General features: G+C 56.2%; 97 protein-coding genes, 5 tRNA genes and 2 pseudogenes (1 of these 104 running past the window's edge). 43 read left to right on the plus strand and 61 right to left on the minus strand.

The window, feature by feature from the left end; all coding sequences use genetic code 11:
• Window positions 1–237: 237 nt before the first annotated feature.
• Window positions 238–990, minus strand: coding sequence for a PEP-CTERM sorting domain-containing protein (locus HOO88_02845; GenBank protein NOU35698.1), 753 nt, complete (start codon window positions 988–990; stop codon window positions 238–240).
• A gap of 146 nt (window positions 991–1,136) precedes the next feature.
• On the opposite strand from HOO88_02845, the gene HOO88_02850 reads away from it, so the two are divergent.
• Window positions 1,137–2,153 carry a LacI family DNA-binding transcriptional regulator gene (locus HOO88_02850; GenBank protein ID NOU35699.1) on the plus strand — a complete coding sequence of 339 codons (1,017 nt, stop codon included), beginning with the start codon at window positions 1,137–1,139 and terminating at the stop codon, window positions 2,151–2,153.
• A gap of 180 nt (window positions 2,154–2,333) precedes the next feature.
• Here the strand turns inward: HOO88_02850 and HOO88_02855 are convergent, their stop codons facing one another.
• Window positions 2,334–3,080 (minus strand): PEP-CTERM sorting domain-containing protein, encoded by a 747-nt coding sequence (locus HOO88_02855; GenBank protein NOU35700.1) that lies wholly within the window; start codon window positions 3,078–3,080, stop codon window positions 2,334–2,336.
• Between the two features lie 154 nt (window positions 3,081–3,234).
• Between HOO88_02855 and HOO88_02860 the strand changes: the two genes are divergently transcribed.
• A complete protein-coding gene (locus HOO88_02860) occupies window positions 3,235–4,254 on the plus strand; it encodes a LacI family DNA-binding transcriptional regulator (protein NOU35701.1) in 1,020 nt (339 codons plus the stop codon).
• Window positions 4,255–4,511: 257 nt separating this feature from the next.
• On the opposite strand, the gene HOO88_02865 is transcribed toward HOO88_02860, so the two are convergent.
• From HOO88_02865 to HOO88_02875, 3 genes are all read right to left on the minus strand, one after another.
• Window positions 4,512–5,264, minus strand: coding sequence for a glycosyltransferase family 2 protein (locus HOO88_02865; protein NOU35702.1), 753 nt, complete (start codon window positions 5,262–5,264; stop codon window positions 4,512–4,514).
• A gap of 2 nt (window positions 5,265–5,266) precedes the next feature.
• Complete coding sequence (locus tag HOO88_02870) at window positions 5,267–7,270, minus strand: tetratricopeptide repeat protein (GenBank protein NOU35703.1); 2,004 nt, start codon at window positions 7,268–7,270, stop codon at window positions 5,267–5,269.
• A gap of 116 nt (window positions 7,271–7,386) precedes the next feature.
• Window positions 7,387–7,581 carry a hypothetical protein gene (locus HOO88_02875; GenBank protein ID NOU35704.1) on the minus strand — a complete coding sequence of 65 codons (195 nt, stop codon included), beginning with the start codon at window positions 7,579–7,581 and terminating at the stop codon, window positions 7,387–7,389.
• A 761-nt stretch (window positions 7,582–8,342) separates the two neighbouring features.
• On the opposite strand from HOO88_02875, the gene HOO88_02880 reads away from it, so the two are divergent.
• Window positions 8,343–9,065: an MFS transporter gene (locus HOO88_02880; GenBank protein NOU35705.1), complete on the plus strand. Its 723-nt coding sequence runs from the start codon at window positions 8,343–8,345 to the stop codon at window positions 9,063–9,065.
• A gap of 20 nt (window positions 9,066–9,085) precedes the next feature.
• Complete coding sequence (locus HOO88_02885) at window positions 9,086–10,588, plus strand: arylsulfatase (protein ID NOU35706.1); 1,503 nt, start codon at window positions 9,086–9,088, stop codon at window positions 10,586–10,588.
• Window positions 10,589–10,635: 47 nt separating this feature from the next.
• On the opposite strand, the gene HOO88_02890 is transcribed toward HOO88_02885, so the two are convergent.
• Window positions 10,636–11,007, minus strand: a complete 372-nt coding sequence (locus tag HOO88_02890) for a hypothetical protein (GenBank protein NOU35707.1) — start codon at window positions 11,005–11,007, stop codon at window positions 10,636–10,638.
• A 124-nt stretch (window positions 11,008–11,131) separates the two neighbouring features.
• Between HOO88_02890 and HOO88_02895 the strand changes: the two genes are divergently transcribed.
• From HOO88_02895 to HOO88_02915, 5 genes are all read left to right on the plus strand, one after another.
• Entirely contained in the window at window positions 11,132–12,427 is a 1,296-nt protein-coding gene (locus HOO88_02895; GenBank protein NOU35708.1) for a YihY/virulence factor BrkB family protein, read from the plus strand.
• Between the two features lie 100 nt (window positions 12,428–12,527).
• Entirely contained in the window at window positions 12,528–14,453 is a 1,926-nt protein-coding gene (locus HOO88_02900; GenBank protein NOU35709.1) for an ATP-dependent helicase, read from the plus strand.
• A 266-nt stretch (window positions 14,454–14,719) separates the two neighbouring features.
• Complete coding sequence (locus HOO88_02905; GenBank protein NOU35710.1) at window positions 14,720–15,679, plus strand: alpha/beta hydrolase; 960 nt, start codon at window positions 14,720–14,722, stop codon at window positions 15,677–15,679.
• A 78-nt stretch (window positions 15,680–15,757) separates the two neighbouring features.
• Window positions 15,758–17,284 carry a YifB family Mg chelatase-like AAA ATPase gene (locus tag HOO88_02910; protein NOU35711.1) on the plus strand — a complete coding sequence of 509 codons (1,527 nt, stop codon included), beginning with the start codon at window positions 15,758–15,760 and terminating at the stop codon, window positions 17,282–17,284.
• Between the two features lie 392 nt (window positions 17,285–17,676).
• Window positions 17,677–17,928: a hypothetical protein gene (locus HOO88_02915; GenBank protein NOU35712.1), complete on the plus strand. Its 252-nt coding sequence runs from the start codon at window positions 17,677–17,679 to the stop codon at window positions 17,926–17,928.
• A gap of 12 nt (window positions 17,929–17,940) precedes the next feature.
• Here HOO88_02915 and HOO88_02920 read toward each other — a convergent pair whose 3' ends face one another.
• The gene (locus HOO88_02920) at window positions 17,941–18,447 is read right to left on the minus strand and encodes a hypothetical protein (GenBank protein NOU35713.1); all 507 of its coding nucleotides are present in this window, start codon (window positions 18,445–18,447) and stop codon (window positions 17,941–17,943) included.
• A 15-nt stretch (window positions 18,448–18,462) separates the two neighbouring features.
• Window positions 18,463–19,125, minus strand: a complete 663-nt coding sequence (locus HOO88_02925; GenBank protein ID NOU35714.1) for a C26 family cysteine hydrolase domain-containing family — start codon at window positions 19,123–19,125, stop codon at window positions 18,463–18,465.
• A gap of 141 nt (window positions 19,126–19,266) precedes the next feature.
• Here HOO88_02925 and HOO88_02930 point away from each other — a divergent pair, with 141 nt between their 5' ends.
• Window positions 19,267–20,511, plus strand: coding sequence for a PQQ-binding-like beta-propeller repeat protein (locus tag HOO88_02930; protein ID NOU35715.1), 1,245 nt, complete (start codon window positions 19,267–19,269; stop codon window positions 20,509–20,511).
• A gap of 15 nt (window positions 20,512–20,526) precedes the next feature.
• On the opposite strand, the gene HOO88_02935 is transcribed toward HOO88_02930, so the two are convergent.
• From HOO88_02935 to HOO88_02945, 3 genes are all read right to left on the minus strand, one after another.
• A complete protein-coding gene (locus tag HOO88_02935) occupies window positions 20,527–22,509 on the minus strand; it encodes a hypothetical protein (GenBank protein NOU35716.1) in 1,983 nt (660 codons plus the stop codon).
• Between the two features lie 112 nt (window positions 22,510–22,621).
• Window positions 22,622–22,951: a cupin domain-containing protein gene (locus HOO88_02940; protein NOU35717.1), complete on the minus strand. Its 330-nt coding sequence runs from the start codon at window positions 22,949–22,951 to the stop codon at window positions 22,622–22,624.
• 128 nt (window positions 22,952–23,079) lie between these two features.
• Window positions 23,080–23,799, minus strand: a complete 720-nt coding sequence (locus tag HOO88_02945) for a 4Fe-4S ferredoxin (protein NOU35718.1) — start codon at window positions 23,797–23,799, stop codon at window positions 23,080–23,082.
• A 449-nt stretch (window positions 23,800–24,248) separates the two neighbouring features.
• Here HOO88_02945 and HOO88_02950 point away from each other — a divergent pair, with 449 nt between their 5' ends.
• The 3 genes from HOO88_02950 to HOO88_02960 all read left to right on the plus strand — a co-directional run bounded on the left by HOO88_02950 (window position 24,249) and on the right by HOO88_02960 (window position 26,533).
• Window positions 24,249–24,509 carry a GIY-YIG nuclease family protein gene (locus HOO88_02950; GenBank protein NOU35719.1) on the plus strand — a complete coding sequence of 87 codons (261 nt, stop codon included), beginning with the start codon at window positions 24,249–24,251 and terminating at the stop codon, window positions 24,507–24,509.
• 5 nt (window positions 24,510–24,514) lie between these two features.
• Window positions 24,515–24,601 (plus strand) — tRNA-Leu (locus tag HOO88_02955).
• Between the two features lie 147 nt (window positions 24,602–24,748).
• On the plus strand, window positions 24,749–26,533 hold the full coding sequence (locus tag HOO88_02960; protein NOU35720.1) for a hypothetical protein: 1,785 nt from the start codon (window positions 24,749–24,751) through the stop codon (window positions 26,531–26,533).
• 77 nt (window positions 26,534–26,610) lie between these two features.
• Here HOO88_02960 and HOO88_02965 read toward each other — a convergent pair whose 3' ends face one another.
• The 3 genes from HOO88_02965 to HOO88_02975 form a co-directional block, all read right to left on the minus strand.
• Window positions 26,611–27,066 carry a membrane lipoprotein lipid attachment site-containing protein gene (locus HOO88_02965; protein NOU35721.1) on the minus strand — a complete coding sequence of 152 codons (456 nt, stop codon included), beginning with the start codon at window positions 27,064–27,066 and terminating at the stop codon, window positions 26,611–26,613.
• A 338-nt stretch (window positions 27,067–27,404) separates the two neighbouring features.
• Window positions 27,405–28,316 carry a nucleotidyltransferase gene (locus tag HOO88_02970; GenBank protein NOU35722.1) on the minus strand — a complete coding sequence of 304 codons (912 nt, stop codon included), beginning with the start codon at window positions 28,314–28,316 and terminating at the stop codon, window positions 27,405–27,407.
• A complete protein-coding gene (locus tag HOO88_02975) occupies window positions 28,316–29,755 on the minus strand; it encodes a UbiA family prenyltransferase (GenBank protein ID NOU35723.1) in 1,440 nt (479 codons plus the stop codon). The genes HOO88_02970 and HOO88_02975 overlap by 1 nt, the downstream gene beginning before the upstream one ends.
• Before the next feature lie 107 nt (window positions 29,756–29,862).
• Between HOO88_02975 and HOO88_02980 the strand changes: the two genes are divergently transcribed.
• From HOO88_02980 to HOO88_02990, 3 genes are all read left to right on the plus strand, one after another.
• The gene (locus tag HOO88_02980) at window positions 29,863–30,633 is read left to right on the plus strand and encodes an RNA methyltransferase (protein ID NOU35724.1); all 771 of its coding nucleotides are present in this window, start codon (window positions 29,863–29,865) and stop codon (window positions 30,631–30,633) included.
• Between the two features lie 63 nt (window positions 30,634–30,696).
• The gene (gene mgtA / locus HOO88_02985; GenBank protein NOU35725.1) at window positions 30,697–33,357 is read left to right on the plus strand and encodes a magnesium-translocating P-type ATPase; all 2,661 of its coding nucleotides are present in this window, start codon (window positions 30,697–30,699) and stop codon (window positions 33,355–33,357) included.
• Between the two features lies 1 nt (window position 33,358).
• Window positions 33,359–34,165 carry a PTS transporter subunit EIIA gene (locus HOO88_02990; protein ID NOU35726.1) on the plus strand — a complete coding sequence of 269 codons (807 nt, stop codon included), beginning with the start codon at window positions 33,359–33,361 and terminating at the stop codon, window positions 34,163–34,165.
• Between the two features lie 14 nt (window positions 34,166–34,179).
• Here the strand turns inward: HOO88_02990 and HOO88_02995 are convergent, their stop codons facing one another.
• From HOO88_02995 to HOO88_03135, 29 genes and pseudogenes are all read right to left on the minus strand, one after another.
• Entirely contained in the window at window positions 34,180–34,665 is a 486-nt protein-coding gene (locus HOO88_02995; protein ID NOU35727.1) for a DUF1566 domain-containing protein, read from the minus strand.
• 18 nt (window positions 34,666–34,683) lie between these two features.
• A tRNA-Ile gene (locus HOO88_03000) sits at window positions 34,684–34,760 on the minus strand.
• Window positions 34,761–34,859: 99 nt separating this feature from the next.
• Window positions 34,860–35,828, minus strand: coding sequence for a hypothetical protein (locus HOO88_03005; GenBank protein NOU35728.1), 969 nt, complete (start codon window positions 35,826–35,828; stop codon window positions 34,860–34,862).
• Window positions 35,825–36,073: a DUF3820 family protein gene (locus HOO88_03010; GenBank protein NOU35729.1), complete on the minus strand. Its 249-nt coding sequence runs from the start codon at window positions 36,071–36,073 to the stop codon at window positions 35,825–35,827. Before HOO88_03010 ends, HOO88_03005 begins: the two co-directional genes overlap by 4 nt.
• A 201-nt stretch (window positions 36,074–36,274) precedes the next feature.
• Window positions 36,275–37,561 (minus strand): DUF1566 domain-containing protein, encoded by a 1,287-nt coding sequence (locus tag HOO88_03015; protein NOU35730.1) that lies wholly within the window; start codon window positions 37,559–37,561, stop codon window positions 36,275–36,277.
• A 454-nt stretch (window positions 37,562–38,015) separates the two neighbouring features.
• A complete protein-coding gene (gene dinD / locus HOO88_03020; protein NOU35731.1) occupies window positions 38,016–38,873 on the minus strand; it encodes a DNA damage-inducible protein D in 858 nt (285 codons plus the stop codon).
• Window positions 38,874–38,983: 110 nt separating this feature from the next.
• Window positions 38,984–42,109 (minus strand): ABC transporter permease, encoded by a 3,126-nt coding sequence (locus HOO88_03025; protein NOU35732.1) that lies wholly within the window; start codon window positions 42,107–42,109, stop codon window positions 38,984–38,986.
• The gene (locus HOO88_03030) at window positions 42,106–42,756 is read right to left on the minus strand and encodes an ABC transporter ATP-binding protein (protein ID NOU35733.1); all 651 of its coding nucleotides are present in this window, start codon (window positions 42,754–42,756) and stop codon (window positions 42,106–42,108) included. Before HOO88_03030 ends, HOO88_03025 begins: the two co-directional genes overlap by 4 nt.
• Entirely contained in the window at window positions 42,743–43,957 is a 1,215-nt protein-coding gene (locus HOO88_03035; GenBank protein NOU35734.1) for a PQQ-binding-like beta-propeller repeat protein, read from the minus strand. The genes HOO88_03030 and HOO88_03035 overlap by 14 nt, the downstream gene beginning before the upstream one ends.
• Before the next feature lie 156 nt (window positions 43,958–44,113).
• Complete coding sequence (locus HOO88_03040) at window positions 44,114–45,388, minus strand: glycosyltransferase family 4 protein (protein ID NOU35735.1); 1,275 nt, start codon at window positions 45,386–45,388, stop codon at window positions 44,114–44,116.
• A 10-nt stretch (window positions 45,389–45,398) separates the two neighbouring features.
• Window positions 45,399–46,346 carry a HipA domain-containing protein gene (locus HOO88_03045; GenBank protein ID NOU35736.1) on the minus strand — a complete coding sequence of 316 codons (948 nt, stop codon included), beginning with the start codon at window positions 46,344–46,346 and terminating at the stop codon, window positions 45,399–45,401.
• The gene (locus HOO88_03050; protein NOU35737.1) at window positions 46,339–46,671 is read right to left on the minus strand and encodes a phosphatidylinositol kinase; all 333 of its coding nucleotides are present in this window, start codon (window positions 46,669–46,671) and stop codon (window positions 46,339–46,341) included. Before HOO88_03050 ends, HOO88_03045 begins: the two co-directional genes overlap by 8 nt.
• Window positions 46,658–46,879 (minus strand): helix-turn-helix transcriptional regulator, encoded by a 222-nt coding sequence (locus HOO88_03055; protein NOU35738.1) that lies wholly within the window; start codon window positions 46,877–46,879, stop codon window positions 46,658–46,660. The genes HOO88_03050 and HOO88_03055 overlap by 14 nt, the downstream gene beginning before the upstream one ends.
• 146 nt (window positions 46,880–47,025) lie before the next feature.
• On the minus strand, window positions 47,026–48,360 hold the full coding sequence (locus tag HOO88_03060) for an NAD(P)-binding protein (protein NOU35739.1): 1,335 nt from the start codon (window positions 48,358–48,360) through the stop codon (window positions 47,026–47,028).
• A gap of 118 nt (window positions 48,361–48,478) precedes the next feature.
• A complete protein-coding gene (nuoE, locus tag HOO88_03065; protein NOU35740.1) occupies window positions 48,479–50,824 on the minus strand; it encodes an NADH-quinone oxidoreductase subunit NuoE in 2,346 nt (781 codons plus the stop codon).
• Window positions 50,821–52,575: a PQQ-binding-like beta-propeller repeat protein gene (locus tag HOO88_03070; protein ID NOU35741.1), complete on the minus strand. Its 1,755-nt coding sequence runs from the start codon at window positions 52,573–52,575 to the stop codon at window positions 50,821–50,823. Before HOO88_03070 ends, nuoE begins: the two co-directional genes overlap by 4 nt.
• Before the next feature lie 3 nt (window positions 52,576–52,578).
• Complete coding sequence (locus HOO88_03075) at window positions 52,579–53,880, minus strand: 4Fe-4S binding protein (GenBank protein ID NOU35742.1); 1,302 nt, start codon at window positions 53,878–53,880, stop codon at window positions 52,579–52,581.
• A pseudogene (locus HOO88_03080) lies at window positions 53,877–54,442 on the minus strand (4Fe-4S binding protein). The gene HOO88_03075 and the pseudogene HOO88_03080 overlap by 4 nt, the downstream one beginning before the upstream one ends.
• Before the next feature lie 60 nt (window positions 54,443–54,502).
• Window positions 54,503–55,453, minus strand: a complete 951-nt coding sequence (locus tag HOO88_03085) for a hypothetical protein (GenBank protein NOU35743.1) — start codon at window positions 55,451–55,453, stop codon at window positions 54,503–54,505.
• Window positions 55,450–56,889, minus strand: a complete 1,440-nt coding sequence (locus HOO88_03090) for a PQQ-binding-like beta-propeller repeat protein (GenBank protein ID NOU35744.1) — start codon at window positions 56,887–56,889, stop codon at window positions 55,450–55,452. Before HOO88_03090 ends, HOO88_03085 begins: the two co-directional genes overlap by 4 nt.
• 21 nt (window positions 56,890–56,910) lie before the next feature.
• Window positions 56,911–58,221: a PQQ-like beta-propeller repeat protein gene (locus HOO88_03095; GenBank protein ID NOU35745.1), complete on the minus strand. Its 1,311-nt coding sequence runs from the start codon at window positions 58,219–58,221 to the stop codon at window positions 56,911–56,913.
• Between the two features lies 1 nt (window position 58,222).
• Window positions 58,223–59,854: a squalene--hopene cyclase gene (locus tag HOO88_03100; protein NOU35746.1), complete on the minus strand. Its 1,632-nt coding sequence runs from the start codon at window positions 59,852–59,854 to the stop codon at window positions 58,223–58,225.
• A gap of 113 nt (window positions 59,855–59,967) precedes the next feature.
• Entirely contained in the window at window positions 59,968–60,579 is a 612-nt protein-coding gene (locus HOO88_03105; GenBank protein NOU35747.1) for a hypothetical protein, read from the minus strand.
• A gap of 175 nt (window positions 60,580–60,754) precedes the next feature.
• Complete coding sequence (locus HOO88_03110) at window positions 60,755–61,534, minus strand: hypothetical protein (protein ID NOU35748.1); 780 nt, start codon at window positions 61,532–61,534, stop codon at window positions 60,755–60,757.
• 6 nt (window positions 61,535–61,540) lie between these two features.
• Entirely contained in the window at window positions 61,541–63,040 is a 1,500-nt protein-coding gene (locus tag HOO88_03115; protein ID NOU35749.1) for a DUF116 domain-containing protein, read from the minus strand.
• Window positions 63,040–64,233 (minus strand): radical SAM protein, encoded by a 1,194-nt coding sequence (locus HOO88_03120; GenBank protein NOU35750.1) that lies wholly within the window; start codon window positions 64,231–64,233, stop codon window positions 63,040–63,042. The genes HOO88_03115 and HOO88_03120 overlap by 1 nt, the downstream gene beginning before the upstream one ends.
• Window positions 64,230–64,931, minus strand: coding sequence for a ferredoxin family protein (locus tag HOO88_03125; protein NOU35751.1), 702 nt, complete (start codon window positions 64,929–64,931; stop codon window positions 64,230–64,232). Before HOO88_03125 ends, HOO88_03120 begins: the two co-directional genes overlap by 4 nt.
• A complete protein-coding gene (locus tag HOO88_03130; GenBank protein ID NOU35752.1) occupies window positions 64,918–66,114 on the minus strand; it encodes a PQQ-binding-like beta-propeller repeat protein in 1,197 nt (398 codons plus the stop codon). Before HOO88_03130 ends, HOO88_03125 begins: the two co-directional genes overlap by 14 nt.
• A gap of 243 nt (window positions 66,115–66,357) precedes the next feature.
• Entirely contained in the window at window positions 66,358–69,396 is a 3,039-nt protein-coding gene (locus HOO88_03135) for a hypothetical protein (protein ID NOU35753.1), read from the minus strand.
• 189 nt (window positions 69,397–69,585) lie between these two features.
• On the opposite strand from HOO88_03135, the gene HOO88_03140 reads away from it, so the two are divergent.
• Entirely contained in the window at window positions 69,586–70,605 is a 1,020-nt protein-coding gene (locus HOO88_03140; protein ID NOU35754.1) for a LacI family DNA-binding transcriptional regulator, read from the plus strand.
• A gap of 8 nt (window positions 70,606–70,613) precedes the next feature.
• On the opposite strand, the gene HOO88_03145 is transcribed toward HOO88_03140, so the two are convergent.
• The 4 genes from HOO88_03145 to HOO88_03160 all read right to left on the minus strand — a co-directional run bounded on the left by HOO88_03145 (window position 70,614) and on the right by HOO88_03160 (window position 75,676).
• Window positions 70,614–71,366, minus strand: coding sequence for a CAAX prenyl protease-related protein (locus HOO88_03145; GenBank protein NOU35755.1), 753 nt, complete (start codon window positions 71,364–71,366; stop codon window positions 70,614–70,616).
• Window positions 71,367–71,452: 86 nt separating this feature from the next.
• A complete protein-coding gene (locus tag HOO88_03150; GenBank protein NOU35756.1) occupies window positions 71,453–73,828 on the minus strand; it encodes an FAD-dependent oxidoreductase in 2,376 nt (791 codons plus the stop codon).
• Window positions 73,829–73,959: 131 nt separating this feature from the next.
• The gene (locus HOO88_03155) at window positions 73,960–74,418 is read right to left on the minus strand and encodes a tryptophan-rich sensory protein (protein NOU35757.1); all 459 of its coding nucleotides are present in this window, start codon (window positions 74,416–74,418) and stop codon (window positions 73,960–73,962) included.
• Between the two features lie 25 nt (window positions 74,419–74,443).
• Window positions 74,444–75,676: an alpha,alpha-trehalase gene (locus HOO88_03160; GenBank protein NOU35758.1), complete on the minus strand. Its 1,233-nt coding sequence runs from the start codon at window positions 75,674–75,676 to the stop codon at window positions 74,444–74,446.
• 141 nt (window positions 75,677–75,817) lie between these two features.
• On the opposite strand from HOO88_03160, the gene HOO88_03165 reads away from it, so the two are divergent.
• Window positions 75,818–76,843, plus strand: a complete 1,026-nt coding sequence (locus HOO88_03165; GenBank protein ID NOU35759.1) for a radical SAM protein — start codon at window positions 75,818–75,820, stop codon at window positions 76,841–76,843.
• A 30-nt stretch (window positions 76,844–76,873) separates the two neighbouring features.
• Here the strand turns inward: HOO88_03165 and HOO88_03170 are convergent, their stop codons facing one another.
• A complete protein-coding gene (locus HOO88_03170) occupies window positions 76,874–77,905 on the minus strand; it encodes a hypothetical protein (protein ID NOU35760.1) in 1,032 nt (343 codons plus the stop codon).
• Window positions 77,906–78,036: 131 nt separating this feature from the next.
• On the opposite strand from HOO88_03170, the pseudogene HOO88_03175 reads away from it, so the two are divergent.
• Window positions 78,037–78,162 (plus strand): annotated as a pseudogene (locus HOO88_03175) (rRNA methyltransferase).
• On the opposite strand, the gene HOO88_03180 reads toward HOO88_03175, so the two are convergent.
• A complete protein-coding gene (locus HOO88_03180) occupies window positions 78,105–78,695 on the minus strand; it encodes a DUF5329 family protein (GenBank protein ID NOU35761.1) in 591 nt (196 codons plus the stop codon). The pseudogene HOO88_03175 and the gene HOO88_03180 overlap by 58 nt on opposite strands.
• A gap of 30 nt (window positions 78,696–78,725) precedes the next feature.
• On the minus strand, window positions 78,726–78,905 hold the full coding sequence (locus HOO88_03185; protein NOU35762.1) for a hypothetical protein: 180 nt from the start codon (window positions 78,903–78,905) through the stop codon (window positions 78,726–78,728).
• A gap of 301 nt (window positions 78,906–79,206) precedes the next feature.
• Here HOO88_03185 and HOO88_03190 point away from each other — a divergent pair, with 301 nt between their 5' ends.
• Window positions 79,207–80,475 (plus strand): U32 family peptidase, encoded by a 1,269-nt coding sequence (locus HOO88_03190; protein ID NOU35763.1) that lies wholly within the window; start codon window positions 79,207–79,209, stop codon window positions 80,473–80,475.
• Here the strand turns inward: HOO88_03190 and HOO88_03195 are convergent.
• Window positions 80,472–82,970: a hypothetical protein gene (locus tag HOO88_03195; protein ID NOU35764.1), complete on the minus strand. Its 2,499-nt coding sequence runs from the start codon at window positions 82,968–82,970 to the stop codon at window positions 80,472–80,474. The genes HOO88_03190 and HOO88_03195 overlap by 4 nt on opposite strands.
• A gap of 166 nt (window positions 82,971–83,136) precedes the next feature.
• Here HOO88_03195 and HOO88_03200 point away from each other — a divergent pair, with 166 nt between their 5' ends.
• Together HOO88_03200 and HOO88_03205 are read left to right on the plus strand one after the other, a co-directional pair.
• Window positions 83,137–83,724: an ankyrin repeat domain-containing protein gene (locus tag HOO88_03200; GenBank protein NOU35765.1), complete on the plus strand. Its 588-nt coding sequence runs from the start codon at window positions 83,137–83,139 to the stop codon at window positions 83,722–83,724.
• An 11-nt stretch (window positions 83,725–83,735) separates the two neighbouring features.
• Complete coding sequence (locus tag HOO88_03205) at window positions 83,736–84,554, plus strand: methyltransferase domain-containing protein (protein ID NOU35766.1); 819 nt, start codon at window positions 83,736–83,738, stop codon at window positions 84,552–84,554.
• On the opposite strand, the gene hisD is transcribed toward HOO88_03205, so the two are convergent.
• Both hisD and HOO88_03215 read right to left on the minus strand, forming a co-directional pair.
• Window positions 84,555–85,862, minus strand: a complete 1,308-nt coding sequence (hisD, locus tag HOO88_03210) for a histidinol dehydrogenase (protein ID NOU35767.1) — start codon at window positions 85,860–85,862, stop codon at window positions 84,555–84,557.
• 6 nt (window positions 85,863–85,868) lie between these two features.
• Window positions 85,869–86,819, minus strand: coding sequence for an SDR family oxidoreductase (locus HOO88_03215; GenBank protein ID NOU35768.1), 951 nt, complete (start codon window positions 86,817–86,819; stop codon window positions 85,869–85,871).
• Window positions 86,820–86,872: 53 nt separating this feature from the next.
• Here HOO88_03215 and maf point away from each other — a divergent pair, with 53 nt between their 5' ends.
• The 9 genes from maf to HOO88_03260 all read left to right on the plus strand — a co-directional run bounded on the left by maf (window position 86,873) and on the right by HOO88_03260 (window position 93,738).
• Window positions 86,873–87,433 (plus strand): septum formation inhibitor Maf, encoded by a 561-nt coding sequence (gene maf, locus HOO88_03220; GenBank protein ID NOU35769.1) that lies wholly within the window; start codon window positions 86,873–86,875, stop codon window positions 87,431–87,433.
• Complete coding sequence (gene rsmI, locus HOO88_03225) at window positions 87,433–88,110, plus strand: 16S rRNA (cytidine(1402)-2'-O)-methyltransferase (protein ID NOU35770.1); 678 nt, start codon at window positions 87,433–87,435, stop codon at window positions 88,108–88,110. The genes maf and rsmI overlap by 1 nt, the downstream gene beginning before the upstream one ends.
• A gap of 80 nt (window positions 88,111–88,190) precedes the next feature.
• Window positions 88,191–88,709 carry an STAS domain-containing protein gene (locus HOO88_03230; protein ID NOU35771.1) on the plus strand — a complete coding sequence of 173 codons (519 nt, stop codon included), beginning with the start codon at window positions 88,191–88,193 and terminating at the stop codon, window positions 88,707–88,709.
• 4 nt (window positions 88,710–88,713) lie between these two features.
• Window positions 88,714–90,168 carry a SpoIIE family protein phosphatase gene (locus HOO88_03235; GenBank protein ID NOU35772.1) on the plus strand — a complete coding sequence of 485 codons (1,455 nt, stop codon included), beginning with the start codon at window positions 88,714–88,716 and terminating at the stop codon, window positions 90,166–90,168.
• 88 nt (window positions 90,169–90,256) lie between these two features.
• Window positions 90,257–90,784 (plus strand): nucleotide exchange factor GrpE, encoded by a 528-nt coding sequence (locus tag HOO88_03240; protein NOU35773.1) that lies wholly within the window; start codon window positions 90,257–90,259, stop codon window positions 90,782–90,784.
• Window positions 90,784–91,977 carry a molecular chaperone DnaJ gene (gene dnaJ, locus HOO88_03245; protein ID NOU35774.1) on the plus strand — a complete coding sequence of 398 codons (1,194 nt, stop codon included), beginning with the start codon at window positions 90,784–90,786 and terminating at the stop codon, window positions 91,975–91,977. The genes HOO88_03240 and dnaJ overlap by 1 nt, the downstream gene beginning before the upstream one ends.
• Window positions 91,974–92,753, plus strand: coding sequence for a 16S rRNA (uracil(1498)-N(3))-methyltransferase (locus tag HOO88_03250; GenBank protein NOU35775.1), 780 nt, complete (start codon window positions 91,974–91,976; stop codon window positions 92,751–92,753). Before dnaJ ends, HOO88_03250 begins: the two co-directional genes overlap by 4 nt.
• A 7-nt stretch (window positions 92,754–92,760) precedes the next feature.
• On the plus strand, window positions 92,761–93,639 hold the full coding sequence (locus HOO88_03255; GenBank protein NOU35776.1) for a ParA family protein: 879 nt from the start codon (window positions 92,761–92,763) through the stop codon (window positions 93,637–93,639).
• An 11-nt stretch (window positions 93,640–93,650) separates the two neighbouring features.
• Window positions 93,651–93,738: transfer RNA gene (locus HOO88_03260), tRNA-Ser, on the plus strand.
• A 309-nt stretch (window positions 93,739–94,047) separates the two neighbouring features.
• On the opposite strand, the gene HOO88_03265 is transcribed toward HOO88_03260, so the two are convergent.
• Window positions 94,048–94,123 (minus strand) — tRNA-Gly (locus HOO88_03265).
• Between HOO88_03265 and HOO88_03270 the strand changes: the two genes are divergently transcribed.
• From HOO88_03270 to HOO88_03290, 5 genes are all read left to right on the plus strand, one after another.
• A complete protein-coding gene (locus HOO88_03270; GenBank protein ID NOU35777.1) occupies window positions 94,097–94,630 on the plus strand; it encodes a peptide chain release factor-like protein in 534 nt (177 codons plus the stop codon). The genes HOO88_03265 and HOO88_03270 overlap by 27 nt on opposite strands.
• A gap of 71 nt (window positions 94,631–94,701) precedes the next feature.
• Complete coding sequence (larE, locus tag HOO88_03275) at window positions 94,702–95,514, plus strand: ATP-dependent sacrificial sulfur transferase LarE (protein NOU35778.1); 813 nt, start codon at window positions 94,702–94,704, stop codon at window positions 95,512–95,514.
• Between the two features lie 20 nt (window positions 95,515–95,534).
• A complete protein-coding gene (gene larB / locus HOO88_03280) occupies window positions 95,535–96,185 on the plus strand; it encodes a nickel pincer cofactor biosynthesis protein LarB (GenBank protein ID NOU35779.1) in 651 nt (216 codons plus the stop codon).
• A 37-nt stretch (window positions 96,186–96,222) separates the two neighbouring features.
• Window positions 96,223–97,428: a nickel pincer cofactor biosynthesis protein LarC gene (gene larC / locus HOO88_03285; GenBank protein NOU35780.1), complete on the plus strand. Its 1,206-nt coding sequence runs from the start codon at window positions 96,223–96,225 to the stop codon at window positions 97,426–97,428.
• A gap of 50 nt (window positions 97,429–97,478) precedes the next feature.
• Window positions 97,479–97,673, plus strand: coding sequence for a hypothetical protein (locus HOO88_03290; GenBank protein NOU35781.1), 195 nt, complete (start codon window positions 97,479–97,481; stop codon window positions 97,671–97,673).
• A gap of 26 nt (window positions 97,674–97,699) precedes the next feature.
• Here HOO88_03290 and typA read toward each other — a convergent pair whose 3' ends face one another.
• The 4 genes from typA to HOO88_03310 form a co-directional block, all read right to left on the minus strand.
• Complete coding sequence (gene typA / locus HOO88_03295; protein ID NOU35782.1) at window positions 97,700–99,517, minus strand: translational GTPase TypA; 1,818 nt, start codon at window positions 99,515–99,517, stop codon at window positions 97,700–97,702.
• 99 nt (window positions 99,518–99,616) lie between these two features.
• Window positions 99,617–100,096: a peptide-methionine (S)-S-oxide reductase MsrA gene (gene msrA / locus HOO88_03300; GenBank protein ID NOU35783.1), complete on the minus strand. Its 480-nt coding sequence runs from the start codon at window positions 100,094–100,096 to the stop codon at window positions 99,617–99,619.
• A 65-nt stretch (window positions 100,097–100,161) separates the two neighbouring features.
• Window positions 100,162–101,472, minus strand: a complete 1,311-nt coding sequence (locus tag HOO88_03305; protein NOU35784.1) for a DUF2851 family protein — start codon at window positions 101,470–101,472, stop codon at window positions 100,162–100,164.
• Between the two features lie 4 nt (window positions 101,473–101,476).
• Window positions 101,477–101,755 (minus strand): HPr family phosphocarrier protein, encoded by a 279-nt coding sequence (locus HOO88_03310; GenBank protein NOU35785.1) that lies wholly within the window; start codon window positions 101,753–101,755, stop codon window positions 101,477–101,479.
• A 174-nt stretch (window positions 101,756–101,929) separates the two neighbouring features.
• Between HOO88_03310 and HOO88_03315 the strand changes: the two genes are divergently transcribed.
• Both HOO88_03315 and HOO88_03320 read left to right on the plus strand, forming a co-directional pair.
• On the plus strand, window positions 101,930–104,467 hold the full coding sequence (locus HOO88_03315; protein NOU35786.1) for a hypothetical protein: 2,538 nt from the start codon (window positions 101,930–101,932) through the stop codon (window positions 104,465–104,467).
• Window positions 104,468–104,524: 57 nt separating this feature from the next.
• Window positions 104,525–106,918: a phenylalanine--tRNA ligase subunit beta gene (locus HOO88_03320; protein NOU35787.1), complete on the plus strand. Its 2,394-nt coding sequence runs from the start codon at window positions 104,525–104,527 to the stop codon at window positions 106,916–106,918.
• A 301-nt stretch (window positions 106,919–107,219) separates the two neighbouring features.
• On the opposite strand, the gene HOO88_03325 is transcribed toward HOO88_03320, so the two are convergent.
• Window positions 107,220–108,710, minus strand: coding sequence for a sulfatase-like hydrolase/transferase (locus tag HOO88_03325; GenBank protein ID NOU35788.1), 1,491 nt, complete (start codon window positions 108,708–108,710; stop codon window positions 107,220–107,222).
• A gap of 125 nt (window positions 108,711–108,835) precedes the next feature.
• Here HOO88_03325 and thiE point away from each other — a divergent pair, with 125 nt between their 5' ends.
• Genes thiE through tsaD form a run of 3 tightly spaced genes read left to right on the plus strand, consistent with a single transcriptional unit; the run spans window position 108,836 to window position 111,809 of the window.
• A complete protein-coding gene (gene thiE / locus HOO88_03330) occupies window positions 108,836–109,459 on the plus strand; it encodes a thiamine phosphate synthase (protein ID NOU35789.1) in 624 nt (207 codons plus the stop codon).
• A gap of 59 nt (window positions 109,460–109,518) precedes the next feature.
• Window positions 109,519–110,754 carry a S41 family peptidase gene (locus HOO88_03335; protein NOU35790.1) on the plus strand — a complete coding sequence of 412 codons (1,236 nt, stop codon included), beginning with the start codon at window positions 109,519–109,521 and terminating at the stop codon, window positions 110,752–110,754.
• Complete coding sequence (gene tsaD / locus HOO88_03340; protein NOU35791.1) at window positions 110,742–111,809, plus strand: tRNA (adenosine(37)-N6)-threonylcarbamoyltransferase complex transferase subunit TsaD; 1,068 nt, start codon at window positions 110,742–110,744, stop codon at window positions 111,807–111,809. Before HOO88_03335 ends, tsaD begins: the two co-directional genes overlap by 13 nt.
• Before the next feature lie 151 nt (window positions 111,810–111,960).
• Here the strand turns inward: tsaD and HOO88_03345 are convergent, their stop codons facing one another.
• On the minus strand, window positions 111,961–112,242 hold the full coding sequence (locus tag HOO88_03345; protein ID NOU35792.1) for a GIY-YIG nuclease family protein: 282 nt from the start codon (window positions 112,240–112,242) through the stop codon (window positions 111,961–111,963).
• A gap of 44 nt (window positions 112,243–112,286) precedes the next feature.
• Window positions 112,287–112,377: transfer RNA gene (locus tag HOO88_03350), tRNA-Ser, on the minus strand.
• A 154-nt stretch (window positions 112,378–112,531) separates the two neighbouring features.
• Between HOO88_03350 and HOO88_03355 the strand changes: the two genes are divergently transcribed.
• Together HOO88_03355 and HOO88_03360 are read left to right on the plus strand one after the other, a co-directional pair.
• Window positions 112,532–114,298 (plus strand): hypothetical protein, encoded by a 1,767-nt coding sequence (locus tag HOO88_03355; protein NOU35793.1) that lies wholly within the window; start codon window positions 112,532–112,534, stop codon window positions 114,296–114,298.
• A gap of 9 nt (window positions 114,299–114,307) precedes the next feature.
• A protein-coding gene (locus tag HOO88_03360; protein ID NOU35794.1) for a hypothetical protein crosses the window boundary here: on the plus strand, window positions 114,308–115,343 show its 5' portion. Its footprint extends 728 nt past the window's final position; 1,036 of the gene's 1,764 nt are visible here — the first part of the coding sequence; the start codon lies at window positions 114,308–114,310; its stop codon lies off the right edge, out of view.

Here is a 115,343-nt window from a genome sequence, read left to right on the forward strand (position 1 = left end):
CTGTTGCTCAGCTCCATCGCCACCAGTAACGTATCGCTGTTATGTGAGTTGTCCGTCATGCTGTCCTCCTTTTGTTGTTCCACTAAGGATTATAGCGATTGCGGCAACTCACATAGCATCTACAGTAAAATCCACACTCTGTAGGCCGCGTGCCCTCACGCGGCGTAAAATTAAAAGGACAAAAGAAAAGAGCCGCTTCGTTTGAAGCGGCTCTTTCGTCGTCATGCTTTGTTCAGTTTATGAACGGCGCAGACGGCGCATCAGCAGGGTACACAGCGCACCCAGACCGAGCATTCCGATCGTCGCCGGCTCAGGAACCACAGTTCCCTGAATGATGAAGTCCTGGTTGCCATCGCCATATCCGGCAAGGCCGCCGTCGGTAGTAACCGTCGTGGAGGTCATACCCAAAATTCCTGAAGCGTTCGAGCTCGGTACCGTAGTCGATCTCCAGCCGTAGATACGGTAATAAACCGTGCCGCTGGTTACGCCATTGCCGGCCAGATCAAAGGATAATGTGAGCCCGCTGCCTGTTCCAACGGGCTGAAGCACCTTCGTTGTAGTGGCCCAAGCTGTCAAGAACGCTGCATCGGTGTTTACCGAGCTGATTTTGAGGACAAAGTTGGTCGGACCGTTCGCATTATTGGCTATTGCGCGGTACTGAAGGTTGCTCAGATTGACCGCGTTGCCGCTGGTCGCAGCGACAAAGCCCTGAAAATAGTCGTTAGACGCTATGGCACCGTCCAAGGTGAAGTCAGAGGTGTTCCAGCCGGTAGCTATAAACCTGTTGGTTGACAGGCCCATTCCAAGTCCTGCTCCGCGAGTCAGATTGTTTGAGGCAATCCCTGTGGCCTGAGTGGAAAAAGGAGCCCCATTTGTCGGCCCAGTCGGCCCGGTTGCTCCCGCGCCGAAGAAGTTATACGAGACCAGCAGGGTCGCATTGGCCGCACCTGCGACCAGCGCCACCGCTATCATTGCTAATACTTTTTTCATTTTCATTCTCCTGTTTGTTTCATTTCGTTGGTCACTATAACCAACGTCCTCACGCACATAGTTCATGCGTACGTGGAGAGTAAACTAAATCATCTACCGAAAGACAACGCTTGCCTTGCGCAAGCACATGCGCAAAACTGCGCGCCATGAAACAATCAGTCAGTCTGAAAGATATAGCGAAAGCTCTCGGGTTAAATGCTTCGACGGTTTCCCGTTCTCTTAGCAATCATCCCCGTATTCCGTCAGCGACCCGCGAGCAGGTCAAGGCTCAGGCAGAAAAGATGGGCTACCGGCCCGATCCGGCTTTACGAAGGCTGGCCGAGCGGCGCTGGGCTTCCCATCCGGCGAAGAGTGCGGCGTCGGTGGCTGTTGTTCAATGGGCACAACCGGATTACGGTTTAGCCGAATTCAAAAAGCCGCTTGGGATCATGATTCGATCGCTGGGCTACGGGTATGAACAGTTTTTCGTCACAGACTATCCGGATGTGGAGTCTGCCGCGCGGATTATGGAAGCACGCGGCGTGGTCGGCCTGATTGTTCTGCCGTCTAAAGATCCGGCGGCCTGGCTGAATTTTCCGTGGGAACGGTTTGCCGCCGTTCAGGTGGTGTCCGGCGAGGAACTGCCCACCGGACTTTCCATGGTTAACTACGATTCGTTCGGAACCATGCTGGACGCCGGACGGCGGGTGGAGCGGGCGCGTCCGGCCTCGGCGGCCGTGTGTCTGTTCCGCCAGCTGCGCGAGTCGGCGACCGACGAGCAGGATCATGCGGCGGCTCTGCTGGTGGTGGAACGGTGGAAAAAAGCCCGTATCGCCTGTAAAGCGCCTCAGTTTTTTTTCGCCAATCCGGACGCTTTACCGCATATGGCCCAGTGGCTTGCCAAAGAGCGCGTTGAGGCGGCCATTATTCCCAATTCCGCTGTCTGTCTCTGGACAGCGGCCAACGGGAATAAAATTCTTCCCGAAGAAATCAGGACGATCGCCCTGAACAGCCGGTCTGGAGAGGGTTTTGCCTGTTACGAACATCAGTACGATCACATTGCGCGACGCGCTGTGCAGCACCTTGACAGTCTGATCCGCCATGACGAACGCGGACTGCCCGCCTTGCCGGAACTGATTTCGATTCCCAATCTCTGGGTTCCGGGTGCCGGCTTCCCGGAATAGAGCGGCGTTTAAAACCTTTCGGAGACCCTATAGGGTTGCGCCGCGTGAGGTCACGCGGCCTACAGCCGACGGTTCAATTCTCTGTAGGCCGCGTGCCCTCACGCGGCGTAAAATTAAAAGGACAAAAGAAAAGAGCCGCTTCGTTTGAAGCGGCTCTTTCGTCGTCATGCTTTGTTCAGTTTATGAACGGCGCAGACGGCGCATCAGCAGAGTACACAGCGCACCCAGACCGAGCATTCCAATCGTGGCCGGTTCAGGAATCACGGCTCCCTGAATGACCAAGTCGTTCATGCCAAATCCATCGAGGCCTTGGTCAGCAAAATTTCCAGTAATGCCAGTACCACCCCCTGTGAAACCGGCATTGTTGGCAGCATTCAGTGATCCCCACGTGTAGATTCTGTAGTAAACCGTGGAAGCTGCGGCTAAAGCAGTGCCGTTAAAGGCAAATGAATTTGTTCCTGGATTGTATACTGTTGGTTTGGTGTATGTGTCGGAATCCTGATAGGTTCCAGCCCCAAGCCCAAATGCTGCATCTGTGCTGATGCGGACAAGATAATTACTGGAAGAGGAGCCGCTCGCAAATGTTACACGGAATTGCATATTGGTAATGGTAAGGGTTTTTCCGCTCGCGGCCGTAACAACACCAGAAAAGTAGTCATTACTGCTTACCGCATCAGTGAACGACTTAGCTGTCGAATTTCCGGCGAAAAAGCCATTAGATCTGGCGCCCGTAGATGCCCAATAAGCAACGAGGCTGGGGCCGACGGTTAAAGTAGCGGAAGCAACGCCCGCGTCCACGGGGTTTAGATTAGCCGTGTAAGCGGCGTTGGTGACGCTCTTACCCCAAAAGTTATACTCAACCAGCAGGGTCGCATTGGCCGCACCTGCGACCAGCGCCATGGCTATCATTGCTAATACTTTTTTCATTTTCATTCTCCTATTATGTTTCTTTTTCGATCCCGCCAGTCACCTGACTGACGTTCCCGTGTGCAATTGTTCTTATACACAGAAGAGAGTAAACCAAATCATCTGCCGAAAGACAACGCTTGCAAAATGCAAGCACATGCAATATATCGGCTTTATGAGCAGGATGATTACTTTGCAACAGATGGCCGAGGCTCTTGGGCTCAATGCGTCAACGGTTTCGCGGGCGTTGAGCAATCACCCAAAAATCAAGGCCGCCACCCGGCAGCTCGTTCAGGCCAAAGCGGCCGAAATGGGCTATCGGCCCGATCCGGCGTTGCGCCGGCTGGCCGACCGCCGCTGGGCTTCCCGTCTTCCGGCGAAGCGTACGGCGTCGCTGGCTGTTGTTCAATGGGCACAACCGGATTACGGTTTGGCCGAATTCAAAAAGCCGATTGAGATCATGATTCGCTCGCTGGGCTACGGGTGTGAACAGTTTTTTGTCTCAGACTATCCGGATGTGGAGTCTGCCGCGCGGATTATGGAAGCACGCGGCGTGGTCGGCCTGATTGTTCTGCCGTCTAAAGATCCGGACGCCTGGCAGAATTTTCTGTGGGAACAGTTTGCCGCCGTTCAGGTAATGTCCGGTGAGGAACTGCCTACCGGACTTTCCATGGTTAACTACGATTCTTTCGGAACCGTGCTGGACGCCGGATTGCGGGTGGAGCGGGCGCGTCCGGCCTCGGCGGCCGTGTGTCTGCTCCGCCAGCCGCGCGAATCAGCAACCGACTTGCAGGATCATGCGGCGGCGCTGGTGGTGACCGAGTGGTGGAAGCGGGCCGGAATCGCCTGTAAAGCGCCTCAGTTTTTCACAGTGGGCCCGAACTCTCTGCGGGGTATGGCCCAGTGGCTTGCCAAAGAGCGCGTTGAGGCGGCCATTGTTCCTAATCCGGGCGTCGGCGTCTGGAGGTCAGACAGTGGACGGCGAATTCTGCCTGAGGAAATCCGGATTATCGCCCTGAACCGGCAGCGTCAGACGGCTTTTGCTGGCTATGAGCGTCAGCTGAATCATATCGCCCGGCGTGCCGTGCAGTACCTTGACAGTCTGATCCGCCATGACGAACGCGGACGGCCCGCCTTGCCGGAACTGATTTCTATTCCCAGTCTCTGGGTTCCGGGCGCCAGCTTTCCGGAATAGAGCGGCTTCCCTCATGGAGGGACGGCGGCCTCGCCGTCTAGTCGCCGAGGCCGGCGACCCTCCAGCCAATCCCGCATGATCTTCGTATCAAAATCACGGCAACCCGGATGGGATAATGACCGCAAAGACTAGAGCATGTAACGAATGATACGCCGTAGATAGTAATGTCGGAACTTAGGGCGAAGCCCGTAGATCCGGCAATCTCAGTACGGAAGCCGGATCCACGGCTTCGCCTGAGTTCCGGCTGTACCGGCATCTCATACCAAACGCGGAAAGCGGCGGGAGCGGAGCAGCCCGAGCCGGCAAAGGCGGAAGCTCATGCCCGTCCAAAGGCAGCCGAAGCCGTACCGAAGACTGCGCCGGAAGTTGATCGAAGAGGCTTCCGGAAAATATTTGGTCGGACAGCTTACTTCCGCCACGGTATGTCCGAACCAGAGAATCTGCGCCAGCATTTGATTGTCGAAGACAAAGTCGTCGGAATTTTCATTCAGCGGGAGTTGGCTGAGAAGTGCACTGGAAAAGGCCCGGTAGCCGGTGTGGTATTCGGAAAGTTTCGCGCCAAGCAGCAGGTTCTCCGCCAGCGTCAGGACGCGGTTGGAAATATATTTCCACCATGGCATGCCACCCTTGAGCGCATAGCCGCCCAGAATGCGCGAGCCGAGTACGCACGGATAAAGACCGTTGGCGATCATAGCAGCCATCGCGGGAATGAGTGCGGGGGTGTATTGATAATCGGGATGAATCATGATGACAACGTCCGCACTCTCTTCCAGCGCCAACCGGTAACAGGTTTTCTGGTTTCCGCCATAGCCCCGGTTTTCGGGGTGAACATGCATGTAGATGCCATCAAGAGTTCCGGCAATCGAAGCGGTCTTATCATCGCTGGCATCGTCCACCAGAATAATCCGGTCAACAACCCCTTGAGCCATCACTTCGTCGTACGTCCGGCGCAACGTTTTCTCTGCATTATAGGCCGGCATCACCACGACAATTTTTTGACCGTTGAGCATTCTTATTGTTCTCCCCCTGATTCATGATACGGAATTCCCGCCTCATAAAGGCGGAGCCGCGCACGAATACCCTCAGCGACAGATTCTTGTCCCGCCGCGAGATCTAAAGCGCGGCGGGCCGTGGCGACCGCCTCCGGGTATCGTCCGGCCTCGGCGTAGGCGGCGGCCAGCGTATCGAGAACGGGCGCACAGCTTTCGCCGGAAAGACGGTTGACGAAAAGCGCCAGCTCAACGGCACGCCGTCCGTCGCGGAGGGTGGCATCGGGACAGGTGGCCAATATCCACGCTAGATTATTTTTTACTTCAACATAGTCCGGATTAATCCGAAGAGCTTGCTCATAGTGCCAAATGGCCTCGACGAAGTTGCTTTGTCGGAGAAGCAGATCCCCCGCTCTGCAATGGGGTTTCGCGTCGTCCGGATTGATTTCAAGGTATTTTTTGTAATGCATCAGAGCCTCATCCGGATTCCCAGTCTCTTGAAGGGCAAGGCCTAGGCCATAGTGCGACTTGCCATAATTCGGGTCGATTCCCAACGCTTTTTTAAAATACAGAATCGCCTTACCAAATTGTCCCATCTGGAGGAATGCAACTCCCGTATTGTGGTATGTGTCGGCAGGATACGGATTGATCTCGATTGCTTTTTCCAGATGGGAAATGGCCTCCTTGAATTGTCCCCTATCGATCAACGTGGCGCCCAAACTAAGATGGGCCACATCATTTCTGTCTGAGCAGGTCACCGCGTGAGTCCAGAGGGAAAAATCGTCGCGCCAATGCCGAGTCTGTTTGTACGCCGCTATCGCCAGAACGGACAGCACCACGACCGCAGCCACCGACAGCACCGTGCGGCGGTATCGCAGGGAGGTGCACCAATCGGCGATCAGCCAGACTCCTGCCATAACCAGCCCAATCTGCGGAAGATACGTGTACCGGTCTGCATGGGCCTGATCCCCTACCTGCACAATTCCGACAACCGGAACCAGCATCCCGAGATACCAGAGCCAACCAATCGGCAGGTACGGATGTTTTTTTCGTCCGGCAAAGACGCCCCAGGAAATTCCAACCAACAACGTCAGGGAGGCAACGGCTTTCTGCCATGAAATTCCAGCCTCTGCATAAGTGTAAAATGGGGATAGTCGAATCGGGAAGATCAGCTGTTTGATATAGATGGCATACGAGCAGAGAGCATTCTCAAAACGACGCAGAACAGACAGGGTTTCAACGGAGGCAATCGACTGTCGTTGCGCCCAGATGGTAACGGCGCAAAAGACAGCCAGCAGCAGCAGGAGCGGAACTTTTTCAAGCACCAGCCGAATAAGCGTCTTTTTTGTTTCCATATGCCGGAGCCTTCCCAGCGGCCAAAAGTCCAGCAGTAATAAAACGCACGGCAGAGTCGCCAGCATCGATTTGGACATTAGCCCAAGGACAAAAAACAGAACCACCGCCAAGTAACGTCTGCTCGTCACCCGCCACCCGCCACCCGCCACTCGCGCGTAGCGCGTGTACGCTCCGAGCGTCAGCATAAAAAAGAACCCGCTGAGGACATCTTTCCGCTCCGAAATCCAGGCGACGGATTCAGCCCGGAGCGGATGAATGGCAAATACGGCCGCCACAAAAGCGCTTCGCCAGAGCGAACCCGTCATCTGCCGCAACACCAGAAAAAGCAAAATCACCGTCGCCATATGGAACAGAACATTTGTGAAGTGGTGCCCGGCAGGATTCAGTCCGTAAAACTGGCAATCCAGCATATGGGAGAAGGATGTCAACGGATGCCAATTGCCCACATGAGGATGAGTGACGACCCAGCGCAAGCCTTCCAATGTCACCCCTTTTGAAATGGCCGGATTCTGATGCACATAGTTGTTGTCATCGAAATTGGTGAACTTATACCGGAGAGTCTGACCGAAAACGCCCCACACCATCAGTGCCAGCAGAAAGCAGACCGCGAGAACCGTTCGGGTGGAATTCCTTCTATCCGCAGGTTTTCCCATGCGGTATTTATCTGCCATTCCCTTAATGCTCATGCCCGGATTTACTTTTCTATACCACCTTTAAGATTAGCCTAGGTGGTGCATGGTAGTTGGTGTTGCCGGGTTTGTCCATCCCCGGCTCCGTCCGACAGCCATCATGAACAAAAAAACAGGGCCTTATCCACCTCCACATCAAAATTCAAAAACGTTGCAGACCGTCCTGCCAGAACGTGTTCCACCAGCGTTGATTTACCGACCTGCCTTGCTCCGAGAATCATCCCGACTTTATCGCCGGCAAGAATCTCTTTCAGTGTTTGCTCTGCATCCCTTTTTAGGTACATGTCGCGCAATATAGCCGGTGTTTTTGTATAGTTCAGTGGGCAAAATGATGTTTTAAATCCGCGCTCTATACGCCGCTCCGAACATTCGGGGCGATCTAGAGCATTTTAGGAAATTTTGTGGCCGCTGACCGGCCTTGTAGGGCGGGGGCCGTGACCCCGCCGGACTTGCGGTGGGTGTATTGTTTCCGTTCATCCGCGATCACGGATCGCGGCTACAGTTTATCAGTTTGTGGCGCAGGCTTCCAGCCTGTGCTTAGGCAGGCAAGGATGCCCGCCTCACATTTTAACAGCCAAGCAACCGGCTAGAGTTTTCCTGAATTTGCTCTAATCAGTTTCCTTTGCGTCTTCAGTGGTTAACGTTCCTACCGTTAGAGCATTTCACGAATGAAATGCCGCACCCATATTTTGTAGGACGAGCTTCTCTGTATCCAGAGAGCTTGTGTCCCATGCACGGGCAGGAGCACACACGCTCCCGAATACGGGACTCGACCAAGGGGAGAGAGGCTTCACTATCGTGAAGCAACGCCCGAAGGAAGTGGCAACCGCGTCCTACAATTTTCTGTGGGCGCGGATCCGGGCTCTGGTGAGCTTGTCGAACCATGGGCCCGCCAAAGACCGCCCCCACCGTGGGCGGCTACAGAAGACCTATGCTGTGCCGGTTAAATCTCAAGGCAAGCGGGGACGCTTGCGATACGTGTTGCCGCCGGGATAAATTGAAATTCCAATCTCCGGAAACTCCGCTATGCTGTTTTCCTTTTTGAAAGGAGTCTATGACCAAACCAAAACCCAAAGACGAAAATCCGCTGATCAGCATTATGCTGAATGTCGTCATCCCCGTCGTCATTCTGACGTATCTGAGCAAAGATAAATATCTGGGGCCGGTCTGGGGTCTGGTGGTCGCACTGATCCTCCCGATCGGCTACGGAATTCATACGCTGGTCAAGGAGCGGCGCGCCGATTTTGTTTCAATCATCGGTATCATCAGCGTTCTGCTGACCGGCGTGTTTGGCATCCTGAAACTTCCGCCGCAGTGGATCGCCGTCAAAGAGGCGGCGATTCCGCTGATTATCGGACTGGCGATTATCATTTCCCTGAAGACACCCTACCCGCTCATCAAAAAAATCCTGATGAGCGAAAAGCTTTTCAATGTGCCGCTGCTCCACGAAAAGCTGCGCGAGCAAGGCAACGAGGCGAAATTTGAAAAGCGGCTGGTCGGCCTGACCTGGGGATTCGCTTCGTCCATGTTCCTTTCGTCGGCGCTCAACTACACGCTGGCAAAAATTATCCTGAAGAGCGAGCCGGGCAGCGAAGCCTTTGCCGCTGAAATCGGCAAAATGACCGGGCTGAGTTATATCGTCGTCATGCTGCCCAGCATGACCGTGATGATTCTTGTGCTGATGGCGCTGATCAAAACGCTCACGCACCTGACCGGGCTGAAACTCGACGACCTGCTCGCCGCACACCTGCAAGAAGCTTCATCATCAGAAAAATAACAACCTGAGGAAATACCGGTATGAAAAATTCATCTTCCTGCTTCGCCCTCGCCCTCGCGCTCGCCAACTCAGTTGCCGCCCAGAGTACCGACCCAAAACAAGAATCAAAGAAACCGAACATCCTTCTCATCATGGCCGATGATATGGGCTATTCCGACCTCGGTTGCTACGGCTCCGAAATCCAGACCCCCAATCTGGATCGTCTCGCCCGGCAGGGGCTCCGCTTTACCGGCTTCACCAACCACGCCAAATGCGGTCCTTCCCGCACCGCCCTGATCACCGGCAACACCATGCGGACCGAAGGAGGCCGGCGCGATATCAATTTGATCAAGGAGCTCAATCAGGCTGGCTACCGAACCTATATGACCGGCAAAACCCACGGGTTCTCCCGCGGCGGAACCCGGCGCAGTGCTGTAATGGATTACGGCGCAGGCAGTTTCTGGGATCTCAGCAGCACCAGCACAGGAGCCAAAACAACCCCCGGACATCTTACGCTCAACGGAAAAATCGTTCCCGATCTGGCCGCCCTGCATCCGAACTTTTACGCCACAGATATCTGGACCGACTACGCGATCCAGTTTCTCGAGGAAGACAAAGCCGATCCTGCACCGTTCTTCCTCTACGTTGCCTATAATGCGCCCCATTATCCGATGCACGCCAAGCCTGCCGACATCGCGAAATACCGCGGAAAATATAAAGAAGCCGGATGGGATAAACTCCGCGAGCAGCGGCACGACCGCCTGCTGAAACTTGGAATTCTTCCTCCCGGCACTCCGCTGGCGCCGCCGGATCCCACCGTGCCTGCATGGGATTCGCTCTCCGATGCTCAGAAAGATGAGCAGGATCTGCGCATGGCCACCTACGCCGCCATGATTGACTGCATGGATCAGAATATCGGCCGCCTGCTGGCTGAAATTGAAGCAACGGGTCGCCGCGACAATACTCTGGTTCTTTTCCTTTCGGATAATGGAGGCGCCAGCGCTCTGCACAAGGAACTCGGAAAACCAGGCCCGCAAGGCAGCTGGACTTACGTTGGCAAACCGTGGGCGCATCTTTCAAACGCGCCTTGGCGTGCTTATAAAACAGAGCATTTCATGGGAGGCCTTCGCACTCCGCTCATCGCCAACTGGCCCGCCGTTATTCGTCCGGAAACGATGGATCGCAACTTTGGAAGCATTGTGGATGTCACCGCCACGGTTCTTGATCTCGCAGGCCGCCCCGCGCCTGCCATTCTCGGAAAATCGCTCGCCCCTGCCTTCTACGGCAAACCGCGCGACCTTCACACTGAGTTCAACTGGGCCTGGAATCGCAACAAAGCGGCGCTGAAAGGCGACTGGAAACTCGTCAGCGTTAAGGACGATCCGTGGCAACTCTTCAATCTGGCCAGTGACCCGGTCGAACTCTGCGACCTTGCGGCCCAGCATCCGGAAAAGGTGGCGGAACTCCGTCAGCAATGGATCGACTGGGACGCCAACGTCACGTTTGAAGTTGAGCCGCAGGGAAGCGGAAAAATTATTCCGTAACCGAAACTTCCCTGACTCCCCACCTTCCGACCGAGCCGCAGTCTCGCTTAGATAATCAGTCCGCCTTCTTTTTTCAGATCGGCGGGGGTGATGATCTTGTTGGCCTGTTCGCGCTGATACTGCTGCGCCTCTTCGATCATTTTGTTCATCGCGTCTTCCATCGCCTGCGGAAATTTTAAAACGGCTTCTTCGAGCGTCTTGGCTTCGATGGCGCCTTGCAGCGGAAGCGGGCCGTGCGGACTCATCAGCTGGGTGTGGCCGGTGAATACCGCGTCGCGCGAAGTATCTTCGGTGCCGTCGAGTTTGACCGGAACCAGCTTGCGGATTCCGCCGGTTTTAAGATCGGTGTAAGCTTCTTCGCGGTAGAGATTGGCCATGTCCATTTTGACATCGCTCAGTTTTTCGGGTTCGGTGCTCATAGGGTTTCCTTTCTGAAATGAGCGGGGATTAAGCCACATAAGCCCGCACGGGGAAATCCTCTTTTCGGGTTTTATTTCAACCCCGGACGGCTTATGCTCGGCGCACCAAACAAGGAGCTTCTCTATGAACAGCAAACCAGCCGGACTCGTCGGAAAAACACAGCAGTTTATTAATCAGGACATCTGGGAACTCGAACCGGACTCCTTTTCAAAAGCCCGCCGCGCCGGACTGAAATTCCTGCGCGTCTGCACGCTGGTCTTCAAAGGATTCAAAGAAGACAAATGCCCGATCCACGCCTCATCCCTGACGTTTACCACGGTCATGGCGATGGTTCCGCTGCTCGTCATCCTTTTCGCCATCGCCAAAGGCTTCGGCTTTGAACAGGTCAGCGGGATGCTGTTAGAAAAAACAGCCGACATGCCTGCGGCCTTTCAGGACGCGGTCAAAACCATTCTCACAACCGTCGGCTCTGCCAGCGCCGGAGCTCTTGGCGGTGCCGGGGTGGTGTTTTTTATGTGGGCCGCCATCAAAATGCTCAGCGGTATTGAGGATACCTTCAACATCGTATGGGGCATAAAAACTCCGCGCGCTTTCATCGAAAAAGTGCGCAACTACATCGTCATTCTGGTTGTTGCACCGATCCTGATGATCGTCGCCAACGCCGGACTTCCCGTCATCATGGGCTTTGCCGGAAAACTGACCTGGATGGGCCCGTTAGTGACATTCGCGCTGCAAATTATTCCGGTATTGGTCATGGCGCTCACTTTCTCCTTCGTTTACATCATGATGCCCAACACCAAAGTTAAATTTTCTTACGCCTTCACCGGCGCATTCGTCAGCGCCGTGCTCACCGTTCTATTCCAATTCGCCATCATTAAACTGGGAGTGCTGGCAACGAACGCCAACAAAACCTACGGGACACTGGCCGCTATTCCGCTGTTCCTCTCCTGGGTGCAAATCAGCTGGCAGATCATGCTGCTCGGCGCGGAAGTCGCCTTTTCCATACAGAACGCCGGGACGTACGCCCGGGAACGCCTCGCCGTCAACCCGAGCGCCCGCTCACGCCTCTGTCTCGCCTTCGCCCTCATGAAAAAAATCACCGCCGCCTTTGAAACCGGCACCGGCCCGTTCGATGTCATCGCCTACGGAACCGCCAACCGCGTTCCTGTCCGGCTCATCAACGACGTCATTTCCATTCTGGCGAAAAACGGACTCGTCGCCGAAGCCGCCGACCGGCAGGGCTGTTATACTCTGCTCCGCGATCCCGCCGACGTTTCCGCCCGCGCCATTGCCGATGCCATTCTCAACGAAGGGGCCGACCCGAACGAGCTCGGTATGAAAGACGACTTCCCCATGTTCGGGAAAATCACAAACGCCAGTTTCCAAACATTGGAAAAAGAGGTTCTCAAGAACTTCTAATCAAGTCCCAATACTCAATTCTCAAAGCTCCTTGAACATTGTGCATTGAATATTGTTTGTTGTTCATTCGGGTCGCCGGGCGTGCTTTAATCGGCGGCCTATGAATTTCCGTGAAGAGTTAAACGAAGAGCAGTACGCCGCCGTGACCGCGCCGGACGGGCCGTCGCTCGTGATCGCCGCCGCCGGTACCGGCAAAACCCGCACGCTGGTTTACCGCGTCGCGTGGCTGATTGAAAAAGGCGTCGATCCGAACCGTATTCTGCTGCTCACCTTCACCAACAAAGCCGCCCGCGAAATGCTCGACCGCGCCCACGACATCACCGGCGGCGGAGTCAGCGGAATGCTCGGCGGAACATTTCACCATCTCGCCAACCGGCTTCTTCGTCAGCATGCCCGCGAAATCGGCTTCGGCAACGACTACACCATTCTCGATTCCGACGACGCCAAGAAGCTGATGAAGTCCTGCGTCGACGAACTGGAGCTGGACGACGAACACTTTCCGAAGCCGCAGGTTCTGCTTAGTCTCTACGGCCTCGCCTCCGGCTCGCAAAAGCCGCTCAATGAGCTGGCCTACGACTGGTTCAGCGAAGCCCCGATCGACATCGGCAATGTGCTCAAGCTCCGCGACCATTACGAGAAGCGCAAAAAAGAGCTCAACGTAATGGATTTCGATGATCTGCTGCTTTACGCGTTGAAACTTTTCCAGACCTCGGACTATGTTCGCAATCTGTATCAGGAACGGTTCCAGTACGTGCTGGTCGATGAATATCAGGACACCAACACCATTCAGGCCGAATGGGTTCACCTGCTCGCCGGTAAACATAAAAACCTGATGGTGGTTGGCGACGACTTCCAAAGCATCTATTCGTGGCGTGGCGCGGACTACCACAACTTTCTTTCGTTCCCGAAGCGCTATCCGGAAACTCAGGTTTACAAACTCGAAGTCAACTACCGCAGCACGCCGGAAATTCTCGACGTCGCCAACGCCTGCATCAAAGGCAATCCGCTCCAGTTTCAGAAAGAACTGCGCGCCGTCCGCGAAAGTATCGCCGAGCCGACGCTCGCCCTGCTCCGCGACGGCGACGAACAGGCGCGCTACGTCATTGCCAAAATCGAAGAGCTGAAACGCAAGGGCACGAAGCTTTCCGACATCGCCGTCCTTTACCGCTCGCACTTCCACGCCATGGAGCTGCAAATGGCGCTGACTCACGCCCGCTTTCCGTTCCAGGTCACTTCCGGCATCCGCTTCTTCGAACAGGCGCACGTCAAAGACGCCTGCACCGTTCTGCGCCTGCTGGAAAATCCGGCGGACGAACTGGCCTTCAAACGACTGATGGAAATGTTTCCGAAGCTCGGGCCGAAAACCGCCGATAAAATCTGGCAGAAACTCGGCAAGCGCTTTGAAGCGCGTAAACCGGAAGCGCATCTGCAATTGCGCAACGCTTTGCCCGCCGCCGCCGTTTCAATCTGGAAAGAAATCCAGCCGGTCTTTCTCGCCTACGAAACCGAATCGCTCAGCGAAGATCCCGGCGAACTCATCTACCGCTTCAACAAAGCATTTTACGGCGAGTATCTCGTCGAAACCTTCGACAACGCCAAGCACCGGCAGGAAGACCTCGATAGCCTGATCGACTTCACCGCCCGCTTCGAATCCTGCTCCGCCTTCCTCAGCGAAATGGCGCTGCTGACCAATCTCGACGCCGAAGCCGAAACTGCACCGTCCGGACAAGACGGTGTACGACTCAGCACCGTCCATCAGGCCAAAGGTCTGGAGTGGAAAGCCGTCTTCGTCATCTGGCTGAACGAAGGACTCTTTCCCAGCTCCAAGTCCGTCGAACAAGTCGGCGGAGAATCCGAAGAACGCCGGCTCTTCTACGTCGCCATCACGCGCGCCGAAGACCGGCTGTTCCTCTGCGCTCCGCAAGTCCGCCGCAAACACGATGGCGGCGTCATCTTCTACGAGCCCTCGCAGTTCATCCGCGAAATCCCGCCGCACCTCCTGAAACAGGACGGCGGATTTTTTTAGAATCGCCACGAAAAACACAAAAGGCACGAATAGTTGCCACCAAAATGTAGACGCGACGCCCTCGTCGCGTTTTCCAACAACAAACAACGCGACGAGGGCGTCGCATCTACGTTTCCCTAAAACAAAATTCGGCGGCGCTGACAGAGCAACCCCTGGTGACTTCGCGGCCTGCGGTGAGCTTGTCGAACTCGCTTTGCGCGAGATGATCCAGGCGAATCGCCCTCTTCCATTGACCCGGACGGATTGCGCGTGTTAAGAAGCGTTCCATGAAAACTTCCTTTTTTCTCCGGCTGATCCCTGTCCTTCTGTGCGGCTCACTGCGCGCCGCTGAATACGTCACGGTTCCGGACGGCGTCGAGAAGGCGCTGCAGGCCGCGAACACTCCGGCCGAATGGGCCAAGCTGATGCCTGAGGCCAAACAGTACATTTACAAGCAGGTCGGCGACCTCGCCATGCCGCTGTACGTTTTCCCCGCCAAACCGCAGGCAAACCGAAAACCCGCCGTGCTGGTGCTGATGGCTGGCGGCGCGTTCCGCGACGGGAAACCTTCATATTACCGCCATGCGCTGGAATATTCCGCACGCGGAATCACCGTGGTGACGCCGAAGTACCGGGGCACCGACGCGGATAAAGCGCAAGTGATAGACTGCTACCGCGACGGACGGGACGCGGTGATCTGGGTGCGGGATCACGCCGACGAGATCGGCGTGGATCGCGACCGGATCGTGGTCGGCGGTTCTTCCGCCGGATCGCTGATTGCGCTCGCACTGGCCACGCTCGATTTTCTGCACGAGGAAGTCGGCAATCGCAAAGCGGTGCCCGACGCTCTGCTACTTTACGATATCGCCAGCGGCGGCGCGATGACCGCTCCGGTCGAAGGCGATCCGATACTCGGCCCGGAACCGGCCCGCTTCTGGAACTGGTACACCAAGGAACGGTTCGGCATGGATCCGGTTCTGCTTTCGCCGTTTCACCACCTGAACGACAAACTGCCGCCCGCCTGTCTGTTCTTAGGCGGGAAAGAAAATATGCGCCAGCAGTACGGCGCGTGGCTTTTGTATTCCACCGCCACGGGAAAAGGCGCCAGCTGGGATATGCATTTCGTCGCAAAGATGCCGCACGCCGCCATGGTCAATTCGGCAGCCTGGGCGCCGGAGGTTTACCGGACGGTCGTGAACACCACCACCCTGTTCTTGCGCCGGTACGATTTTCTTCCCAAAGAATAATCGGTCTTGCCGAGACTTCTTTCAAACTGCAAGATGCCGCAGCGAACTGGTTAATGTTCTTCTGCGGAGATTCTGCTTATGCTCGCCAAAGTTTTTTCGGGCGCCGTTTTCGGCGTCGATGCCTACACAGTGGAGATTGAGGTCAACAGCGGACACGGCGAGCCGAAGACGGTAATCGTCGGTCTGCCCGATATTGCGGTGAAAGAGAGCGAGCACCGCGTGATTACCGCGCTGATCAACTCCGGCTTCACGCCGCCGCAAGGGCGCGTGACGATCAATCTCGCTCCGGCCAATATCAAAAAGGAAGGGCCGAGTTTCGATCTGCCGATCGCGCTCGGCATGCTGGCGGCGGAAAACGACATTAAGCCCGACCTGCTCGACCGCGCCTGTATCATCGGCGAGCTGGCGCTTTCCGGCGCGGTGCGCCGTGTGCGCGGCGTTCTGCCGATTGCCCTCGCGGCCCGCGCCGCCGGGCGCAAAGCGATCATCGTGCCGGAGGAAAACGCCGAAGAAGCCGCCGTCGTGGATGGCATCAAAGTGTTCGCCGTAAAAAATCTGCGCGAGGCGGCGGATTTCCTGAATATGGAGCTGACGCTGAAGCCGCACGCCGTTGACTTGAACAAAACGTTTAATACGCACAATCAATACGCCGCCGACTTTGAAGACGTGAAAGGACAGGAATACGCCAAACGCGCGATCGAAGTCGCCGTCGCCGGAGGCCATAATCTGCTGATGATCGGGCCGCCGGGAACCGGCAAGACGATGCTGGCCAAACGGATTCCGTCCATCCTGCCGCCAATGACGCTCGAAGAGGCGTTGGAGACCACGAAGATTCACAGCATCGCCGGAAAGCTCGACGCGCATGAATCGCTGATTGCCACGCGCCCTTTCCATTCGCCGCATCACACGGTTTCCGACGCCGGACTGCTCGGCGGCGGAACCCATCCGGTTCCCGGCGCGGTGAGCCTCGCGCATAACGGAGTTCTCTTTCTCGACGAACTGCCGGAGTTTCACCGTAACGCGCTGGAAGTTTTGCGCCAGCCGCTCGAAGACGGCGTCGTCACCATCGCCCGCGCCGCGGCCAGCGTGACGTTTCCTTGTCGGTTCATGCTGGTGGCGGCGATGAATCCGACGCCCGACGGTTATTTTCCCGACGATCCGCGCTCTACTTCGACACCGCTGCAAGTCAGCCGGTATCAAAGTAAAATCTCCGGCCCGCTGATGGATCGTATCGACATTCACATCGAAGTGCCTTCCGTGGATTATCAGAAACTGTCCGGCCTTGAAAAAGGCGAGCCGTCGGCCTCCATCCGGAAGCGGATCGTTGCCGCGCGGAAAATTCAGCAGGAACGTTACGCCAAAGACCGGCATGTCCACAGTAACGCCGGAATGCAGCCGAAGCATTCGCGTAAATACTGCCGTCCGTCCGACGATGCGGCGCAACTGCTGAAAACTGCCGTGTCGGAAATGAATTTCAGCGCCCGCGCCTACGACCGGATTCTGAAAGTCGCCCGAACCATCGCCGACCTCGCCGGTGTAGAACAGATCGGCACCGACCATATTGCTGAAGCCATTCAGTACCGCACGCTGGACCGGATGGGATAGCAGGGAAATCGCGGGCGCCCGTACTTGGTCTGCAGTCCCGTAAGGCGCCCGCTCTCTCCAAAAATCACCACAATGCGATTATTATGATGGCAACCACTATGCCAGCCACGACCAGCAGGAAGCCAAGAATTGTCCGCACCGTTTCCCGTATCTGCAAGATGAACGACTCATTCTGCATTTTAAATTACCTTTCCATCCGTCTTTCTTGGACATAAACACAAACGGCTCTATCGAGCATCCGGCGGAGCGGCTGTTTGCGCTGGCGACTGTATTCCTGAAGCCTTTTTTTGACCTCTTTTGCAATCCGCACGCTCTCCGAACTGCCTTCCAGACTGGCGTCTGCTTTGCTCATGGCGACAAGTTGCCACTATTGTGGTAAATTTTAAAACAAAATGATCAAGAAATTTAGGGCTTGGGTTCGGTGGGATTTTTACTACATTCGCGGCATGGGAGACACCGAGTCAGTCCGCATCAGCAAAGAGCTGAAGCAGCAGTTGAAACAGATGGCGCAGTCCATGCGTCCCCGCACGGCAGTTCAATATCTGATTGAAGATGCTATTGAGCAATATCTCAACCGGGTTGCCGAAGAAAAAGGCCCTTCCTATCAGGTCAAGACGTCGGCCAAGTCGGCCAAAAAATCATAGTCTGCCTCCGGCTTATATGATTTCCCGGTGCACAAGTTCGTGAACCAGCCGGTCGGCCTCGATGTGCGCGGTTTCGATAAACGCCTTGAAGTCCTCAACATTTTTCCCGGTCGGATCAGGCACGTCGAGTGTTTCTACCGCGTCTTCGCCCTGCCAGCCGTACTCCATCAGCCGGAAAACTTTTGCCTCCGCCTCCGGCCATTTCTCGAGAATGAAATCTTTGTGTTCCTGCTCCATCACCAGAATCAAATCAGCGCGTTTCATCAGGCTGTCGGAAAGCGGCTCCGCCGTATGCTGGCGCAGACTGAAACCGTGGTTGCGCGCAATCAGCGCAACAACATCATTGACCCGCCCGCCGCCGGAGGCCTTTGTGCCCGCCGAAGTGATTCTGACGCGCTTCAGTGCCGTTGGCCGGTATTGCGCCAGATAATGTTTGAGATAACCTGCGAAATAGGCGCTGCGCGTGCGGTTCGCCGTGCAAACGATGACCAGATGGAACTTCTTCCGAAAGAAAAACATGCGCTGAGTGATAAATCAAAACAGCCGTTTTAACAAGTCAAACATCCGCTGGTTGCAGTTTCCAAGCATCCAAAAAAACGGCTTCATCTTTTCCAAGGTCTGGATAAACGACCCGCTGGCCACTTCGACTTGGCAGTGTTCGTAAAGCGACAGCAAACTTTCTTCTGTCGTTTCGAGATGAAACTGCAGTGCCAGTACGTTGTCTTTATAGATGAATGCCTGGTTCTTGCAACCAGTGCTCGACGCCAAATGTACCGCGCCGTCCGGAATACCGAAGGTGTCGCCGTGCCAGTGAAATGCCGTAAACTCCGCCGGGAATATTTTTCCGTCGCCGGTCAGAGGAAAAAAACCTATCTCGCGTTGATCGTTTTTTCTCACCGTTGCGCCAAGCACTTCAGCGATAAGTTGCGCGCCGAGACAGATGCCAAGCACCGGCTTGTTCTGCGCGATGATTTGTTTGATGAATGCTTTTTCCGCCGCCAGCCACGGATAAATGGCTTCGTCATAAACACCCATCGGCCCGCCCATCACAATCAGGCCGTCCACGGTTCCGACATCCGGAAGACGATCGCCCGCCCAAAGCCGCGCGCAAGTAACGTCGTATCCGTTGCCAGCCAACCACGGCTCAATACAACCAAGCCCCTCAAACGGAACGTGCTGAAGCCAGTAAATTTTCATAGGAGAGAATTAGCGGAACGATGAAATATTGGAAAGCCGGAACGTACTGCAAAGAACTGAAAATCAAGCAGTCCCGGTTTGCCACAACCGAATCGCCGCGCTACATTCGCGGCATTATTACTTATTGGCGAAAGGTGGAGTATGACTACGACTATAACCCGTTTGTTAAACCTGTACTTGATCACGATCGCCGGAGTCATCGTCCTGGCTTGTTCAGCAGGCGCCGCAGACTGGCCTAATTTTCTCGGGCCGAACACCAACAATATCTCCTCTGAAAGCGGCCTGAACAAGTCGTGGAGCAACCAGCCGCCCCGCACGCTCTGGACGGTTGCTTTGACTGACGACGGTTACGCAGCTCCATCCGTCGCAGGCGGCAAGTTGTTTATCGTCGATCATCTGGGATCAAACGACATTGTTCGGGCCCTTGATATTGCTGACGGCCATGAACTCTGGCGTTATGAATATCTGGACGCCACCGCCCCGAAGCAGGGCTTCACCGCCAGCACTCCGCTGGTTGCAGGAAACAAGGTCTATACGTTCAGCCGCCTCGGCAAAGTGTACTGTTTCAATACGGAGTCCGGCAAAATGCTGTGGAACCGCGATCTGGCCGCCGAGTACAAAAGCAAAAGACCGCCGTGGCTTTTTTGCGCATCACCCGTTGTTGATGGTGACAAATTGATTTTCATCCCAAGCGGCGAAGCGTGCGGACTTCTCTTTCTGGATAAAAACACCGGAAAGGTGCTGAAGGAAGCCGCGCCCGGTTTTCGAACCAGCTATGCCACGCCGGTCATCGCAACGTTCAACGGAGTCCGTCAGTATGTCTTATTCGGCACCAACGACATGGCCGGGTTTTCTGCCGACGACGGCAAAGAGCTTTGGCAAGTTCCGTGGCCAACCAAGTTCGGCGGGAAAAAAGGGCCTACTCCGCTATTGCTGGGCGACAACCGCATTTTTGCCGCCACCACGGAAGGCGGAGACACCGGAGTCATCGATCTTTCCTCCGGCTCGCCGGTTGTGGTGTGGAAGCATCAGCAAATGCAGGATCATTTTCCCACACCGGTTTTCTACCATGGCCGCATCTACGGTTCTTCCGATCCGAAGTTTTTAGTCTGCCTCGATCCTGCGGATGGGCGCATCCTGTGGAAAGAGCCGACAGGCCAATACACGTCCGTCATTGCGGCTGACGACACAGTCATCGCTTTGTCCGGCTCCACCGGGGACTTAATCATGCTGGATGCCACGGTTCCGGAATACCGCGAACTGGGTCGAATCACACCACTGGGCGGAACGAGCTGGACCGCGCCGATCCTGTCCGATGGCCGCCTCTATGTGCGGAACAAAGGCGCAATCGCATGTATTGATCTGAGGGCGTCCGGCGGAAAATAACCGGCTGGATCATAATTACATTTTAATCATGATATCCAGCCCGGTTCCGACAGGCAGCTTCAGCGTGAAGATTCCCGTGACGGGATCGTGAGTTCCACTCACCGAAACCCCGTTTGCAAAAACTTCTGCCGGCGGTTGCGCGCACCAGAACAGAACTGTTCCGCCGTCGAGCAGGCGTCCGGACCAGGTTTTTCCACCCAGATTTTTCCAGGATTTAAATATGGCCGGGCCGTTAAATTTTCCAGCCAGCCCCAGAGGCGCGATACCGTCTGCAACAGGCGATATCCAGAAAATTTCCCAGCCCATTGTTTCGAGCGTCACCGTCAACCGGTCGTGTGTTTTGGCCGTACAGACTTCGCCGGTAGAAACGCGCAGCACAGCCCAAACGGTGTCGGCCTCACGAAATTCCGGCAAGGCAACGTCTGCCGGCGATACGGTTGCGGAAACCGTGCCGTCGTGACGGCAGCAATGAAAAGCGGTCACCAGCGCACCCGCCCCGCTGCGGGCAAACAGCTTCATCGGCAGGGCTTCGTCAAATGCCGGAGCAAAGATGGAGTCTTCACAGGGCACGGCCGGTTCGGGGCAGCGAAGAACTTTACCGGAGCCTGTGAGCAGTTTTGCGATAAGTTCGGGATTGTGGCTGCCGACATCGTCGCCGATATAGATCGGGCCGCCGGAAATGGCGCGAGCGACTGCATGATAAACTCCTTCAGGATCACCGCTGTTAAACATGTCCCAGTCGAGGATCGCAAAACTAGACGCCCAGACCGCGTTAAGCGAGTTGCTGTAAATATGATACTGCTGCTGCAGATTTACTGCCCGTGGATGGTAGTCGTGTGAATTGCGCCACACGGAGGTGTTCAGCATGTGGAAGGCGACATCCGCGCTGTGCGACATGCAGGTGATCACCTCGCCGGGGAAATGCACGCCGGACGCCCCTTGCAAGGCCTGCTGATAAGCGCGCATGACGGCACTGCGGTTAAGTTTGCCCTCCGCAAATCGTATGACTCCACCTTGGTTGTCCACTTTGACCATGTCCACGCCAGCCTTGTGAATAAGATCGTACCACTCACGGTAGAACTCGCAGATTTGGGCTGGGTCAATCAAATGAAGGTCGTTTACCCCGTCAGCTCCAGCCGTTTCCGGTCTTAGTTTTCCGCGGTTGTCGATACAACGATAGCGCTTCGCCAACTCTCCTTCGGGATGAAGGCCCAGCCAATATCCCTGCAAGGCGTGCCAAATACCAACACGGGGAACACCAAGCTCATGTACCGCACTGACCATTGCAGCCAAGCCGCCCGGGAACCTCTTCAGGTTGGCGTCGAAGCCTTTGAGCATATCCGCTTCGGCATCAAGCCAGCCGTCGTCAAGAATCAGAAAATCTACAGGAATTTGCGCGGCCTTGAGGGAGCGCAACCCGTCCAGTGTTTTTTCGAGAGTGAGGTCTTCATGAAAGGCGTTCCATGTGCACCAGCCAAATTCATCAAGGAAGGCCGGCTCCGCCTTGTCTTTGCGAACGCGGAAGCTGCGCAGCAATTCGGATACTGTGCGCATGGAGCTTTCAATCAACTCGTAAGGATGGCGACCGCGGGCGGCAAAGAGCGCGCGGGTCCGGGATATTGTTTCTCCGTCGGCCAGTCCTTCAACGCGGAGTTGCAGCCCTTCGGCGCAACCTTCGATGGTGCAGCAACTGAACTCGTCCACCAGCGGAAGGACAAAGCCGTATTCTCCGTCCGCCATGCGATAAAGGAGCGCCTGTGTCGTTTTGGGAACCGCCGCAACCGACTTGAGTATATGCGGATGCATCCAGTGAACCGCACCGCGGACTATGGCCAAAATTTCAGTCGTCGCAGGAATTTCGAACGGACCAAACGTCTGATTGTTGCGGATAGTTCCGGACAGACTGATTAAGGTTCCGTCGGCCAAAGGTGTGCAGGAAACGCCGGGTATCGACTTGGGAATCGCAATAGCAGGACTGGGAACTAGCTTAGTTTTCATAAATATTTCAAAAGGTTACTTTGGGCTGTGCTGTACACCCGTAACGCACAAGGCCGTCAAAGCTGGCAAAAGAGGATGAGAAAAACAAGCGTGATTGTTTGAGCAAAGGTTCTCAGCGCTCCGAGCGGATCATAATCAGCAGCATTTTGAACGGGGCTTTGGCCGCCTGCACGTCGTGCGGAATGTTGGCGGGCATAATAATCATTTCGCCGGCTTTGACCGTTTTTGGTTCGCCCGCGATGATAAATGTTCCTTCCCCTTCAACGACTTCGACGACGGCGTCGAACGGCGACGTGTGTTCGCTCAGCCCTTGCCCCTTATCAAAAGAAAAGAGCGTGATATTGCCGGTTTCTTTTTTTAACAATGTGCGGCTGACTACCGCGCCGTTGGAATAATCCACCAGCGTTTTCAGATTGAGCGCTTTGCCTTTTAATTCATTCATCTCATATCTCCTTACCAACTTTGGACTGCGGCGGCTTGCCGCCGCTTTTCATCGCAGAGCTTGCTCTGCGCCCCGCCGAAGCAAGCTTCGCCAAACAAAGCGCAGGCAAGCCTGCGCACTCCATATTTCTAATCCAGTCTCTTAATTTCGCGCAGTTCTCCGTCGAGGCCAATCACCGCTTCTTCCACAACCAGATCGCTTCGCCCGCTCCGCCGCGCCGCTTCCCTGACCATCATCGTCAGCCCGCCGCAACACGGAACTTCCATACGAACCACGATCACTTTCGGAATTCCGTTCGAAGCCAGAATGGCCGCCAGCTTTTCGACATATCCCTCGGTACGGTCCAGTTTCGGACAGGCAATGGCAATGGCGCGTCCGCGAATAAACCGCCAGTTGACATCCGGCGACGCCGATGGTGAACAGGTGCTAAGAACAACCAGCTCGCGGTTTTTGAAAAACGGAGCTTCAACCGGAACCAGATGCAACTGCGTCGGCCACTGATTGAGTTCAGAGGGAATAACTTGTCCTGAAACTGCTGATGCAGCAGGCTTCGCCTTCTGCTGTCCGAATCGAACTTGAAGGCCGGGGCATCCACCGGCAGGCGGCGTCTTTTTCTGCACATGTTTCTGCACGGCGGCTTCGTCAAATTCCGGCGCTTCGCGTTCAATAATCTTTAATGCTCCTGTCGGGCATTCCCCGATACAGGCTCCGAGGCCGTCACAGAAAACTTCGCTCACCAGCTTGGCTTTACCGTTCACAATAGCCAGCGCGCCCTCGGCGCAACCGGTAACACACGCGCCGCATCCGTTGCATTTTCCTTCGTCAATCTCAATAATTTTGCGTTTCATGCCTTTTCTCCATTTACTGCCGCAGATTCTACCACACCGGCAAAGCGGCGCATTGACCCGCGTCAAGTTTTGGAACCGCACCAAATATCGTGTAGGGAACGGCCCTACAAAAAAGTTCTTCCCTGTGCGCTCGTATCCGGTATTGTCCGCTTCAGAGTTTCGAAGAAGAAAGCACTTAGGGGTTTGTTGCTGGCTTCTCCGTTTCTTCCAACTAAAGGAAGACTCCACCCTCCGCAATCGGTTCGCCCGGCTGCGGAGGTTTTTTATTTCCGGAAACAAGTGATATCAAAATTTGGTGGCGTTTGGCGCGCCGGATATCCATCATACCGGCCCATTTTACAAAAACGCCCGGGTGGCGAAATCGGTAGATGCAAGGGACTTTCCGCCTCCGGCGGATCTGCCGACTTGTCCGCCGAAGGAGGAAGGCAGAAAAATCTTCAATTGGAAGAATGAAAGAACTGGAACACAAACCAGCCGCTTACGCGCTTTGCGACGAAGATCAACGATGGATCTATAAGGGTTCAACCCGCGATCTGGCCGAACGGATTGCCGCCCATTTAGCTGGCAAGGTGCCGCGTACAAAAAGCAGGTTGCCTCTGAAATTGGTTTACTGCGAGTACTTCGACAATTATACAGATGCTCGCCGTCGCGAAATCTGGATGAAGAGCGGCCAGGGGCGCGAATGGTTAAAGCAGAAGATTGAACAATAGAATTTGCCCGGGTGGCGAAATCGGTAGACGCAAGGGACTTAAAATCCCTTAGTAGTAATACTGTGCGGGTTCGAGTCCCGCCCCGGGCACCAAAAGAGGAAGAAAAAAACCGAAAAGGACTTTCCGCCTCCGGCGGATCTGCCGTAGGCAGAAAAATCCCGCGACCGAAAGGTCGTGCGGGTTTCCGCCTGCGGCGGACAGGCAGAATCCCGCCCCGGGCACCATCTTAGAGAAAGATTATGGAACTCAACCAGTTGACCAAACATAAAGATGAACAAGCTCTCATTGCCGAACTGCTGAAAGATGGACAAGAACATCTTTTTACCGGCTGGGATGCCGCCGGAACCAACGATGAGAAGAAGGCCGAGTTCCTGAAAAGCCTCACTCGCATCAACAGCTCCTACCCCGGCGGACTGACCGGCTATATTTCCAACGCCCGGAAACTGCTCGCTGAAGCAAAAACCGGAGCCAATCCGTTTGAAGGCTTTGTCCCGCACCAGCCAGATAAGATTGATCTGACAAAATTTGATGCCGCCTACGACCGCTACGAAGCCCTCGGTAAAACCTACTTCAGCAAAACCGCTGTCGTGCTCGTTGCTGGCGGACTCGGCGAACGGCTTGGCTATTCCGGCATCAAGCTGGATATTCCGGTCGAGGTCACCGAAAACACCTCCTATCTCGCGCATTACGCCGCCAACCTGAAGGCGATGGAAGCGCGCATGGAAAAGCCGACACCGGTGCCGTTCATCATCATGACCTCCGACGACACCAACGCCAAAACAGTCGCCGCGCTCGAAGCCAACAATTGGTTCGGTCTGAAAAAAGAGCAGGTTCACATTCTAAAACAAGAGCTGGTTCCGGCCATCGCCGACAACGACGGACACCTTGCGCTGGCGGAGAAGTACAAACTCATCCTCAAACCGCACGGCCACGGCGACATTCACATGCTGCTCCACACCAGCGGGCTCGCCGCCAGACTGCACAAGCAGGGAATCGAATACTTCGTCTATGTTCAGGACACCAACGGACAGGTCTTTAACGCCATTCCCGCCGCCATCGGCGTTTCCGCCGAAAAGAATTTTGATTTCAATTCGATTGCCGTCAACCGCATCCCCGGCGAAGCGTGCGGCGGACTGACCAAACTGGTCGGCAACGGCAAAGAACTGACGATCAACGTGGAATACAACCAGCTTGATCCGCTGCTCCGCGCCACCGTCAGCCCCGCCGGTGACGTACCGGACGAGCAGGGTTTTTCCATGTTCCCCGGCAACATCAACATTCTGGTTATTAAGGCTTCTTCCTATGTGCAGATCCTTGAACGCACACAGGGCATCATCGCCGAATTCGTGAACCCGAAATATGCCGACTCCACGCGCACCTCATTTAAGAGTCCGACGAGACTCGAAACCATGATGCAGGATCTGGCGAAACTGTTCGGCCCGGATGAAAAAGTCGGCGTTTCCGTTTTCGACCGCCGCTGGTCGTTCTCGGCCAATAAGAACAACATTAAAGACGCCGCCGCCAAACATGCGGCGGGCGGACCGCCGGAATCCGGCGCAACAGCCGAATCCGACTTCTACCTCGCAGGCCGGATGAAACTATCCGCCGCCGGCATGAACGTTGAAACGGCAAAAGAAAAACTCATCCTCGGCATACCGTTTACGTCCGGCCCGCGCGTCCTGCTTCGTCCGTCATTCGCCATGACGCTCGATGAAGTCCGTGAAAAAATCAAAGGCGGGAAAATCTCCGGCGACGCCACGCTGGTACTCGACGGCAAAAACATCACGCTCGAAAACGTCGAGATCACGGCAGGTTCAGCGCTGGTGATCAAAGCGTGCGACGGCGCGAAAGTAACCGTCAAAAATCTGAAGGTTGAAAACGGCGGCTTCGAACTCGTCCCGCTCACCGCCGACGAACAAAACAGTTCCGCCACACCGGAATACCTCCGCCTGCGCGGCTACCGCATCGTCAACCGCGCCGTAAAAGTTTGTGAATTCAATCAGCCGGGTGAATACAGGCTTTAAGCATCTCTGCCTCCGAATATCCGCCGCAGGCGGAGCCTGCGAATAGAGTGAACGCGCTGGTTGGACATTATTATTTCCTATAGAAGTGATGGCTTGTAGTTTCGTTTCCACCACACATTACCTTCTTCGCTCATAAATTCCATACCAAGCATCCATATCCACGTCTTGGCCCCGGGCGCAAGATCCATGTATATGTAACACGGCTTCATCATTGATTTTGAGATTGCTATACCTCCCGGCACTTGCTGTGAGTCTGTATTTTCACCTTGTTTTACTGTGTAGACAGGAGGGGTCGGTGCTTCAAAGTAGAAGTGAGAGTTGTCGGTTGCCACATGTTTATAAACACCTGCAGGAAGGTAGATATATCTCCCAGACTTGTGTGGGCGGACAATTTCTTGGTGAAGCGTTATGGTTTTGTCTGAAGTCTCTGGAGTTACCGTTTTGTTTTCCCACATTATGGGGCTAGGAGGAGGGAGTAGGCCACACCCAGACAGGAGTATTGTGGCGAAAAGAATCAGTATTATTTTTTTCATATTTATTTTACTCCAACAGTTTATTAGGCAGGCCAACGTGAACCCCGAATGCGGGGATGTTTTAGCAGGGAAGCGTGAAGAGAGCAACCGGCTTTACCAATCTGTAGGGCGGGGGCCGAGACCCCGCCGAATTTCCGCGATCATGGATCGCGGCTACAAGTTTTTCCAAACCTTGGAAAAGCATCTGGTGGAGCGGGCGCTCCGCGCACGCTTGCTTGTCCGCCGCAGGAGGAAACGCGCCCGGCCCTTCGATGAACTCAGGGCAGGCCGGCGCGTTCCACCTTTGTAGCCGAGGTCCTCGACCTCGGTTCCGCGATCATGGATCGCGGCTACAATTCTCAGCAACTCTGCGAGGATTTCTTTTCCCAGAGATTTGCCGGATAGACGCCAGCGTTGACGAGAGCGCGGATGCCGGCCATGACTTGCGGTTTGTCGTCGGCGTAGGTGACGCCCATCCATTTTTCATTGGTCGGCAGAACATCAACTTGCGCGTCGCCGCGCTGGATCATGCCGTCGACCACTTCGAGCAGGTAAAATTCACTCTTCGGTTCCGATCCTTTGGCCGCGAGGAATTCCTGAAAGCCGCGTTCCAGAAAATCGAACAGTTTCGGCGTAAAGCCCCAGGTGTTCATGGAAACCATGTCGTCGTCGGCCATTTCTCCGCCGTCGTAGCGGATCACGCCGTCGGCTTTGCGCTCGATGTTATAGCGTTCGACGATGTGTTGAAGTTTCCCGCCTTTGACATCGCAGTAGCCGCGCGCCACGCCGCCGTGCTCTGAAAGAGTATTCTTGATATAGAACCCGGCCATGCAGAAATCAGTTCCATTCACGTCGGCGGCTTTCAACCGATCGGCCACCACGCGAAGCGACTCGCGGCCGTAAAAGTCATCCGCGTTAATCACAGCAAACGGCTCGTGAACGACCGGCTTCGCCATAAGAACGGCCTGTCCGGTTCCCCAAGGTTTCGTGCGTCCGGCGGGAACAGAAAATCCGGCGGGCAACTTATCCGAAGTCTGAAAAACGTATTCGACCTGAATCCGGCCATCCAGTTTATGGCCGATTACTTCTTTGAAGGCTGCTTCGATGTCGGGCCGGATGATGAAGACGACTTTGCCGAAGCCCGCCTGAATGGCGTCGTACACGGAATAGTCGAGGACGATTTCGCCGGACGGGCCGACCGGATCAATTTGTTTGAGTCCGCCGTAGCGGCTGCCGATTCCGGCGGCCATGATGACAAGAGTCGGCTTCATTACATACTCCCAAGAATTAAAACTGCGGCGCTGAGCGCGCCAATCAGCCACGTTTGCGGATCGCGGGCGGCAAAGTCGAGCGGGTCGTCTGAAAGTTCGCCGCGGCTGGCGAGCAGCCAGACCCGGGCAATCCAGTAAAGCAGCAGCGGGCAGAGCAGCCAGAGCGCGGCAGGGTGTTTGTAAAACTGCACAACCTTGTCGCTGTTGATGTAGAGGGCGAACACCAGCACGGAAACACAGCCGCTGCCCGCGCCGAAACCGGCCAGCAGCGGCAGATCGTTTTTGCAGTAGCCGCGTCCGCGGGCGCGCACCGCCTCGGAATTCCCCTGCGACAGTTCGCGCAGTTCGGCGTAGCGTTTAACCAGCGCCAGACTGAAGAAGAGGAAAATGGAAAAGGCGATCAGCCATGTCGAAGTTTCCACGCCGTACGCCGCCGTACCGGCGAGAATGCGGATGGAGTAAAGTCCGGCAAGTGTCATTACATCGAGCAGAGCGAGCTGTTTCAGACGCCACGAATAAAGCGTGGTGATGACCAGATAGATCAACAGTACGCCGGTAAAAGCAACCGGCAGCATCCGTGCAGTTGCGAGCGCGGCCAGCACAAGAACCGGTGCGGCGATGGCGGCGGCCAGCAAGCTCAAGTTCCCCGCCGCAAACGGCCGGTTTTTTTTGCGCGGATGATGCTGGTCGGCGTGCAGATCAAAAAGGTCGTTAAAAATATAAATGGCGGATGCGGCGAAGCTGAAGGCGAAAAATGCCAGCGTCGCTTTCAGATACAACGCCGGCGTCGTCAGTTCATGCGCCAGCAGCATCGGCAGAAAAACCAGAATGTTTTTCGTCCACTGGTGAACCCGCAGTGCTTTCAGCCAGACTTTCAGCCGCGCCGGACGGTCTTCAAAAATCTGCGCCGAACGGTTTTTCAACGCACGGCGAACCTTCGCGCAGGGATTGACCGCAATGATTCCGGCGGCGGACTCCCAAACCGGCAGGTCATCGGTGGCATTACCGGCATAATCAAAACCCTTTTCGCCGAAACGGGCAATCAGCGCATCGCGTTTGCGCTCCGCTTTCAGGTTGATGATTCCGTCGCTGGCCATGACATCGGTAAAAAATCCGAGATGCGAGGCGACCGCGCGGGCGGGAATCTCATCGGAGGCGGTTGCTAGAATCAGCTTCCGGCCCTTTCCGTGTTCGCTCTTCAAAAAGGCGAGCAGTCCAGAGTGAAACGGAAGCGCGGCAGGGTCCAACTGGACTTCCTGAGCAACCGACCGCTTGAAAGCCGCCAGCCCGGCGGAAACCCGGCGCAGTGTGGCAAAAAACGTTACGGGCCGGGTGCGGATGAGCAATAGCAGTGCTTGTGCAAAAGTGTCGGTCTTCACCAAAGTTCCGTCGAGATCGACGCAAAGCGGTCGCGACGAGGATATGGAGGCTTCATTCATTGCGCGGGAGTATTCAGAAGATTGACGGTGAGTTCAACCCAGTTTTACGCCGGTCTTCTTTTGCATTGCCGGTTCACTTACCAATCTGTTCAAATCAAAGTCAGATTATGAATCCACTCGAAAACATCCGCGTTGTGCTGGTCGATCCAAAATATGCCGGGAATATCGGCTCGATCTGCCGCGTCATGATGAACATGGGCGTCACCGATCTGGCCGTCGTCGCGCCGGGCGAACACCTCGATTGGGCGGAGGCGCGCAAACTGGCTTTCCGCGCCGAAGAGATGCTCGACCGGATTAAAATTTTCAAAACTCTGGAAGAAGCCGTTGCCGACTGCACCGTCGTGGCCGGAACCAGCGCCCGTACCGGCCTCTACCGCGACCACGCCTATCTGCCGCGCGAAATCGCCCCCATCGTGCTCGACTCCGCCGCGCACCATAAAGCCGCGCTGGTTTTCGGCCGCGAAGACAAAGGGCTTTTCAACGAAGAAATCGCCGTCTGCACCCACATCATCAACATTCCGTCGAGCGAACTCTACCGCTCGCTCAATCTCTCGCACGCTGTCATGGTCTGCTGTTACGAACTGTTCCTGCTGGCCAGCAACCCATCGTATGTTCCGCCGGAAGAAGGTTCGCCGGAGGCCGACGGCGCGATGCGCGAACGACTTTATGCCGCGTGGAGCGCCATGATGCTCGAAACCGGTTTCTGCGAAATCGAAAAACTCGACCACATGATGCTCGGACTGCGCCGCATCTTCAGCCGCGGCAAACTCACCGATAACGACGTAAAGATTCTGCTCGGCCTCGCCAAGCAATCGCGCTGGGTCGCTCAGCAGCTTGAACCATTACGAAATTCACGGATTCATCCGCCCGCGCCTTGACCTCGGCATAGACGACAAACTACGATTCGCGGCCTAAGGTCTTTTGGATTTCAGGAGTGTACCGTGCTTAAATCTCTCTTCGCAAAAATATCCCCGGCACTGGTGGTCAAAGAGGCTACCGCAAAACACGCGATGTCGGAACATGAACAGCGGCTCGCCGACCTGTGCGCCCGGCCGGTGGATGCTGTTTTGCGTACGCTGAATTCCCGGATGGAAGGACTTTCTGAGGGAGAAGTTGAAGCCCGGATGGAAGAGTACGGGCGCAACGAACCGGCCCACGCGGCGATCGATGGATTCTGGCGCGACATTCTGCGCCGCTGCCGCAGTCCGCTGGTCATTCAACTGCTGGCAATCGGCGGAATTTCGGCGGCGATGGGTCAAATGGTTTCGGCCACCATCGTCGGCGGCATGATTGTACTGAGCGTCGGCCTCGCCTATGTTCAGGAGCGGAAGTCCGGAAAGGCCGTCGAAAAACTTCGCGCACTGGTGCAGGCGCAGGTGGCCGTGATCCGCAAAGGGAAAGAAGTTGAAATTCCGATGGCGGAAGTGGTGCCGGGCGATATCGTCGTTCTGGACGCCGGTGCCATTATCCCCGCCGACCTGCGGCTTCTGTCAGCAAAAGACCTTTTCGTCAGCCAGTCGGCGCTGACCGGCGAATCGATGCCGGTAGAAAAAAATGCCGCACCGGCAGCGGCAGATGATCAAGGGCTGCTTGCATCCGCCGCCGCGTGTTTCCAAGGAAGCACGGTGATGAGCGGCACAGGCCGCGGCGTAGTGGTTAATACCGGCGCCCGCACCTATTTTGGTTCGATTTCCGAGCGACTCGCGCAACGCCAGACCGACACCAGTTTCGACCGCGGCATACGCGGATTCACCATGCTGATGATCCGCTTCATGGTCGTGATGGTCGGCGTAGTGTTTTTCGTGGTCGGACTTTCGCGCGGCAATTGGGGCGAGGCACTGCTGTTCGGTCTGTCCGTGGCGGTAGGTCTGACGCCCGAAATGCTGCCGATGATTGTGACGGTGAATCTGGCCAAGGGCGCACTGGCGATGTCACACAAGAAGGTCATCGTTAAACAGCTTTCGGCCATTCAAAACCTCGGCGCGATTGATGTGCTGTGTACAGACAAAACCGGCACGCTGACGCAGGATCGCGTCATGCTGGAGCGGCATGTGGATGTGACGGGCCGCGATAGCGACGACGTCCTGCGCTACGCCTACATGAACAGCTACTACCAGACCGGCCTGAGGAATCTTCTCGACCGCGCCGTGCTGTCGCACAGCGAGTTGGACGTGGAGCACAGCTGCCGCAAGGTGGACGAACTGCCGTTTGATTTCCAGCGCCGCCGTATGTCGGTGGTGATCGAGCACGAAGGCGATCACGTTCTGATCTGCAAAGGCGCGGTGCATGAGATTTACGCCTGCTGCGACCGCTATCAGGTCGAAGATGAAATTTTTCCGCTGATTGACATGATCCGTGACGACCTTTTTGACGAAGTCGCGGACTTAAACCGCGACGGCTTCCGCGTGCTGGCCGTCGCCTACCGGGAATATCCGCGGGAAAAACCGGTTTTCGGCGTAGCCGATGAAACCGGGCTGATCCTGCTCGGTTATATCGCTTTCTTCGATCCGCCAAAGGAATCCACCGCACAGGCTATCGCTCAACTGCATGAAGCAGGCGTTGCGGTAAAAATTCTGACCGGCGACAATTCGCTGGTGACGCGCAAAGTCTGCACCGATGTGGGACTGGACGCGCAGCATATCCTCACAGGCGACGAACTGGCGAAGCTGTCTCAGGATGCGTTTGCCAAAGCGGTAGAAGAAATAAACGTCTTCACACGGCTGTCGCCGAACCAGAAGGAACAGATTATCCGCCAGTTACAGGCGGCGGGCCACGTCGTGGGCTATCTGGGCGACGGCATCAACGACGCCCCGGCGCTCAAGACGGCGGACGTGGGAATTTCGGTGGACTCGGCGGTGGATGTCGCCAAAGAAGCGGCTGATATCGTTCTGCTGGAAAAGAGTCTGCTCGTGCTGGAAGACGGTATCCGGCAGGGGCGGCGCGTTTTTGCCAATATCATCAAGTATGTCCGCATGGGTGCCAGCTCCAACTTCGGCAACATGTTCAGCGTTGTCGGCGCGAGCTACTTCCTGCCTTTTCTGCCCATGCAGCCGGTGCAGATTCTACTCAACAACCTGCTCTACGATTTTTCGCAGATAGGAATTCCGACCGACAGCGTGGATGCCGAGCTTGTAGCAAAACCGCGCAAATGGAATGTCCGCAACATCGGTCGCTTTATGACATTCATCGGCCCGATCAGCTCGATCTTCGACTACGCTACGTTCGGGCTGATGCTGTTCTTCTTCCATTGCAGCGACTTTACGAAGGTCGGCATTTCCGCGGCGGATAAAGCCGGGTTCGAACGTCTGTTCCAGACCGGCTGGTTCGTCGAGTCGCTGTTAACACAGACACTCATCGTTCATATCATCCGCACCAAACGCGTTCCGTTTTTCGGCAGTCGGGCTTCCCTGCCCATGACGCTGACCACGCTGGCCATCATGGTGATCGGCGCGTGGCTGCCCTACTCGCCGTTCGCCGAATCGCTGGGCTTCGTGCCGCTACCGCCGATCTACTGGGTGTGGATCAGTTGCTTCCTGCTCATCTATAGTGTACTGACACACACGGTCAAGGTATGGTTCCATAAACGCTACGGAGACGATTGACATGAACAGCCTGCTGGAAGCACTGCAAGAAGGTCGAATGGTCGAGCTGCCGGATGGAAATAAAGATCAGGCGCTGACCATTCTCGCGAACCTGATCGAGGCCATTCCGTCGGTTCCGGCCGGCACAGACATGACCGGCGCCGTAATGACCCGCGAAGGCTCCGGCAGCACCGCGCTGGGAAAAGCCTGGGCCTGCCCTCACGCACGGCTCGGAAATGAAGGCGATCTGGTGTGCGCCGTCGGCTGGAGTCCGTCGGGAATCGAATACGGCGCGCCGGACGGGCGTCCGGTACGCATCGTGGCCATGTATCTCGTGCCGCTTAACCAGAAGAATGCTTTTCTCCGCGAGGTTTCCGGTGTCGCCAAAGTTCTGCAGGCTCAGCCCGACGATACGATGTGGGCCAACATACGCGACCTGACTCAAGCCAGAAACGCCTTGCTGGACATGATTACCGCCGGCGGCGAATCAGCCGTTCCGGAAGCGCGGGCCCGCATGATCCGGCTGGAGACCCGGCGGGCGGCCGTCGAAATGCCGGCCGTTGCAGTGGCCGGCCTGACCGTTCAGGCAGTCACCATCATCGCCGGATCGGCACTCAAACCGGTGGTTCTTTCCCAGCATCAGGATTTAACCGCCCGGCTGGAAGCGGTCGCCGACTTAACGGGCCTGCTGGCACGGAACGGTTTTCTGGATGTCGGCGGCTGGCGCATACTCAGCCGCGGAACAACGCCCTATGCGGCGGATCGCGTCATGCTCGACTGTCTGGCCGTAAAAGGCGCGCCGGAACGTCCGGCGACACCACAGGTCTAAAAACGGCCGGGGTTCTATTGCCCGCCGCGCACCGGCCACACGTGGAAGGCGTAGGTCTTCTCGCTGTCGTACACGCCGCCATTACCCATACTCACGCCCCACGCATCTGTGCTGTACGGACGGAACGTCCCCGCCCAGTAGTAGTAATAGTCTATCACGCCGGTGAAGTGTGCTTTTGAGTGAAATTGCGCCGCCAACTCGCTCTTGCTTGGCAGTCGCCAGTCGGAATATCCGGCATAGATTAAACTGCCGCAGTAGCTCACCGCGCTATCCCAGTCTTTTTTGCCGCCCAGACTCGCGTTATGAAGCCACATCAGTCCGGTCTCCCGGTCGCTCATGGTGATGTCGCCGTTGGCGTACGTATTCTTTGTCCAGCGGACATCGATCACCTCATTGGAAACTGCCGACGGATCACCCGGAACCTGAGCAGATGCATCCAGCGCAACAGCGCCAGCGGCGAACCCGGCAAACAGCATCACCAGCAGACCTTTGAGTTTCATAACGCCCTCCAGAAAAGTTGGTGGGCCCGCTCGGACTTGAACCGAGGACCAAGAGATTATGAGTCTCCTGCTCTGACCAACTGAGCTACGGGCCCGAAGAGTGCTGAAAGATAGTTTGCTCCCCGTTTCGACGCAAGCACTTCTCCGCCTGTTCAGCAGACCAGCTCCGGCAATAGATTCCCTTCCCGGACGTTTTACGGGAATGTCGCGCGAATGAACTCAATGTCTTCCCTGCTGAGAGACCGTCCCGTTCCGGCCAGATTGCAACTGACCTGCCGCTCATTGCGGAAGCCGGGAATAACGCATCCGACATTCGGGAAGCTTAGAACATAGTTGAGAGCAACCGCGGCCAGGTCTTCCGTTGACGAGCCGAAGCGCGCTTTGATTTTTTCGAGCTTCGGTTTCACGGCGCGCAGATATTCCGTCGTAAAGCGCCTGTCACCTTGGCGATGATCGCCTTCTTCAAATTTCGGCGGATTTTCCGGATCAAACTTGTCGAGCAGCACGCCCTGACAGAGCGGGCTGAAAGCGACGAAGGACATTCTGTATTTTTCGAGCAGGCTGGCGACCGGCGAGCCGGGCGTGACGAACTGAACGTCCAGCGCGTGCGCCCAGCTTTGGAGCACCATCGGTTTAACAACCGGAACCGCACGCTCGAAGTCGGCAGCAGAATACGCCGACTGTCCTTTGATGCGCACTTTGCCTTCTTTGACCAGCGCGTCCATGGTCGCGGCGGCCTCGTCCAGATGTGCGCCAAAATTTCCGTGATGGAAATAATAAATGTCGATGTACTCGCGTTGAAGATTGATCAGCGACTGTTCGCATTGGTGACGGATGTGCGCCGGTTCGTAAGCATGCTCTGCTGTACCGGAGAAATGGCCGACTTTAGTGGCAATGATGAAGTCCTCACTTTTAAGTCCCAACTTCTTGAGTACGCGCGCCAGCATCCGCTCGGCTCTGCCATCGCCATAGACGTCGGCATTATCGAAATGATTAACGCCCGCATCGGCCGCCTTCTTTACAGCGTCAACCACTTCGTCCTCATTCACATTCGCCCAGCCATTCGGTTTGCCGTCTTTCCAATTCAAACCGCCAATCGTCCAGCAGCCGAGACTGATTTCAGAAACTTCAATGTCACTGGTTCCCAGTTTGCGATACTTCATGATTGCTTCCTTTCGGGATTCTGTGCGCCAGAATAAAAAAGATATTCCAGCCCGTTGGCTTTGATGGTGTACACGGTTTCGAGCATCTGCCCCAGTTCGCCTTTCGGGAAGCCCTTCTGCTTAAACCAGACGACATACGGTTCGGGCAGATCAACCAGCCGCCGTCCGGCATATTTTCCGAACGGCATAACCGCCTTCGCCAGCTTGATAAAGGCCTCGCGATCGGGCTGAAGCTCCTGACTCATACGCCGGAGTCTCTTTCATCGCGCAACAGGCGGCAAATAAAAAATCAGCCGAAGGCGGCAGAGATGCGCGCACTTAGGGGTTAGGAGTGGCATGCGAGTACCACGTTGCACAATCTCTACCGATCCGGCTGTGAAAGAATAACGTCTGAGGAATTCTTTTATTGTGCAGTAAAATTCATATCTTCATGACGTGGGTTTTTACTAAAGCGTGTTTCTCACAAGGCGAACGCGATTGTAGATGCGGATGACGTCGCCCTGCGGCCCGCGACCTTGCGGAAATTGCGCCGGATCGCCGACCTTCGGATCGCTGCGTTGGGCGCCGGCACCGTGGACGTCGAGAAGTTTGACATCCGGCGACGGCGGCAGCTTCATCCAGCCGGTGGCTTTGCCGAATGTAACGTAAACGGCGGCGACGCCGCGCCGGTCGACAGGGCCGTCAAGGTGTGAGGTGCCAGTCCAGTACCATGCTTCCGGATCGCTCATTTTGAAGAACTTTTGATCAATAGCGGGAACGGCTGAATAATCCACAATGCTTTGCAGTTCTTTTGCGTTCGGCAGCCGCCAGTCGTTGTGTCCGAGATAATTTCCGGCGTTCATTTTTTGAACCCACGCCAGCGCCTCCTGCCAGTTCAGTCCTTTGCCGCTGTCGCTCTGCTGCCACATCAGACCGGTGGCGCGGTCGATGACCGTGCCGTCGGCATTATCTTTGAAGTCATTTTTCCCGTAGTCCTGGTTGCCGCGTACATAGCGCATGAACAGTTTGTTTTCGCCGCGCGGACTGGATTTCGGATAGCCCTTGATGCGGCCGTCGGCGAAGTTTACGCCGAAGACAGTGGGGTTGCCGTTCATCGTTGTGCCGATGTATTCCGTCGCTGACCAGTCCTGACAGTCGATGATGCGCACGCCTTTGGATTCGTCGCCGTAAACAAAGTCGAAATATTTTGTGTCGATATACGGCGTTGAACTCGCCACCGTTCCGGCGCACCCGCCGTTGAAGTTGATCAGCGAATAAAGTTCCTTGATCGTCGGCATCCGCCAGTCGTCATAACCGCCGACGCGACACGTCTTCGCGCCCGCGACAGCGAAGTCCCAGTTCGTCTTTTCGCCGCGCACTTTCACCCACATCAGTCCGGTGTTGAGATCGCTGACGGTGCCGTCGCCGTTGTCTTTGTAGCTGGGCGGGTTCACGCTGTGTTGCGCATCCTGACCGTAGAACGGCTGACCCGGTTGCGGTGCCGCGATCTCGCTGCGGTCATCATAGCACTTCGTCTGTCCTGTACCGACGACGACATAAGTCGGTTCAGCAGCAAACACCGAACCGGCGATGAGAGTAACAGTGGATGCAATCAAAGCTAACAGAACGGTTTCTCGCCCGCTTCCCTTCAGTCGCTCAAGGCGCGAAGGCGCAGATAATTTCAAAATGATGCTTGGCGTCTTAGCGGCCTGCGGTGAGCTTGTCGAACTCGCTTTGCGAGAGCAGATATTCATGCGAGCCTCCTTGTTAACGGTGGAAGAATAACACGCAGGCCGCCGGATAAACCACGAAAACTCTATTACGGTTCAGTAATCTGCCGCCGACAGATTGGAATTCAGTATTGGATTGAGCGTCCGGCAAACGACGGCTAAAGAACTCGGAAAAGCTACCGGCCTAGAAATGCCTTCCGTCGCAATGCGGAAAGAAGATCTTGTTCAACAAAAGCACCTACGTCCCGATGGTCAGTTACCTCTACTCTGAGCTCAGGTTAATGTTCTGTGTGGGAATGTTCACACAGAAGACCGTCTCGCTTGCACCGCTGTCTTTCAGTTCCAGCGTACCGCCGTGAGCGCGGGCGATTTCGCAGGCCAGAAATTATTTCAAGGTGGAACGCGAACTCCGTGCGCGTTTTAAGCGTGCTCGACCATTCGGCTAAGCTCAGGGCAGGCGGGCCCGCTCCACCAAAAATCATTCATCTTCTCCCATCGGAAAAGCCGATGGGTTTTTGAGCGACTTCTTTCCTTCGGAAGCGATGCGGCGTTGGACTTTTTTGACATCCTCGGCGGCGGGCAGGTGTTCGGGACGAATGCCGCGTTCAAGCAGCGTGTCGCGTACGGCTTTATTGTTGGTGACATGTTCATCCGAAATGGCCGCTTCACTGGTCATGCCGTGCTGCCGGGCGTTGAAGATGGTGATTTCGGCGGCAAAGTCCTTGGCTTTAAGAATGATGGTCGGAGCAAAGTCGGCCAGCGGACGGTTGTCCGGTACTTTCCACTGCGCTTTCATGGCGCGGGTGCTTTTGCTGAACAACGCCTGATCACCTTTACTGCGGATCAGGGCAAAGTCCTCATTCCCGCCGGTTTGTTCATAGATAACCTCCGACAGCTCTTTTTCGGTGACGCTGAGTTTTTTCCGCGCTGAAACCCGTTCGGCTTCCAGAAGGCGCTGTTCAATGATTTCCGCACGACGGGTCTGGATGGCAAAGTAAGTCTGAGCAAAAGCGATCTCCTGTTTGCGCGGATCACCGTTCTGGGCGATCAGGTAGCAGGCGTAGCGGGTAAGCATGATGTCCTCAATCTCCCGCTGACTGCCAGAACCAAGAACAACCATTTTGTTGACGCCAACAAAATGGTCTGCAACAGGATGTCCGGAGTGTTCACAGGCGGTTTTTGCTCTGGAAACGGCAGCGCTATTGAAGTTCCGCCATTCTGTGTAGCCGAGCAGGGCTTGAAGGTCTCGGGCGAGCCAGTACTCCACACCGCCTTCGGTTTGCTGGGCGTGCGCCTCAAAGGTTGATGTCAGGCTTTGGATAAGTTCCGTTTTCATATCTCCAGTCTCCGTGCTGTATGGTGAATTTTTTCCAAACAGTTTAGTGAGCGAACCGCAAACCGTCAATTTAAAGGCTGGAAAGAAGATTAAAGTTTAAAAATCGCGAGCTATTCGTTGCGCAGGCCGCGCAATGCATCGCCGCGCAGCGAAACGCGGATCGCGGCGCTCATACAAACCGCGCCGCAGATAACAACGACGGCCAGCAGATCGAACAGAAATCCGACGGAAGTTTGCGACTTCGAAATGATCAGCGCCGGAGTCATCGCCACAACCGACGCGATACCGCCGACACCGAGTCCCGCCGCGAAAAGCAGTCCGTGTTCGATGAAAAGTAGTTTCCGCAAGTCGCCGTTTCGGTAGCCGACCGCACGGAGCAGCGCGATTTCGGCGCGACGATCCTGCACATTGCGCAGAACCACCACGCCCATGCCCATACTGCCGACGGCCAGCCCCAGCGCGCCCAGCAGCAGAAACATCGCAAGGTATGTCGATTCGACCGCGTAAAATTCCATCAGCCGTTTTGTCGAAGGGACAACGTCCATTCCGTCCCGCGCATACTTCTTCATCGCCGCGGCATCAGCAGCCTGATCATCGAACAGAAACATGCGGTAGCCTTCTTCGCCGGGAAACTTTTCAACAAACCGCTGTTCGGAAATCAGAAGCGTTCCCTGGAAAACCGACAGGCGCATCGGCAGGCGTCCGACCAGTCTGACCTTGAAATTATTTCCGGCTTCGTCGCGATAGTCGAGCAATGCGCCCTGCTCCACGCCAGTCTTCGCTTCCAGTCCCCACATCGCCGTGTCCGAGTCGCCGACCAGCGCCGGAACCACACCGTCCGGCAGTTCGAGTTTCAGTAACTGCCAAACATCTTCGCCGTTTAAAAATGCTTTGCGCTTCGACATCACATCTGGATCGACGCCCAGCAGGCGCGGCGAGCGGGCGCGATTCAGATTGAGACAGCTGGCGTCGTCGCCGTCGCGGACGCGTAGCCGGACTCCGCCCGGATTATCAGTGACCGGCAGCGTGGATTCACCGAACCACTGAAACCCGCCGGTGCCGGACCACGGTTTATCGGCGTGCGCCGTTATATCTTCCTTCATCGACGAAACCGCGAAGACCAGAAAACATCCGCAGGCCAGCAGACCGATCACCGTCAGACTGCGTCCGCGCCGCCGTGTGACATTGCGCAATGCCATGCCGGTGAGACCGGACAGGCTTCCATTCCGTCCTGTCCGGCGTAGCACGATGCCGCAAAACAGAACTCCCGAAACCAGTAGCAAAGCGCCCGCGCCGAAAAACGGCATCGTGACACTCTGCACTTCGCCGAACAGTGCACAGGCAACCGTTCCGGCCGCGCCCAACCCGCACATAACAGCAACAAATCCTCCGGCGCGCCGCGGCGTTGACGGAGGCGGCTGCGAAAAATCGGCCGTCAGCAATTCGCGAGCGGAATGCTTTGTCTGCCGCCGCATCGCGATGCCGATGGAGAGGATCGCGCAAACGAAACTCGCCGCCGCGCCGGTCAGCACCGTACCGGGCCGGGCAAAATATTGAATCGCCGAGTTGGCTACAGCGCCCTGCCAGCAGGTAGCCAGTCCAAGAATCAGCAGTTTTGTATAGACGGTTCCGAGTCCTGAGCCAATCAGCGAACCCGCCAGCGCAATCGCGCCGCCTTCTAAAAAGAAAAGGCGGCGGACGGCGGACGGCATCCAGCCGGTCGCAAGCAGAATTCCCATTTCTTCCGCGCGCTGCTGAATACCAAAAACAAAAAGCAGACCGGTCAGCATCAGCGCGGCGGCGATCAGGAAAAAGCTCATACCGACAAACAGCTGGCCGAAATCCATCGCGTTATTGACCGATGCCAGCGCCTGTTCGCGCGCCGGCTGAAAAACAAATCCGGCCGCCGCCGGAACAAATCGAGCGCGGAACTCTTCCGCCACCGCGCCGCCCTGCGGCCAGCGCACCGACGTTAAATTGCCGAAGCGGTTCGCCCACATCGCCTGCCCGGCTTTCAGCGAGACAATGGCTTTCGGCGTCTGCCGGTATTCGTCCCAATACGCCTTGTTCGCTTCATTATCCAGTTGCGCTTTCTCCATCGGGATTCCGACATCCCAATCCGCGCAACGCTCGACATCCGTCAGACCGGGAAACTCCGGCGCCAGTTCGCGCTCAACAGCCAGTTCATTCATTTCCGCAATCCGGCGGACGGTGAATGTGCGTTCGCGTTCAACAAACCGTCCAGACGGCTGCACCTCAAAATAGTTCATCGCCACCGGGTCGCCCGGCTTCGCGCTGAGTTCATCCGCCAGCCAGCGGCTCAGGATGATTTCATCGTCGCGCAGTTCGTCACCGTCCTTAGCGATGACAAACGAATACGGCGTCGACTTCTGCTCTTTTGAAATCGAATTCACCAGATAGGTCAGCGTTCCTTCTGCGCCTGAAATCGAAAGCGCCGCGCGAACCGCCTCCGGTTCCAGATAAACCTGATCGGACTCCAGCTGTATCAGCGCGCCATGCTGGCGGAACCGGAAACCGAAATCGTCAAGTGTCCAGTTCTGTTTAAGCGCTGCGGCCGCATCGGCGGCGGTCAGCAGCAGATTGGCTTTACCTTGAAGCTCTGTTCGATTTTCCAGTTCCTGTAAATTCACGAAGGCGTTGTACGGCGCCACCTGATTGGCCGACAGACTGAAGCGGCCCAGCTCGTCGTCACTGAGAATGCGCCTGACGGTAAACCGCGCGCGCACGGTCTGGTTGTCTTTTTGTGAAGCCAGCGGCGCATCACCCGGCAACAGTCCCGGCTTTTCGATCCGCAGCGAAATCTCGTCGCCGACCCGAACGCCGAGTGCCGCCGCCAGTTTTTCGTTCAATGCCGTCTCGTTCTCCGAGAGCTGAATATCTGTTCCGGCAAAATTCCAGAAATTGGAATCGGTGCCGACAACCTGCACGCGATTGATCTGCTTACTATCCGTGATCGCGATACCGCGCAATTGAAGCACCGCCGCACCGTCTGGAATTTTTTCAGCCAGACTGCGCGAAAAAAAACGGTGCGGCGTGTACATCGCCTGCCGGATTCCGCCCAGCCGCTGCAGCGCAAACTTGTTCAGCGACCCCTTCACCGAATCGCCCACCAGCAGTGAGCCGGTCAGCACCGCCGCCGCCAGAACGGTTCCCAGCAGTACGCCAAGATGCGCCCGCCAGTAGAATCGTAAACTGTTCAGCAACAGCTTGGTCATTTCAGCTTTCCGCTCTCAAGCGTCAGCACCCGATCCATCTTTTCTGCCAGACGTGTCGAATGCGTCACCATAATCAGCGCCAGATTTTCTTCGCGGTTGAGTTCCAGTAAAAGCTGTACCAGCTGTTCAGCTCCTTCGCGGCTGAGCGAGCCGGTCGGCTCGTCGGCCAGCAGTAATTGCGGACGGTTCATCAGCGCCCTCACCACCGCCACACGCTGACGCTCGCCGCCGGACAGTTGTCCCGGACGGTGATTCAGCCGTCCGGAAAGACCGACCCGCTCCAGCAATTGCAGAGCACGCGCTTTGGCGGCGGCGGAGTCTTTGTTCACCAGCGTTGGCACCAGCACATTTTCCAGAATCGAACATTGCGGAAGCAGATGGTGCAGTTGAAAAACAAAACCGATCTGCCGGTTGCGGAACTCCGCCGTTTCTTTTTCATTCAGCGCCAGCAGATTTTTTCCGGCGAACTCCAGCGTGCCCGCATCGGGGCGCTCCAGGGTTCCGATGATATTCAGTAGTGTGCTCTTGCCGCATCCAGACGGCCCGGTAATCGCCACGCTTTCGCCAGCCATCAACGAGAGATCAACGCCGGACAGCACCGGGGTTTTCTCGTCATACCGTTTTGAAATGTTTTTAAGGCTCAGCATTATTTATCTCCCCGTAAGCACCCACCGTTCCGTCATCCGCGCCGACCACCAGCAGTCCGCCGATCAGCGCAGGCGAACTGATTCCGTCGCTGACTTCCTGCGACCACAGCTTCCGGCCGTCGGCCAGATTCAGCAAATACAAAACGCCATCCGACGAAACCGCGACTTTGTCCTTCGCCACGACCGGCGAGGTCGGCAGGCCACTGGCATTAAAGCTCCACAGCAGACGGCCATCAGCACGAGTTACCGCATAAACAAAACCGTTGTCGGAAGAGTAAATCACTTTATCGCCCGTCACCGCTGGGGTGGAAAACGTCTGCTCCTTCGACTCCGCACTGCTCCAGATGATTTTGCCAGTCTCCATGTCAGCGCAAATCAGACTTCCGTCGCGCGTTCCGGCAAAAATCAGGTTTCCATCCACCGCTGCGCCGCCAGCCACCTGCGAGTCGTCGCCGACCTCAATGTCACGCAAATGACTTCCGTCCGCCGCCGAATAGACATGTAGCGCGGACATGCAGCTGCCAAAAACAATCCGTCCGCTTCCAACTCCCGGCGAACCGTCGCTCCGCTCCATGCCATCCGTTTTCCACAGTAGCTTTCCGCTGGCAAGATCCAGACCATGCAGCACACCGGCTGACTGATCGATGACTACGACCTGGTTTGTATTAATCCAGTTTGGCGAACCGACAATCACGCCGCCAGTATCATAGCGCCATTTTTCCACGCCGGTTTTTACATCCAGCGCGATCAGCATGCCGGATGCCGTTCCGGCGAGTACGGTGCCTTCAGCACAGATCAGCGGCGCATCGAACCGAACCGGCATCGTCGCGCCGGTTTCGTTCGTGCGTGTAAAATTTTTCTTCCAGACTTCGGAACCTTTCAAATCGATAGCGGTCACCAGTCCTTTTTTTGCCGTGAAGAAAATCCGCTCGCCGTCCGACACCGGTGTGTTATTAACCGCGCCGCCTGCGTTGTACCGCCACAGCCGTTGCGGCGTTTCCGGCAAAGCCGCTTCCGAGACGCCGCGCAAATCCGCTCCGCCGTGGTAGGTTCCCCACTCCGCAAAAACCGGCGTGGCGGAACAGGCCAACAAAACAACCACGATGGATGACCGCAAAGACGCTAAGACACGAAGGCCACAGAATCTTTGCGCCTTGGCGTCTTTGCGGTCAGTTTCTGGATTTTTTTTGTTCGCGCTCATCACTCCCCTTATTCCACGCCCGTCAGTCCGTTTTTCAAGCCGGATCTACGGGCTTCGCCCTAAGTTCCGGCTTTACTGCAGTACTGCCGGAACTCAGCCGTACCCGGCGTGGATCCGGCAAGTCAAATCCCCGGTTCCCGTCGATGCGGTCAAAATTCATTTTACCAGTCCTTTGTAAACCGAAACCATCTTCTGCGCCATCGTCTCGACGCTGAAGTTTTTCATTACCGCCGTGCGGCCTTGTTGTCCGAGCCGCCGAAGTTCTTCCGGATTCGTCAACAGTTCACGCAGCGCAGACACCAGATCGTGATAAATGACTCCACCGCCGGTCGCTTCGATCAGTTCGGGAAACGCCCCGGCATCCGGCTGAACCACCGGCACGCCCGCCGCCAGTGCTTCGATAATAAAAGTACCGAACGCCTCGCCCTGCTCCACAGGCACACACATCACCGACAGCGATTTTAAAAACGCCTGCCGGTTTTCGCGGCTGAAGTCCTCAATAAACTCCGCATCGTCCGCGAGTCCGCACGCCGCCAGTTTTTTCTGAAGACCGGCAACAAACGTTTTATTTGTACCGACCGCACCGCCTGTCGCGCGCAACTTCAGGTTTTTCAATTCCGGAACTTTCTTCAGCTCAATAAACGCATCCACCAAACGGTCAAACCCCTGCGCCGGACTCATGCGCGAAAGATAACCCAGCACCGGCGGATTCAAATCAAGCGCCGCCGGTTCGTAGCCGTTTAAATCAATGCCGATATGCACCACGTCGATTTTGTCCCGCGCAATTTTGAGCCGCGCACTCATCCGGTCGGCAAACCAGCGGCTCACAGAAATAAACCGGTCAACGTCTTTGCAGCGGGCCGCGATGGCCTGCCAGCAGGACTGATTGAACGGCGGATTAATTTTATCCAGCCATTCGTCCTCGTCCTGCAACATGCAGACCACTGGGACATTCAGCGCGGCTTTAATTTCTCCCGCCAATCCGATCAGTAATGCGTTCGAGAGCTGCACCACATCCGGCTTTTCGTTTTCCGCCAGCCATTGCACCAGCCGCACGACTTCTTTACGCTGATTTCCGTCCGAACCTTCCAGCATCGAAAGAGTCATCTTGCCCAGTCCTGCCGCTGAAGTCGTCCCTTCCATTTGCGCCGCACGCCGCAACATCCATTTTGAATCAAGCCACTGATCAAGCCAGCGCGGCGTTTTGCGGAACAGAGGAATCTGCTGCTGAAGCCAGACATTGATGCCGCCGAAGAAAACCGGCGTATGATCCTGCACCGGACTGCCGTCAACGAACATCGGCAGATACATCGGTACCATCACCACATCGACACCCTGCCGCCGCAACGCCTGTACCAGCGCCGCGTCGCGCATACAGTTCTGGCAGTAAAACGTACCGCCGGAACCGGGAACTATGTGTACGACTTTCATTTTGCAACCTTCATCCGAACAAACGGGCGGATCGCTCCGCAATCAAGGCCCGGTACCGAACTTTCATTTCGCCGGAGCAGAAACTTCTCTCAATCAGAGCGAGTCCGGAATCCATGGCCGTGCTGATTCTTCGAAGACTGTTTTGAATCTGCCGTTCGGTCAACTGCAGCGCGGTACCGAATTTCAGAAAATCTTCCGGTTTCAATTTTCGTTTTTTTCCGTTCAGCGTCAGCGCCGTTTCTTCCGGATCTTCCGGCAGCAGCAGAACGGACGGAAGCAGGTCGTAGGCCGGGGCCAGCCGGATTTCACGGCCCGGCGCATAGAGCAGTGAAAAGTTTTTCAGATGCATATCGGCATTGCCGGTCAGGAAGCAAAAGACGGTCAAATCAAACAGCCGCAGGGCTTCAAACAACGGATTGGAACAATAGCGCAGAACGGCCCGGCCGGCCTGCTCCATGGAGCTGCGGTATTTCTGCTCCGTCAACCGGTCGGTCAGCTGACACAGGTCTTCCATGTGCAGTTTGTTTCCATCGGGGCGATCCATGCGGCGGGTAATAAAGGCCCGTTGTCCGTCCTCCAGCGGAACCAGTCCGCATTCGGCGGTCTCGATCCCGAATTGCCGCGCCATGAGCATCGTCAAATGCTCCAGTTCAGGCATTTCGGGGTAGCGTGCAACCGGCGGCTTGAGAATATATCCGCCCTCAAGCCCGACGAGAGTCAACCGTCCGCCTGAGGTCTTCCCCTGACGATCCAGATGCAGCGACAGTTTAGGCTGAACTCCCGGAACCGCGACATGCTGCCGGATCACTTGCTCCGCCAGCGAATTCAGCCCTTCCCAGGTGTACGGTAAAATCGGCTGCTCATTCGTACCGAACAGCTTTTTGCAGCATGCCGTATGGGACGCCGCGTCTCCTTCACGCAACGCATCCAGACAAATCGGGCAGTTTCTGTCACTCATGATCAGTGCTCTCCGCCGGAACAACGCTGACCGCGCCGATGCAGTCACGGCAGCAGGCCAGCAATAATCCCATCCGATCCCGCGGATCCAGTTTCCAGGTTTTTTCTGCGAGATCCAGCAGCCAGCCCTCCGGAATCAATCCATCGAAAAATGGAAACAGACGCTTGTCTTCATACGGCTCATTCTGAAGCGGGAGCGACAGACTGATCGCCATGGCGCCGGCAGAAGACACATACGCAGATGAATAGGAGAAACGATATCCCTGATCATGCTCTTCCAGAATCCCCGCCTGACGATTAAAGAGATAGATTTCAGCGCGCCTCATTTTTCAGCTCCAATTGAAAGGGAACGGGTTCCATCCGCCGGCCAAACAAAGCTAAAACCTGATTCACTTTATCGAGCCGCAGAGACTCCTTGCCCTGCTCCAGATCGCGGATAAAACGAAGCCCGACTCCCGCCCGGTCTGCGAGATCGTGCTGAGTCAGTCTCAACTCCCTGCGCTTCTCTTTAACGAATTGAACCAGCGGTTTCATATTAGCCCCTGTCGGGTATATTAACTTTCTACCGGATTTATATTACACCCTTTCGGGTATATCAAATGTTAATTAATAATTTTTTATCCCCGATAGGGTATAAAGATATCCGATAATCCGCTCTTCACGGCATGCACCTATGCGGCTTAATTTCTATACGCAAGTGCGCCGGTCGGGCAGGCCGCGACGCATTCGGCGGCGGCGATCCGCAGGCCGTTTTGCAATGATTCGCCGAACGGAACGGTGACTTGTGTGTTAAACCCGCGTCCGGCGAACGCCAGCCCGAGCGCTTCTCCGGCGCGTTTGGTAATCCGCACGCACAGTCCGCACTTAACGCACTTGCCCGGCTCGAACACCACCGCTTCGTTATGTCCGATCAGTTGAACATGCTTGCGTTCATCGGCAGGAAATTCGCGTTGATCGGCGCCATACTGCTCGGCATACCGGCGCAGTTTACAGCTCTCCGGTTTGCGGCAGTCGCAATGCAAACATCGCGCCGCCTCAATCTGTAAAGCTGAGGTTCCTGCCTGCTCATGACAATTCTTCGTCAGCTCCTGCAGTTCACTGTCGCGCAGTTTTCCAATCTTCGAATCAAACCGGTCTGCGGTTTCAATTCCGTTCAAAGCGCGCGCCGCCGCTTTGCCGTTGGCCACCGCTTTGACCGCCAGCTTATGTTCTTCCGGTTCAATCACCGCATCGAAGCCGTCCGCTGATGGAACGGCTCCCAGTCTGAATTCAATTCCGGCGGACTGAAGGCTACGAATTTCCGCATCGAGAATTTCCGGCGGCAACGCTGTTTCGGCGCGAAGCGAGCCGCCCGCCACCGGATTTACATCGAACACCGTGCAGTCATAACCCAGCAGCCGCAGGTTCCACGCGCAGGAGAGTCCCGCCGCGCCTGATCCGATTACCGCGACCTTTTTCCCGTTCTTCGGAAAGTCATTGCATGACGGCACATATTTATCTGCATTCTGCCGGTGCAATGCGCGGATGGTGATCGTCTGATCGACCTGTCCGCGACGGCAGCCCTTTTCGCACGGCGCGGGGCAGATGGTTCCGAGCACCGTCGGAATCGCCAGATCGCGCTTGGCAATCCATGCGGCGGCTTCAAAATCGCCGCGCTCAATTTCTCGCAGCATCAGCGGAATATTCAGATGCGCCGGACAGATGCGTTTACACGGCCCTTCGCAGTCACCGGTATGTTCACTCAGAAGCAGATTCAGGATATCGCGCCGCGCCGCCTGAACTTCGGCGCATTCCGTGTCGATGTCCATGCCGTCGGCGGCACGCGCCGAGCACGCCGGAATCATCCGCCTGCTGGCGTTGTCTTTTACCACGCACAGCATGCACGACGTATCCGGCGAACAGCCTTTCAAGTGGCACAGCGTCGGAATGTCGATCGAAAGCTTTTCCGCCGCCGCGAGCACAGTCAAGCCGGGCTCCACGCTCACCGCAATTCCATCTATTTTTAAATTAGGCATAACAATCCTTCTTCACTCCTCTCCATCTTTTAAGCCGGATCTACGGGCTTCGCCCTAAGTTCCGGCTTTACTCCAGTACTGCCGGAACTCAGCCGTACCCGGCGTGGATCCGGCATAGCTACTTCACTTCCACCGCATCGACAGGGCAAACCTTCCGGCAGTTATCGCACCGCACGCAAACTGCGGGATCAATTTCAAATTTTGAATACGGCTCGCCTTGAATGGCCTCCACCGGACATTCGACGGCACACTTGGTGCAACCGATGCAATCATCACTGATCGAATAGGTAATCAGCTTTTTGCACTTGCCCGCCGGACAGAGTCCGGCGATGTGCGCCTCAAACTCTTCACGGAAATACCGAAGTGTCGTCAGCACCGGATTCGGCGCGGTTTTACCAAGTCCGCACAAACTTTGCGACCGGATCGTCTCGGCAAGCTGTTCCAGTTTTTCAATATCACCCGGCTTACCTTTGCCGTCGCAAAGCCGCGTCAGAATTTCGAGCATACGCTTGGTGCCGACGCGGCAAGGCGTGCATTTGCCGCACGATTCGTTTTGCGTGAACGATAGAAAATAGCGCGCCATCTCGACCATGCAGTCGTGGTCGTCCAGCACCACGAAGCCGCCGGAGCCCATCATCGCGCCGACTTCTTTCAGCGCTTCGAAGTCGACCGTGGTGTCGCCAAGCGACGCAGGAATACAGCCGCCGGACGGGCCGCCGATCTGCACGGCCTTAAACTTCCGTCCGTCGGCAACGCCGCCGCCGATCTGGTTCACCACGTCGTTGATCGTGATGCCCATCGGCACTTCGATCAGCCCGCCGCGTTCAATTTTACCCGCCAGCGAAAACACCTTGGTGCCTTTGCTACGTTCCGTGCCGAACCGGGCGAACGCCTCCGCGCCGTGGCGGAAAATCCACGGTACCACCGCATAGGTTTCCGCATTATTCACCAGCGTCGGGCAACCATGCAGACCCTGCTCGGCCGGAAACGGCGGACGGTAAATCGGCATGCCGCGCCGCCCTTCGAGCGAAGCGATCAGTGCCGACTCTTCGCCGCAGACGAACGCGCCAGCACCTTCGAAAATTTTCAGTTTCAGGGAATGTCCGCTGCCTAAAATATTTTCGCCCAGCAAGCCCGCCTCTTCGCAGTCGGCCAGCGCTTTGCGAACCCGCTTCACCGCCAGCGGATATTCCGCGCGGATATAAAGAACACCTTCCGTCGCGCCGACGGCGAACGACGCGATGATCATTCCTTCGATGGCGCGATAAGGATACGATTCCAGAATCATCCGGTCCATGAATGCGCCGGGATCCCCTTCGTCGCCGTTCAGGATGATATATTTTTTTGCGCCGGGAGCTTTGCGAACGGTCGCCCACTTGCGGGCCGTCGGGAATCCGCCGCCGCCGCGGCCGCGCAGTCCGCTTTTTTCAATTTCCGAAATCAGTCCCTCGGGATTTTTTCCGGACAGCGCCGTCCGGAGCGCTTCGAATCCACCAAGGCGTTTATATTCCGCCATGTCGGACGGATTCAGCAAGCCGCCGAACTCGGTGGCAATGTGCCGCTGCTGTCCGAGATAGTCGGCGACCGGTTTTTCGCGCACATCAATCGAGTAACGCTCCGGAACATCGCGCGCTTCGTCGGTGTAGAGTTTTTTAAGCCAGCTCTCCGCCGCCGCGCGAACCTTGATAAACGGTTTGTCCGGATGAAAGTGCCGTTCGATAATTTCGGGAACGTCCTCCGGCTTCACCTTGGCATACAGAATCGGCTCGGCGCCCGGAATCACAATTTCCATCAGCGGTGTGCGGTGGCACATGCCGACGCAGCCGACCGGTTTGATCTCCACTTTGCAACTCAGCGCGGCAAGGGAGTCTTCCAGTGCATCGCGGATTTTTGCGCTGCCGCCAGCCACACAGCACGAACCCAGACCGATCCGCACCTCGCCTTTCGACACGCCGTCTTCCGAGGTTTGAAAATTGCGCGGCGTCCGGTTGGCTTCGTTCTCCAGAAAATCGGTGAGCATGTTCGACACGGTATCCGTGCGCACATGGCCGTAGGTTACGCCGTCAATCTGCACCGCCGGCGCCAGCGTGCAGCAGCCGAGGCACGCCACCTTTTGAACTGTAAAAATTCCATCGTCCGCGGTGTCGCCGGTTTTAATACCCAGCGTGTTCATCACGGAACTGTACACCGCGTCCGCTCCTTTAACGTGGCAGGCCGTACCGTCGCAAACGCTGATCATGTGTTTGCCGACCGGCGACCGGCGGAACTGCGAAAAGAACGAAGAGACTCCTTCGATCTGTGCCGGAGTAATTTCACTAATCTCGCAAATCCGCCGCAGGGCCGATTCCGGAAGATATTTAAATTCCTTCTGCACCGCCTGCAGAATCGGAATCACCATCGATTCGTCACGGCCAAATTCCGCGACGATCCGATCCACTTCCAAAAGGTTAATTTCGTCGTTCATTTTCCAACGCAGTAAAGATTCTTCTCGCCGCGGATGTAGATGCGTCCGTCCATGAACGCGGGTGTGGCAAAAACCGGTTCGCCCATGGCTATGGTTCCGATTTCTTTATATTCCGCTTCCGCACCGAAAATGTGCACGACGCCGGTGATATCAATGACGTAAACGCGATCGCCGACCAGCACCGGCGACGAGCTGAATCCTTTCTTGAATTCCTGCTCCCAGTTCGCCTTGCCTGTCGCGGCGTCCAGACAGACCACATCGCCTGACGACGTGGCGATGAAGAAAAGGTTTTCCGATGCAACCGGACTGCTGATTTCCGGCAGATATTCATCGTACGTCCACAGAGTTACCGGTGTGCTGACGGTCAGTTTTAATGCACTGGCTTTGGCATATTCGTTCGCCACAAAAATAATGTCTTTGCCGTTGAAGGCAGGCGACGGAGCAACTTCTCCGCCCAAACAGTTCACCGTCCAGATCAATTTTCCGGAGACCGGATCATAGGCGGTCACATTTTTTTCATCATTCAGAATCAGCTGCCAACCGGCGGCGGTTTCGATCAGTGCCGGACTCGACCACGAAATATCTTTGCGCGCCGTCTGCCAGACCGGATTGCCGGTCGCGCCGTCGAACGCCATCACCTTCTGCCCGGACTGGTGATCGTACTGCACGAACAGCCGTTCGCCGTCGCTGATGAGCGATGATCCCATGCCGTACGGATTTTCCGGAACGCCGAGATTTTTCTGCCAGACCGGCGTGCCATTCAAATCAAATGCCGCCAGCTCGCCCGTCGCGAAAATAACAAATACGCGCCGTCCATCCGTCGCCATGGTCGGCGCGGCATACCCCGTATCTTCCGTCACTTCAGGAAACTCAACGGCGGCTTTCACTTTCTTTGTCCAAAGCGGTTTGCCCGTGTCGGCATCAAAACAAAAAACTTCCTGCCCTTCCTTGTCGGCACCCGATATGAAAACACGACCGGCCCAGATAATCGGCGAACTGAGTCCCTGAAGCGGGATTTTGGTTTTCCATAAAACGCCTGCGCCGGTTGTAACATTCCAGCTGACCGGCGCATTTGTGAAGTGCGCTACGCCGATGTTCCCCGGTCCACGTAGCGACGGCCAGTTGTTTTTCGCTTCGGCCATAAACTGCACCGGCTGGGCCGCCGACGCCGTTTGCACGGCTGGTGCGGGTTGCTCTGCAGGCGCGGCTTGCGCGACTGGTTGCTCAAGCACAACCGCTAAATCGCTTTTCACCGCGAAAGCCAGCAGCGGAGAAACGGCCAGCAGCAAAAGTCCTGTTCCGGCCAGCAACTGTCGAAACAGCGCATTGAGATCGTTGTAGTTCACCGGCTCCGCTTTGCCCCTTCGACTCCCTTGTCGCTCAGGGCAGGCAACTTTTGGAAGCTCCGGTTTCCAGAGTTTGGAAAGTTTCAGCGCGATGAAACAGATGGACGCGCCGCCGAGCAGCAGAAACCCACCCATGCGGCGCTGTTCCTGATTACTGAAGAATGCGCGGCGCGCATAGAAATCAAACGTACGAACTTCTTCAACCAGCGCTTGGTTATCGCCGGTCGAAACGGCAAGTTTTTCACGCAGTTGCAGCAGATGCGGGTCGTTCAGCGGATCCATTTTTTGAATCCGCACGAAATCGGCAATCAGCAGAATGCAGAGGATAAGAGAGAACGTCGCCGCCACCAGAGCCGTGCTCTGCGCCGCCAGCGCCAAAACCGGTCGTTGTTTGAATTCATTCATAGGTTATTCCTTCACGGGACAATATTTAAAACAGCGTCCGCAACTGTAGCAGGCGCCGCGATTCGGTTCATAGTCTGTGCGTTTTCTAAAAACAGAAACGGAAATCAGTTTACATCCGACAACCAGTCCGATGAATGCGCCGAACACCATTCCGCCGAGGCCGAATTTTTCCTTAAGACCAACGGCTTCCGCATAAAGTTTTTCGTTCGGTGTGTCCGACGCGCGGAAAGCGGCCGACTCGATCGTCGTTCCTTTGTAGCGGCCCAGCTCTTCGCCGGCAATACGCTCGGCCAGCCGGACGGTTGGATGCATCCGCGAAAGCGGTTCGCGCAGCAGGCGTCCGGCGCCTGCGCCGGTCACAATAAGAACCGGAATCAGCAGAATCAGAAGACCGAGCCGCCGCGCGCCTTTGCCGCGGCTTTCCGGAACCGTTGCCGTCATCGGTTTGTTGATGGCGTTGTACGGACACGAGTCGGCGCACAGTCCGCACTGGATGCAATCTGCCGGTGTGATGACAGCGTGGCGGCGCGAAAGTTTTGACGCCCAGTTGAGCAGTACACCGTACGGACAAAGAAACCGGCAGTAGGGCCGTGCGACAAAGATTCCCAGCGCCAGCATGAGACCGCCGAAGATCAGCAGACTCGAACTCGCCCCCATACGAAAGAATCCGACGAACGGATCGTACTGGCAAATGATAAAACCTGATCCCATGGCCACCGAAAGCATTGCCAGTCCGAGATAGATATACGGAACGATGGAGAAAACTTTTTCAACCGCCAGCGGAACTTTCACCGGCTTCACCGCAACCGCTTCCTGAATGGCGCCGAGCGGACAGACCGCCGCACAGAAAACGCGACCGAACAGCAGCGCAAAAATCAGCGGCGCGGCGAAAAAGATCAGTACCGTGAGCGGCACGCCGTAAGCGGAGTTGCAAAGTCCCGCCGCCACATTCTGTATCGAACCGACAGAGCAGACACAGCCGTTGCGCACAAAACCGAAATAGAGCAGCGAAAACAGCGTGAGCAAAAATATTTCCCGGCGCTTGCGGCGCTTCAAAACAAACACTGCAGCCAGCGTCAGAGTTGCCAGCAGAACCACGATATCCCAGCCGACCATCGCCGTTGACGGCCCGGGCGTGTACACCGGCGGATGTTTATAGCCGGACGCGAACTCCGGCATCGGGAAACGAAACTCGGCGTGCGCCGGAACGGCGAAGAACACCAACAAGAGAATGAGTGACCGCAGAGACGCAAAGACGCGAAGAAGAAAAAAATCAGAAATCTTAAATCGGAAATCGGAAATCATGAGATCCTCCGTTCCTGATTGGATTTCAGCAGATACGGATCGGAGGCGGGTACGCGCCGGAAAGCATCGGATGGACAGGCGCGGGCAATGGAACATTCGTTGCAGTTAACGCAAAGATCGTGCTTCACCTGCAAATAGAGCGAACCGTTGCCGAACATGCCGCACCCTTTCACGCATTTGCCGCAACCGATGCAAAGTTTTTCGTCAATCGTGTACTGATAGTACGGCTTCTCGATAAACTTACGCCGAATCGCCGCTGTCGGGCAGAGCTGGTTTTCCGCGCCGGTATTACGCCCCTTCGCGTCAGAACGCTGATACCCGCCACACAGATCGCAGTAGCCGCACATGGAATAAGAGTGAAAACATTTCACAGCCGACATGGATAGAACGCAGTGTGTTGCACAGCGTCCGCACTGGGTGCACTTCTCCGGATCGATCTGCCAGACAAATCCGTCTGATCCCAGCGGACACGCTCCGCCGTTATCTGGCTTACACGTGCCGCAACGCCCGTTGCATTGATATTTATTTTTACGCGAAACCAGCACACCAAAAACTCCGGCAATACCGGCCAGCAGAGCGCCCCGTGTGAGGGTTTTAATGAAATCACGCCGTCCGGTCGTTTTCATTTTTTCTCCTCGAAAATCCGAACCTTGCCTCGGGAAGGATCCAGCACATAGATGCGCCCCTGACGATCCGCCGCCACATCAAGTCCCTCTGCGTCTGCGTCAAACTGATTCGGTGCCACCACCACGCAACGCAGCGAACCGTCCAAATTGTAAATTTTAACGCGCGGAATTTTCTTTTCCGCTGTAACAAACGCGCCGTCGGACAGAAGCGCGAAGTTCGCCGGATTGCAGCACCCGACGAATCCTTCGATATTGAGTGAATTCTTTTCCCATGACGAAATCAGCCGTCCGTCCGGACTGTAATTTTCCAGCGCGTGGTAACCTGGATTGACAACCCAGAGCGAACCGTCGGTGCCGATATCGAGGTCAAAGAACGGACTGGGGACATTAAAGCCGTGTACGCCGTTCGCTTCATCTTTCGTGCCGATCTCCAGCGGTTTGCCGCCGGACTTGCTGTAGCGCAAAACGCGGCGTCCGCCCGCATCGGCGGCATAGACATACCGGTCGTCCACCGCGATGGATGTCAGCCAGGTTTTTTCGCCAGGCGACGGCCAAGCCGTTTTTTTCCAATCGCTGGAGAAAACTTCGACGTGATCCTGCATGCCGGCAAACAGCGTACCGTCGTCGTCCACCGCGAGACAGGTTGCAGCACCGCCAACCGGGTGAATCGTTTTGTCCGGAAAAATTTCAATGCCGCTTTCTCCGCCGACATAAATCTTTCCGTCGGGCGCAATGGCCAGTGCGGAAAGTTTTCCGACGGCTGGAACAATCGGCGCAACTTCCGTGTAGCGGATAAGGGCGGGATCAACCCGGCGATACTCTTCGACGGAATAAGCAAAGCCTTGACCGAGATCGGCCCGGCGGCTCATTCCCAGATAAACTCCGGCTCCGACGATCAATAGCAGAATCGCGGCGAACCAAATCCAGCTTTTTTTCGCATCGTTCATTTCACGCCTCCGAGTTCTATGCAGACCATCCGGGTCGCGTCGCGCAATAACATGCGGGTTCCGGCAAGCGCAATCGGCCCCCAGGCATCCTGTCCGTCCAGCACCTTGTGCTGTGAGAGCTGTTCATATCCGCTCCGGCTCACCTTCAGCATGGTCAACGTTCCGCTGTCGTCCAATATAAAAAATTTTCCGTCCGCCATAAAAAACGGGCCGAGGCCGAACCGGTGCGTCTTACCGCTCGACCAGACCGGTTCGGCAACCGTCGGATCGTAGCAGACAAACTGCTGTTTCAGCGCGCCGCCGTCTTTCGGCATAATGCCGTACAACAGGCCGTCGTACAGAATCGGCGTCTGCTGTTCGCAGGCCAGCCAATCCGCCGGGCTGGTGCGCGAAATCTCTTTTGCGGCGAACCCATCGGCTGTCTTATCAATCTGCACCATCAGACTGCCCGCGCCATAACCGGCGGTGATGAAAATTTTATTTCCGGCAATCGGAACCGGCGACGGCGCGACAACCGAAGCGTTCCACGGAATTTCCCACAGAACTTTTCCGGCGGTGGAAATGCCGACCATGCCGCCGACGGCGGCATAGACGTACATTTTCTCGCCATGCAAAGTCAGCGGAAGAATGGACGAGTGCGACATTTTCCAGCCTTTTGGATTCGGCACCTTCCAGACGACCGCGCCGGTTTTGCAATCCACCGCCATCAGCAACACATCGGGGCCGCCGGGCGCAAGAAGCGCCAGTCCGTTATCAATCAGCGGGCACTGCCCGGTAAACCACAGCGGCTCGGTGGTGCCATATTCCTTTTGCAGGTCGATGCCCCAGCGGAATTTCCCGGTTGCTGTTTCGACACACGAAACATGACAGCGCGGCCCGACGGTTACGATACAGTCTTCCGTGACCGCCGGAATGGTGCGCGAAAGGCCGTGGTTCCGTTTAGCGGGCACGGTGTAAGACCGCCGCCAGATTTCCTTGCCGTCGGTCAGCGAAAAACAGCGCAACGCATCGGCGCGCTTCGCTTCGTCGTAATCGAACAGATAGACACAGCCGTTGAACACGGCGGGCGCGGCGTGCCCTTCGCCCAGCGTCACCGACCAGAGAACTTTCGGGCCGGATTCCGGCCAGCTGTCCGCCAGCTTCACATCGGCCTTGCAGATATTGTCAAAATCGGCACCGCGGAACCGCGGCCAGCTGCCAGGCAGACTGGATGGCACTCCGTCAAAGGTTTCCAGCTTGCCTGCAAGATTCACTTGAGATTCGTCCGCAACGGCCCGTTCTGATTCGGATGGCCCGCCGTCCATACCGGGCAGACTGCGCGTCAGACTGCGCGCCGGATCGTACGAGAACCAGCGGGAAAGCAAAAGTACCGATACCCATCCGCATAGAATCAGGACGGGTATGGCGACAAGTAGATTGGCGGTTTTTTGTTTCACTCTGCGCGCGCTATGGCTGTTTTATTTCAAATTCAGACACTTCATCACTTTATGATCCCGGACAAGCAGTTTTCCATCCGACAGCGCGATCGGGGCCAATGCCTGCCCTGCTTCATCCAACACCTTCGCGGAAGCCAGTTTGTTAAACGCTTTCGGCGTCGCTTCGATCAGATGCAACATTCCCGATTTGCTATCGAGTCCGACCAGCATTCCGTCGACCGCAATCATGTTCAAGCAAGTGAGCTTTAGAGCTCCGGCATCCCATTTTGTATTTCCATCCAGATCAATACAGACCAGCCCTTTGCCGGCAGCTTTACTCGTTCCGCTGACAAACAGGCAGTTATTTACAAAAACCGGTTGAGAAACTGATGTCGCTGCATTCTCGGTTTTAAACAGTTCTTTCGCTTCATACCCTTTATCGGTTTTTTCCACCTTGATCATCGCAGAAATAGATTGATAGCCGGACGTGATGAACAGCGTATTGGATCCCACCTGAATCGGACCCGGAATCGGCTTGGTGCAAGACCAGCCTAAATAAGTCCAAAGAACCTTGCCGTCCTTCGGCGAAACAGCAAACACATAGGTGGTGCGCGGTTCTTTCCCGCCCGTCTCATCATCATCGCTGGAGCGAGCAGGACTTCCGGCGGCTTCAGCGGGCGCCACCATAAGAACCTGATCCTCTCCATCAACAGAAATAATTGATGGCGAAACGAACGCGGTGCTACCGCCGAACCCCGGGGTTCGCCAGACATCCGTCCCGGTACGTTTATCCAAGGCCACGACGCTGCTTGCTTTCGACAGAGGCGCAACAATCACCAGATCGCCGTGCACCAGCGGAGATTGCGCAAAGCCGCTGGCACCGGCTTTTGCCCCGAACTCTTTCACCAACTGGCGCTTCCATTTTATTTTACGGGAATCCAGATCAACGCAAATCATTGTGCCAAAGAGTGTCGCAGCATAAATCGAATCGTCGGTCACAGACGGCGTACCGCGGGTTCCCGGATACAGTTTATTCATCGGTGTGCCTGAATCAGCAAAAGAGACCGTCCAAAGTTCTTTTCCGGAATCAAGTTCGAGCACCCGAAGGATGCTGTTGGTTCCGTCATAATCCATCAGATACACCTTGCCGTCTTTGACAACCGGGCTGGCATAGCCGCTTGTCACATTGATGGTCCATAACACTTCCGGGCCTGCCGCCGGCCAGCTTCGGGCCAGTCCGGTTTCTGTCGAAATATTATTCCGTTTCGGCCCGCAAAACTGCGGCCAGTCGGCGGCAAAAACCACCGCCGTCATCAGAGTTCCCGCTAAAATGCACGCACCTGTTTTTTTCATCTCAACCCCTTTTGTTTTCCGTTTCGCACCGGTTCAGCGCATCCACCGTAAAGATCAATGGATACAGCCTCTCAGAGTACCATAGACTCGCAAAATACAGGCCGATCGGGCCAGCAGAAAACTCTGTGCCGTTTTTTGTCATCGCCGACAGCACATCCAGCCCCTTACCGGTCACCCCGACGGCCAGTGCCGTTTCTTCGAGCGATCCGCCCCAGCTGCCGTCCGGATTCCGTGCGCCGTCCAGCCACTGAATTCCTCGCCGGTTCATTTTTGCAACGCTTGGGAACTCCGCTTCGTCGAGTTCCTGTAACGCCTCAAGTACACGCACGGTACCGTAAACCGGATTTTCATAATTCGGATTATGCTGACTTCCGAACCACAGAGGGAGCCATGACCCGTCGGCGCGCTGCTGCTTTTCCAGATAATGGAGACTGCGACGGATCGAACGCTCCATCTTTTTCCAAAGCTTAGAATTCACCTCGGCGCGCCAAGCGATAAAGGCACGGATGGCGTGCGCCGTCAGGTCCGGACAGCTTCGGTCAAATGGGAGCCTGCCCCAGCCTTTACAGAACGTCGGCATGCCGCCGTCACGGTTCTGCAAATCCAGCAACCATTGAATACCTTTTTCAACAACAGAGACTTCACACCCCAACAGCCGAAGTGCAATCAGCGCGGCGGCGGTGTCGTCGGCATCAGGCACTCCGCCTTGAGCATACGTCCAGCCCCAGCCGCCGGGCGCCGCATGAGTCAGCGGATGTTCCTCTTTCCACTGAAGCTGTAACAGGTTTGTCCGGATGCGGTTTTTCTGCTCATCAGAAAGTTCGTCCGCCAACGCCCGAACCGCCAGCGAGGTCACCCACGAAGAAAGGTTCACATCAATCGGCCAACTGCCGTCTGTGCGCACCGTGTTTTCCAGAAAGCGAATACAGGCCCGCGCCGCCGGATGCTCGCCGAATCCGGCGCCGATCAGACTCATGCCGACAAAACCGGTCAGCGGTGCCGCTTCGAGATAGCCGCCGCTGGCGGGCTGTATTTTCCGAAGGATATTCAGCATTCGCGGAATCAGCCGGTTCCGGATAAACGAACCGCGCGCCGGACGATTCACATGCCGGACGAGTCCTATGGCAATCAGCGCGGGAAGCGCATAGCTGACCACCGGCAGCCGAATGAATTTGTAGAAACGGTGCGGCACGGCGGCCAGCTCAAACGGAAGTTGCGGAACAACCGACCAGTCGTCGCCCAGCTTTCCCGTCAGCATGCACATCGTTAAAATCGGAACCGAAAACGTACGGTCGTCGCCGTAGTGCTCAAGAATCGACCGAACGATTTCTTGCGGCGAGCCGGTTTCTTCATTCAGCACACAGCGGCAGAGCAGCGTTGCGGTAAAGTTACTCGGACTCTCCGGACTGTCGCCCCAGCCGCCGTCGGCGTTGCGGTGATTTTTCAGCCACTGGCATCCGCGCTCAGCCAGATCGGTTTTGCCCGCCAGCTTCAAGGCAAACGAAGCGACCGCGGTCGCCAGCGCGGAACTCGACAGCTCGCCTTCCCAACGGCCTTCCGGCGTCAGTTCGGCGAGCAGCAACTTCCGGGAAGAAGCCAGCACCGCGTCAAAATGTTTTTTCTCCGCACCCATTTCGCATCTTTCACAAGCCGGATCTACGGGCTTCGCCCTAAGTTCCGGCTTTACCGCCCAACAGTACTGCCGGAACTCAGCCGCAACGCGGCGTGGATCCGGCAATCTCCAGATCAGATTAATTCCTTAACCGATTCATCCAGACAATACCACGGCCAGTCCTGCCAGTCCGCCACCAATCCGGCCTTCACAGGATTGTTCAAAATATACCGAACCGTTCCCTCAAATTTTTCACGATTCCGAATCCAGTGATCAAAATTCTCCCGCGCCCAGAACGGCCCGCTGCGGCCCAGCATCTGATTTGCCATGCGCCCCGAAAACCGTTTGAAATCAGCCATATCTTTCAGGAGGTCGCCTGATCGTCCGTCCTCACTGCGCATCAACAAATGGAGGTGTGTTGACATTACAACGCCGGCATAGATTCGCCATCCGCGTTCAGCCCGGAACCAGTCCAGATTCTTCAAAACCATCGCAGCAACATCAGGATTGGCCAGCCACGTATTTCCCGTTTCGCACGAATCCAGAATTTTTTCCAATCGCAGAAATTGCCTGCGCTGCAATTCCAGCAGCTCCGTCGAGTCCGGCGGCGCGTCTTCCAGATGAGCCCGCTCTTGCTGAAAAGCCCGCACAACGGTTTTCGGAAGTGTTCTGTGGAGGCGGATGGTAACGAAGTATGACCGGTCAGATACCAGCCAGTGAGGCAGGTTCCGCCTGAAAAACTTCATTGTATTTTCCATTCTTCTCTCCCTCTGAAGCCGGATCAAAGTCCCAGCTTTACTCAAGTACTGCCGGAACTCAGCCGTACCCGGCGTGGATCCGGCAAAGTCCCTGCCGCCCGACCCGCCCGCAAGCCGGATCTACGGGCTTCGCCCTAAGTTCCGGCTTTACTGCAGCTCAAATTCATTGCATGAGGCAACCAACGCTAAGCAGTGCATAAAAAGTGTACTCGACATCTTCAAATTCATCCGTCGTATTCCCGGCGAAGCCGCCACTGTCGCGCCAGAGCGATTCAACAAATTCCAAACACGGACGGCGAATTGAATCCAAATCGGCATGGAGACTCCGTAAGGCGAACAGCGCGGTGGCGGTAGAAAGCAGATCGGCAATATTCAGACGATCCGTCGCGGCAAATCCGCCGGAACTGCAAAATCGGTTGAGCAAAACTTCAGCCGCCGCTTTGTCCGCCGATCGGCTTACGATAATCGCCGCCGCAAGACTGGGCGTCGGATCGGTGAATACAATCGGTCGCGGCGCAATCGGCAGTCGGGCAAGGCCCAAACTGTCTCCGGCCAACTGTTTCATAAAAAAGTCATACGCAGATTCGGCGTGGCGGGTTTCCAGCATTTGGAAAAACCGGCGGCGCGTTTTCCCGAACATCGGGAACGCGGAACGCAACCGGATTAAACAGGACAGGTGAACGAGATCGAGTTCTTCGCCCACGCCAAAACGGCGGACATAGTTCCAGAGTTTCAGCGCGGGAACCGGCGCGCCGAGCGCCTTGAGTCCGGCAGCGGCAAAAACCGTGTAGTAAAGGTCGCTTTCCGCGCCCTTCCCCCGGAAGCCGCCATCCGGATTTTGACGGCTGAGAATAAAGCGGGCGGTTTGTTTGAGCGACTCTTTCTCCAGAAAACGCCGGGCGCAAGCAGCAGTACGAATCAGGCGGTCGTCGAGAGATTGCATGGCCTTTTATCTCCCGCTCAGCATTTTGGCGGCGATGCGCCGGAGCAGACTTTTGAGCAGCGCATTTTTAACCGGATTGAGCGCACGAACCGCTTCATTCTTGTAGTGCTCCAGCAGCTGCGCCGCCTTTTCGACAACCATGAGTTCTTCGAAGGGAGGCGTGCCGCCTCCGGGATGAGCTTCGCTGGCAAGCGCGAGCAGAAGCGAGGCGCGCAGATCGCGGGCTTCGCCGGTTTTGTATTCTTCCAGATCGTCGCGAATCTGGTAGGCGATACCGAGCGACTCGCTGAACGATTGCAGTGTTTCGAGCAGTTCGCGATCCGCCCCGGCGGCGACAGCTCCCAGCAGGAGCGAAACGCCGAAAGCAGGCGCGGTTTTGCGCCGGAAAATTTCAATGATCTCTTTGGATGTAAACGGATTTCCGTGCGCGAGGCCGTAAAGTTCTTCGCCCTGACCCAGACAGAGTGTGCGGTGGTTTTCGGCGGCAATGCGCAGCAGTTCCGCCGTGCGGACTTCGACGGAAGTGATCCAGCGATAGCCCTCGCCGACAAGCAGGTCGCCGGCATTGATGGCGACCGGAATGCCGTACTGCCGGTGAAACGTCGGCTCGCCGTAACGCAGATCATCGCTGTCTTCAATATCGTCATGAATGAGCGAAGCCTTATGGAAACATTCGACCGCAATGGCAAGGCGGCGGACTTCATCGGGCAGATCGGTGATTCCGTCGCTGAGTGCGCTGTAGGTGCAGGCGAGCAGATAGGGCCGCCAGCGCTTGCCGTCCTTGAGCAGCCAGTCAACCGCAATCTGTTCGGTGCGGGTTTCGGTTTTCCATGCGCCGGAATCTGCGAACCACCCGTCAACGACTTGATGCAGGCGTTCCGTGTCGAGCGTGTTTTTCCAAGGCGTAGAAGATTTCAGCCGGATGGCGTCGCGAACGTGATCCACATCCATCTTGGTGCCGATACACCCGTCAACCGTGAGCGGGACGGCCAGACCGGGAATCGCGCCATCCGCCATCTGCGGAAAAGATTTTTCGAGCGCGTTCAGACAGCTGACGCCGACGACGGCATCCACCTTGCCGCCATCCAGCAGCTTGGAAACAACGGTGGAGCCTTCAGCGACGAGGACGACATAGCCGAGATCTTCGGCGAGCGACTGAAGTTCGCCGATATGGCAACATCCGCAGGCTTCGCATAGCAGACCGAATTCATCCATTTTAGCCGGACAGTCCCGCTGACTGCGCAGACATTGCGGAAGGAGAAGAAGGCGGCGTTCGTAGGGAATGGAGGCAACCGTGTCGCGCCAGACTTCGTTGTTGAGCAGTACCATCACATAGCCGATCGCGCCTTGGCCCGGTGCGATCTGTTCAGCATGGTCGCGCAATTCTTCCATGGAAAGCGGCGGCACGAGCTGGTGTTCCGCGGCATAAACGGAAACCTCGCGCATAAGCTGGTCGCGCTCGAACCGTTCCGCCGGAACTCCGTACTTTGGTTGGGTCTGCTGCATCACCCGTAGGCTCCAAATCCGAAAAACCAGTTTTTCTTGGCAAAGCGATACGCCCAACTGCGCTCCGGAATTTCGCTGCCGGGCTGATGATGACTGCCGCACGGACACATCTGGTTCAGCTCGGCCAGCAATGTGCCGCGCCCGGAGCTATCGACCGCGTCTTCGTCTTTGATGAATCCGGCAAGCTGTTTCGGGTTCTCCATGATGATGCAACCCTGCGTGGTCTTGCAGCACATGGTGCGGAATTTTTTTAGAAATGCCGATTCGTTGAATAGCTTGTATAGTCCGGTGCCGTCGCCGATATTATCTTTGGCAAACTGAAGCGGCGGACACGGCTCGACGAAGCCGTCGGGGCTGACGTGATTAGCGATGCCGACCGCCGCCGGACAAAGCGCCCTGCCCTTATCATCCCAATAAGCATCAACGACCACGACCGGTGCCGTGAGGCGGATATCCACAATGAAGCGGCGCAGCGCTGTGACCTGTCCGGCGTCGAGCGCCAATTCGGGCGACGCATTCGGGCCAACGGGACGGTAGATGTAATACCAAAGATAATGCGCGCCGAGCGCGGCGATTTCGTTCACAAACTTTTCGCTGGCGAGGTCGGCGATGTTGGACTTGCAGACGCTGGTGCAGACGCCGGTGACGAGGCGATGCTTTCGGCAGTTCGCCAGCCCCGCCAGCGTCTGTTCGTAAACGTTTTTTCCGCCGCGCCGCTCGTCGCTCACTTTTTCAAGCCCTTCAATACTAATGAGCGGGCTGATGTTGCCGATCCGGCGCATTTCTTTGGCAACGGCATCGGTGATCAGCGTGCCGTTGGTGAAGAGTAGAAAATAACAGTCGGGATGTTTTTCGAAAACTTCAAAGAGGCCGTCGTAGAGCAGCGGTTCGCCGCCGAGAATTCCGAAGAAGCAAGAGCCTTGCGCTTTGCATTCGCGGATGACGTTGTCGAGCGTGCCAGGCGCAATCTGTTTGGGCGGATTAGATTGCGACACCCAGCATCCCTGACAGGCAAGGTTGCAGGCGTTGGTGACGGACAGGAAAAGAAACGCCGGGAAATATTCGCCGCGCTTGAGACGCTTTTGAAATTTTTCGATGGAGCGCATGCCTTTGTAGCCGAAGTTATAAGCAAACTTCCAAAGGAGCCGCTTGTCGGGCTCGGTCAGCATTCGCTTCATCAGCGCGATACTCATACTTTCTCCTCCGCGCATTTTTTCCGTTCCGCCAGCGCCTGTTCGACCTTCTTCTGGTTCAGCAACGTGCGGCGTTTCTGTTTGCGGGCATTGAGCGCGGCATAAACATCGTTGCCGAGAATTTCATCTACGTTGATTTTGATGTTCGCCTTGAGGGCTTCTTCGTCGGAGATTTCCGCGCCGTTGATCGGAGCCTCGCCGACTTTCGGAAAGATGATGGCGGCTTCAGGACAAATCCGCGCGCAGGCCGGACAATTGTTTTTACAGCTCTGCGGATTCGTCACGCGCACTTTGCCGTCCGCATCTTTTTCATAAACTCCGAACAGGCAGAACTCAAAACACTGTCCGCAGTTCGTGCAGCGGTCGCCATCGATGACCGGGAACCATGAGAGAGTTTGGGAGTGAGGGAGTACGGGAGTGCGGGAGTGTGGGAGTACGGGAGTACGGAGGTTAATGAACTCGGCGCTTTCAGGAAGCGGATATCCGGCAAAGGCAAACAGCGCCCGGACGGCACGGGGGTGGCAGGCATAGATGACGGGATACTCTGCCGCCGCGATGTCTTTGAGTCGCGGATCATTTTTCTGAGCGGCGCAACAGAGGTCGGGCACAACGAGCCCGGAAACCTCGTCCGCATTTCCAAGGTTCAGCAGGCCGCGCTCTGCGCATTGGCAGATCAGGATGGTTTTATTTGCTGACATTGATCGCGACGAGCGTTCCTTTGTCGTTGCGGCAATAGATGATTCCGTTCGCCAGAACCGGCGGCGTCCAGCACAGCTGACCGAGCCCGGTGTCCATTTTTGAAATCTCGTTATATTTATCCGGCGCGGTAGCCGCAAAGTAGAGCGTTCCGGATTCGCCCAACACAATCAGCTTGCCGTCCGCCGCGATCAATGAGCCGAAGCCGATCTGTTCGCTCCATTTTTCGGAGCCGTCGGCGGCAGAGATACAGCGCAGGGTTCCCTTCGATTTGGTCTGGCCGTCAATTCCGTAAATGTACCCGTCAATATAAACACAGCTGCTGAACTGGGTTTTCAGAGCCGTGCTCTCCCACAGCTTATTCAGTTCACCGGAGGAAAAGTCGAGCATGGCGCAACCGCGATCGTAGCCGGAAGAAATGAATATCTTATCGCCGATAACAAGCGGGTCGGCCCCGTTGATATCGAACTTGGTGATCCACTCAATGGACGCGATCTGCTTTCCGGTTTTGGCATCAACCGTTTGCAGGCCGGACGCTGTAAACATTGCGGCACACCGCTTGTCTGCGCGGTCGAACACAACCGGCGAAGCATAGCTTGGCGCTCCGACACTGCTCCATTTGATGCTTCCGCTGTTCTTGTCGAGCGCCACTCCGGCAGAACCGATGTTCAGCAGAATCATATTCCCTTCGATAACCGCTGAAGATGAAATGCCCCATCTGATGTTTTTGTTACCTGTCTTGCCGGGTACATCAGCCTGCCATTTTATTTTTCCCGACGCCGCATCGAGGCAAATGACCAGCCCGTCCTGACTGACCGTATAGACACAATCCCCGTCAATCACAGGAGTGGCGCGCGGCCCTTTATACTTTCCTCCTGTTTGCGAAGCATAAGAATAGCTCCAGACTTCTTTCCCGGTTTTTGCGTCCAGACAATAAACCGTGTCTTTGCCTGCTTTATCATCAGCCGACTCATGCCCCATGGTGTAAAGTTTATCGCCCTTGACGCTGACCGACGAATAACCGGCGCCCAGCTCCTTCGTCCAAAGCGTTTTTGCCCCGCTGGAATCCCAGCCGGTTTCTTTTGAAATTCCATTGCCATCCGGACCGCGCCAGACCGGCCAGTCGTTGGCGTATCCACCGGCGGCTGCCGCCGCAACTGTCAGGTACAACATCCAGTTCTTCATCGCGATCTCCTCTTGCTGAATAACTCTCCGTCAGGAAGGAAAGGAAACCAAATCCGACTCCTTTTTACACTCCCTAACTGCTGAAAATTGAATCCGGGGCGGACAAACTATGCGACGGCACTGGATACTTCGTTGCGCCAATCGGTCTTTCCAGAACAGGCAAGGTCACCCCAGAACAAAAAGCCCCCCGCTCCGGAGAGCGGGGGTCATGACAACTCACTTGTTATTCGAGCAGTCTGGTTTTTACTGCTGAACCCATTTGATCGCATCCGCGCACGGGCGTTTGCCGCCGGCGACGTCAGCGCCGATTTCAACATAGTTACCGCTCGTGAAGTTAAACGTGCCAAGCGAAACCCACGTTCCGCCATTGATCGTCTGGTTCACCCGGGTCGTCTGACTGCCGTTCTGATGAACAACAGTGTAAGGACAGTTCGTTCCCGCAGTAGCCCAGCCGGAAGCGTATTTTGCAAACACCTCATACGAACCCGTCGTTGGAAGCGTCGGGGTGTACCGGCGCCACGCGGTGGTGCTACTGGCGATGGTCATGAAGTTGGTTCCTTGATACCCGGTACCTGCAACAACACCATACCACGCTCCAGAGGCTGTCACTCCGGCGGCATTATTATCCAGGATCACTTCCGCGCCGCCGGGCGGGGTAACGACCTGATTGATTTTTAGATTATCAATCGCGCCAAACGCATTGGCCCCGGCTTTATAGAATCTAAAGTCGGCCTTCGTAATCCCGACCGCGTCCAGCGTGGCCGGAACAAGGATAGCCGCAGTCTGCAACGGAATAGCAATATTGGTCGTGGCAATTGTGCCGTTCGGATAGGCCAACGTGATGGTACACTGGTCTGCCAGATTATTCCCTTCTCCCACGTCCACTGAATACAGGTCAAACGGCTGTCCATCCGTTCTTTGCACACTGAGCAACCACCCCGCTGACTTGGCATGCAACACTTTACTTGGCCAGCCGAGGGGCCAGCCGTTGGTTGCATTAAATATCTTCAATCCGTTCGTTGAGCTGCCATTGACCGTATAGGCTCCGATCACCATCGGTTGCGGCGCGGAGGCTGTCCCGATGCTCAACGGCTGAGTTTCGAAGTTAATCGTGGCGGCCGGTGTGGATCGTTGGAAAACCTGCACAGTGAAGGTTCTCCATGCCGGGTCTTTGTCGGCATCCAGAACACGCAGATAAACGTATCCGTCACCTTTAGCCGTCGGAGTACCTGTGATTTTCTTGGTGCTCGCGTTGTAGGTCAGCCCGGCAGGCAGAAGAGATGCAATGCACTCTACCGTTAGGGTTCCGTTTCCACCGCTGACTGCGATGGTCTGATTATACGGTGTACCCACTTCCACGCGCGGCAACGCCGCTGCGGTGGTAAACTGCGGTACCAAACCCTTAGGTGTATGGATCGACCGGATCGTCTTAAACTCATCAATGACGTCGAGTATGAGCTGATATTTCGGCGCGTTGCTGGTCGGCTGATCGATATATTCCAGATGGCCCCACTGCCCGTTTTTTCCCCACTGGCCCGCATCGGTGAACATGCAATCCACCCGCAGACCTTTTTCAAAGGACATATTGACGTGAGCATAGTAGATGTCCGCGAACCCCGGATGGCGGTTCATCGCTTCCATCAGCAGAGTAACGCCGTCATCGGTTGTGGGAGGGCCGTCAAAGCTTGACGTATAAACCGACGGGCCGCCTTCATAGGCCACGAGCGGTAGATTATTGCTCAGAGCCAGCGGCAGCATGTAATCCGTAATCCCGCCGCGAACCCCCAATTCATCCGGGCCGGTGTCGCCACTGTTTTGTGTTCCGGACAACACATACTCCATCCACTTGGTAAGCGTGGCTTGAAGATCGGTTTCCAACCGGGCGCTCGCCCAGTAACTGTCGGTCCACGGTGTGGCGTTCGTCGGAACAAAGTTCTGATCCTTCGCCCAATACTGAATGCCGTTTCCAAAATAGGTGGTTACGGCCAGCACTTCGGGCTTCAGTAGACTGGCGTTGTTGTAAAATTCAGCCACATACGGCGTCGTGTAATCTGATCTGGCGGTCCACGCACCGGCAACACGCACCACGCGAGCCGCAGTTAGTTTACTTTCAAAAATCTCCCACAATCTGGAACCTCTGCGGGCAATAAACTGCGCCTTGGTAATTCCCGCCGCCGCTGCCTGATTGGCAGCCCAAACACCCTGAGCGAATTCGTCGTTACCCGCCCAGATTTCGTTGGAATATTCCAAGTAAACTTTCAGCGCGCTGTTAAGCGGCTTCCATACTGGGTTGGCCTGCACCGAGGTATAGGCATTGGTTCCGTCCGAACCGAATTTAATCAGATTGGCCAGATTGGTCACAAAGGTATCGTTGGCCAAATGCGGGATGTTAAGCCACATGTCATTGGTCGTTTGATTGCAAAGCGCAACCATGTATTCAAAGGAAACGCCCGTGTCACGGTTTCCGGCATATATCCCATCACCGTAAGGCTTAACGCCACCTTCTGTCGGATCGCGCGGATTCAACGCTCCGTCCTGGAAGGCATACGCCGGTATGCGGCGGTCACTCCAGTTCTTTTGGGGGTTCTGATTCACTGATCCGAGATTCATAAACCGGATCCAGGACCATCTCCGCTCTTGCAGATGCTTCAGAAAAGCCGGGTGGAACAGTTGATTTTCGAGCGATTTGTTATTGGGATCGGTCGGGTCGGGCAGCCAGCACTTCACGTCGGTTAACGGAGTGGCTCCCAGCGCGTAAATATTGACGGAGGGTCTCAAACCCGGAGCCAGCGTATAAACACGCGTACCGTTGGTTGCCACGCCGGTGGCCGCAACGGTTGATTTGGCGGCAACATACGTTCCGTTGGCGCTGCGCACATCGGCGCCGCCTTTCCACGTTATAACAATCTGACCGGCATAAAGACCGCTTCCATCCGGCCAGGAATCCGGTTTATTAACGGGAGTCACGGAATTCTGCAATACCTGCACAACCTGCGTGGCGGTTGCGATTAAAACGGTCGGGTAGCCGAATTTATTTAACTGATTAGTTGGATATACTCCGGTGCCGCCGGAAATAAACTTCCAGCCCTGATTGTCCGCAGAAAGGGCGTTGGCAAAATAGGCCGCGCTGTAAGGGAAGCCCGTATGGTACGCCACCGGCGGAGTGTTTGTATCGAACGCTGCTTGCGAGCTGCCCGCCCAGAATACGGCGAGCGTTGCGAGGAGAAGCGACAGGTTGCGCAAATGCCGCAATCCGCCGGACGGCTTGAAACGAGGACTCATTTTCATCATACCAGCACCTTTCTATTTCGGTTTGGAAACGACCTGACTAATGACCCATTCCGTTTGCGGCGCTCTTCGTGATGATCCCACTAAAAGCACCACATACTCCTGCCGTATTACGCCTCAACTTTATTTGCCTCAACCATAGTCCTGTCTTGAAAAATACAAGCTGATGCATAAAGTGGCCCTATGAGCAGATCCGTCACCCTGAGAGATATTGCTGAGGCTCTTGGCGTGGATATGTCAACGGTCTCACGGGCGTTAAACAACAGCCCCCGTATCCGGCAGTCCACCGCCGAAAAAGTCAGAGCTAAAGCCGCCGAAATGGGCTACCGCCCGGATCCCTCCTTGCGTCGGCTGACCCAACTCCGCTGGACAGGTGAAACATCGGCAAGACCGGTGTCGATTGCGCTTATCAAATGGCTGAAAGCCGATTGCCCCTTCCGAACGCAGGAACTCATCGCCCCCGTCCGGATTGCGGTTGAATCGCTGGGCTATGGATTCGAAACCTTTTGTGTCGAGGATTACAAAAGTCCGGCAGAGGCCGCACGGTTGATGGAAGCGCGCGGCGTGGCAGGACTGATTCTATTGCCGTCCAATTATCCATCGGCCTGGACCGGGTTTCCGTGGGCCCGGTTTACAGCGATTCACCTTCTTATGGGAAAAGAGCTTCCCACCGGGCTGTCTTATGTTGATCAAGGCGCCTTTCGCGTCATGCTGGATGCGGGGCGGCGCGTGGCGGAAGCCCGCCCGAAGTCGGCTGCCATTTGTTTTTTCAGCCCGCCGAGTGAAACACCGGAAGGCTTACAGAGCTATTCGGCGGCAGTAACGGTAATCGAATGGTGGAAGAAAGCGGGCATCGCCTGCCAGCCGCCGCGCCTGTTTGACGGGATCGAGATCATGCGGCAAATGGCGGAATGGCTCGCCAAAGAAAAGGTGGAGGCCGCGATTGTTCCCAACGCGGGAATCGACGCGTGGAAAAAGCCAAACGGCCAACCCATCCTGCCGGAAAAAACAAAATTGATTGCTCTGGATCGAAGAGGATGGTCGGACTTTGCCGGCTATGAGCGGCAAAGCGATCTTCTGGCGCGGCGAGCCGTGCAATACATTGACAGCTTAATCCGCCACGGCGAGCGCGGATGCCCCGCTCTGCCGGAAACGATTCTGGTTCCCCTGCTCTGGGTTCCCGGCCCCAGCTTTCCGGAATAAAATGGAAGTTACCAAAACCAATAGGCGCCGGTATAAACAGCGTACCAGCCGAGCAGTCCATTGGTAACAGCGTGCGCCAGGACGGCGGCCCAGATATCGCGGGTTTTCACCATCAACCAGGTGAAGATCAATCCGCAGAGGAATCCCATCAGCCATTCGTTGTGTTCAAGCGCGAACAGCACGGCGACCAGAATGCACATTCCGTTGTCAAGCTTGCCGATGTCCTTTTGGAAAAACGGACTGCCCTGCATCCAGCGGTAAACGAAGCCGCGGAAGAAAAACTCCTCAATCATGCCGATTACCAGCGTCGTGCCGAGCATGTGAACCCAGAACAGCGGCCAGCCGGTGGTGCGCGGGTCGTAGTGGTAAAGTCCGTTCGCGCCCATTTCGAGCGGCTCGCGCAATTTGCCGAATTTCGTCATCCCGACCAGATAGCGCTCATAGAATTCGCTGATCTTCGGAAAGACGCTTTTGAAAAATTCCGATTCGAGGCCGACCCAGAAAACAAACACCAGCAGGCCGACCGCCAGCGCGAGCGGAACGTTCTTGAGTTTCGGCGGCGTGTACCAGCGCCACGGTCGGCAGATCAGCAGGAGAATAATTCCGCCGAGAGTCTGAATGGCGTAACGGGGTCCGGACGGATCGCCCAGCAACGACATCATCAACAGCCACGCCAAATACGGAATGGAATGCACCCAGACCGCTTTGTCGTTTTCCTTATCCAGCTCCGGCGTCCAATCGTCTTTTAGTTTTGCAGACATGCGGCGGAAACTACCGGACGGATTCCCGGCAGAAAAGCAAAAACGCCGCCCTCAGATAAAAGGGCGGCGTCCGCGAAAACAGAAGATCAGTGCGTTGCGGCAGCAGCGTAACAGCGGATCTCTGCAATGGCCGCCGAAGGGTCACCGCCGGTTGCCTGAATCAGTACGCGGAGCCGTTTGACGGTTACCGGTTGCGGCAGATCGTGGTTGCGGCGGCGGTTCCAGTTGTCCCGCACCCGCACCACCTCATTCCACACGCCGTTGCCGGCATCCACTTCAATTGAATATTCGCGGGCATTTTGCGAAGCGCGGTAGAATGGCGGCTCGCTGTGAACCTCCAGCAACATCTGTCCCGGAAAAGTCAGCTCAACGCGTTTGATCGTTTGCGGAACATCCCAGGCCAGCTCCAGCCATTGCGGCAGAGAACGGTCTGGTGCGCTGCGCCAGCATTCCGGCCCCACCCCGGGCCGGGTGCGTCCACTGAGAACAGAGGCGGGTTCATACACCGCCTGCACCGGTTCAATCTGGAACGAAAGTGTATGGTGGTGGCTACGCTGCTTGGATGGCGATACTCTGCGGCGGGACGAATGCCCCGGCAGGCGGTACTGTGTGGAACGCCAGACGGCTCCGGCGCAAGGCCCCGCCTGCAGGCAGACATAGCCATCCGGAACATTCTCGAGCGAAACATCCCACCAGACCCAGCGGCTTTCGCCGGGCTGCGCTGTAATTACCCCTTCGGCCAATACACCTGCGCCATCGGTTCTGTAATCAAAGATGTCCGTCAACCGCACCAATCGAACCGGGATGTTCACTGCGCTGTCACCTTCAACATTAAGACACAGACCCAGCCGATCAATCCGCCCGCCGGAAACCGAGATCAACTGGCCAGGCAATACATCCAGAGACAGCGACCCTTCCAGCCAGCGAGTCAGACCCGCTTCGTTGGACTGATCGAGCGGGGAAACCCCCGAGACGGTCGCGCTGGAACTTGCTGTGACACGGGCCAGCCGCGCAATGTCGCTGGCATCGGTGTTGCGCAGATTCGGCAGGAAACAGCCGTCGCGCAACAGCTGCTGCTGAATCTCGCGGATGGCGCTGCCGCCAGCGGCGGCATCGGCGGCGAGATCTGGCAGGCTGAGGTTGCGGGCTCTGGCCAGCCCGGCGGCCGTGCCGATCGCCTGACCCATGAGAGCGGTTGTGGCCATAACGCGGACGGTTCCCAGCGCGGCGCGAGTGACGGAAATGCACCGGCCCGCAAGCATCAGGTTGTCCACATCCCGGGCGATCAGACTGCGAAGCGGTATTCCATACGGGCCGACATAACTCTTGGCCTGATATTCGCTGTCAGCGCTATACCCTTCCGCGCTGGAAGGTTCAGAGGTAGAAGCCAGAAGTCCTCCCGGTGTATGCAGATCAACAAACCAGCCGCCATACGCCACTTCATCCGGAAACTTATTTTTCGCCTGTATATCGTTTTCGGTCAGCCAATAGCGGCCGACGACACGGCGGCTTTCCCGCTTACCGGGAACCTGTCCGATAAAATCCAGTGCAAAATTTTTGCAGGCTTCTTTCATGCGGGGGTCACGGTTTTTCATCCAGTCCCACACACCGAGCGCATGGCGCGTCAATTCGCGGCGAATAGTTTCGTTTTCGTGGATCGTGTGCCACGGAATGCCGATTTCAATCCACCAGTATCCACCGGTCGGGTCGGACGGCGGACGCCCCTGTTTATAGAAAAAGTCGGCATCGTCGTAATATACCGCCCAGTCTGGCGCCTGAAAGGGACACGGGTGCCCCATATCGCGGCCGCGAAGAAGAATCGTACTTCCCATCGTGTCTGTGCTGGCGGTTTGAGGTGCATGAACCTCTCCGGTTTCAGCCTGAGATTCGCTTCCCATGCGCCACTCGCAACCGGCCTGGTCGGCAATAAAACCGTCCCCGGTGCAATCAGCGAACAGTGGCGCCCGAAGCTCCAGTTCCAGCTCGGCGGAAAGTGTGCGGGCGACTACTGCTGTAATCTGACGGCTGGTGGCGCACGCTTTACGCAGATAATACCCGGACTTTGTGTCCGGCAGATGACTCGCCGCCGCGCCGTGATCCATTAGAACATCCACGACGCAGGTGTTGAGATGCAACGTGAGATTGGGTGTGCGGGAAACCAAATCATAAATCGCCATATCAAATATGCTGTTGGTCCAGCCGGTTTCATTGATGGTTTCATGATTAGCCTGTCGTTCCGCCTCCAGAATTTCATGAATAATGCCGGTTTCTCTGGCATACGCATGGTGGCAGGCCGCGCCGTGTATGGTCACGCGGGTTTCAGAACTGGCAACCCCGCCCAGAACAGGCCGCTCATGAACCAGGCAGGTGCGCAATCCCTGCCGGGCCGCCGCAATCGCCGCACACACGCCGGCCATTCCGCCGCCGACTACAACAAAATCATACTCTTGAATCTGCTTCATCTTTTATCCTCATAACCGGCCTTGTCGAAATAACCGGCCTTGTCGAATTTCGTCGTCCAATCGGCTTTTAGTTTTGCAGACATGGTGCGCAAGGTATCGGAAGCGGTTCTTTTCTGAAAGAAAAAATCGGGTCAGTTCATCGCCGCGATGACTGTGTTGAGTGCGCCGGCAAATGAAACCCATAGAAAATACGGAATCATCAGCCACGCCGCCAGACGACTGCGCTGACTGAAGGCTCCGATACAAATGAGAATCGAAAACCAGAGCAGGGTCAGCACAATCAGCGCCGAGTCCGGACGATGCAGTCCGAAAAATACCGGACTCCAAAGTGCATTAAGAAGCAGCTGTGCGCCGTACGCGGTAAAAACTGCGCGCCGTTCCTCGCGGCATCCGCGCGTCCAAGCGAGGTAACCGGCCAGACCGATCATCAGGTAAAGCGTCGACCACACCGGGCCGAATATCCACGACGGAGGATTCCACGACGGTTTGTTCAACGCCTCATACCAGCCGCCGATGTTTACAAAAACCGCGCTGAGCGCCGGTAGAAATGCGATACCGATGAATAAAAGAACTAGCCCCGCTTTTTTCATATTTTAATTCCTATCAGGTTGTCGGTCAGTCACAGGTGCTTTGAACATATTCGTGCAACGTCAGAAATACTCCGGCGGACCAGCCCATCATCGGCGCGGCTTCGTATTCGCCGCCAGCCACCTCGCCGGTTTCGGCGTCGGTCTTTTCCCAGAGCTGGCCGGTCTTTTCAAACAGCAAGATCGCGGTCTGAATATATTTCCCGGCAATGCGCCGCGCTTCTTTTTCGTATCCGTAACGGCGAAGTCCTTCAACTGTGATGTAAACCAGCGGCGGCCAGACATTGGGATAATCCCACTGGAAGCCTCGCCGCTGTTCGGGTTCCGCCGCGCAAGAAATTCCATGCTCGCGCTCAAACAGCGGCAGGTTGGCGACCATTCGCGCGGCCTGCTCTTCGCTGGCCAGGCCCGCGGCCAGCGCGTTGAATCCGGCGAGCGACGGAGCCGGACTGGACTTCCCGTTTACAAAGTCGTAGTCGAGGAACAGGCCGGACTTTTCATTCCACAGATACCGGTTCATCCGCTCGTGTCTCTGCGCCGCGCGGTTTTTCCACAGCGCCGCATCGCCCCAGCCGAGCGACTCCGACACGTCCAGCAAATACACTTCATACTCGTAGAGAAGCGCGTTCAACTCCACCGGACAATAATCCAGACAGCGTCCTTCGAAGCGCGGAGTGAAGTCGCAACCGGACTCCGCCTCCGCCATATAGTGCCCACCGACGTGGACTTTTTCTTCTGAAGAGGCGGCGGGTGAAAATTTGAGCCGGTCGATCAGGTACTGGTTATAAAAACCTTCACAGCCTTCCGCCGTGTCATGATGTCCGTAGCGATTCAGTCCGACAGGTGTAAAGCGCGCCGTCGTCCAGAAGTGATATTCCTGCCGTAACCCGTCCGCGCACTCGGCAAGGAAATCGCAGTCGCCGGTCGCCGCGATATATTCTTTGACCATGCGGCAGAGATACGGCGCCTGCGAACGGTTATAGAGGCCGATATAATTCGGCATGTAACCCTGCCGCTTGATCAGCCAGAGCATGTTCTGAATGTTGGCCTTGGCAATTGCCGCGCGGCCGCTTCGAAGCAGTCCGGCATTGGTGAAATACGTGTCCCAGTAGAAAAAATAGTAAAACTTCCCTTTGCCCTTTATGCAGGGCGAGGTGTACGGGAACGGAAGATCCACGCCGCCAAAGCCAGCACCGGGCGCGTCTCGGTAAATCGAAGACTCCCAGTTTGCCTCAATGTAGGAAAGGATGTCCTGCCTCATATTTTTCTCCGTGCGGTTGCTGGACACGGAATCTATCCGAGCCTTGGTCAATGCAAAAGCTGAATTCATCGCCAACCGTAGCGTGCCACCAGAGCTGGTCGCAGTGGACGGCGGCGGAGTCTTGTGTTACACCCTCACGCCATGCCGATTCTCCTCAAAAACCAGACCGCCGAAGAACTGCACAGTCAGCTCGGCATTACGCTCCGTCAGGCGCGGATGATTCAAGCCGTCGTCATCCGGAAAGGCAAACTGCCGGAGGCGCAGGCCGAGATTTCAGAAAAGGCGCTGAAAGCTCTCCGCGCCGCGACAGAGATTCCTAACCTGACCGTTTCAGATAAACAAATTTCGCCGCAGGACGGCTTCGCCAAATATCTGTTTCACGGCGACGGCCCGGAACCGTTCGAAGCTGTCCGCATTCCGCTGATGCACCGCGCGGAAGATCAGAAATATATTGTCTGCGTCAGCTCGCAGGTCGGCTGCGCGATGGGCTGTTCGTTCTGCTACACCGGCAGAATGGGATTTATCCGCAACCTCTCCGCATGGGAAATGGTCGATCAGGTACTCAAAATCCGCGACGACTCCGAACATCCGGTGCGCGGCGTGGTCTTCATGGGCATGGGCGAACCGCTCCTTAACTACGACGAAGTCATCCGCGCCGCACGCATTCTCTCCGAACCGTGCGGCGGCGCCATTTCCGCCAAAGCCATCACCATTTCCACCTCCGGTATCACGCCCGCCATCCGGCGGTTCACGGCGGAGCAATATCCTTTCCGGCTGGTCGTCTCGCTCACTTCCGCCGATCCGCAAAAACGGCTTGAACTCATGCCGGTTGAAAAGTTGCACCCGACCGCCGAACTGATGGACGCGCTCCGTGAACGCCACCATGTCACCAGAAAGCGGATTCCCTTGGCGTGGATTATGATCTCTGGAGTTAACACCGCTGAAAAAGATGCCAAGCAACTGGCGGAACTGACGCGCGGAATTCCGGTCATGCTCGATCTGATCGACGTCAACGATCCGTCTGGAAAATTTGTTCCGCCCTCACCGGAAGAACTGTCTGCGTTCCGCGACGCCTTACGTCTTCATCTCGCCGCACCCGTCACCCGCCGTTACAGCGGCGGCAAAGATATCGGTGCAGCCTGTGGCATGTTAGCTGGCGCGGAATAATGAAATGGAATTAAAGGAAATTTTACGTGTTCACACGGCGCCTTTAGTACGGGCCGAGACGCAAGATTCTGGTGTGTTGTTGATCCGATCATCAATTGTCGCTTCATACTCAAACACATAATCTCCAACGGGAAGATTGACCCCAAAAGCCATTGACTTAAGCCCAATGTGAAAATCAAAGTTCGTCCCAGTGCCGGGGGCAAAACGAAAATCGCCAGCAATCAGATCCGGCGGATGCGAGACCAACTTTGTTGAGATACGCGGCACACTCCGCATTTGTGGAGCCAGACGGCCCGACCCTGTAGCTCGGTATACCGGCCTCAGAAGGCGCACCCTAAGGGTTCCTTTCTGTTTAGAATCTGTCCCACCGGCAATATTTTGTTCAACACTAACTGCCGGTGGTGGAGGGGCTAATCGAACAAAACTTTGCTGTATCGGTAATTGTTTTTTCGCATTTTCGATTCGTTCTTCAACAACTCGCAGTTGTTCGGTCACCTTGGGCTCATCGATCTCACTGACAGCGCCTGTACTTCTCTCGGCCTTAAGACGTTCATAGGTCTCATTATCTTGCAAATACTCGCGGAGTTTATCGTACTTCTTTTCAATGGTTTTCCGAGACGCCAGCGAAACGACGCCCAGCCAGTCATTGCGAAAGGCCTCATTTGATGAGGCTAGTGATGCAGTCATATCTGCTGCAGCCTCGACCCGATGGCGGTACGCGTTTATCGCGGCGGCAAGATGAATGGCGGACTCGTTGTCTGCTACATCAAGAGTCTCTTGAAGATAGCTTTTGAGGTGCTGGAGCTGTAGAGAGAGATGAACCATCTTCTCTGTTGACTGTTCCGCGATGGTATCGACTTTCTCCGACGTACTGCTTCTTGCAAAAAAATATCCAGTAATAACTGCAGATATACTGGAAAGCCCAAACAGAATGATGTTAAGAAGATTTGTAACCATTGATGATGGCGCGGGCGAAAGCCACGCGAGAGCAATCAGGGCGATCGCACCAATCAGACTGACTCCGAGGATAATCAATGCCGTTATGTCTTTGAATTTGTTCATAGTATCTCCTTTTTTATGCCGCCATTATATTATGTTTTTTGAACATAGCGGACGGCGCGTCAGACTGCAACAGAAGTTTCTTTTATAGAAACTCTTCAAGGTTGCGAAGCGAAGGAAAAACGTAGACGTTTTCGCCGGAAGAACTATCTGCATTCCGCGACACCCTACGGCTTCACCTCGCCGCGCCCGTCACCCGCCGTTACAGCGGTGGTAAGGATATCGGCGCCGCCTGCGGCCTGCTCGCCGGCGTGGAATGATGGGATCCAGAAAATCGAAGCTGATTCAAAACGGTCTTCATAAAATCCGCCGACAGCTCTTCATGGCCATCCGCGAAACGGATCGTGTAGGATGATCCGCTCATGATGGATTTCGTGGCGCAAAGCTCTATAAAATCTTCTGCCGTGCGGATTTTCTGACTTTGCTTGGTCCATTTGAGCTTCAGATGATCGGCGGCCTCTGCAGGAGTATGCTCACTGCCGTTCCTGATGAACACCGCGCCACCCAGACTTCGTACCGTCTCGATCAGCGCCTCAATCTCGGCCGCTGGTTCAGCATAAGAACATGCTGTAATGCCTAGAAAAGCCATGACGGTAATAAATCTTCGGAGCATAAATGATCCTGTAGTCTTTAACCCAGCTAAACAACCGAAGCCGCGAATGTAGCCGGACGGTTTGTGTGTGGCAAACTGGAAATGGTTGCGTCCGAGACAAGGCAGGCGGAACGCCTGCGGTACGTATCGTAACCGTCCCGGTTGCCTTGGAGGGACGGCGGCCTCGCCGTCCTTGGTCACCGAGGCCGGTGCCCCTCCAAATGAATCGCATCACCAAACGCGCCAGAGCTGCTTCCACTTTTTCAGTCCACGCTCCCAGAACAAGGCCAGGACCGCTCCGACCGGAATGGCGAGGAGGAGCCGCCTCTTTTGCGGCATGGACGCCAGGATCAGCGCAATGGGCGCGAGGATAACCAGCCAATAGGTCACCAGACAAAAAATCTTTTTCATCTTCTCGCGTCCAAACAGGGTTTCAGTTTCTTGCGGGTTAAACAACCGAAGCCGCGAATGTAGCCGGACGGGTTGTGCGTAGCAAACTGGAAATGGCTATGTCCGGGACAAGGCAGGCGGGACGCCTGCGGTACGTATCGTAACCGTCCGGTTCGACAGGCTCACCACAGGCCGGTTGCCTTGACTCGCCCGCTGAGGGCAGCGGGCCTACAAACCCAATGTAGGCCGGGTGCCCTCACCCGGCGAACGTTTCGGGATTGCGAAACCGCGCTGAACCATGGACACTCCCGACGCTTAAACCATGAATCCTCAATCGCAAATCATAAATCGAAAATCGGCAATCGAGCTAATGAGCCCTGCGGGCTCCGAGGCGGCACTGGCGGCGGCGATCCGCGCCGGCGCGGATTCCGTTTATTTCGGTGTCGGCAAACTCAATATGCGTGCCCGTTCCGCCGGTCTGGCGCCGGAAGACCTGCCGAAAATTGCACGTCTTTGCAGCACGGCGGGCGTGAAGAGTTACCTCGCGCTGAACACGATTGTTTACGACGGCGAGATGGAGGAGATGCATGCGCTGTGCGATGCCGCCAAAGCCGCCGGGGTTTCCGCCGTGATCGCCACCGACATCGCGACGATTGAATATGCCCGCGCCATCGGCCTGGAAGTTCATATTTCGGTGCAGGCGAACGTCACCAATTTTCAGGCGCTGGAATTTTATGCCCGCTACGCCGATACGGTGGTGCTGGCGCGCGAACTCTCACTCGAACAGATTTCCGCCATCGCGAAAAAGGTTCAGGATAAAAACCTGCGCGGCCCGTCCGGCGAGCTGATCCGCCTCGAACTGTTCGCCCACGGCGCGCTGTGCGTCGCCGTCAGCGGCAAATGCTACATGAGCCTCGCGCAGTATGACCACTCCGCCAACCGCGGTGCCTGCTTCCAGCCGTGCCGCCGAAGTTACCGCGTCACCGACGAGGAAACCGGCGCGGAACTGGTGATCGACAATAAATATGTCATGTCGCCGAAAGACATCTGCACGGTTCAATATCTGGACAAAATTACCGCCGCCGGAATTTCGGTGCTGAAAATTGAAGGACGCGGACGTTCCGCCGATTACGTCGCGACGGTGACAAAGGTTTACCGCGAGGCGCTCGACGCGCTGGCCGCCGGAACCTATACGCCGGAAAAATTTGATCCTTGGATTGCCGAGCTGAGCAAGGTGTTTAACCGCGGATTCTGGCACGGCGGCTATTATTGCGGTGAAAAGCTGGGCGAATGGGCGGGAGCCGCCGATTCGCAGGCGACCGAACAGCGCGACGAAGTCGGCGTGCTCAGTAATTTTTTTGCCAAGACCAATATCGCCGAATTCACCGTGCGGCGCCACGCGATTAAAAACGGCGACTCGCTTCTGCTTGAAGGGCCGACGACCGGCGCGCTGCGGTTTACCGTCGAGAATCTACGCGTCGGCGGCGAACCGGCGGACGAAGCGCAGCCGAACGATGTCGTTACGCTCGCCCTGCCCCGTAAAGCGCGGCGGCAGGATAAAGTTTTCCTACTGACGCCGCGCGGAAATTAACCAAGCGTGATGATGATTTCCTGCGCGCTGATTTCTTTTCCGAAATCAACGGTTAAGATTTTGCCTTCGATCCGGACATCGCCGGGAACAGACACTTTGGCCGAGGCGGCCGGAGCGGCCAGCTCAACCGTGAGCTTTTTAATTTTCAGTTCGCCGCCGGCGGTTTTAATTTTCACGCTACCGGATGTGCGAATGAAATGTCCGTAGGTGTCGGGAGCGGCAAAGAACAGTTTGACGTCGGCCCGGTTCAGCTTCGGAGCAAAGGTGTATTCTCCGTGTTTGATCCCCAGCCCGGCCATGGCGTTAATGATCGACCAAGCCGACATCGGACGGAAGTAGTGTCCACCGTATTCCTGATGGTCGAAGTACATTCCGTTTTTCCGGTAGCGGTCATCAACGTTTTTGATGAGCATCAGCCCTTCGTCGAGCATTCCTTCGTAAATCAGGAACGAAGCCATCTCCAGCTCCACGCCGGTCCAGCAGGTGTTGGCCTGATCGACCCAGATGTCTTTGTCGATCTGATGGAAAAATTTATCCTGCGGCCACTGACAGTTGCGCAGGCCCTGCCAGGAGCGATAGTTGTGCTTGAGTATATTTTTGAGCGCGGTTTTCACTTTGCACTCGTCGTACAGATGGCCGAAGCCAACCTGATGCGCCGCCCACTGACTGATGAGCTGGTCGCTCAGACAGCCTTCGTCGATCAGCGGCGGATTGCGGTTTTCGTCTTTGCATAGACGGAAATATTCGCCATTCCACAGCTGATCTTCAAACCGTTTCCGGCCCCGTTCATAGAGAGCGGAATATTTTGCGACATCCTCCTTTTCGTTCAGAAGTTCCGCGGCTTCCGCCAGCGCTTTGAGCGCCACAATAAACTGTCCGGCCACGAAGGAGGCGACACCGAACATGGGGAAGTTGTCGTAGCTGCACATGATGCCTTCCATATCCGGCAGTCCGTCTTTGTTCATGTCGCGATGTGTGAGCACATACTCCACAGCGGCTTTGGCCGACGGATACATTTCCTTGAGATAGTCGCGGTCATTACACCAGAACGCATCACGCAGCGTCATGAAGGCGTGCTGCGCCGGAAGATCGAGGCGGTTGGATGTGCCTTCGCTTTTATCCATCACCGCGAAATTTTTCCGGATGGAATGCGCGACGGAACCGTTTGCATTCTGGAATCCGGCGTAGTCCCGGTTGACTTGTCGGGAAAGACCGGGGAAAAGCGCGGCGTACATCACGCCGCCGTACATAGCCACGTCGGTGGTGGAAAGTCCGGCAAAGGACGCCGCCGGAGCCATTCCTTCGACAATGCCGAAGTGCCCTTCGCGGGTGAACCAGCTTGAGGTCACCATGGTGTTCAGGTTCGAGGCCACCTGATCCAGCACATAGTCCGGCGCGTCGGAGTCGTAATAGGCATCCACAAAAGCCTGCGAGCGCGATTTCAAATCCGCGTGATGAGCCGCGATGTATTCACCCGCTTCGGCGCTGCTGCTGAAGAAGTTGTTGTAGTAGTGGCCTTCGTTCCGCGACGGATCAAATGTTGCATTGTCTCTGCCGGTAAACTTCGTCGTATCTCTGGCGTAATTGTTCGGAAAATTCCAGGAGGCAATGAAGGTGTGCTCAAATCCGGCGCCGGAATTCAGTTCGCGCTGTACCGCGATGGTGCTCCAGCAGCGGTTGTTGTTGATGCGCATTTTGCCAGTTTCCTTATCAACCTTGTTGCGGCCATCGACGTCGCTGACTTCCGGAAAAAGGTCTTCGCCCAGAAAGCGTTCGTAGTACGGATGCGGATGCTCCCAGCCGAGATAGCACCTGGAGTCCGCCGACAGGCTGGTGATTCCCATGGTGCCGAAGGAAACGTGATTCGCTTCCACATGGCCGACGGAATGCATGAATGAACGGCAATTTTCCCCGTCAACGGCTTCGGCGGTGTAGTAGCGATCCGGACGATCATACGCCACCATGTTGCGCTGACAGGCCGCCAGTGTGATTTTCAGTTTTTTGTCGGCTTTCGAGGTGATCTTGAAATCAAACACCGCTCCCGGAAGCGCCGAATTTTTTTCGTCGAACGGAATGAACGGACTCCACGCGTTCAGCTCCGCTTCAAACGGCATATCGTCCGCGCTGAATTTAAGTGTGGCGAACGGAAAGGTGGCTTCAAACTCGATTGTGTCCACGCCGGTCAGCCAGGGGAAGATGTACTGGATTTCATGGCTGACCAGAGATGCCGCGCCGTGGCTTTCCTCGATTTGGAACAGCTTCATGCGCGGCTCTTCGCCTTCGTACTGCCACTTCGCCACGAAGAAAAGATAGGAGTGCGGCACGAACTCCAGAATCGGCAACAGCGGGCCGTGTCCCAGCGGAGCGTTGTTGAAAATATTCCAGTTGGCGGTGGTTCCGTCCTGACGGATTTCAAACCATCCGGCGCCGATGCCGCCCAAAGCCATCCCGCTGCGCGGCTTTTGTGTTCGTTCGGTTCTGATTTTGTAGGACATATGAATACTTCCGGGTTGTGGAAAAACAGGGGTTCATTTTGTAGTCCTTCGTCCGGCGGCCCGCAACACAAACTTAAATCAAAAACGGAATGCCGCGCTGTTTGATAAATTGCTGGCAATCGAATGAGGGTGACCTTATGGTTTGTCCCCTAACAAAAGGGTTTCTATGCGCATACGATCGGCTTCGGTTCTAACACTTCTCGCTCTTTCGGTTGCACTCTCCGGCTGCAAAAAAAAGCCGGAGCCTGTTTTGCCTCCGCCGACAGCTGAAGCTATCGCCGCGTTTGCGGAAGCCGCCTTCAACGGAAACACTGCGCAGGTCTCCGCCGCACTGAAAACCGGAATGCCGGTTGATCAGGTGGAAACCAACGGCAACAGCGCACTCATGCTGGCCTCCTTCAACGGACATGTCGAAACCATACAGGTTCTTCTCGATGCCGGCGCAAAGATCAACCTTCACGACGGCAACGGGCGTACGCCCCTGATGTTTGCCGCCTCCGGCCCTTTCCCGGCGGCGGTAAAACTGCTCCTCGAAAAAGGCGCCGATATTAACGCAACGGATAAGGTGGATCATTTCAGCGCGCTGATGTTCGCCGCCGCCGAAGGGCTTTCGCCGATTGTCGATATCCTCCTTGAAAAAGGCGCTGACCCGAAACTGAAAGACAAGGATAACGACACGGCTGCCAGTTTTGCCCGCAAACGCGGATTCACCGCACTGGCCGATAAACTTCAAGCCCTGATCGACGCGCCATAACGGAGAATTTCATGACCGACGATACATTGTCCGATGCCGGTTCCTATAAATTTGGCAAGTTCGAGAAGAACGCCGAGGAACTCGCGCGCCTTAAATTGCAGGCAACCATTGCGATTGAAGTGGAGCGCGACGTCTGGAAAAATGCCGGACTGAAACCCGGCATGAACGTACTCGACGTCGCCTGCGGCCCCGGCTTCACCGCTTGTGAATTGGCGAAAGCTGTAGGAAACGGCGCCGTGACCGGCGTGGATATTAATGAGGAGCTGATTTTTACCGCTCAGCAGGCCAAGGCTTCGGAAAAAGTCGCCAACGTCTCGTTCCGCACCGGTAATCTCTACGAACTCGATCTGCCGGAAAACGCCTTCGACTTCGTCTATGCCCGCTTCGTCTTTCAGCATTTGGAAAAACCGCAGCTCGCACTGAAAAATATTCTGCGCGTCCTCAAGCCCGGCGGCATTCTCTGCATTCTGGATATCGACGACAACTGGACCAGCTTCTCGCCGGAAAGCGCCGCGTTCGTCAAATTCATCCGCAAAGCGGGCGCCGGACAAAAACGTAAAGGCGGCAACCGGCTGATCGGCTCACAGCTTTTCGGCATACTAAGCGAAGCGGGATTTAAAAACGTCTCCACCAAAATCCGGCCAATCACCACCGAAGACCTTGGCGTGCGCTACTTCCTCGGCGTGGCGGTTCTCTTCCGCGTAGAAATGCTGAACAAATTCCAGAAGCTGCTGGCGCTTCCGCAACTCCGGAAAATCAAAAAAGCCGCACAGGCTCCAAATGCATGGGGATCAGTCGGCGTCTTCGTCTCCACCGGCACGAAAGCTTAATTATTTCTTAAGCCGAATCGTGGCGGAGCGGGCATGGGCGTCGAGGGTTTCGACACGGCCGAAGGCTTCGACGACAGAGACCGTTTCTTTCAGGTCTTCTTTGGTGAAGTGGATCAAACTGACGCGGCGACGGAAGTCTTCGACCGTCAGGCCGGAGAAAAAGGCCGCCGTGCCGCCGGTCGGCAGAACGTGACTGGGGCCAGCCGCAAAATCGCCAACCGCTTCCGGTGTCCACGGACCGATGAAAATAGCTCCGGCCCGGTAAATTTTTTCTGCAACCCGTTCAGCGTTTTTAACAATCACTTCCATGTGTTCCGGCGCAAAGCGGTTGCAAAGTTCGATCCCTTTTCCAATGTTTGGAACCACAACCAGAATACAGCCGTGAGCCAGTACTTCGGCCACCGGTTTCTGGCGAATCAACTGCGCGGACTGCGCTTCGAGTTCGGCGCGAACAGCTTTCGCCAGCTTTTCAGAAGTTGTGATCAGTAGAGCTTTTTCGGAGCCGGTGCCGTGTTCGGCCTGCGAAAGCAGGTCGGCGGCGACGTGCGCCGGATTGGCGGTTTCGTCGGCCAGTACGGCGATTTCGCTCGGACCGGCAACCATGTCGAGCGCGACTTCGCCGTACACCAGCCGCTTGGCGGCAGTAACGTACGGCCCGCCGGGGCCGACGATTTTCTGAACTTTCTTGATCGTCTTGGTACCGTAGGCCATCGCGCCGATGGCCTGAATGCCGCCGACTTTGTAAATTTCGGTCGCGCCGGCAAGGTCGAGCGCAAAAAGAATATACGGATTGACTGAGCCGTCCGCCGTGGCCGGTGTGCAGGCAACCCGCTCCGGAACACCGGCAACTTCGGCCAGCGTCAGCGTCATCAACGCGGTCGAGGCCAGCGGCGCGGCGCCGCCGGGAATATAAGCACCGACACGGTCGAGCGCGACAAATTTTTCGCCGAGCCAGCCGCCCTGCGGCGCAGGCATCCGCCAGTCCTCGCGCAGTCCGGCAATGGCAAATTCCGTGATCCGTTTATGCGCTTCTTTGGCCGCTTTCTTGAAATCGGCATCCACCGTTTTTTTGGCGGCGGTGATTTCGGCCTTTGTGACACGCATCGTGGCCAGCGTGACCGGCGACCGGTCAAACTGCTGAGCATATTTCACGACGGCGCTGTCGCCGTGCGCTTTGATATCGGCCAGCACACCGGCAGCGATTTTGTCCGCGCCTTTTTCGACCGGCGGGCGGAGCATAAAATCGTCAATTTTGGCCGAGCGCCCCTTGGCGCTGTATTTCAAAATGGGTGCGTCGGTCTTTTTCATGTGCGGTCAGGCGTACTGTTTGAAGTATTGGATCGTGTGCTTGAGCCCTTCCTGCAACGGCACTTTCGGCTCCCAGCCCAGCTTTTCTTTGGCGACGGTGATGTTCGGCTGGCGCTGTTTCGGGTCGTCGGACGGAAGCGGTTTGAAAATCAGTTCGGATTTGGAGTCGGTCAGCTTGATGACCGTTTCAGCCAGCTCCAGCATGGTGAACTCGCCGGGGTTTCCGAGATTGACCGGGCCGGTGACGTCGTCCGGCGAATCCATCAGTTTCAGAAAACCGGCAATCAGGTCGCTGACGTAGCAGAATGAGCGGGTCTGCTGTCCGCTGCCGTAAATGGTGATCGGCTCGCCGCGCAAAGCCTGCATGATGAAGTTACTGACGACGCGTCCGTCGTTGGGATGCATGTTCGGGCCGTAGGTGTTGAAAATTCGTGCGACTTTGATTTTGACGCGGTTCTGGCGGTGATAATCAAAGAAGAGGGTTTCCGCACAGCGCTTGCCTTCGTCGTAGCAGGAGCGCGTTCCGATCGGATTGACGCGGCCCCAATAGCTTTCCGGCTGCGGATGAATTTCCGGGTCGCCGTACACTTCGCTGGTCGAAGCCTGAAAAATCTTCGCGCCGACGCGTTTGGCGAGGCCGAGCATGTTGATGGCGCCGATCACGCTGGTCTTGGTGGTCTGTACCGGATCGTGCTGGTAGTGCGGCGGCGAGGCCGGACAGGCCAGATTGAAAATTTCATCCACTTCGACAAACAGCGGAAACGTTATGTCGTGCCGCAGGATTTCGAAGCGGGGATTGTCCAGCAGATGCGCCACGTTGCCGCGCCGTCCGGTGAAAAAGTTGTCCGCGCAAACGACATCGCAGTTGCGTTGGAGCAGTGCTTCGCACAGGTGGGAGCCGAGAAATCCCGCGCCGCCCGTGACTAGAACCCGTTTATTGGAGTGGTAATTCTTCATGCGTTGTTTATCCTCTGCTTTTCAAAAACAGGGCGATGCTATCTTTCCAACCTATGGAAACCAAACAAAAACTGATTCTGGCCAGCACATCGCCGCGGCGGATCGAACTGCTGCAAAGCGCGGGGATCGCTTTCACGGTCGTCCGCCCGGATGCCGACGAAAAACTGCACGCCGGAGAAACGCCGGTGGAGTACGCCGTCCGTACCGCACGGGAAAAAGCGGAAAGCATAAAGCCTCCGTTCGACTCAATTGTGCTCGGCGCGGACACCGTGGTGGCCGCCGAGGGTCGTATTCTCGGTAAACCGGCTGACTCCGCCGATGCCAAAGCGATGCTGCATCTGCTGTCAGGAAAAATGCATGAGGTGATCACCGGCGTCTGCCTGCGCTCAGCGGAAAAAACCGTCTGCTTTCATGTCGCTACGGCGGTTCTTTTCCGCGACCTTTCCGAAGAAGAAATTGTCGCCTACGTCGAAACCGGCGACCCGCTCGATAAGGCGGGCGCTTATGCGATTCAAAACGGCGCGGCAGGCATGGTGCGGCGCATCGACGGCTCCTACTCGAATGTGGTCGGTCTGCCGCTTTGCGAAGTCATTGAAGCGTTGGAGAAATTCTAATGGACGCAGGTCTTTATATTGTGGGAACCCCGATCGGCCATCTCGGCGACATGACCGCGCGCGGCATTGCCACGCTCAAAGAGGCGTCGCTGGTCATTGCCGAAGACACGCGGACAACGCGTAACCTGTTGAACCACTTTGAGATAAAAACCCACTGCATCAGCTGCCACAAATTCAACGAAGTGCAGCGGTGCGACGAAATTATCGAGCGCATCCGGCGCGGCGAAGCCGTGGCGATGGTAACCGACTCCGGCATGCCCTGCATTTCCGATCCCGGAGCCCGCGTCGTGGAAGCCTGCCGCGCGGCAGGCGTTCTAATTACGTCCGCGCCGGGCCCGACGGCCGTGACGACCGCGCTGGCCCTGAGCGGATTCGGCGGACACGGGTTTCTGTTTGCCGGGTTTCTGCCGCGCAAACCCGGAGCCCGCCGTAAAACTCTGGAACAGTGCGCCGCTCTACCGGTTCCAGCCATCTTTTATGAATCGCCCTATCGCCTGCTGAAACTGCTTGAAGAAATCGAAGCGGTCATGGGCGCAGAACGGCGGGTTTTTGTAGCGCGCGAACTGACCAAAAAGTTTGAGGAGCTGCTCAGCGGTACTCCGGCGGAAATCCGGCAGCGGTTCGGCGAGCGCACCGTCAAGGGCGAATGCGTGGTCATCATTGATTCGGCGGAATAAGGTTTTGCATCTTATCATTTGCACTGCCTTATGGTGCCGACTAGACTTTGGCCGTCCTGAAATTGAGGAATTTTTGACTTATGCCTGAACCAGAACAAAGCAACGACGATTTACAGGCCGCGATTGTCGGCGAGAAAGTGTTTATCCGGGTGACCGGACGCGGCTCTTTTAAGGTGAGCGCCACGTTGAAGCAGTTCATTGCCGAGGTCGCCGCAAAACAACCCGTCACTTTTGTGGTGCTTGACCTGGACGACTGCATCGGCATGGACAGTACCTTTATGGGCGTTCTCGCCGGACTTTCCGGACGGCTGAAACAGAGCGGACAGACATTGGAACTGATCAACCTTTCAGAAAAAAACGAAGCCCTGCTGGCCACGCTGGGCGTGGATCATGTCATCACTCATTACCGCCACAGCCACGGACACGAGCTGCCGAATCAGCCCGCAGAATCGCTGCCGACGGCATCGGCGACAAAAAAAGAGCTGGCCGAAACCGCGCTGCAGGCGCACGAAACTCTGGTTGAGCTCAGCGAAGAAAACCGGCCCCGCTTTAAACGCGTCATTGAATACCTGAAGGCTGACGTAGACCGGCTTAACTAAAGTTATGACTGAACACCCGTCATCATGGGCGACCCTGTTTCTGATTTTCATGCTCGGCGCAGTTCTGTCAGCCCTGCTCTGCCGGATATTCTGCCGGAGCCGCCAGCTTCGGCGCCAGAATCTGGCGCTGCGGCAGGAACGTGAGGTTATTTTCGATTTCATTCATAACATCGGCGAGGTATTTGCCGATGCGGAAGAAATCCACATCGAGTCGCTCCTGAAGCGCATTCTGTTTTTCGCCACCAAAACCGGAAAATCCGCGTCCGGCGTCGCCTATCTTTACAACGCCGACCGCACCCAACTGTTCGCCCGCGCCGTCTCCGGCATTTTCCCGCCGCTCTACGATGCCGATCAGGTGCATACCGAACAGCTCCTGGCCAAGTCGCAGCACCTCGAAACGCTGGTAAAAACCCGTCCGGTCGCCGACGGCGAAGGCCTCGTCGGTTCTGCCGCCGCAATCGGCAACGGCATCATCATCGAAGATGCGGAAATCGACGCGCGGGTTCCAAACTACACCGATGAATTTCTAAAAATCCGATCCCTGCTGATCGTGCCGATGCGCTTCGGTAACGAAGTGCTCGGCGTTATCGCGCTTGCCAACCGCACCGACGGACAGCCTTTCACCGCTGGCGACCTCAACCTGCTTCAGGCGATGGCCGATCAAGCCTCGGTGCCGGTTCACTATGCCGGACTCAAGGCCGATCTGGATCGTAAGCGGCAGCTCGACCGCGATATGCAGGCGGCCCAGCAGATTCAGGCTTCCCTGCTTCCGCAACAGCTCCCGCATATTGAAGGCGTAAAACTGGCCGCCTGCAACCTGCCCGCTTTCAACATCGGCGGCGACTATTACGACGTCATTCAAATCGACAGCGATCACCTCGGCATCGCGATTGCCGACGTTTCCGGCAAGGGCATTGGCGGGGCGATGATGATGGCGGTTTGTCAGGGCGTTCTGCGGGCCCGCGCACCGCAGGAAAAAAGTCCGGCGCGCATGCTTTCTGAGCTTAACCGCGTTCTAAGCGCCAACCTTGCCGAAGACATGTTCATCACGATGCTCTATATGGTGCTCAATACCCGCACCCGCGAACTCAAATTCGCCCGCGCCGGCCACGAACGCCCGCTGCTTAAACGGATCGGGCAGAACACGCCCGAAGCACTCGATTCCGCCGGCATTGCGATCGGTCTGGCCGATGCAGAAATTTTTGACGGAGCCATTAAAGACGCGTCCATTCAGCTCGCCACCGGCGATGTCGTGGTGGTTTATACCGACGGCATCACCGAAGCGCTCAACGAGAAAAATGAGGAGTGGGGAACCGTCAACCTCCTTCAAACCATCAATACCGAAACGTCCGGCGGAGTGGATGTGCTCATTCAGGCTGTCCGCTCACAACTGGCCCGGCACATCGGTGCGCAGCAGCAGTACGACGATATGACCCTGCTCGCTCTCGAAGTCCACTGATTCTGTCCGGCATTGACTAACCGTCATAAATGCGTATTTTTCCAACCCTTGGACAGCCTTTACAGCGTCCGATAGAGGAATCTGAATCATGAACAAAAAACACAGAAAAGAAGACGCGCCGGAACAGCCGGACATCGCCGCGGAACAGGTCGTTACGCCGGAGGTTGAAGCGGAAGAACCGCTGAAAAATCAGATGCTCCGCCTGCAGGCCGACTTCGACAACTTCCGTAAACGCACTCAGCGCGAACGCGGCGAGCTTTTCCTGTTCGCCAATGAAGCAATCTGCCTTGAAATGTTGCCGGTCATTGACCATTTCGAAATGGGATTCAAAAGCGCGGAAGCCCACCAGACCGACTGCTCCGTCACCGAAGGGTTTCGCATGGTTTATAACCAGCTACTGGATGTCCTGAAGAAATTCAACGTCACCGCGATCGACGCCGTCGGCGAACCGTTTAATCCGCACCGCCACGAAGCGATCCTGCACATGCCGTCGGACAAACCGGCGGAAACCGTTTTGGAACAGGTGCGCCGCGGCTACATGCTCGGCGACAAACTGCTGCGCGCCGCGCAGGTCATCATCTCCAGCGGCCCCGCCGAACAGAAGGAATCTGAATAATGCCCGGTCAAAAAAGAGATTATTACGAAGTGCTGGGAATCGCTAAAGGCGCGTCCGCCGAGGAGATCAAGAAGGCCTACCGCAAAATGGCCATTCAGTATCACCCAGACAAAAATCCCGGCGACAAAGCCTCCGAAGAAAAATTTAAGGAAGTTTCCGAAGCCTACGAAGTACTGAGCGACGAAACAAAACGCCAGCAGTACAACCAGTTCGGCCACGCCGCCTTCGGCGCGGGACGCGGCGGCGGTGGCGGCGGAAGTTATGGCGGATTCGGCGGCGGCGGAATCGACCTTGAAGAAGCGTTACGCACCTTCATGGGCGCATCCGGTGGCGGCGGCAGTATTTTTGAAAACTTTTTCGGCGGCGGCGGACGGTCACAAAACCCCAACGCTCCGCAGGAAGGCGCCGATCTGCGCTTCGATCTCGAAATCGATTTCGAGGAAGCCGTCCTTGGCTCCTCGCGCGAAATCCGCATCAACGTCAACGAAACCTGTGACCGTTGCAAAGGCAGCGGCGCGGAACCGGGCTCCGGACGGAAAACCTGCGCGACCTGTCGCGGCCAGGGCCAGGTCGTCAACGGCGGCGGCTTTATTCAGTTCCGCCAGACCTGCCCGACCTGCCGCGGCTCCGGCCAGGTCATTGAAAAACCCTGCACCACATGCCGCGGACAGGGCCTGGTTCGCAACAAACGCACCATCGACGTAAAAATTCCCGGCGGCGTTGAAACCGGCTCGCGTTTGCGTATCGCCGGTAAAGGCGAAGGCGGACTGCGCGGCGGCCCGGCGGGCGATCTCTACATTGTCCTGCACGTTCGTGAACATGAATTTTTCAAACGCAACGACCTCGATATCATTTGCGAAGTTCCGGTGCCGTTTTATATCGCCGCGCTCGGCGGCGAAGTGCACGTACCGACCATTCACGGCGGCGCGGAACTGAAAATTCCGGCTGGCACGGAAAACGGAAAAGTGTTCCGGATGAAAGGCAAAGGCATCACCAGTCCGCGCTACGGCACCGGCGACCAGCACGTCGTCGTGCAGATTGAAATTCCGCAGGGACTCGGCGGCAAGGAAAAGAAAAAGCTGGAAGAAGCCGTCGCGCTGTTCACCGAAAAGAATTTCCCGCTGACGCAGAAGATGCACAAGGCGGCCGAAAAATTCTACGAACACAAACGGGCTTTGGAAAAAGAGAAATGAGGATTAACAGCTTCGTGACACCTGAGGCGCTGAAAGCCGACATCGTCGTGCTTTCGCCCGAAGAGTCGCACCACCTCGCGCGGGTTCTCCGCGTCGAGGCCGGTCAGGAGCTGACACTTTTCGACGGACAAGGAATGCGCGCCGAAGGCGTCGTTGATTCCGTTACGAAAAAAGAAGTAACCGTCCGGATCACCGCGCGCGAAACGGTTCCGCCGCCCGCTGTCGAAATCACCCTGATCCAATCCGTCTGCAAACCCGACCGCTTTGAACTGATCCTGCAAAAAGCCACCGAACTGGGCATTCGCCGGATTCAGCCGGTCATTACAAAAAATGCCAGTTTGCCCGCCGGTAAAATTGAAAAGATGGCTGAACGCGGCGAAGCGATCATCCGTAACGCAGCCCAGCAGTGCGGCACCGCCTGGCTGCCGGACTTCCAACCCTTGGAAAAAATGGAACGGATCATTCCAACCATTGGAAACTTTGATGCTGTTTTCATCGGCTCGTTGCATCCGGAGGCCAAACCGTTTAAGGAAGCCTTCAGAAATTTATCCAAGGCCGCCGGGACGGCGGCGATACGTACCGCAAGCGTCTCGCTTGCCCTGCCAAATATCAAAACCGCCGCCCTGCTGATCGGGCCGGAAGGCGATTTCACGGAAGAAGAAGTAAACGCCGCCGTCGTAGCGGGCGCGATTCCCGTTACGTTCGGCAACCAAATCCTGCGAACCGAAACCGCCGCCATTTTCGGGTTGAGCGTGCTGGCTTATGAGCTATTCTAGCCCGCACATGAGCACTAAAGTTATTGCACTCGCGAATCAAAAGGGCGGCGTCGGTAAAACGACGACGGCCGTCAATCTGGCCGCCGCGCTGGCCGAACGCCGTAAGAATGTTCTGCTGATCGATCTCGATCCGCAGGCTAACGCGACGAGCGGCGTCGGCCTCGAAAAGGAAGACGGCGCGAGCATCTATTCCGCGCTGCTCGGCGAAGCCGACGCCCGTACGCTGATTAAGCCGACGGCGACCAAGCGGCTGCATGTGATTCCGTCGGAACTCGATCTGGCCGGTTGCGAAGTGGCGATCGCCCGTCAGGATAATTATCTGCACTGCCTCAAAAACGCTCTGCGCCCAATTGTTGAGCAGGATGAGTATGACGTGATCCTGCTCGACTGCCCGCCGTCGCTCGGCATCCTCTTCATGAACGCGCTCTACGCCGCCGACTCGATCGTCATTCCGATTCAAGCGGAATATCTGGCGCTCGAAGGGTTGAGCGTCATGCTGCGAATTATTGAACAGGTGCGCGCCGCCGGCAATCCGGGACTGCAAATCGAAGGGATTGTGCTGACGATGTACGATGCACGCACCAATCTGGCCCAGCAGGTGGCGGCGGAAGTTCATAAACATTTCGGCGACCGGCTGTATAAAACATATATTCCGCGCAATATCCGGCTGAGCGAAGCGCCCAGCCACGGCCAGCCGATCACCGAGTACGATACGGCGTCCAAGGGCGCCAACGCCTACCGTCTGCTGGCCAGAGAATTCCTCAACCGTCAGGATGCGGAGCGCATTCCGAAGCCGGACGCATCATCCATTTATTCCCTGCCGGATGAATCCGCTGAACCGTTCGAAAATGGCTTGGCAGACACTACCGAAGACACTACCTTGTAACACCTTTTCGCGGAGGGGTGGCTGAGTGGTTGAAGGCGCGCGACTCGAAATCGTGTGTACCGCAAGGTATCGGGGGTTCGAATCCCTCCCCCTCCGCCAGTTTTTGCGCCGCAAAAACTGATTCAAAGGGATGAGAACCCCACGGGGGTTCGAGCCGAGGCCGCCGGCCGAGACAGGCCCCGAAACTTCGGGGCAGTGAACAAAGTGAACGTCAATCCCTCCTCCTCCGCCAACTTTCGTAGAGCGAAAGTTGCCTCGCCGGAGCTTTACGCGAAGGCTGGCTATTATTTCTTTTTAAACACCGTCCACAGCCAAAAGCGAAATCGTTGCCAAGGCGTTGGTTTGGGATGGCGGGATCGCGCCGACGGCGCTTTCATGTAATCTCTGTCGTAAATGCCCATAATGAAATGGAGCGGGTGAACGGATTCGAACCGTCGACAATCACGTTGGCAACGTGATGCTCTACCAACTGAGCTACACCCGCGTTAGAAAGGTTGGCGATTATGCGAATATAGAACCCCTTTGCAAGCCGGAATTTGAAAATTTGCCGCTGTTCTCCGTCCGCCGTTCATGGTTTGCTTCTGTCCGCATGATTACGCAGGAAAAATGGGAAAAATTGTACGAACGGATGGCCGCGCTGGGCATCCGCGAAGAGGAGCTGACAGAAAATTTTATCCGCGGGTCAGGCTCCGGCGGACAGAAAGTTAACAAAACCTCTTCCTGCGTCCAGTTGCGCCATGCGCCGTCCGGCATGGAAGTCAAATGCCAGTCTTCCCGCCTGCAGGGATCAAACCGCTTTTTCGCCCGCCGCGACCTGTGCGATAAGCTGGAAGAGCAAAAACTTGGCGCACAAAGCAAACGGCAGCAGGAGCAGGAAAAGATCCGCCGCCAGAAACGCCGACGTTCCCGCCGCGCCAAAAACAAAATGCTCGATGGAAAACATAAGCACGGCGAAAAAAAGGCGCTGCGTCGTCCGATGAAAGAAGAATGAAAGTAGGACAGGCTTCCAGCCTGTCTACCCATGCACCGCAGACAGGCTGGAAGCCTGTCCTACATTAGAAAATGAAAACGGAAGAAAAGTTGAATCGGCTGGAAGAAATTTTCCAGTCATTAGGAAAAACGGTCGTCGCTTTTTCCGGCGGCGCGGACAGCACCTTTCTGACTGCCGCCGCCGTCCGCGCACTCGGAAAAGAAAATGTACTGGCCGTCACCGCCGTTTCCGCCACGCTCACCGATGACGAACAGGCCGAGGCGGTAACACTGGCCGGAAAGATCGGCGTGAAGCATGTTCTGCTCGAGACCGACGAGTTCAGCGACGCGCTTTTCACCGCCAATTCCGCCGAGCGCTGTTACTTCTGTAAAAAAATACGTTTTCAGGCGCTCGTCGGCTGGGCCGCCGACCGCGGTTATTCATGGATTGTCGAAGGAACCAACGTGGACGACGCCGGCGACTACCGACCCGGCAGCCGCGCCGTCGCAGAACTGCCCGCCGTGCGCAGTCCGCTCAAAGAAGCCGGACTGACCAAAGCGGAAATCCGCGAAGTTTCCAAACAGTGGAACCTGCCGACGTGGGAGAAGCCGAGCGCCGCCTGTCTCGCCTCGCGTATCGAATACGGACTGCCGCTGACACCGGAACGGCTAAGGCAGGTCGAAGAAGCCGAAAAACTGATCCGTCCGTTTTGCAAAGGCCAGCTCCGCGTACGGCACCACGGCTCGCTGGCACGCATCGAAGTCGAACCAGAATGGATTTCAAAACTGGCGGAGCCGGAAACGGCGCGGGCGATCTCCGGCAAACTGAAATCACTTGGGTTTCATCACGTCGCGCTGGATTTATCCGGCTACAAAATGGGCAGCCTGAATCAGGATTTGAAATGAAACCAAAACTGTTCGAGGAAATGGGGTTCGCGAAGATCGATCATCATCGCACGGAGCGGTGCGGCGCGCCGGAAGCGATTTACTGCCAAGGCAAAACGGCGGAGCAGGTGGCGCAGATTGTCGAGCGGATGAATCAGGGCGCACATGATATTCTGGCGACGCGGGCCAATGCCGAGACCTTTGCGGCGGTTAAAAAACTGGTGCCGGAAGCGGAATACCACGAAACCGCCAAACTGATCATCGTCCGCAAGGAAACGCTTACGCCTGACCCCGACCGCTTCATTCTCGTGATAACCGCCGGAACCAGCGATATCCCGATTGCCGAAGAGGCCGCGCTGACGGCGGAGCTGATGGGCCATCGCGTTGAGCGCGTGTTCGATGTCGGCGTCGCCGGAATTCACCGGCTGTTCGCGCAGGAAGAAAAAATCCGCAGCGCCAATGTGATTATCGTCGCCGCCGGAATGGAAGGCGCGCTCGCCAGCGTAGTCGGTGGACTGGTGAATAAGCCGGTGATTGCGCTGCCGACGAGCGTCGGCTACGGCGCGAGTTTTGAAGGACTGGCCGCCCTGCTCGGTATGCTGAACAGCTGCGCCGCAGGCATTGCGGTGGTGAATATCGACAACGGCTTCGGCGCGGGCCGCCTCGCCGGAATGATGAATTCGATGAGATAGGAAGAGTGGAGTATTGGAGTAAGGGAGTACTGGAATAATGGAAAAGAAAAAAACAGCAGTAAATCAACACTCCAACACTCCAGCACTCCACTCATCCACTCTCTACCTCTCCGGCTTTGCCGGAATCAGCGGCAATATGTTTGTCGGTGCGCTGCTGGACGCCGGGCTTCCGGAAAACGTTTTCCGGAACATGGTGAGCGCTTTGCCCGTTTCTGGCTATCAGTTGAAAATAGAAAAAGTCGTGAAGCACGGAATCAGCGCGACGCATTTTGATGTAGTGCTGGATCGCGACGGACACCAGCCGCACCGCCATCTCGCCGACATCGTAAAAATCATCGAGGGCGCGAATCTCTCCGCGACGGTGAAAGCCCGAAGCATTGCTGTTTTCACCCGGCTTGCCGAAGCGGAAGCCAAGGTGCACGGCACAACGGTGGAGAAAATTCATTTTCATGAAGTCGGCGGCGTGGATGCCATCATTGATATCATCGGAACGGTGTTCGGACTCGAAGCGCTCGGCATCGAAAAAGTTTACGCCGGAAATTTGCGCACCGGACACGGCATAATCCAATGTGCCCACGGTGCCATGCCGATCCCAGCACCAGCGACAGCGGAACTTTTGACCGGCATTCCGTACACGCACGGCGATATTGAAAAAGAATTGCTGACGCCAACCGGCGCCGCGCTGCTCGCCGTACTGTGCGACGGCTTCGGCGACCGGCCCGCCGGTTTTGTTTCTGAAAAAATCGCCTACGGCGCGGGCGGCTGGGATCTCGATATTCCGAATGTCCTGCGTGTGCAGCTCGGCACCATTACGGAAAAATCCGACGAACTGCTGGTGATGGAAACGAATATCGACGACTGCAATCCGCAGATTTTCGATTATGTGATGGAGCGGCTTTTCAAAGCCGGCGCACTGGATGTCTGGCTAACGCCGATTCAGATGAAAAAGAACCGCCCGGCCGTGACACTTTCCGTGCTGGCGCCTGCCGCACTTCAGGACGAAGTGGAAAAAATAATTTTCACAGAAACCACGACGATCGGAATCCGCCGCTACACTGTGCAGCGTACGGCCGCCGAGCGCCGCGAAGAAACCGTCAACACACCGTGGGGCACTGTGCGGATGAAGATCAGCTCCATCAACGGCAACGTCTGCACGGTCACACCGGAAGTGGATGACTGCCGAAAGATCGCGACGGCTACTGGCGTGCCGCTTAAAGAAGTGCTGGCTTCAATAAGAAATTAAAGCCGTTGATTTCTGAGAGGGAATCCCCTACATTGCGCGCCAACGCGAATATGAATGCACAGGCATCCAGAAAAAGGCTTTGGCGCCGCGACCCGCCAATTCCGAATCCGTACCGTGACACGCTGAGCCAGGAAATCGGCTATAAGCTGGACGCCCGCTATGCCGGATGTCTGCTTATTGCGCTGGCCACAGGCGTGCTGATGGTTTCCGGCGGATCCTTCGTCGTCTACTGGCTCCTGCACTAAGTCGCTGTTCCCGATTATCGGAAAATTTATTCCTCGTCGGCGGCGGAGCGTTTCATCCGTTTGCGTTCGTTGTCGGTGAGGTAGCGTTTGCGCAGGCGAACGTTGTGCGGCGTGACTTCAACCAGCTCGTCGTCTTTGATGTATTCCAGCGCTTCTTCAAGGCTCTGTTTCTGCGCGGGAGCAATCTTCATGGCGCGATCGGAACCGGAGGCGCGCATGTTGGTAAGCTGTTTGGCTTTCTGGACGTTGACGAGCAGATCCTTGTCGAGGCAGTGCTCGCCGACAATCATGCCCTCGTAGCAATCTACGCCCGGATCAATGAAGAAGATGCCGCGCTGCTGCAGGCCGTCGATCGCAAACGCAACCGAACCTCCGTTGCCCATGCTGATCAGCACGCCGTTGTTGCGGTGGTTGATTTCGCCGGTATAGGGCGCGTAGTGCAGGAAGCGGTGATTAATAATCCCTTCGCCCGCCGTGGCGGTCATCATCTTGCTGCGCAGCCCGATCAGTCCGCGGGTGGGAATGTGAAAGGTCATATTTTTGCGCAGGCCAAGCTGATCCATGCGGATCATTTCACCGCGGCGCATACCGATCAGTTCGATGGCTTTGCCGGCGTATTCGTCCGGCACGTCCACCGTCAGAATTTCAATAGGCTCCTCTTTCACGCCGTGATGTGTGCGGAAAATAACGCGCGGCTGTGCGACGGTCAGCTCGAAGCCTTCGCGGCGCATGGTTTCGATGAGAATGGAAAGGTGTAGTACGCCGCGACCGCTGACGATAAAGGAGTCGCCGCCGAATTCTTCGACGCGTAGCGCGACGTCACGCTCGGTTTCCTTAAGTAGCCGTTCACGAATGTGGCGACTGGTAACAAATTTGCCGTCTTTACCGAAAAACGGTGAATCGTTGACTCGGAAGGCCATGGAAAGAGTCGGCTCGTCGAGCGCGATCAGCGGCAGTGCTTCGGGATGTTCGGCGTGGGCGATGGTATCGCCGATATCGATGTCCATGATTCCGGAAATGGCGCAAAGGTCGCCGCACGGAATACTGGTGGTCTTAACGCGGCCGAGGCCTTCGAAGGTTTGCAGTTCCTTGAGCTGAACATTCCGTACCGATCCATCGCGCTTGATGATGCAAGTCGGCGTTTTCAGGTCGAGTGTACCGCGGTAAACGCGGCCGATGCCGATACGGCCAACATAGTCGTTGTAGTCCAGCGTGGTCGCCTGCATCTGAACCGGACCTTCTTTGACCGGCGGACCCGGAATGTACTTCACGATGGCATCCATCAGCGGCTTGATGGTGTCGCGCGGGTCGTTCAAGTCGGTGACAGCCCAGCCGTCACGGCCACTGGCGTAGATCACCGGGAAATCAAGCTGGTCATCATTCGCTTCGAGTTCGGCGAATAGATCGAAAACCATGTTGTGAACTTCGTCGCAGCGCGCATCCGGCTTATCCACCTTATTAATAACTACAACTGGTTTCAAATTCAGTTCAAGCGCCTTGTCCAGAACGAAGCGGGTTTGCGGCATCGGACCTTCAGCAGCATCCACCAACAGAAGTACGCCGTCGGCGAGGTTGAGTACGCGCTCGACCTGTCCGCCGAAATCGCTATGGCCGGGGGTGTCGATCACGTTGATCTTCACGCCGTTATAAACAATGCTGATGTTCTTGGATAGAATGGTAATGCCGCGCTCGCGCTCCAGATCGTTGCTGTCGAGCAGGCAGGTTTGGAACGCTTCGTTGTCGCGCAGAATGTGGGCCTGTTTAATAATCTGATCGACCAGCGTGGTTTTGCCGTGGTCGACGTGCGCGATAATCGCGACATTGCGGATTTGCTCGTTTCTCATAAATTCTCCGGATAAGGGCGGAGAATCTACGCACCTGCCCGGAAAAAGCAACCTTTCGGGCGTTAATTCTGTGTGTCCTGAATTCCGAGGCGGCGGCGGTCAAAAAATGTGGCAGGCGGGGCCGCCGTTTTTCTCAAAATAGCGCTGGTGATATTCCTCAGCGCGGTAGAACGGCCCAGCAGGCAGAATCTGCGTCGCGACCGGCTTTTTATATTTTCCGCTCTTATCCTGTGCAGCTTTGGCGGCTTCGGCGGCGGCCTTCTGTTCCGGCGAATGGCAGAAGATCGCCGAGCGATATTGCGTACCGACGTCCGGCCCCTGCCGGTTAACCTGCGTCGGATCGTGCATCTTGAAAAAGAGTTCTAGCAGTTTTCCGTACGAGACCCTCGCCGGGTCAAACGTGATTTCAATCGCTTCAGCATGGCCGGTGGCATCGGTGCAGACCTCTTTATAGGTCGGCTTCTCCGTTTTTCCGCCGGTATAGCCGACCTGCGTGTCGATCACGCCGGGCACCTGCCGGAATGCGGATTCAACGCCCCAGAAACATCCGGCGGCAAACGTGGCTTTTTCGGTTTTCATAGCGCCCTCCTCTGCCGGAGAATGTCCGGCAATTGCGGCAATCAGCACGCTGAACAGCATCGCTTTCATGAAGGCATTGTACCGCGAAGGATGAAATCATGGAACATCTGAATGAGCCCCTGACGCGCCAGCGCCGTGCGGTAAAGCTTCGGCGAATGGTCGGGGCCGAAGAGCGTATAGGCCGTTTCTCGGATGACGCTGTTCATCGGTTCGACCGGCAGATTGTTCAAAGCCGAACTATCCCCCTTCGCCAACCGGTATGGCGCGATCACGTTTAACTCAATCGCATTTAACCGGTCTTGGCCGACCAGCTCCGCCGGCTTTTCTTTTCCCGTCCACCCCGCATGACGGCTCCAGTAACAGTCCTCCGGTGTTTGGAAAGACCCGAGAGCAATATACTGCGCCAAAGCGCATAGGCGGCGAACCGGATGATTCAGCGGACGCACACCGGCGAGCCGCCATTCGCTTTTATCGAGCGGCGCGATCTCTTCCCATTTATGCTGTTCGCGCCACCAGCAATCCCAAAGGGAGCGCAGTTCTGTTTTGGAAGATTGCGGCCAGCTGGCGGCAGGTTGTTTCGGAAGCAGTCCGGAGATGCCAAGCAAGACGGCATAAACTGTTTTCCAGTCCGCGCCGTACGGCGTGAGCGCTTCGAGCGAAAGTCTCTGCGCCAGTTTACGGAACGGCGCCTTATTGTGTTTATAGCCGAGCGCGGCGGCGGTTTCTTCGTAGAGCGCCTGCGCTTCGCCGCGCCGCTGAATCAGCCAGGCCATCCGCAGCGTTTTCTGCCGGAGCCGTTCTTCGCCCGCGCTTTCCAATATGCGGATAATTTCGTCCGGCGATTTTTCAACCATAGGAAACTCCGCCGTGGCGCGCGGCTCGTGATACGGATAAGCGGAAAGATCGATGCTCTCCAGATCGGCGGTGCAACTATCCGCCAGAACAATATGAACGGTTCCGGGCGGGAAAAGCGTTTCGTCAACTTTCCCAGTAAACCAGGTGATGTGAAATCGGACGTTTGAATAGCGCGGATCGGTGTGGTGCCCGTGGTTTTTCCAGTCGTTGGGAAAAATATGAATCTCGGCGTCGCCTGCCACGCGCCGCTTCTCGCGACCAATCAGAAGTACCGCGCCGGAAAAGTCCGGCCCGGCTTCGAGATTCCAGCGGCCGGGAGTTTCAACCGTCACCGGTTCGCCGCGCGACGTTTTCAGATTTTGCGGACGCAACCGGTTGTCGAACCAAAGCGCATGCAGATGACGTTCGCTGTACGGGAAATAGTGTCCAGCGGTTTCGCGGACTTCGCCGGGAGAAATCAGTTTGCGGTAGTCCGCCGCGTTCGGGAAAAACGTTTCCGGAATGGGCGGTGCGGCATACATCCGTTCAACGCCCCGCGTTAGGAAAGTCGAACTCGGTTTCGAAGAGTTCTTTGAATTTCGCGGCGGCGGCGGCTTCGTCGGAGCCGTTTGCTTGAATCGTGATTTGGGTGCCGTGTTCAAGGCCGAGAATCATCAGCTCCAGCGCGGAGCCCAGCTCGCAGGAGCCCGAAGGGGCCGTGACGGTGACCGTACTTTTGAATCCGGCAACGGTCTGAGTGATAACGGCCGTCGGTCGGCAATGAATGCCCGCCTCGTTTTTGATGACTGCCTTTACCTCAACCATAGTGCGGCAAATCATGCGCACAGCGGCAGCTTTTTCAATCCTTATCTCAGAAACACTTCCCGTTTTGTTTCCGGAAGCCCACGTTTGATTAAGCCCCGCCTGAGCGCTTGCCCGCAAAAGTCAGCCGTGTTTAACTGGCGCCCCATTATAATGAAACAAGCTGGAGGAAAGCAGATGCTGAAACGAAACCTTGCTGTTGCCGCAACCTTACTACAGTCCAACCCTCTTCCCGCGGCTTTGCCGGAACTGAATACGTCCTTCGGTCATGCAAAGGTGCAGACGCAGGATAATGGGCTGATCGTTTCGACCGGCAAGGTTGAGCGGCGCTGGATGTGGACAGGCGGCGGCTTTACCACCGTTTCATTGAAGGATCTCAAATCCGGCAAGGAATGGATTTCCGCAAAGACCGGCGCGGCATCCGACTGGCAGATTCCCGGTATAAATGAAACCGTCGGCCAGCTGGTTTCGCTGACCGCCGAAGAGAGCACAGATGAGGGGTTCACCTCTCCGCATTTGAATGTTCAAGCCGAGATCGCCTATCCTGTATCAGGAAAAACGGTTCGTTACCGCATATGGGCCTATCCGGACGCTCCGGGACTGCGCACTCAGGTCGGAGTCAAAGGCGGAACCTTATCTGCCGCCGCATCCGCCAAGGAAGCCGTTGAAATTGTCCCGCAAACAGGCCGGGATATCGATAAAGACAACATCGCCGTGCGGGCGGGAACCAATGGCGTGTGCTCTTTTGCTGTGAAAGGACTGGATCCGGCCAAATCATATCAACTCGGACTCAGCTGGATTGATCTCTGGGGACAGAACCGCACACAGACTGTTACGGTTTTTTCCGGCGACAAAGAATCGTCCCAGATTATTATTGAGGCGAACAAACTGCCTCAACCGGATGCGCTGCCCGAGGCCCTCTCGGTCGGCATCACCCGGGCGCTGTATCACAGCGGCACCTGCACAATTCAAATTACAAATCAGGGGAATTATGATCCGGTTATTTCCGAACTTTGGATCAATGAATCAGAACCCGGGGACAAAAAAAGCGCCGTCGCCTATCTGAACTGCGGAGCTGCAAAGGCGCAAGACGCGATGACGAATATGGAGGATCAAGAAGGGGTTGCTGATACACTGCCTGTAAATCTGTGCGGCTTGCGCCTGATTGCATGGGGATACGCGGATGACACACAATCCATCAACTCGCCAACCATGCCGATTCTCCGCGAGCAAAACACCGATTCCTTAGGCCCGGTCGGCGAAATCATCTGGGCGAGCGGCATGGATCTGTCAGATCAAAGTGGACACCTGATTGTGGTCAAAGAATCCAATAAGTGTTTCAACACGGACTTCGCCGCCAACAACGGGCGGTTTGCATGGAGCGCCGCCGGGCTTCGCAACACCGGGCTTGGATGGCTTCCGGAGGAGCTGTCCGGCGACAACTACAAAGACGGATGGGCCACATGGATCATGCTCGGAAACGGCTCTGATGATGAGGCTCAGCTGGTACTCAAACAATTCGATCGATTCCGTTACCCCGTCCATCCGGGAAAGGATATTTACATCCTCGCCAACACCTGGGGCAGCGCCGCCGCCAAAATCGACTCCCAGCTGGCGGCCCGGGAAAGCAATCTTCTGCGGGAGATTGATAGCGCAGCGGATCTGGGTATTGATATTCAGCAGGTCGATGACGGTTGGCAGGGCTACGAGACCGGCGGAAAAAACTGGCGTCCAATCGCCTCACTGCAAGCTCCGGACGGTGCCTGTGTAATCGAAGAGTACGGTTCGGAAACAATCCCTGTCTATCCTGACGGATGGGTCAATATTCGGAAACACGCTCAGCAAAAAAACATCAAACTCGGCCTTTGGGTACACGGCTCCGCCGTGCCGATTGAAGACCTGATCTGGAATCAGCGGCAAGGCGGATTCTCCGTTGTTAAGTATGACTTTTTCAACATGAGGACTATGGCCGAAGCACAGATGCATCTGAACAAAATGCGTACATTTATAAAGGCGGCCGATCATCAGGTGCGGGTGAACTGGGATGTCACCGACAAGCCGCGCATCGGGTATTATCTCGGACGCGATCAGGGCGCCATTTATCTTGAAAACCGCAAGCCGAAAAGTCCGGCCAGCGTGATTTATAAACCCTATCTGGTTCTGCGCGACGCATGGGAAATCTCAAAATACGTGAATCTCAACAAGTTCGAACTCACCGTTCAAAACGCAGACCGCGTCAGCCGGAATCCGGATTCATACGGCGAAACCAGCGACGCCTGGAAACATCCGCATGACTACTGCTTCGCGCAAACCATGATGGGCACGCCGATCTTCTTTCAGGAAACACAACTCTACACCCCGGAAGCACGTGCGCAGCTCAAGCCGTTAATTGCGCTCTATCGGAAACACCGTGCCGCACTTTATGCAGGGTATGCGTTCGCATTGGGGGCCCAGCCTGACAACCGGAACTGGTCCGGATTTCAAAACTATAATCCGGAAACCGGGGTTAGCTATCTCACGGTATTCCGACAGATTGAAAACTCTCTGACGGAAAATGAAATCGACATAAAGTTCTACCCGCCGGAAAGCCGCCTTCGCGTCACAAACCTTGTAAATAACGAATCAACGGATCGCATCGTCGGGAACAACGGCGCAGTAAAATTGACCATTCCTCAAGCTCCCGGGTTTCTGTTCCTTCGCGTAGAAAAAATGTGATTTGCCGGGAATAGCGGTTCATGTTTAACTGCCGCCCTGTTTTGAAGGAACTGAACTATGAAATTTGCGCTGAGCTGGCTGAAGGAATATGTGGATTTTGACGACACGATCGCGGGGCTTTCGGACAAACTGACGTTTGCCGGGCTCGAGGTCGAACATATCGAAACGCTGGGCGGCACGTTTGAAGGCGTGGTCGTCGGCGAGGTGAAGCAGGTCGAGCCGCATCCGGACGCCGATAAACTGCGCCTCTGCACCGTCGAATACGGCGCCGCCGAAACGTTGCGCGTCGTCTGCGGCGCACCGAACGTCGCGGTCGGCGGCAAATATCCGTTCGCCACCGTCGGCACCACCCTGCCGTGCGGCATTAAGCTCAAGAAAGCCAAAATCCGCGGCGTCGAATCGCTCGGTATGCTTTGCGCCAAGGATGAACTCGGACTCGGCGAAGACCATTCCGGTCTGCTGGTTCTCGACGCATCGCTCAAACCCGGCACGCCGCTCGCCGCCGTCATGGGCCCGGCGGAAACCGTTTTCGAACTGGAAATCACGCCGAACCGCCCCGACTGTCTCAGCATCATCGGCGTCGCCCGTGAAGTCGCCGCCATCTACGGCAAGCCGCTCAAGATGCCGTCCATCGATCTGAAAGAAGCTTCGGAGCCGGCCGAGAAAGAAGTCAGCGTGGAAGTGAAAGATTCCGGCAAGTGCCCGCGCTACACCGCCCGCGTTTTGAAAAACGTCCAAATCGGCCCGTCGCCGGACTGGATGAAGCGCCGCCTCGAAGCCTGCGGCATCCGTTCGATCAATAACGTCGTGGACATCACCAACTACGTCCTGCTCGAAACCGGCCACCCGCTCCACGCCTTCGACTACACTTTGCTCAAGGACGGAAAAATTATCGTCCGCCACGCCGCCAAAGATGAAAAGTTCACCACGCTCGACAGCGTGGAGCGTCGGCTGACCGAAGAGATGCTGGTCATCGCCGACGCCGGTAAAGCCGTCGCGCTCGCCGGAGTCATGGGCGGCGCCAACACCGAAATTAAAGACGACACTTCGACCGTGCTGATCGAGGCCGCGACGTTTGAACAGTCCGGCATCCGCGCCACTGCCAAAGGACTCAGCCTTTACACCGACAGCTCCTACCGTTTCCAGCGCGGCGTCAACGGCTCCAGCGTGGAATGGGCCAGCCGCCGTGCCGCCGCATTGATGCACGAACTGGCCGGCGCCAGCGTCTGCAAAGGCGTCGTCGATGTTTATCCGACACCGAAAACTAAACGGCAAATCACCGTCCGCTGGCAGGCGGCCTGCGACTTGATCGGCATGAACGTGCCGGTTGAAGCGATGAAGAAAATTTTCCAATCCTTGGAAATCGCCATTCTCTCCGCCGACGCCGAAAAAGCGGTTCTGGAAATTCCGACGTTCCGCGACGACCTCGAACGCGAAGTGGACATCATCGAAGAAGTCGCCCGCATGAACGGCGTGGACAAGATTCCCGAAAAACTGCCGGTTGCCGAAACGGTCGCCGGAGTCAGCGACAGCCGCGTCCGCGCGATTACCGCCTGCCGTAAAAATCTGGTCGGACTCGGCGCGCGCGAAATCATGAACTACACGCTGGTCAGCCATCCGCTGCTCGACCTTTTCGGCAAAGACGATGCCGCCGTCCGCGAAGAATTGCCCCACCCGATCAGCGCCGAACAATCCGTCCTGCGCACGTCGCTGATTCCGCAGATGATCGAAAGCCTCGGTCGCAACAAGTCGCGCCAGATTGATGAAGCGGTCTTTTTTGAAATCGGCCGGACGTTTGCCAAGACGGTACAAACCGAAAAGGTCTGTCTCGGACTAATGGGAGCCGCCGGGCGCGGCGCACTCGACAAACAGCGCGCCCTCGGCGAAGAGGAAGTTTTCCTCTGGCTCAAAGGACTCATCGAAAAACTGCTCGCCGCACAGAAAGTTTTGGATGTGAACTTCCTGTCCATTGAAAATCCGGCTTTCGAAGCGGGCCGCGCCGTAGATGTATTTTCCGGCAAAGAAAAAATCGGCGTCATCGGTCTAATCAATTCCGCCGCACGCAAAGAATGGCGATTGAACGATCCGGTCGCCGCCGCCGAACTGAATCTTGAGCCGCTGATTTCCAATGTTTGGAAACGGAGTGCGGTGCAGGACATCCCGACTTATCCGGCGACGGAACGCGACTTCGCCTTCATCGTTGATGAAGCGGTGCGTCATGAAGAAATTCTGGCGGCGGTCCAGTCCGCCGCGCCCGCCGAACTCGAAAGCGTGAAACTCTTCGACGTCTTCCGTGGCAAGGCGATGGAGAAAGGCAAGAAGAGCGTCGCCTACAGCTTTGTTTACCGCTCGCCGTCCGGCACACTGACCGATGAAAAGGTCAACGCCTTCCACGAGGCCGTTGGCAAAAAAGTTTGCGCCTCCGTCTCTGCCGTTATTCGCGAAGGATGATGTGGGGAATCTCACCACAAAAGTGAACTGGCCGCTTGACCGGAAAATACCGCAGGCGTAACATCTGAGTCGTGAGGAAGAGAAGAAGCGAAACCTCACTTGATCTTTCAAAATTTAGCCCGCCCGGTCAGGCAACAAGTTTCCGATCCGTTAAACAAAATAATAAAGGGCGCTCAGGACAGTGATGGTGTATCCCACCAGCACTTTAGGGCGCCCACCTTGTAAATCAGGGTTCGGAAATGAGCCTCCCGGATACGGGCCTTCTTAAAAACCGCCTCGATGTAAATCGGGCGGTTTTTTGCTATGCACCAACCCGCGGCTGGAATTTCCCTTCGGGCGCGGTACGGATGCACCACTGAATCAGTTTTCCCATGAGCATCCGGATCGGTTCGTCGTACCCGGCCCGGCCCCATAGGTTGACCAGTTCGGACGGATCATTTTCCATGTCGTACAGCTCGTGATCGTCCGTCTCGCGCATGACGAGTTTCCATTTCTCTGTGCGAACCATCCGGGTGCGCGCCATGGTATCGGGATATTTGGAATAGGTTTCCTGTTTGCCCAGCGTCGCAGGCCGGGTTAATCCGTCGTGCACCTCGGAGGGCGAAACATTAAACCGCGCGCGCATCGAAGTTTCGTGACCTCCGTCAGCAAAAACAGCTTCTTTGCGTTTTTCTCCGCGAATGGCCGGAAGCATAGATTCGCCGTGGATATCCCAATTGCCTTCCAGTCCGAGAACGCTGAGAACAGTGGGAACCAGATCGATGTGCTCGGTCATACTGGAAACGCGGGTTCCTTCTGAAAGCCCGGGGACATGCATGATGAACGGAACGCGGGTCAGGCAGTCGTTCATCACAGTGTCCCACTTTTCAGGAAGGCCGTACTGGCCGGCGAAATCGCCGTGGTCAGATGTGAAGACGACGATCGAATTCTCAAGAAGCCCTTCCTCTTCAATGGCTTTCAGCACGCGGCCCATCAGGTCGTCCACTTTGGAGATCATTCCGTAATACACGGCCTGAATCTGACGGAAGTCTGCCTCGGTGGCATTCGGGCCGGAACGCACTTCGCGCATTTTCTGAATACACAGCGGCGCATTTTCCGGCACGCTATGGGGGTACGCTTTAATCTCATTCCGGTCGTACATGGAAAACCACGGCTCCTCCACCTTGTATGAAGGATGCGGCGCGCTGATGTTGAGCTGCATGAAAAACGGTTTGGAGCGATCCCGGACATTTTTCAGGTAATGGATTGCCTGTTCCGCGCGATTGTCGTCACAGAATCCCTTCAAAGGGTCTGTCACCCGGCCAACGCGCAGGTTGACCGCTCCGTCGTTTACGTGAACCGGCGCACTGTCTGCGCCGGGCTGTTCGACTTCCCATGTCCGCTCGAGAAGCGGAGCAAAATTCTCCGGCTCGAACGACTGGTAATCGACCACGCCGGAACTCTTTTTATTGTTGTCGCCGAAAAAGTTTTCCCAAACATGATTCAGACCAAACACGGCGGTTTCGTAGCCGGCACCGCGCAGCGCGGCGAGCAGATTCGGACGATCCACGGGCAGCAGATTGGTGTCGTTGACCGTTCGAATGCCGTCGGCATGGGCGTACCGTCCGGTCGCCAGGGCGCAACGGCTTGGAACGCATTTGGTATGAACAGTAAAATGGCGTTCAAAAACAATCGAGCGAGCCGCGAAGCGATCAAGCTCTGGAGTTTTGCAGTCCGGGTTTCCTGTGAATCCGGGAGCGTCCCCTCTCATTTCATCTGAATGCAGGATGATCAGGTTTTTTACACGTTTCATGGTTGTTTTAAGGTGCAACAGTTGTCAGGAGTCGTCAATATTCAATCCATTCAAAAACTGGAGCCGCGTCATTGAGTTGAGGATAAATGCGGCGCCGGAACAAAAAACGGATAGGATTTGCCGCGATGAAAGAGAATTTTGGACTCTATATGGTCATGACCGATCCGGTCGTTGGATATGAAGCCTGCGCCCGGGCCGCCGTAAACTGCGGACTGCGCTACGTCCAGTTACGGATGAAAAATGCGCCCCGCGCCGCGATCCTGTCTGAAGCCAAAAAAGTCCGCGCCGTCACGGCCGGCACCGGAACGCTTTTCATTATGAATGACGATGTGGAACTCGCCTGGGCATCCGGTGCCGATGGTGTTCATCTCGGCCAAGGCGATATGCCGCTCGATGAAGCGCGCAAACTCTGGAACGTGCCGGGAAAAATATTCGGTCTTTCCACACATAGCGAAGCACAGGCGGAAGCGGCGGTCGTGCTGAAACCGGACTACATCGGCGTCGGCCCGGTATTTCCCACGCCGACCAAAACCATCGCTGATCCCGCGCTCGGCATTGAGCGCGCCGGAACGATTATCAAAAACTCGCCGCTGACCTGCGTGGCGCTCGGCGGACTCGACGAAACCAATCTCGCCGCCGTGCTGAAGGCCGGTGCGGTCAACTTTTGCGCCGTCCGCGCCATTATGCAGAATCCGGAGCCGGAAAAAGTGATCCGCGCGCTCCAGCAGATCGGTCGCACCGCAGTCTGAGCTTCCAATGGCTGGAGAAAATCAGCTAGTCTCTCGAGACTTTTTTTCAGGAGAACCCTATGAAACTCAAACTCGCCGTTATGCTGTCCGTACTCTTCGCTTTCACCGCCGCCCCGCGCGCCGCGGAATCCTACACCAACGCCTACGAAGCCATTACGCTGTTCACCAAAGTGCTTGAAGAGGCTCACCGCAGTTACGTGGATACCAACGAGGCGGGCTATGACTCGCTGATCCGCCATGCGCTGACTGGAATGCTGCAGGATCTCGATCCCTACAGTCAGTTTCTGGATAAAGAATCTTACGGCGATATGAAGGACGATACAGCCGGACGTTTCAGCGGCGTCGGACTGGTTGTCAGTATAAAAGACGGCCTGCTGACGGTTATTGCGCCGATGGAAGATACGCCGGCGTTCCGCGCCGGGCTTCTTTCCGGCGACATCATCGTCGAAATCGACGGCAAAGAGACGCGGGAAATGTCGCTTTCGGACGCCGTGAAAAAGATGCGCGGTGAAGCCGGGGCGGGCATCAAACTGAAAGCGATCCGGCCTTCGACGCACGAAGTGAAGGAGCACTCGATCATCCGCGAGGAGATCGTGGTCGCCAGCGTAAAGGACGACAAGCTACTGGAAGATCACATCGGCTACATCCGCGTCACCCAGTTCAATGAGCCGACAGCGGCAGATTTGAAAACCGCGCTGAAAAAGCTGGTGGATCAAAAGATTAAAGCGCTGGTTCTCGACCTGCGCGGTAATCCCGGCGGACTGCTGACCGCCGCGGGCGGCGTCGCGGAACTTTTCCTTCCGCGCGGCGAACTGATTGTTTTCACAAAAGGGCGCGAAGGCGAAAAGGCGGATCAGCGGATCACTTCGTCCGGAACGACACATTACACCGATTTCCCAATGGTAATTCTGGTCAACGGCGGCAGCGCCAGTGCCTCGGAAATTGTTTCCGGTGCGCTGCAGGATCATAAACGCGCGGTGCTGGTCGGCGAAAAAACGTTCGGCAAGGGTTGCGTGCAGAGCGTCCTGCCGCTGGAAGACGGCGCAGCCATCAAGCTGACCACAGCGCTTTATTACACGCCCGGCGAACGGGTCATTCAGGATCACGGTATTGAGCCGGATGTGAAAGTTGTCATGAATCCGGAAGACCTTTTCAAAATCCGCATGAAGCAGGCCCTTCAGAACAGCGACACAAATAAGGTTCTGTCCGTGGAGCCGGAAGTCCGCGACGTTCAGCTCGACTACGCCATCGGCACGCTCAAGGGCATGATGATTCAGCAGGAATGGATGAAGTGATTCTCCTCGGTATAGAAACTTCGTGCGACGAAACCGCCGCCGCCGTGCTGATTGACGGAGCCGTTCGCTCAAATGTCATCTATTCCCAGATTGCCAAACACGCTCCGTACGGCGGTGTCGTTCCGGAAATCGCCTCGCGAGATCACGTCAAAAAACTGCCGGGCATTATCGAGGAGGCGTTGCACGGCGCCAACTGCTCGTTCAAGCAACTCGACGCCATCGCGGTGACATACGGCCCCGGACTGGCCAGTTCGCTGCTGATCGGCTATTCCGCCGCACGGGCGCTCAGCCAGCGGCTCGGCATCCCGCTCACCGGCGTGCATCACCACGAAGGTCACATCTATTCCGTTTTTTTGGGCGAAAATCGGCCCGTACTCGATGGCGCATTTCCGATGATGGTTCTGCTCGTCTCCGGCGGCGACACCAAGCTGGTTTATATGAAAGCGCCCGGCCGGTACGAAATCGTCGGCCAGACCATCGACGACGCGGCGGGCGAAGCGCTTGATAAAGGTGCGCTCCTGCTGGGCCTCGGTTATCCCGGCGGGCCGGTTATTCAGCGCACCGCCGAAGGCGGCAATCCGTACGCCGTGCGCTTTCCGCGCGGCCTCGATAACGTCGGCGGCGAATGGAAATACGAACTCGACCGCAAGCTTTGTTTCAGTTTCAGCGGACTCAAAACCGCCCTGCTCTATCATGTGCAGAATCATCCCGAAACGATGAAAGACGAAGCCGCCAAAAAGGATTTGATTGCCAGCTATCAGGAAGCCGTCGCCGACGCGCTCACGGTCCGGGTTGAGAGAGCGCTGGAACAATATGACTGCGCCTCATTCGCCTGCGCCGGCGGCGTATCGCTCAACAAAGTCCTGCGCGAAAAACTGGGCTGTCTGTCAGAAAAATCCGGCGTTCCGCTACGGCTTTCTTCGCCGAGACTTTGTACCGATAATGCCGCCATGATCGCCGGAGCCGCTTACATTAAATGCTCCGCCGGACACGCATTTGTCACGCCGGAAGATGTGAACCCCGCTTTACGGCTAGAAAATTGGAATATTCGTTAATGCAGGAATCTGGCTGTGTCCGCAAAGCACTACGTTCGCGAGCAGTTTCATTTATGTAAGGCTGCCGAGTCGCAGTCCAAAACCTGACCCGTTTTCGCCGGGAAAGCACCTGCTGTGCTTTCATACAATCCCCTATCAGAAATCGGTTCTCTCACTCGGAGCAGAGTTCTTTAAGAGAATCCTTGCACATCAACTTGAGAGTGCGCTTGCCGGACGAACTTTTAAAATAGATTTCCCGGCGCATGGCGGCCCGTTTTGCGAGGTGATATTCACAATACGGTAGAGCAAAGGGACGGCGCGGAGCTGTGGCAGGAGATTGCCCGTGAAAATGTGCCGTGAGCCGTTGTTGAAGGTTCTCGGTATATCCGATGTAGAGTTTTTCATCGGCATGACTGAATAGCACATAAACGCAATATTTCAGCTTTTCGGGCATGCCGGGATTATTTTCACGAACAGACAGAAGAATCAACCATTGACTGGCGGAGGGGGGGGGATTCGAACCCCCGGTACCGGTTTAGGGTACACACGCTTTCCAAGCGAGCTCATTAAACCACTCTGACACCCCTCCACAAATTGAGCGCGAGAAGCTAACACTTCCTTCCTGAGAAATCAACCGGCCCAATATGATTAATTTCGGCCTGACAGATGATAATGTCTTGCTCACTTGTGTTTGTTGATATTACTTTTTGCAAGTTTTAATCGTATCTTGCAAGGAGGTTGGTATGAGAAGAGTTTTCAGCCGGTTGTTTGCGGCTTTCGTTTTGGCGCTCATCGTCTCACGGTCCGCTTCCGCCGAAGACCGTCGCGACACAAAAAGACAGGAAACCGTTCGCACCCGTATGCTGGAGACCGTGCAGGAGGCGTGGAATACTCCGGGAAGCGAAAAAGAAAGTCCGGAAGCCGGACCCGGACAGCGCGACCTGTCTGCCGATGAAAAGCGAGCCTCCGCCCTGCGCGATAAACTGGAAAGCATCCGTATTCCGGACATCGCGTTTCAGAACGCCGATATTCAGCAGGTGGTGATGGAACTTTCCGCCACTTGCCGGAAACTCGATCCGGATCATACGGGTGTCAATCTGGCGATCTTCGGTACAGCGGGAACAAACCTGCCCTGCATCACCTTTTCCGGCACGGATCTGTCCGTATTGGAAACGCTGGACATCGTTACTCAACTATCCGGCATGAAGTATGAAATCAGACCCGGCATGGTCAGCCTGACGCCGGTCGGCTATGAACTGCCGCAGCAGATGGTGTCGGCGGAGTTCGATATCACGCCGCTGGTTGGAACAAAAATGGCGGCGCGCTCAGGCGGACAGTCCGCGGGATTGCTGGATATGCGCGACTTTTTCGGTACAGTGCCCTTCCCGCTCGGAGCAAGCGCACAATACAATCCGGAATTCAATATCCTGCTGGTTCGCAATGTGCCGAAGCACATTGAATCTGTGGCGGCACTGCTCGACCGCTGCAACCGCAAAGCGATTGAAGAGCGGTCGCGGCAAGTTGAAATCGAAACCAAATTCATCGAAGTCTCTCAAGGCGCTCTTGATGAACTTGGCTTTGACTGGACGCTCGGAACAGCCGGAACCGACCTGACTGCCGGTAAGTTTGCCATGCCCGGCGGACAGAAAATTTTCACAGACAGTCTGCGCGACGGACAAGACACCTTTAACCCCGGCGTGAATCAGGCGGGCCGCGCAACTTCGTTTAATTCCTACGCGGGCGCCGTCGCTGATCCGACCGGCACCGGGCTGATCGGAACTGCAGGCGAACTTCTGGTTCAAAAAGTGAAAGGGACTCCGGTGGATCTTGTCATCCGTGCACTGGAACGGACGGCGGGAGGCGATCTGCTGTCCGCGCCAAAAATTCTCACGAAGAGCGGAGAGTCCGCCAGCATTCACGTTGGCGAAGTACACTGGTTCCCGACGGCCTTCGATATCGGAATCGAACGTTACGCGCAACCTGGCCTGATTCCGCTCAATTATGCCGAAGAGAAAACCGGCGTTATGCTGGAAGTCACGCCGGAACTCGATCCGGAAAACGGAACGATTAATCTTAAACTTTCGCCGGAAATCCGGGAGCTGGCCGGATTTGATGAACAGCACGTCGCCACCATTTGGCCGGAATACGGCAACGAATCGCTCGACATGAACAGCGATACGCCAGCCAATAACAACCTGATCGACTTCCTCACCCGGCGCGAAGAAAGCCGTACCGCCAGCGCCGACCGGCTGATCGCCCGCCGGCCGATTTTCAAATCCCGCAAAGTGAATACGACGGTGACGATTGAGGATGGCAGCACGATTGCGATGGGCGGACTGATCAAAGAGCAGCTCGAGACATTCAAGGACAGCGTTCCGGTTCTCGGAAAAATTCCGCTGCTCGGCCGTCTCTTCCGCTCGGAAGGAGAGCGCAGTACAAAGCGCAATCTGCTGATTTTCGTCACCGCAAGCCGGGTGAACACTTCCGGTTATAAGAAACCAGTCCAGTAGCCGCTGTTTATGAAACGGTTTCTATTTGTTTGTATTTTATGGTGCGGCCTCGCCGCCGTTGATGCCGCCAGCATCTGGCAGGAAAACTTCAGCAGTTATACCGGCGCCGGCGTCACTGGACTGGGGCCGACCAATTATCCCGCCGGGATAACAAACTGGAGTTTGAACGCTGGCGTCTGCGCTACGCTGAATCCCGGCAGCGGCAGCGCCGGAGATTATTTCATGGCAACATCCACCAGCGGCGGACGGCTGGAGGCTGTAAATGTGGACGGTGAAGCGGTCTGGTCTTCCGCTGTCATCCACATCGCTGATTGCGCCAACGTTTCGCTTTCCGCTATCGCCTCCGAAACTGGTTCGTCCGTCAGCACGAATAAATATGTGAAACTGTTTTACCGGTTAGACGGCGGCGCGGAAACCGCATTCACCGTCAATCCGGCGAACGTCGGCAACTGGGGTTCAGCGGCGGCAGTGCAGAGTAATTTGTGCGGAACGACCGTACAGATCATCGCGCGAATGAATAATCCGAACGTCAGCGACAAATCCATACTGGACGATGTGATCGTGTCCGGCGACCGCGTTGCCGTTCCTCCGCCGCCCGCTTCGGACTGTTCGCGGATTGCCGGATTTTTTTATGGCTGGAGCGGCGACACTATTTTCAAACTCGCCGGCGGACAGTTCTGGCAGCAAAGCACCGCAGGAACTAGGGCGGTCAGTCCGGCACTTCGCCAGCCGTATGTGACGATCACAAACGTTTCCGGCCAGCGCCGGATGATTGTGACCAATGTCACCGGTTATGTGGTTGTGGCTCCGCTGACGGTTACTGAAAGTGCCGTGACCAATACGTTCGCCGGACTGCATTATCAAAACCTTTATCAGCTCGCAGATGGAACAGCGTGGAAACAGATTTCGTTTGAAACGGTTTCCAGCGCGGCTTCGCCGGTCACCGTCTGGCGCTGGATAAAAGATGGGCAGCAAATGCTGCGCTTTTTGAATCGCGACAACGCCGTCATTGGCACCTGTACCGGCGAAGCTGTTGTTCCGGCTA

This window comes from Kiritimatiellaceae bacterium (genome assembly GCA_013141415.1).
In the GTDB taxonomy this organism is placed as follows: Bacteria; Verrucomicrobiota; Kiritimatiellia; order Kiritimatiellales; family Tichowtungiaceae; genus Tichowtungia.

Coding starts and splice junctions, on each gene's coding strand:
- HOO88_02845 (NOU35698.1), bottom strand. CDS start 990: ATGAAAAAAGTATTAGCAATGATAGCGGTGGCGCTGGTCGCAGGTGCG.
- HOO88_02850 (NOU35699.1), top strand. CDS start 1,137: ATGAAACAATCAGTCAGTCTGAAAGATATAGCGAAAGCTCTCGGGTTA.
- HOO88_02855 (NOU35700.1), bottom strand. CDS start 3,080: ATGAAAAAAGTATTAGCAATGATAGCCATGGCGCTGGTCGCAGGTGCG.
- HOO88_02860 (NOU35701.1), top strand. CDS start 3,235: ATGAGCAGGATGATTACTTTGCAACAGATGGCCGAGGCTCTTGGGCTC.
- HOO88_02865 (NOU35702.1), bottom strand. CDS start 5,264: ATGCTCAACGGTCAAAAAATTGTCGTGGTGATGCCGGCCTATAATGCA.
- HOO88_02870 (NOU35703.1), bottom strand. CDS start 7,270: ATGGCAGATAAATACCGCATGGGAAAACCTGCGGATAGAAGGAATTCC.
- HOO88_02880 (NOU35705.1), top strand. CDS start 8,343: ATGACCAAACCAAAACCCAAAGACGAAAATCCGCTGATCAGCATTATG.
- HOO88_02885 (NOU35706.1), top strand. CDS start 9,086: ATGAAAAATTCATCTTCCTGCTTCGCCCTCGCCCTCGCGCTCGCCAAC.
- HOO88_02890 (NOU35707.1), bottom strand. CDS start 11,007: ATGAGCACCGAACCCGAAAAACTGAGCGATGTCAAAATGGACATGGCC.
- HOO88_02895 (NOU35708.1), top strand. CDS start 11,132: ATGAACAGCAAACCAGCCGGACTCGTCGGAAAAACACAGCAGTTTATT.
- HOO88_02900 (NOU35709.1), top strand. CDS start 12,528: ATGAATTTCCGTGAAGAGTTAAACGAAGAGCAGTACGCCGCCGTGACC.
- HOO88_02905 (NOU35710.1), top strand. CDS start 14,720: ATGAAAACTTCCTTTTTTCTCCGGCTGATCCCTGTCCTTCTGTGCGGC.
- HOO88_02910 (NOU35711.1), top strand. CDS start 15,758: ATGCTCGCCAAAGTTTTTTCGGGCGCCGTTTTCGGCGTCGATGCCTAC.
- HOO88_02915 (NOU35712.1), top strand. CDS start 17,677: ATGATCAAGAAATTTAGGGCTTGGGTTCGGTGGGATTTTTACTACATT.
- HOO88_02920 (NOU35713.1), bottom strand. CDS start 18,447: ATGTTTTTCTTTCGGAAGAAGTTCCATCTGGTCATCGTTTGCACGGCG.
- HOO88_02925 (NOU35714.1), bottom strand. CDS start 19,125: ATGAAAATTTACTGGCTTCAGCACGTTCCGTTTGAGGGGCTTGGTTGT.
- HOO88_02930 (NOU35715.1), top strand. CDS start 19,267: ATGACTACGACTATAACCCGTTTGTTAAACCTGTACTTGATCACGATC.
- HOO88_02935 (NOU35716.1), bottom strand. CDS start 22,509: ATGAAAACTAAGCTAGTTCCCAGTCCTGCTATTGCGATTCCCAAGTCG.
- HOO88_02940 (NOU35717.1), bottom strand. CDS start 22,951: ATGAATGAATTAAAAGGCAAAGCGCTCAATCTGAAAACGCTGGTGGAT.
- HOO88_02945 (NOU35718.1), bottom strand. CDS start 23,799: ATGAAACGCAAAATTATTGAGATTGACGAAGGAAAATGCAACGGATGC.
- HOO88_02950 (NOU35719.1), top strand. CDS start 24,249: ATGAAAGAACTGGAACACAAACCAGCCGCTTACGCGCTTTGCGACGAA.
- HOO88_02960 (NOU35720.1), top strand. CDS start 24,749: ATGGAACTCAACCAGTTGACCAAACATAAAGATGAACAAGCTCTCATT.
- HOO88_02965 (NOU35721.1), bottom strand. CDS start 27,066: ATGAAAAAAATAATACTGATTCTTTTCGCCACAATACTCCTGTCTGGG.
- HOO88_02970 (NOU35722.1), bottom strand. CDS start 28,316: ATGAAGCCGACTCTTGTCATCATGGCCGCCGGAATCGGCAGCCGCTAC.
- HOO88_02975 (NOU35723.1), bottom strand. CDS start 29,755: ATGAATGAAGCCTCCATATCCTCGTCGCGACCGCTTTGCGTCGATCTC.
- HOO88_02980 (NOU35724.1), top strand. CDS start 29,863: ATGAATCCACTCGAAAACATCCGCGTTGTGCTGGTCGATCCAAAATAT.
- HOO88_02990 (NOU35726.1), top strand. CDS start 33,359: ATGAACAGCCTGCTGGAAGCACTGCAAGAAGGTCGAATGGTCGAGCTG.
- HOO88_02995 (NOU35727.1), bottom strand. CDS start 34,665: ATGAAACTCAAAGGTCTGCTGGTGATGCTGTTTGCCGGGTTCGCCGCT.
- HOO88_03005 (NOU35728.1), bottom strand. CDS start 35,828: ATGAAGTATCGCAAACTGGGAACCAGTGACATTGAAGTTTCTGAAATC.
- HOO88_03010 (NOU35729.1), bottom strand. CDS start 36,073: ATGAGTCAGGAGCTTCAGCCCGATCGCGAGGCCTTTATCAAGCTGGCG.
- HOO88_03015 (NOU35730.1), bottom strand. CDS start 37,561: ATGAATATCTGCTCTCGCAAAGCGAGTTCGACAAGCTCACCGCAGGCC.
- dinD (NOU35731.1), bottom strand. CDS start 38,873: ATGAAAACGGAACTTATCCAAAGCCTGACATCAACCTTTGAGGCGCAC.
- HOO88_03025 (NOU35732.1), bottom strand. CDS start 42,109: ATGACCAAGCTGTTGCTGAACAGTTTACGATTCTACTGGCGGGCGCAT.
- HOO88_03030 (NOU35733.1), bottom strand. CDS start 42,756: ATGCTGAGCCTTAAAAACATTTCAAAACGGTATGACGAGAAAACCCCG.
- HOO88_03035 (NOU35734.1), bottom strand. CDS start 43,957: ATGAGCGCGAACAAAAAAAATCCAGAAACTGACCGCAAAGACGCCAAG.
- HOO88_03040 (NOU35735.1), bottom strand. CDS start 45,388: ATGAAAGTCGTACACATAGTTCCCGGTTCCGGCGGTACGTTTTACTGC.
- HOO88_03045 (NOU35736.1), bottom strand. CDS start 46,346: ATGAGTGACAGAAACTGCCCGATTTGTCTGGATGCGTTGCGTGAAGGA.
- HOO88_03050 (NOU35737.1), bottom strand. CDS start 46,671: ATGAGGCGCGCTGAAATCTATCTCTTTAATCGTCAGGCGGGGATTCTG.
- HOO88_03055 (NOU35738.1), bottom strand. CDS start 46,879: ATGAAACCGCTGGTTCAATTCGTTAAAGAGAAGCGCAGGGAGTTGAGA.
- HOO88_03060 (NOU35739.1), bottom strand. CDS start 48,360: ATGCCTAATTTAAAAATAGATGGAATTGCGGTGAGCGTGGAGCCCGGC.
- nuoE (NOU35740.1), bottom strand. CDS start 50,824: ATGAACGACGAAATTAACCTTTTGGAAGTGGATCGGATCGTCGCGGAA.
- HOO88_03070 (NOU35741.1), bottom strand. CDS start 52,575: ATGAATGAATTCAAACAACGACCGGTTTTGGCGCTGGCGGCGCAGAGC.
- HOO88_03075 (NOU35742.1), bottom strand. CDS start 53,880: ATGATTTCCGATTTCCGATTTAAGATTTCTGATTTTTTTCTTCTTCGC.
- HOO88_03085 (NOU35743.1), bottom strand. CDS start 55,453: ATGAACGATGCGAAAAAAAGCTGGATTTGGTTCGCCGCGATTCTGCTA.
- HOO88_03095 (NOU35745.1), bottom strand. CDS start 58,221: ATGAAAAAAACAGGTGCGTGCATTTTAGCGGGAACTCTGATGACGGCG.
- HOO88_03100 (NOU35746.1), bottom strand. CDS start 59,854: ATGGGTGCGGAGAAAAAACATTTTGACGCGGTGCTGGCTTCTTCCCGG.
- HOO88_03105 (NOU35747.1), bottom strand. CDS start 60,579: ATGAAGTTTTTCAGGCGGAACCTGCCTCACTGGCTGGTATCTGACCGG.
- HOO88_03110 (NOU35748.1), bottom strand. CDS start 61,534: ATGCAATCTCTCGACGACCGCCTGATTCGTACTGCTGCTTGCGCCCGG.
- HOO88_03115 (NOU35749.1), bottom strand. CDS start 63,040: ATGCAGCAGACCCAACCAAAGTACGGAGTTCCGGCGGAACGGTTCGAG.
- HOO88_03120 (NOU35750.1), bottom strand. CDS start 64,233: ATGAGTATCGCGCTGATGAAGCGAATGCTGACCGAGCCCGACAAGCGG.
- HOO88_03125 (NOU35751.1), bottom strand. CDS start 64,931: ATGTCAGCAAATAAAACCATCCTGATCTGCCAATGCGCAGAGCGCGGC.
- HOO88_03130 (NOU35752.1), bottom strand. CDS start 66,114: ATGAAGAACTGGATGTTGTACCTGACAGTTGCGGCGGCAGCCGCCGGT.
- HOO88_03135 (NOU35753.1), bottom strand. CDS start 69,396: ATGAGTCCTCGTTTCAAGCCGTCCGGCGGATTGCGGCATTTGCGCAAC.
- HOO88_03140 (NOU35754.1), top strand. CDS start 69,586: ATGAGCAGATCCGTCACCCTGAGAGATATTGCTGAGGCTCTTGGCGTG.
- HOO88_03145 (NOU35755.1), bottom strand. CDS start 71,366: ATGTCTGCAAAACTAAAAGACGATTGGACGCCGGAGCTGGATAAGGAA.
- HOO88_03150 (NOU35756.1), bottom strand. CDS start 73,828: ATGAAGCAGATTCAAGAGTATGATTTTGTTGTAGTCGGCGGCGGAATG.
- HOO88_03155 (NOU35757.1), bottom strand. CDS start 74,418: ATGAAAAAAGCGGGGCTAGTTCTTTTATTCATCGGTATCGCATTTCTA.
- HOO88_03160 (NOU35758.1), bottom strand. CDS start 75,676: ATGAGGCAGGACATCCTTTCCTACATTGAGGCAAACTGGGAGTCTTCG.
- HOO88_03165 (NOU35759.1), top strand. CDS start 75,818: ATGCCGATTCTCCTCAAAAACCAGACCGCCGAAGAACTGCACAGTCAG.
- HOO88_03170 (NOU35760.1), bottom strand. CDS start 77,905: ATGAACAAATTCAAAGACATAACGGCATTGATTATCCTCGGAGTCAGT.
- HOO88_03185 (NOU35762.1), bottom strand. CDS start 78,905: ATGAAAAAGATTTTTTGTCTGGTGACCTATTGGCTGGTTATCCTCGCG.
- HOO88_03190 (NOU35763.1), top strand. CDS start 79,207: ATGAATCCTCAATCGCAAATCATAAATCGAAAATCGGCAATCGAGCTA.
- HOO88_03195 (NOU35764.1), bottom strand. CDS start 82,970: ATGTCCTACAAAATCAGAACCGAACGAACACAAAAGCCGCGCAGCGGG.
- HOO88_03200 (NOU35765.1), top strand. CDS start 83,137: ATGCGCATACGATCGGCTTCGGTTCTAACACTTCTCGCTCTTTCGGTT.
- HOO88_03205 (NOU35766.1), top strand. CDS start 83,736: ATGACCGACGATACATTGTCCGATGCCGGTTCCTATAAATTTGGCAAG.
- hisD (NOU35767.1), bottom strand. CDS start 85,862: ATGAAAAAGACCGACGCACCCATTTTGAAATACAGCGCCAAGGGGCGC.
- HOO88_03215 (NOU35768.1), bottom strand. CDS start 86,819: ATGAAGAATTACCACTCCAATAAACGGGTTCTAGTCACGGGCGGCGCG.
- maf (NOU35769.1), top strand. CDS start 86,873: ATGGAAACCAAACAAAAACTGATTCTGGCCAGCACATCGCCGCGGCGG.
- rsmI (NOU35770.1), top strand. CDS start 87,433: ATGGACGCAGGTCTTTATATTGTGGGAACCCCGATCGGCCATCTCGGC.
- HOO88_03230 (NOU35771.1), top strand. CDS start 88,191: ATGCCTGAACCAGAACAAAGCAACGACGATTTACAGGCCGCGATTGTC.
- HOO88_03235 (NOU35772.1), top strand. CDS start 88,714: ATGACTGAACACCCGTCATCATGGGCGACCCTGTTTCTGATTTTCATG.
- HOO88_03240 (NOU35773.1), top strand. CDS start 90,257: ATGAACAAAAAACACAGAAAAGAAGACGCGCCGGAACAGCCGGACATC.
- dnaJ (NOU35774.1), top strand. CDS start 90,784: ATGCCCGGTCAAAAAAGAGATTATTACGAAGTGCTGGGAATCGCTAAA.
- HOO88_03250 (NOU35775.1), top strand. CDS start 91,974: ATGAGGATTAACAGCTTCGTGACACCTGAGGCGCTGAAAGCCGACATC.
- HOO88_03255 (NOU35776.1), top strand. CDS start 92,761: ATGAGCACTAAAGTTATTGCACTCGCGAATCAAAAGGGCGGCGTCGGT.
- HOO88_03270 (NOU35777.1), top strand. CDS start 94,097: ATGCTCTACCAACTGAGCTACACCCGCGTTAGAAAGGTTGGCGATTAT.
- larE (NOU35778.1), top strand. CDS start 94,702: ATGAAAACGGAAGAAAAGTTGAATCGGCTGGAAGAAATTTTCCAGTCA.
- larB (NOU35779.1), top strand. CDS start 95,535: ATGGGGTTCGCGAAGATCGATCATCATCGCACGGAGCGGTGCGGCGCG.
- larC (NOU35780.1), top strand. CDS start 96,223: ATGGAAAAGAAAAAAACAGCAGTAAATCAACACTCCAACACTCCAGCA.
- HOO88_03290 (NOU35781.1), top strand. CDS start 97,479: ATGAATGCACAGGCATCCAGAAAAAGGCTTTGGCGCCGCGACCCGCCA.
- typA (NOU35782.1), bottom strand. CDS start 99,517: ATGAGAAACGAGCAAATCCGCAATGTCGCGATTATCGCGCACGTCGAC.
- msrA (NOU35783.1), bottom strand. CDS start 100,096: ATGAAAACCGAAAAAGCCACGTTTGCCGCCGGATGTTTCTGGGGCGTT.
- HOO88_03305 (NOU35784.1), bottom strand. CDS start 101,472: ATGTATGCCGCACCGCCCATTCCGGAAACGTTTTTCCCGAACGCGGCG.
- HOO88_03310 (NOU35785.1), bottom strand. CDS start 101,755: ATGGTTGAGGTAAAGGCAGTCATCAAAAACGAGGCGGGCATTCATTGC.
- HOO88_03315 (NOU35786.1), top strand. CDS start 101,930: ATGCTGAAACGAAACCTTGCTGTTGCCGCAACCTTACTACAGTCCAAC.
- HOO88_03320 (NOU35787.1), top strand. CDS start 104,525: ATGAAATTTGCGCTGAGCTGGCTGAAGGAATATGTGGATTTTGACGAC.
- HOO88_03325 (NOU35788.1), bottom strand. CDS start 108,710: ATGAAACGTGTAAAAAACCTGATCATCCTGCATTCAGATGAAATGAGA.
- thiE (NOU35789.1), top strand. CDS start 108,836: ATGAAAGAGAATTTTGGACTCTATATGGTCATGACCGATCCGGTCGTT.
- HOO88_03335 (NOU35790.1), top strand. CDS start 109,519: ATGAAACTCAAACTCGCCGTTATGCTGTCCGTACTCTTCGCTTTCACC.
- tsaD (NOU35791.1), top strand. CDS start 110,742: ATGGATGAAGTGATTCTCCTCGGTATAGAAACTTCGTGCGACGAAACC.
- HOO88_03345 (NOU35792.1), bottom strand. CDS start 112,242: ATGCCCGAAAAGCTGAAATATTGCGTTTATGTGCTATTCAGTCATGCC.
- HOO88_03355 (NOU35793.1), top strand. CDS start 112,532: ATGAGAAGAGTTTTCAGCCGGTTGTTTGCGGCTTTCGTTTTGGCGCTC.